We start from the raw sequence: 115,343 nt of genomic DNA on the forward strand, positions 1-115,343 counted from the left end.
TTTCCTCGGCATTTTCTTTTTTTTGGGGGGGGGTGGGGGGGGCCCCCGGCTTTGGGGCCCCCACCCCCCAACGCTGGGGATGAGCTTACTGACCTGCTTACTGACGTGCTTACTGACGCGCTTGCAGTGGCGACAGAACCTTGGCGATCAGCGAAGTGGCCACGCTCGACAGACCCGAGCGGCTCCATCCGGTACGCGTGCCCGTCGCGCTCCAGACCACGGCGCCATTGGACACATCGATCAGTTCGAAAGTCACGCCGACGACCGGTTCACCGTCCACACCCGTCTTGTAGCGCCATTCTTCAACTGCACCCGACAGGACATAGCGGGCGTTCTGCGAGCGCGCCCATTCGAGCGTCTTGTCGCCATCGGCGCGTTGAGTCGTGTCGAACAGCGAATTGCGGTTCGAATCGGCCGGCGCGATGCGCACGTCCGCGATTCCGCCGGCACGCAGCGCGTTCGCCGCGATCGATTCGGCGCTACGACCGGCGTCCGGGGTTTCAGTGTAGTTGGCGATCGAGACCACCGCCACTTTGTCGCCGCGCGACAGCGCGGGGCCCGAGGTCTGGCGCACCGTCCCGCAAGCGCTGACGAGCAGTGCCAACGCCGTTGCCGCGACGCACCAGGCACCCGTACGAGCCAATTTTTTTAAGCCGTGCATGAAGAATTCTCCTTAGATGGATTCGAAATCCGATTCAATAAAACCAGCTGTAACGGGCGCCGATCTGGGTCACCGGCGTGCCGAGACGCGACACGCGCTGATGCGAGAAAAAGAGCGCCGCGTGGTCCCCGCCGAACACCGTCCCGGCGAGTCCGAGGCTGACTGACGGCCCCCAGCCCTGGAACGAGTCGTGCAGAATGCCGACGTCCAGGAACGGCCGCCATGCACGCGTGTACTGCTCGAGCAGATCGTTGCCGAAACCGAAGAAAAGCCCGTACTGCGAATACGTCTGCGGAACGAAGGTGGATGCGGTGACCGGACCGGCGCTCGCCGGAATCAGTTGCGAGATCAGGCCATCGGCCTGGCCGCTCGCACTGTAGTCGCCGTGCACGCCGATCAGCCGAACGGTGTAGTCGGGATAGCCGGTGCGGATCTTGTAGCCGATCTCGCCGCTCGACAGCACGCCGCTGCCCAGGTAGTTACGCGCCTGGCTATAGAAGCGATCGGCTTCGACAATCCCCGTTGCATAGAGATGCTGCGTCATGCGGTACGTCACCGAGCCGATGATGTTGTCCTTCATGCCGCCCACGAGCAGTGCCTGCGATTCGCGCGCCGTCTGATTGCGGCCCGCCTTGAGCGCCATCGACAACGACGAATTCAGGCCCCACTCCGCGCCCACCGACACGCTGTAAAAGCTGTCGAGCGCTTCGCGGCGGCCCGCTGTCACCGTGAAGGCAGAATCGTACGTTTGACGCCGCGCGAAAAAGTCCACCCCGCGGTCTACCGAAGGCACATTGGTCAACTGCGAAGAATCCGTCGAATGCTGGAAGCGTTGCGTGCCAGTCACGCCGATCATGTACAGATCGGCGATCTTGATGCTCCCTGCGAGTGTCTGTTCGACGTAATCGAGCGGATGCTCGACGAAGCTGGTCACTGTCGCGTCGAGCGACTGCGGCCACGTCAACGCGGTCTGCTGCAAACGGGTATGCAGTTCCGAATCGTAGGGTGCGCCTTCGAGGCCCTGAAACGCGAGATTCTCAGCCGCACCCGGGCGATCGACCACAACCGATGCATCGATCCTGTTGTAGAGCGGCAAGCGCGCCCCTTGCTGATCAAGCAGACGCTCCATCGCGGGCTTGTCGTTGTCCGCGAGCGCAATCGCAATCAGCTGTTCGGACGGTTGCACCAGAACCGACGCGTACTGGCGCGCCAGCCAGCGCTTGGCCAGCGGATTCGCTTCATGCGACATCGCCCACGCGAGCGCCACATCCTTGGCCACCGACGACGTCAAGCGCGCCTGCTCCTGCAGCGTTCCGGCCGGTTTTGCCGGTGCGGTCTGCGCGGGCGGCAGACCGGGCGCATCCCCGAGCAAGGTGCGGCGCGCAGCGCTGTGGTCGTTGCGGCCTGCGTCGCTCGCGAGCAGATCGTTGAGGAAAGCCTTCGACACATCCGCGTTTTCGAAGATCGACGCGAGCGTGACGCGACGGCCGAGCATCTGCTCGCGCACTTCGCCGTCCTGCGATGCGCGCGTGCGCTGTGCCGCCTGGCCTTGCGCAGTCTCGTCGCGGATCGCGGCCTCGTCCTGTTGCATCTGGCGCCACACATTGCGCCGGATAGACCACGCCAGATCGCTGCGGCCGGCCATCTCCTGCGCTTCGGCATAGGTCAGCTGCCAGAGCGGATCACGCGACATCGCCGCTGATTGCAGACGCAAATATTTCAGCGCCGCTTCGGGGCGGTTCAAGCGCATCTCGGCGGCCGCCAGCGGCCCCCACAATACCGGCGCCTGCGCGGGCGCGTCGCGCCACTCGGACATCGCGTTGCGCAGTTGTGCTTCGCTGCCGTAGTCGACCAGGGTCCAGAGGAGCGCCGCGCGCAGATCGAGCGTCGCGCCAGGCAGCGTCACCGCGATCTGCAGGTCGTGCAGCGCGTCGAACGGACGATCGGTCTGGCGATAGTATTCGGCGCGTACACGCAGAAAACCCGGGTCTTGTTCGGCGGCCGCCAATTGCGCCGGCGTCAGGGTTTGCAGCAGCGCGGCAATGCGCTCGTACTGCTCCGCGTCCGTGTAGTAGTGGATAGCCTCCTGCAGGGCACGCGGCGACTGATCGCGGCGATACTGCAATTCGGCGGTACGGCCGGCGTCGATCGGGTACGCGTCGTAGAAGTACGTCATCGCGCTGAGGTCTTCGGGCGTTGCGTGGCCGCTTGTGAGCAGATGCTTGTAGGCATCGTTCGCAATGTCGTCGCGTTGCAGAAGACGGGCGAGTTGCGCGGCGTTGCGCCAGAACAGCACGTCGTCGTCTTTCGCGCCGTGACGCGCGGCGAGCAGCGTGCCGAGCGCACCCTTGTAGTCGCCGTGACGGTACAGCAGGCTGGCCGTGCGCAGCGCGTATTGCGTATTGTCCGGATACAGCTGGTTCAGTTTGCGGTTGTACGCGAGCGCTTCGTCATCATGGCCGGCGCGCTCGGCGAGCAAACCGATTCGCGAGTCGATGGCTTCGGCCTGCGAATTCCGTTGACGGCTGTGCAGGAAAGCCAGCGCGTCGTCCGGGCGGCCGAGACGTTCATAGGCCGCGACCACCGCGTCGATCAGCTTCAGATCGCCGGGCGATGCATTCGATGCCTGGATCAACGCCGCGAGATAAGCATTGTCGTCGTTCAGCATCGGCGCGAGGCGCATCACGTTCTTCCAGCCGTCCGGATCGTGCGTGGCCTGCGCGTAGGCGAGCCACATCTGCAGCGCGAGCGGCGACGCGTGGTTCCATTCGGCGACCTGGGCGAGACGTTTCGTCCAGACCGGCGAGTTCGGATTCTTCTGGACCTGTTCCGTGGCTACCCGCTGCGCGTTCGGCAAATCGCTCGATTCGAGGAACGATTGATACAGAAGGCCTGGGACGTCGTTCGTCGCGGCGGTGCCAGGGTTTGATGCAGTTGCCGGAGCTGAAGCGGCAGGGGCGCTCGATGCTGCGACCGTGCTCGATGCCGAGCCGGGATTCGAAGCAGACGCCGCCACCCGTACGACGTGCGCATCCCCCCAGCCGCGCGTGCCAATCCGCATGGCCATGCGAGGCCCGGCCTGCGGGCCGTCCATGTAGGCGTACTGGCCTCGCGCTCCGTCATGCCGCGCGCGTTGCTGGATGAAGTCGACCAGCCGCAGTGCGGCGTTGTCATCGGGTCGTGCCTGCGCGTAGCCGGCCAGCGCTTTCGCATAGCGGTCCACGAGATCCGGCCGATGAGCGGCGCGCGCCAGATTCAGCAGCACGACAAGCGTCTCGTGATCGTGAGCAAACGCCGCACCGTGCTGATCGGCGGCGGCCAATGCATCGTTGAGCAGATTGCCGGATTGCAACGCGCGAATGCCTTCGATAAAGCAGCGGCGCTGCGCGTCAAACGTCGTCGCGTTCGCCTGCAGGCGGAACCAGCCGTCGGCCGCGCCGCGATAGTCGCCCGCATACATCGCATAGCGCACCACCTCGCGGTTCCAGTGCTCCTGCTGCGCGGGGTCCTGGACGGCCAGGCGCGCATACAGTTGCATGGCGACCTGTTGCGCATTGACCGAGGCTGCCGCGTCGGCCAGCATTTGCAGATCGGCATTCGACCACGACAGTGTCGCCGCATTGGCGAGCTGCACCCGCAAGCGAGCCAGCGCGGCGTCGCGGCCGGGGTCGTTGGCGGGCAGCGCGAAGGTCTCGCGGGTATCGACTGTCAGACGCAACAACTGCGCCGCGCGGCGCATTGCGTCGGTGGGAATCGCCGCCATGCGATCGGCGATACGGCGGGCGTCCTCGGTGCGTCCCAGACGGACGTACTGCGTACCGAGAACCGACAGAATATCCGTGTTGTCGGGCTGCACGCGCAACCATGCTTCGAGGTAGGCAATGCTGAGATCGCTGGGTGCATCCGTCGATGTCATGCGGCTACGCAACCCGCCACGCGGATGCACGAGGTAGAGCGTAATCAGCACGACACAGGCGAGCAGCAGGACCAGCCAGGTGGGCGCGATGCGCGGGCGATTAGCGACCACAGGCGGCCTCGACAGACGTGTAGTTCAGTTTTTCACCGACGCTCGCCGAGGTATCGAAGCGCAGGAAATTGCCGTCGCGGCGCGCGGCGACCGGTTGGTTGTTCACGCTGATCCTGCACGACTGTGCGTTCGCCAGCTTGACGAACGGCTGGTAATGGCCGGCAAACTCGAAACGCATGCCGTTCGGCGTGCGCCTGAAGTTGCGCACAAAACCGTTGGCCTCCGCGATATACGGCGCGCTTGCCGAGCCGGCGATTGCAAAGCGGGCGCTGCCGCCGTCGATGTGGATGTAGGTGCCGTCGGGACCTGCCGCGAAGCCCGTCAGTCCGGCTGCCGTATCGAGTGCCGGCGTGGCGGCTTGCGGCCAGTGCAACTCGCGCACTTCGCCATTGCCGCGCACGATCCAGTCATTCGCATGCGGACCGACCTCCTTCGCTACGGCGAACGAGCGCCAGTCGAGCACCTTGCGGATGTATTCGCTCACATACACCGGCATCACCGGTTGCTTGAGCACCGTCGAAAAGATCTGGTCGAGCGCACGCAACGACGCCACCTTGGTGCCGCTGTACATGTGGTAGTAGATGTCGATCGGCTTGAAACGCAGCGGACGGTCCGTCATCGCGTAGGTTTCGAGCACGCGCGTGAAACCGTAGAACGGGCCTTGCCAGTCGTTCGTGTAGACGTTCTCGTCCTGGTTCGGCGCGTACACCTGGTAGGCGCCCGGACCTTTGTCGACGCCGATGGGCGCGATATTGGTCCAGCTGTTCGCCGACTTCGTAATGACGGTATCGCCGCCGTTGAAGTTATAGACGCCTGCTTCATACACTCTGCGCACGACGAAACCCGGCGGCCGGCAATCGCCGGACCATTGCAGCAGCACGGTCCGCTTGCCGGGAGGCGCCAGGCGCGTGTTGATGTAGTCGATCGAACCGGTGATCTCGCGATCGATATTGAAGTGATAACCCGGGATATTCAGCGAGAACGCCGCATCGCCGCCTCCGCGGTCCACTTGCGCGCCGGTCTTACTGTCGACCTGTTCCCATTGGAACGGATGCGAATACGTGTGCGTGCCGATCTCGACGTTCGGCAGCGCGAACATCTTGCGGGCGATCTCCTCGAGACGCGGCGAGATATCCGGATGCAGGCCCTTCGGACCGACCTCCCCTTCAATGACCGACAAGGTCATCGGCACCGGGTAGCGGCTGAAAATCTGCTGATACAGCGCCTCGCCGGAATAATCGGGACCGGGGAATTCGGCACGCGACGCGAAGCCGTCGCCATCGACGTGCGACATCAACAGACGGCGGCCGTTTTCGGTCGTGACGCTCGGCGACGGCATGTCCTGCAGATGCAGCGCCGCTTTCATGAAAGCGATCGGCTGAATGGCCCAGCGTTCCTGCTCGATGCTGTCGAGCGACGCCACCGTGTAGGGACTGAGTGCATAACCGCCCCACGGCGTCAACGCGACCTGATCGAGCAGCACCCCGTTGGCTGACACGCGCAGCAAGGACTGGCTATGTGAGCCGACGCGTACGCCTTGCAGATCTCGTGGCTCGGGTTTCGGGCTGATCTCGAAGCCGACCATCGGATCGCTCTTGACCACGGTGACCGGGGCGGCAAACGTGCCGGACACGGCTTGCAGGTCGAGCGCCGCGCCGCCCGCACCGGCCGCGTCAAAGCCGAACTGACCGAGAAACGCGACGGGAACGTGGTCCGCCATCCGCGCGGCGACCCAGCGTTGCCAGACTTGCGGATCGGGCACGGCGCCCCGCTGAATCCAGGCGACAACACCGGCGTAGCGATCCGGTGTGATGTCGTCCGGCAAACGCGTCGAGAAATCGGCGTACTGGACGTCGTATCCCATGTAATTGAGCGGCATGGCCAGATCGCGCACACCGGCGCTCAGGTCGAGCGGGTCCTTGGTATCGCGGTCCTGCACGACGAGAATCTTGCGCGGCATCACTTCGATCTTGCCGATACCGACGATATCGCGCGCCTTGCTTGTGACGTAAGGCACGACGCCGGTGGCCACGACTTGTGCGGCCGTGTCGCGGGCACACTGCCGGTCGCTACGGGCACAAAACTCCACGGACACCACCGCGACACCCGTTTGCCGCGTGAATGCACGCGCCGCCGCGACGCGCTCCGCACGCAACGGTTCCGGGATTTCGACCGGCCGGCCGCTATCGTCGAGGCCGCGGACCAGTGAATCCCCCACCACGGCGTAGAGCGACTTCGCATACGGCAGCGCGATATGCAACACGTCGGCGCCGCCAGCGACGAGGCGCGCCTCCGGATGAACCTCCTGGATGCGCCCGGCAGCCGCGATCGCGGCGGGCGTATCGAGCAGGAAGCCACGATAACCACGCCGCCACAGCGGCTCGATCTGATTGGCGACGAAGGCATCGGCCGATTGAGCGGACTCAGCGCCCGTGGTGCGCGCAATCCAGGCGGTATGACGCAGCGGATGAGCAAGCGGATCGAAGCCGGTGGCGGGATCGATCACGACGGCATCGAATGCTTGCAGTTCGCCAACAGGGGGATTTGCCGCGTAGAAGAAAGCGAGGTTCGGCAGGGCCGGCGCAATGCTGGTGGCTACGATCGCGGACTGCAGCGGAGCAACTTCGGCATGGGTCGAAAGCGGCGCCACGCTCGCCGCGCTGAGCGCGATCGAGATAAGGGTGCGTCTGAAAAGCCGCTCGCCTGACCGGTCAGCAACCGCGCAAGAATTCCCACCGGCGCGTGCCCGGGTCCGCTTCTTCATGGCCAAAATCTTTCCCCGTTTTGTTCTGCAGGCGAGCGGCGCAATCTCCAGGTGGAGAAAAAAATTCCGCTTACCCATTTTCGAGCCGGCGCGATGGCATTATTTACACAACGTAAATCCATCGTTGTGCGGAACGCGAAACCGACATTTTTTTTTGCTTGCCTCGTGAGGCGGTGAAAGATAGCACACGAAATGTGGCCTCTCAAGCAAACTTCGGACATTGCCGGAATGGGTCGTGTTAAATATTGAAAAACGCATTTCCTTTAAGCCAGGTGGCAAACGATTGCGCGCCTATGCGCAAACGATTTCCCGCTGGTTACCCGCATCTGGCGCTCCGTGGGGTTCTGCAAGGTGTTGGAAAATAGCCAAAAATTGGAAATTCCTGCTTGCAGCGCAACCGCAGGCATGACATTCCGCGGACGCAACTGCAGCCTCAGGTGTGCTATCGGCCCGTTTTCTCCAACATCGCGGCGCGCATTTCAAGCGAGCCGTCGATTCAGAATAGTAAAATCGTCTGATCAATTAAAGAAAAAATGCACAGTCGTGTGTTTTTTTCATTCTGCTTTCCACCGCTCTTAATAGTTCCGACGAATACACACTGGCGTCAGGCCGAAAAAGAACAGGCTTCGCGGCGTGCCACAACAACAGCGAAAACTGACGCGACCATTCGATTTGAAATCGCGCGTCATAAAAAACTTCGCCAGGCCCTAAAGGAATCGCCAACATTGCCGTTAGCACGGTTGGGCAAACCCGGAGCGATCCGGCGACGCAAAACTATAGGGACTCTCTGACGGGAGTTCGCCAGTTGCCCGCCTATCCATGGCGGGCCAATCGACAGCGGTTATCAAAAACCGTGTCAGGAGGCTAAATGAAGACGGTTCGGGGAACGCGCACGGCGCAGGTTGCCGCTTTGGAATCCGCTCACGGAGTCCACCACTCGGCTCACACCGGCAAGCTTCTAAAAAAAGCCAGATTGCTGGCATGCATGCTGGCAGTTTGCGCGCATGGCACGGCATTCGCGGGGAGTGCCGTACTCAATCTCGTTGTACCTTCCTACTTCAACGCAACCAGCAGCGTTGCGAACTGGAATACCCTGGCGACAACGGCTCACAAGGTGCCGACCACGGCCATTCTGAATCCGAATAGCGGCCCGGGCACCACCGAAGATCCGAACTACGCAGCTGCGGTGGCCAAAGTCCGCGCGGCAGGCGGCAAAGTGCTGGGCTACGTCCACACCTCGTACGGAACGCGCTCACTCTCCGCGGTCGTGACCGATATCAACGCCTACGTGTCGCTCTACAAGGTCGACGGGTTCTTCATCGACGAGATGTCGTCCGACAGCACGATGTCTCATATCCAGTACTACCAGTCGGTCTACAACTACATCAAAGGGCTGAACGCGAGCTACTCGGTCACTGCCAATCCGGGCACCAACATTCCGGAGCTTTATGCGAGCTTGCCGACGGCTGACCAGTTCGTCGTATTTGAAAGCAGTGCGAAGAGCTACGCGAGCTACAAACCGATGAGCTGGCAAGCGGCTTATCCGAAGAGTCGCTTTGTTCACATGGTGTATAGCGCGAGCGCTGCGCAGTTGCCGGGAATCATGCAATACGCGGCAGCGCACGGTGCGGGCGCGGTGTTCGTCACGTCGCTGGGAGCGTCGAATCCTTACAAGGCGCTGCCGCCGTACTGGAGCAACGAGACGTCCGACGCGATAGCGCCGTAATAAAATCCGTCCACGATCTCGTGAGCCAAGGACGGACGAAACGATGTGCGAACGCGCGGGCCTGAGGGGCCCGCGCGTGCTTTTGAAGGACGCGCCACCCTCCTTGAGCGAAGGCAGCACACGTCTGGAACACAAGACTTAAAACACGCCCATCAATCTGGAAAGCTGCGAAACATACTCGCCGTACAGGGGATCACTCTTAACCTGATCGGGCTCCCGCGGCCGCGGCAGGTCGATCTTGACGTCGTGGATCACACGACCAGGCCGCTCCGACATCACCAACACCCGATCCGACAAAAATACCGCCTCATGGATGCTGTGCGTCACCAGTAAAACAGTCAGCGTGCTCTGCTGCCAGATCCGTAAAAGCTCGACATTCAACCGATCTCGCGTCAGCGCGTCCAAGGCACCGAACGGCTCATCCATCAGCATCACGCGTGGCTCGAGCAACAGAATCTGCCCAATCGCGGCACGCTGCCTCATCCCGCCGGACAACTCATGCGGATACCGGTCGGCAAACGCCGTCAATCCCAAGGTCTCGAGCAACGCAGGAAGCCGCGCGTCCACTTGGGCCCGCGGCACATTCCTCAACTTCGCGCCTAGCCGGATATTCGCCCCGACCGTCAGCCAGGGCAGCATATTGCTCGTCTGAAACACCACGCCAATATCCGGCACTGGCGCGGAAATCGGCTCGGTGCCGAGCAGGATCTGCCCGCCATCGCATGGCATAAGACCCGCCACCATCCGCAGCAAGGTGCTCTTGCCACACCCGCTCGGCCCAAGGATCGATACGAATTCGCCCTGGCGAACCTGCATCGACACATCGTCGAGCGCGCTGAACGCCTCCGCTCCGCCCCGTGCGGCAAACCGCTTGCCGACCTTCTCGACCGAAATCAGCGCGGGCGCCGCTTCGTCGCGATGCAAAGGATGAACCTGTGCGCCGGTTGCCGCGGCGCGCTGCACAATACGCAACTTGTCGACCAGTGCCATCAGACCGTCACCCCTCTCCACCACACGCCGCGCGAAACCAGTTCGACGGCCCAGTAAAACAGCATCGCCAGCACGGTCACCATCAGGATCGCAGCGAACGACAGCGAAGTCTGCGCATTCGATGTCGCAAACACGATCAGATGCCCCAGCCCCGACTCTGAACCAATGAACTCGCCGACAATCGCGCCGATGACCGCCAACGGCATCGCGATCTTCAAACCGTCGATCAGCGCGGGCAACGCAGCAGGCAAACGCAGATACCAGAAGGTCTTGGCCTGCGAGGCGCCGAGCGCCCTAAAATGCTCATCCAGGTTGCGCGGCACACCGGCGAGCCCCCCCATCGTCGCGATCACGATCGGGAAGAACGCGAACAGCACGGCCGCCGCCAGTTTGGACGCAAACCCATACCCGAACCAGACGATCAGCAACGGCGCGAGCGCGATCTTCGGCATGCTCTGCAATGCCGTGACAAGCGGAAACAACGTGCGCCGCGCAATGCTCGACATGCTCGCGAGCAAGCCGATCGTCAGCCCGCCGATCAGCGCCAGCGCGAACCCGGCAAACACTTCCCACGCCGTCGCCAAGGTATCGGACAGCAACTGTCCACGCATTTCCCAACCGGCCGCAAAGACCTGCGACAGCGCCGGCAGCACATATTCGCGCGTGCCCGTCCAACGCACGCCGAACTCCCAGATCAAGCCAATCACGATCCAGAACGAGACGGTTTCGATCAATCGCTTCATGAGGGTTCCGAATTATTCGCTATCAGACGAATTGGACGAATCGGCTTTCGCTGCATCTTGCGATGGGTTCGACGCCGTATTTTGCGCCGCTGCCTGTGCCGACTTTTGCGCCACCAGATGCGGTGGCGGCGGCACGACAAAGCGCTCGAAGCGGTACTGATCGAACGATTCGATCGTGCGCTCCCACACCTGCGGCTCGTGCGCGTCGCGCTCGCCGATCTGCGTCATCTCGCAGTACACCTCGACGTTGTTGCCGTCCGGGTCCTTGAAGACGAGGAACAGGTTGTTGCCCGGACCGTGCCGGCCGATGCCACGCACGATCTCGACGCCATGCTCCTGCAAAACCTTCACCGAGCGCTCCATCTCCTCGTAGCTGTCGATCAGATAGGAAAAGTGCTCGAGGCCGGGCCGCGAGTAACGCGGTAAATCGTTGAAGTCGGCGGAATCTTTCGGCAGCTGCGCGAGCGCGAGATCGTGGTGATCGCTGCCGGCGCGCAGAAACACCATCTGATCGCCGATCCAGTCCGATACTTTGAGGCCCAGCACGTCGGTATAAAACTGCGCGGACTTCTTGATGTCGCGCACCATCAGCACCATGTGTCCAAGCCGCTTCGGACGCAAACTGTTCATTGCCTGTCTCCTTTGTCGACCGCGCTTCGCGCGGGCTGGTTGGAGCGAGCGCGTCGTCTACACGATGCGTCGCTCCCGAACGGGTTTATTCAACAAACTGATTCGTATAAAGATCGGCTGCCTTCACCTTCGTGCCTGTGCCGAACGCACGCGACACAAACGCCGCGGTGGCATCCATGCGAGCCGGACGCAGCCAGCCGGTCTTGTGCTGCGCGGGATCGTCGGCGATCAGACCGTTGGTCTCGACGATCTGTTGCAACAGAATCGCCTTGTCGAGCACCGGATAAAGCGCGCCAATCGCATCAGCGGCTTCCTGCGGATGCTCGCGCATCAGCGCATAACCGCGATACGTCGCGGCGACAAAACGTTTGACCACATCGGGATGCTGCGCCACGTAAGTATCGGTGGTGACAATGCCGTTACCCATCATATCCAGACCAAAATCCCGGTAGTACACCTTGCCGAGTTGCTGCCCCGCCCGCTTCGCCAGCGCCGCCTGCACAGGCAGGCTCGCGCCTTCCCAGCACTCCGACAGGTCGATGCGCTTCTGCAGCAGCGCCGTATTGATTACCGCCGGGTCGAGGCGCACGGTCTTGATCGCGTCGGGCGCCATGCCGTTCTGCTTGAGCCACGCGGGCATGATGTTCTGCACCGGTGATGCCCCACCGCCGCCAAGCGTCATCCCCGAAAGATCCTTCAGCGTGTTCACCTTGAAGCCGGGCCGCTCGAGATAGCACATTGCGCCGGGCCAGCGCGTGTTGATGGCGCCGACCATCACCGCATGTCCGCCATGCGCACGGTTCAGCATCACGCTAACGGGATCGCCGTAGCCGAATTCGAACAGCCCCTCGTCCACTTCGTTGACAGTGCGCTGACCGCCGTATCCCCGCATCACGCTGACGTCGAGGCCGGCATCACGGTAGTAGCCCTTCGCCTGGGCGAGCAGGATGCCACCGGTGCTGCCCTGCGGCAGCCACGCGAGATTGACGCGTACCGTATCGGCCGCGTGGGCGCTCGTGAAAAACGCCGTGGCGGCCCATGCAAGCGCGCTCAATGCAGCCTGCCGCTTTAGTGGCTGAACCAGCCGTCGTACCGCGCGCCGTACCCGCTGCAACATGTCGTGTTCCCCGTCTATGAGTGGAGTGAGTGGATGGCGCGGCTAGCGTGCTAACGCTCAGCCGGCGACCAGCGGATTCTCGATCGAGCCGATCCCGTCGATCGAAGCAACCATCACATCGCCCGCCTTCAGATAAATACCGCGTCCCATGCCGACGCCAGTCGGCGTGCCTGTCGCGATCAGATCGCCCGGTTGCAGCGTGAGAATCGTCGATAAATATTCGATCTGCTCAGCGATGTTGAAAATCATCTCGGACGTGTTGCCGTCCTGCATCATTTCGCCGTTCACCGCGAGGCGCATGCGCAGATTCTGCGGCTCGGCAATACACGCGCGCGGCACGAACCAGGGGCCCAGTGGACCAAAGGTATCGAAACTCTTGCCGCGAAACCAGTCGTGTTTGAACGGATAGTCGGTGCGGCGATTCAGGTCGCGCGCGCTGACGTCGTTGAGAATCGTGTAGCCGGCGATGTAGTCGTAAGCGTCTTCTTTGGCGATGTGACGGCCAGTCTTGCCGATCACCACGGCCAGTTCCACCTCCCAGTCGACCCGCTCCGCGTGCGGCGGGATCACCACGTTGGCAAGCGTCGGCACCACGCTCGTTTCGGCTTTCATGAACATGTACGGCGTGCTTTCCTCACGCGGCGCCAGTTCGGTGCCCATTTCCTGCGCGTGCTCATAGTAGTTCGACGCCGCCGCGAAAATGCGCCGCGGCTGGTACGGCACGCATAGCGTGTGGCCGGCGAGCGGCGCGACGTCGAGCGTGCCCGCTTCGATCGCACGCGCCGCGGCTTCGAGGCGTTCGACGGTCGCCGCACCGCCCGTCTCCCAACCGGCGATCAGCGTGCCGACATCGGCAAGTGGCGCTGCCGAAGCGGTTTGCTTCAACACCGCTTGTGCGTCGTACAACGTGTCGCCGACCGCCAGGCCGGTGGCCTTGCGGCCATTCAATTCGTAAGTTGCAATACCAAACCAGGTCACGTGTTGCCTCGCTTTTTGTGTTTGTAGGGTGTTAGTTAGCTGCCGTCGAGGGTTCAGTAATTCGTATACATTCAGTCATCTGTGTATTTGTATTAAAATTCTCGTATACACCAATCGGGGCATGAACACGTTCGCGCGTACACTGCATGGGCCTGCAGAGGCCGGATATGCGCGGTGGCGATTGAGGCAGTTGGGCCACTGGCGCATAATGGGGCCGCTTGCTCACGGTTTCGCTCAACCCACGACCATCACGATGACGACGCTCTCCTCCAAGATCTACCGCCTGCTGTGCGACGAGATCATCGACGGCACGCTCGAACCGGGCCAAAAGCTCGAAGAAGCGGCACTCGCCGAACGCTTCAACGCCTCGCGCACGCCGATCCGCGAAGCGCTGCGCGAACTCGCCGCGCGCGGCCTCGTCGAACTGACGCCGCGCAAGGGGGTGGTGGTCGCGCAGTTCAGCATCGACGAACTGGCCGACATGCTCGAAGCGATGTGCGAACTCGAAGCACTGTGCTGCCGCTTGAGTGCGCAGCGCATGAGCCTCGTCGAGAAGAAGCAGCTCGAAGAGCTCCAGACCGAAATGAACGCCGCGATCGCGCGCGGCGATGAAACGGAGTACTTCCAGCTCAATCGCGAATTCCACGAACTGATCTGCAAGGGCGCGCAAAGCAAATCGCTGGCGTCGATCATGTCCGTCCAGCGGCAGCGTCTGGCGGGCTTTCGTGCCGCGCAGCCGGCTTCGCCGTCGCGCTTCGAAGCAGCCACCGACGAGCATCGCGAGATCGTCTCCGCGATCCTCAACTCCGAACCGGAACGTGCGTACAACGCGATGCGCGACCACACGGCGCGGCTGTCGATCGTCGTACTCGGCCGGCTCAAGCGGCAGCGCATCGAGCGCGAAAACGCCTGAGCGGTTGAACACCGCGCGGCGAGGCACATGCTGCATGCGCCGCAGCGGCTGCAGTCGCTGCATGCTCACGCGGCCACCGCTGCAAGCGAGGCCATCGACGGCATCGAAAAATCCAATGCCTGCAACTGCTGCAACAACGCGCCGGACTGCGCCAGGTTCATCGGCGTGAGCGGCGGGCGCACGCGATTCCATTCGGGATCGTTCGCGAAGTGCGCGACGATGCTTTTCAACGCGGGGATCATTGGTTGCGCTTGCACGGCCAGGCGGACCGTCGCGACCTTGCCTTCCCACACCACCCTTTCTTCCAGCGTCGCCGCATTCAGCAGGCTGGCAATCGCGTGCGGCTGAATATTCGCCGTCGCCGAAATGCAACCGGCTGCGCCGAGCGGTAGCGCTTTGCCAAGCAAGCCCTCGGAAGCGGGAAACACCGCGAAGCCAGGAAACTTCTCCAGCATCGCCGACGTGTTGGCCCAATCGCCGGAACTGTCCTTGACGCCGACCACGGTCTGCGGATACGCCTCGATCAGCCGCTCGATCAGCGTATGCGTGATCGGCACGCCGGTGAACTGCGGGATGTGATACAGCAGCACGCGTAACCGGTCCGATCCGACCGCCTGGATCACGTCGGAGTAATAGGCGAACAGACCATCGTCACTGACCCCTTTGTAGAAAAACGGCGGCAGCATCAAGGCGCCCGCGCAACCGGCTTCAGTGGCGTGACGCGTCAATGCGATCGCGTCAGGCAGCGCGCATGCGCCGGTGCCCGGCAACATCTGCGCGGGGTCGATGCCGGCTTCGATCACCTGATCCAGCAACGCATGACGTTCGGCAAGACTCAGCGAGTTGGCTTCGCTATTCGTACCGAACAGCGCAAGCCCCGCGCCCTGCCCGACCAGCCACCGGCAGAACGCGACGAAACGCGGCGCATCGACAGCCAGCCCGGCGGTGAACGGCGTAACGACCGGCGCGAATACGCGCGGCTTTGCAAAAGCAGACGGACGATGGATGGACATGCGGATCTCCTGATTGGCTGAACGGCTAGGCGTGGACGCTGACGTGGACAATCACGCGCTGAAAAAATCGAGCATCGCGTCGCCTAACAACGTCTCACCCGAATCGAAATGCGCGACTACCGATGTGTGGTTGTGCCGCAGCATCTGCATGAAGCGCGGCGCGCGTTTGGGCGCCGCGTCACCGGCGCGTTGACGTGCCTGCAGCACGCGCTCGAAGAAAGCCGCGCCGTAGGCATCCAGATAAGGGTTCTCGTATTCGGCGACGACTACCATCAGCGGTGTGTCGAAATGCGCCGCATGGGTCAGCGGTGAACGCGCGGCGTAGCGTGTTTCGTCCGCGCCGAAATAGGCGCGCACGCCTGCTGCGTTCGGGTTGTCGGGAAGCACGTCGGCTGCGAGCCGTGCGCTGATCAGTACCGCACCGGCGACTGCCGAAGCGCTGTCACGCAACCCGGCAAACAACGGGTCGCACAGATACGTGGCGACATGCGCACCGCCTGCCGAATGGCCGACTAGAAAGATCCTCTGCGGATTGCCGCCGAATTCGGCGGCATGCTTCTGTGCCCATGCCAAAGCAGCGGCGACGTCGTCTGCGCCCGCGGGATACGGCGCATCAGGCGCGAGCCGGTATTCAACATTCAGCGCGACGAGGCCCTGTCGCGCGAACCAGCGCGACACGTTGTCGTAAATGAGTCCGTTGAAGCTCTTGCTGCCGCGCAAGAACGCACCACCGTGCACGAACAGCACGACATCGGCGTTGCCTTTCTCTCTCGTCTCCACCGAAGCAAACACATCCAGCCGCTGCCGCTCGTGGCCGCCGTACGCGATATCGCGCGCCGCTTCGAACGACTCTCCGGCATCCCGGGCAGCAGCCACCAACGGCGAATACGCGTCGATCACCAGATCGCGATGCTTATTGATATCGCGCCCCCACACCGGCCCGATCTGCGCAAAGCGCTGCCTGAGCGTGGCGGACAGACTGCCCAACGGTTCCTGCAAGGTGTGCATCGGTGGTCCTCATACAGTGCAGCGAGTCAGCGCCAACGGCGGCGAGCGGCGTATGAGGACCATTCTGGTATATCAATTTGTTTTTGTGTATACATTTGTTATCCGTAGTATACCTGGTGAAGTTGCGGACACACTTGATTCACAGTCACGACAACCCTCCCTTCGCCGACAGGCGATTCACCCTGCAGAACAACCCGGAACAACCCAAGGACATCTCATGGACAAGCTCCGCCACATCGCGCTCTCGGTCGAAGACCCCGAAGCCGCCGCGCAATTCTTCGAGCAGGCATTCGGCATGCGCCGCGCGGGCAACGCAATGCGCGGCATCTATATGACGGACGGCACGATGAACGTGGCGCTTCTCAACTTCAGGGACGAGACCGTCCCCGGTTACGCGGGCCTGAAAGATGTGCGCGGCGTGATCCACTTCGGCATGTGGGTGGATAGCGTCGAAGACACCGCGGCGCGTGTGGTCGCGGCGGGCGGCACCTATCTGACGGGTCGCCACGAAAAAGATCCGAATGTGTTCTACGAAGTGAAGTACCGGATGCCCGACGGCACCGTGTTCGATATCACTGAGAACGGCTGGAAAGGCGCGGTGAAGGAAGTGGCGCCCGCCAGTCAAACTGCCGATCCACGATCATGAGCGGCAGGCATGTGCTGGCGCTGATCCCGCTGCCCGCCGCAACGCTCGATGCGCTGCGGCGCGACTACACCCTTCACTATCATCCTGACGGCTGGGCCGGGACCTTCCCGGCCGGCGTTGATCCAGCGAACGTGCGCGCGGTGGTGACCAACGGCTCGACTGGTTTGTCCGACGCGCAGATGGCCATGCTGCCCGCGCTCGAGATCGTCAGCGCGTTCGGCGCGGGCTACGAGAACGTCGACGTGGCCGCCGCCATGCGGCGCGGCATCGTGGTGACTCATGCGCCCGGTGCGAATGCCGCGACCGTCGCCGATCACGCCATCGGCCTGCTGCTCGCGCTCGCACGCGGCTACGCGCCGCTTACCGAGGCAGTGCGAGCCGGTCGTTGGCGCACTTCGCGCGCCGAGCGGCCCACGCTGACGGGCGCGCGCCTGGGGCTGCTCGGGATGGGACGCATCGGCAGGCTGATCGCAGCGCGCGCGCAGGGTTTCGACATGACGCTCGGTTATCACGGACGGCAGCCGCATGCCGATGCGCCGGGTCGCTTCTACCCAGACCTCACCGAGCTTGCGGCCGACAGCGATTTTCTCGTGATCGCCTGCAACGGCGGCGCCGCGACCAGGCATCTGGTTAGCAGCGAGGTGCTGCAAGCCTTGGGGCCGAATGGCTACGTGGTGAACGTGTCGCGTGGTTCCGTGCTCGACACACAAGCGCTGATCGACGCTCTCGCTCACGCCGCGATTGCCGGTGCCGGACTCGACGTGATCGAAGACGAACCCGAGGTGCCTCGCGCACTGCTCGAACATCCTGACGTGCTCATCACGCCGCACATCGCGGGCCGCTCGCCCGCATCTCTGATCGCGCAGCGAGACGCGTTACTCGCCAGCCTGTCCCAGCACTTCGCATACGTACCCATCGAATTTGCGGTGCGCGCTGCCTGAAACAGGGCGGCGCAGCTTCGCGCCGCCACTCGACGCTTTTTTGCTGTCCCGTTGTCGCTTCGTTGAAGTTCCGCTGTTCCGCCGATGTCTCGCTGTCTTCTCGCTGTTCCCAACTGCACAAGAGGATCCGCCATGAACGTTCGATCGTTGGGCGCGCTCGCGCTCAGTTGCGCCGCCGCATGGGGACTCGCGTCCCACGCCGCTGAAGCGCAAACGTCTGTCACGCTGTATGGACTCATCGGGCTCGATGTTGCCAGCACCAAACGCAGCAACGGGCCACCCGCCGCCATCGCCGAACAGAGTCCGGGACTGACGGCGCCTTACTGGGGCATCCGGGCCAACGAGGAGCTCGGCGCCGGTTATCGCGCGATCGCCGTGCTCGAGAGCTTCTTTCAGCCGACTAACGGCGGCGTCGGCCGCACCTCCGCCGATCCGTTCTGGGGACGCAATTCGTACGTCGGTATCGCCGGACCGTTCGGACGCGTGACGCTGGGGCGGCATACCAACCTGCTCTACCTCGCCGAGCAGGCAGTCAATCCATTTCAGGCGTCGATCCTGTTTTCGCCGCTGGTGATGCAGACCTTTACCGCGCCGTACGGCGGTGCAATTGCGGGCGATACCGTCTGGAACAATGGCATCCAGTACACCAGCCCCAATCTGCGCGGACTGACCACCACCGCGGTCTATGCGCCCGGTGGTTTCGCAGGCGCCGACGGCACGTACAACGCCGCACTATCGACCCTCTATGCAGGCGGTTCGCTCACCGCTGTCGCGACCGTACAACGCACACGCGTGGTCGCCGGTGTGGCGTCGCCGACACAGAACGCGTACCTCGTCGGCGCCGCCTATGATTTTTCGCTCTTCAAGCTGTATGGCGCAGTGCAAGGCCTGCGTACCGATTCGACCGACATCGGTGCGCACACCTACGAAGCCGGCCTTTCAGTCCCGCTGACCTCGCAACTCAGCGCGCTCGCCGAATGGGCGTACACGCGCCGCAGCGCGCCGAAAAACGCCGTCACTGCCCGCAACACCGGCTCCGCGGGCCTCGACTACTTCCTGTCGAAACGCACCGATCTGTACCTCGTCACCGTCTACGACAGGCTCTCCGGCTATGGCACCGCGATGACTTATGCCACCGGAATCCGGCATCTGTTTTGACGGGCGATGCCATCAGGGTCAACCCGCTATAACTAAACCGCTGTTTTGTATAAAAAAATAAAGCTCGGAATCCAAATTTTGCCGTGGGTATAATTTTTTACAGTTTGTGTATACACGACATAAAAAGGACGTAACCGCGGCTGTCGCGCGCGACGACAGCACTCTCTACCACACGAAAAAGAACGACGATTTGTTTGGAGATTGAATGAAAAAGAAAGCACTCGTGTCAGGCGCCGTCATGCTTGCATGCGCCGGGGCACACGCTCAGTCGAGCGTCTGGCTGTCGGGGTATGTCGACCTGAACATCGAACATCTGATTTCTTCCGGCTCCGGCGGAAACGTGACCCGCATGTCGAGCGGCGGCCTGAACAACTCGCGCTTCAACTTGAGCGGCGTCGAAGATCTGGGCGGCGGCAACAAGGCCGTGTTCACTGTCGAGCCGATGTTCTCCGCGAATACCGGCGTGCAGTCGACGCAATTCCGTCAGTCGTTCGTGGGCCTGAAAGGCAACTGGGGTGAAGTGACGATGGGCCGGCAGTTCACGCCCTCGTACTGGATTGCGGGCTACGCCGATCCGAGCTGGGCCGCCGACTTCAGTATGGTCAACAACATGGAGTTCTTCTACGCGTCGTATCGCGTGGATAACGCGATCCAGTACAAGACGCCGACTTTCTACGGCTTCACCGGCCGGATCATGGCGACGACCGGCGTAGGCGACAGCACCCGCGCGGGACGCTTCCTGAGCACCAGTATCGACTATCGGCACGGGCCGGTTTTCCTCGGTGCGGTGAGCGAATTGCAGTACACGCGCAATATCTTCAAGCCGTCGCAGATTCTCTCGTCACGCGACAACTATTTCTCTGCCGTCTACAAGTTCGGCGGTTTCGAACCGACGCTGATCTATCACACGTACAACGGCTACTACGCGTATCCGCCGTACGTCGCGTTCAATTCGCAGGGGTGGGACGTGCAGGTCGGCGCGCGCTGGAACATCGACGGACGCAATCGCCTGTATGCCAGCGTGGTGCATCGTCATGACGACAACAACACCAGCATTTCCAGCGCGACCGGCGGCGTGATCGGCTACATCTACGGTTTGTCGAAACGGACCGACCTGTATGCGACTTTCGCGCACGTGACGCATCAGCACGACGTGCCTATCCCTTATCCGGTCACGTTCCAGGTCTATCCGAACGGTGGACAGAATCCGAGCGGCTTCCAGTTCGGGATTCGTCACGCGTTCTAATATAAAAAGGAGGAAGCCAATGCTTCGCACATGCAATCTGAAATCAACGCTCGCAACAGGCGTCCTGTTGACCTTCGTATCCGCGGCGGCTTACGCGGCCACGCAAGCCGCGCCGGACACCGAGGCATCGGCCGGCGCAGCGTCCGCAGCACAAGTGACGCCCGGCACGCCGACTGTCAAGGATCCCTACCTCGCCCAGTGGTTGCGCCTCACGCCCGACCGCCGGCCTGCCCCGCTCAAGCCGGGTGTCGACTACGGCATGGACCCGGCAACCGGCCAGTTCGTGTGGCCGAAGGCCACCCCCGAAGTGCACCAGGGCCAGCGCTTCCCGGGTGAAATGACCACATGGGACAAGAAGAGCTACGCCAAGGACGTCAAGGTTCTGGCCTTCTATCCGCTCGTCGATTCCCCCTTCCACGCCTGGAACAATATTGCCGACTTCAATGGGCGCCGTTACCTCTATATCCACGACCGCGACTATTTGCGGATCATGGACGTCACCGATCCCGCCAACGGCAAGGTCGTGTTTTCGCAGGGCGGCACGTGGGGACCAAAGGGGCCGACCGAGAAGTTCGACCCGAACAATGTGCATGATTACCTCGGCGGCGCCACCATCGTGTGGAGCAAGAAGCTCGGCAAGCCGGTGCTCGTCGCTTCGTTCGAAATTGGCCGCTATGGCTTGATGACCGACAAGAGCGAGCAACCGGACAAGGTCGAAGCACAGCGCCACTACAACTCGCTCAAGGGCTTCAAGGTCTTTGAAATGGACGGCCCCCTGCCGAGCCAATGGAAGCTGATTGCAACGCGCACGACCGACTACAAGCATCCCGATGCACCGGTGGGTCAGCAGCAAGGTTCGGGTTCGCTCGATGCGCCGGAGTACTACGGCGGCAAGTACATGATCCTCTCGGCGGCACCGGACGACAGCTACGCTTTGACCGAGTACCCGAACTATCTGTATTCGCCGGGCTATCAGGTCTGGGACATGTCGGATCCCGCGGATCCGAAGTTCGTCTCACAGATCTCCGTGCCGGGGCAGAAACTCGGCAACGAAGCTGACGAACAGGCTTACCTGACGAACCCGCGTGCCGGCAACCGCACCTCGTGGATGGGCTCGCGCATTCCAATCTTCCTGCCGAAGCCTTTGGAACAAGGCGGCAAGATTGGTTTCGGCGCGATGGGTGGTTTGGGTCTTTATTCGTTCGACCTGTCCAACCCGGCGAAGCCGAAAGTGCTTGGCAATGTGAATACCGCGCCGAGCTTTGCCGGCACCGAGTACGACAATGCCGACGTCAGCCAGTACGAGCGCACGGGTTTCGTGCTGACGAGCGGGTATCCGATGAACCGCGATTGCTACGAGCCGTACAAGGACATCTTTGTCGTCGACGCTCGCGATCCGTCGCATCTGAAGGTAGCGGGCAAGCTGCCGCAGCCGACACCGCCTGAAGGCGCGCCGTTCACGAGTTTCTGCCAGCGCGGCGGCAACTTCGGTCCGAAGCGTTCGAACGCGATCGGACAGCCGGGTGGTTCGCGTCAGGGTGTGATTCCGTATTCGTTCTATAACGCCGGTGTGCAGATTTTCGACGTGCGCAATCCGGAGAAGCCGACGATTGCCGGGTATTTTGTGCCGGCGCTGGCGGATGAGAGCGAGCTGCCGAGTTATACCCTTGGCAAGGGCGTGCTGGCGATTTATACCGAGTACGACCGCAACATTATTTGGGCCTTTACGGAGAATGGTGCTTATGCGTTGTCGACGCCGCTGTTGGGCGCGCCGGTGATGGGCGCTCCGGCCAAGCCTTGGCCGCCGCGGTAACGTCTTTGGGTTTCTTCATTTCTTCATGCTAGTTTGTTGAGCGCTTTGCCCTGCCGGCGGTTTTCGTCGGTGGGGTTTTTTGTTTTTTGTTTTTTTGTTTCATTGCCTGCGCGGCGTTTGTTATCTGGTTGCCTGTGGCGGTGGGATTTTCTTGAGCGGTTTGCCGGCGTGGCGCTTTGTTTGTGTGCCTGCGGCGTTGGCCTTTCCTTGATTTCTTATTGGTCTATTAGCGTCGCCCCTGTGCGGGGCGGGCACCTACTTTTCTTTGCCTGCCGCAAAGAAAAGTAGGCAAAAGAAAGCGGCTCACACCGCCAGCTCATAAGCGGGTCCCCCGGCTTGGAAGAGGTAGTGGTGCATCTGGAATCTGTGTTCTCGCAGATTCAGCCCTGGTGACAAGGCAATCATACTTCCCGCCTCGCACTATGTGCTCGCCGGAAAAGTCAATCATGCAAACCCATGGCTTCTGTTTAGACGTGGAGCGAGCCGTCGGCTTCGCCTCGGCGATGCGCTGAAATGTACCTGTGTTTCCAATGCACAACTGCACAAGGCAACGTGACGTGATCCGATCCGATCCGACTTGACTTGACTTGACTTGACCTGACACGACACGACACGACACGATTCGATTCGATTCGATTCGACTCGACTCGAGCACGCATTTTGGATGAGGCAGGCATTAGCGGTTCGACGGCGATCTACCAGGTAGACCGAACTTCGAGCGCGACGAGATAGAGAGTGGTTTGTGAGGCATTTTTCGGCGCGCGGTGCGCCACCGAAAATATGACGCTCTAGCTGAACAGAAGACGATAGCTCGTACGGTTCCGTATTGAAGCCGCCGGTCTTCCTGATGGACCGTTCCGGCGAGCACGTAGTGCGAGGCGGGAAGTATGACTGCCTTGTCACTAACACGGCGTGTGCGAGTGCACAGATTCCAGATGCACCACTACCGCAACTGTGCGGGGGACCCGCTTAAGAATTAGCGGTGTGAGCTGCTTTCTCTTGCCTACTTCTCTTTGCAGCAGCAAAGAGAAGTAGGTGCCGCCCCGCACAGGGGCAACGCTAATAGACCACTAACAATTCAAGGAAAGGCCAACACCGTAGGCATACAGAAACAAAGCGCCGAGCAGGCAAAAAACCTCACGCCATTTCGGCATCAGCCGCCCCGACACCCTTCCCCCGATACCAAACAAAATAAACAACCAACAACCCAACAACAAACGGCACACCAATCACCAAGGTCATCCGAAACTCCCGAGTAAACCACGTAGTGACCAAAGCCCCAATCATCAGCCCTGCGCCAAGCAGAGAAGTAACCGGAAACCCCCACATCCTGAACGCCAGCGGCAAGCCCATATGCCTATGACGAAAAAAGAAGTGCGTAACAAAAATCATCAGCCAGGTGAACATGGCACCAAACATGGAAACAGACATCATCAACACAAACGAAGCATCCGGATAAACCACATTCAGCACAGTAGCCAACGCAATCCCAATCGTCGAAAGCCAAAGCGCCGCAACCGGAACCCCTTTGCTGTTCAAAGCCCCCAGGCGCCGCGGTGCATACCCCGCACGGGAAAGACTAAACATCATCCGCGTCGTGATATAGAGCTGGCTATTCATCGCCGACAACGCCGCCACCAGAATCACAAAATTAATCACGCCCGCAGCCCCTGGCACATGCGTCGCCGCCATCACCCGCACGAACGGGCTCTCATCCGTACCCGCCGCGTTCCACGGCACGATCGCCAGCATCAACGCCAAGGTCAGCAAATAAAAGAACACCAGCCGGAACATCGTCGCGCGAAAGGCCCGCGTAATCGCCTTCTGCGGATCACGTGCCTCGCCCGCCGCCACCGCAATCATCTCGATGCTCAAATAGCTGAAAATCGACACGATCACCGCGACCCACATGCCCCATACGCCCTTCGGAAAGAAGCCACCGTGTGACGTGTAATTGCCAAAACCGATCCCCGAACTCGCCGGCGCACCGAACACGACATAGGCACCCAGCAAGATGAAACCGACAATCGCCACAATCTTCAACATCGAAAACACATACTCGACCGCGCCGAATACTTTCACGCTCACCGAGTTAATCCCGATCAGCGCCGCGGAAAAGCCGACGATCCAGTACCACCCAGGCACCGCGGGAAACCAGTACTTCATGTACACAGCAATCGCCGTCACCTCGGTGCCGACCGCAAACACAATCGACGACCAGTACGCATAGCGCACCAGAAATCCCGCCCACGGCGCAATGTAGTGCTCGGCATAAGCGCCAAACGATCCCGACGTGGGATGCGCTACCGTCATCTCGGCAAGGCAACCCATCAACAGCAACGCAATCAGCGCACCAATCGCGTAGCTCACCAGCACGCTCGGACCGGCAAAGCCGATGGCAAATCCGCTGCCGAGAAACAGGCCGGTGCCGATCGCGCCGCCAATCGCGATCATCGATAACTGCCCCGTCGATAGTCCACGGTGCAACCCCTTCTCGCGTTCGACAATCGTGTCGAAGCCTCGCTGCTCTTGCGTCATCTTGGTGTCTCCTCCTGGATGCGGTTGCGTGCTGGACGCAACCGCCGGTGCCGCGTTGTCGTATTACTTGTATTGCTCGAATCGCGGCGCTTGCCTGCTCATTGAGTCAACGTCCTCACGTCACGGATTTGCGTGCTTTGAACTCGTCGGTATTCCACGCGTCGGTCGCGATGATGTCCTTGAGTTGGGCGATGGTGTCCCAGATATCCACGTAGCGCACATACAGCGGCGCAAAACCGAAGCGCAGAATGTCCGGCGCGCGGAAGTCACCGATCACGTTGCGCGCAATCAGCGCTTGCATGATCGCGTAGCCTTCGGCATGACCAAGCGACACCTGGCTGCCGCGTTGCTCGGCGTCGCGCGGCGAAGCGAGCGTGCAACCGAGGCCCTTCAGTTCCTGATCGGTCAACTCGACGAACAGATTGCCGAGCGCGACGCTCTTGTCGCGCAACACATCGAGATCGACGCCGTCGAATGCCTCAAGCGCGCTCTCCAATGCGATCACGCCAAGTTGCGGCGCCGTGCCGGTCAACATGCGGTCGATGCCCGGATGCGGCGCGTAGTCGTGCGTAAAGTCGAACGGCTTCGAATGGCCGTGCCAGCCCGTCAGCGGCTGACGCATCGCTTCAATATGGCGCGACGCGACGAACACAAAAGCGGGTGCACCAGGACCGCCGTTCAGATACTTGTAGCCGCAACCCACCGCGAAGTCAGCGGCGCAGCGGTTCAGGTTCACCGGCATCGCGCCCGCCGAGTGGCACAGGTCCCACACGATCAGCGCGCCGGCCTCATGCGCCTGACGCGTCACCGCTTCCATGTCGTAGCGCTTACCGGTTTTGTAATTGACGTGCGTGAGCGACACGATCGCCACGGTATCGTCGATGGCCGCGACGATGTCGTCCGGATCGACACAACGTAACTCGCAACCCGTCATCTCGGCGACGCTGGAAGCGATATACACGTCAGTCGGAAAATTGGTTCCTTCGGCAAGAATCACGTTGCGCCCGGGGCGCATGCGCGTGGCCGCGACCAGCACCTTGAACAGATTCACCGAGGTCGAATCGGCGACAATCACTTCGTCCTGACCTGCGCCGATCAGCGTGGCGATCTTGTTGCCCGTGCGCTGCGGCGCCGGATACCAGTCGGCATCATTCCACGAGCGGATCAAACCGTGCGCCCACTCCTGTTTCAAGGCTCTTTCGATACGCGCGGGCACATTCGCGGGCATCGCGCCCAGCGAGTTACCGTCGAGGTAGATCGTGTCGGCCGGCAGATCGAAGCGCGCGCGGCAGTGGGCCAAGGTGTCGGCAGCGTCGAGCGCGGCGCAGTGTTCCCGGGTAATCATCTGGCTAATTTCCTGTTGTTCTGATTGCTATTGCAATGTCTGTGGCGCGAGCTGCCTAGGCGGCGTGAGCAACTGTCGTGGGCAAATCGAAAAAGCGCTGAGCGTTGGTGCCGAGAATCTTCGTCTTGGCCGTGTCGCTCAGTTGCGGATGATGCGCGACCAGGTCGCCGATCTTCTGCTCGCCGAGCGGAAACGGATAGTCGGAGCCGAGCAGGACGCGGTCCTCGCCCATCGTCTCGACCAGCAAGCGCAACGCACCCTGGTCGAACACCGCGCTATCCACGTAAAAGCGGTCGAGATACGACACCGGGGCATTGGGGCAATCCTCGCGCACAATGTCGCGTTGCTCCCACGCGTTCTGCACACGGCCAAGCAGGAAGGCGAAGCTGCCGCCGCCATGCGCGAAACACAGCTTCAGCGATTTCGGAATCCGCTCGAATGCGCCCGACAAAATCAACGACACCATGCTCAATTGCGTTTCCGCCGGCATCGCGACGAGCCACGGCAGCATCCACTTCTTCATGCGGCCGTCGGTCATCATGTCCCACGGATGGACCAGCACCGGAATGCCGTCGTTCGCGCAGTGCGTGAGGAAGGTGACGAGATGCTCATCGTCGAGATCGCGTGGGCCGAGATGATTGCCGATCTGCACGCCGCGGTGGCCTGCACGATGGGCACGCGTGGCCTCGCGGCACGCGAGGTCGATGTCCTGCAGCGGGACTTGCGCCAGCGCCATCAGACGTTGCGGCGCATGCGCGCAAAGTTCGAGGGCGTGATCGTTCATCCGCGCAGCCCAGTTGTGCGCGGCGGATGCATCGTAGCGATAGCCGAACATCACGGGCGTCGCGCACATCAGTTGGATGTTGACGCCGAGCGCGTCCATTTCAGCAATCCGCGCGGCCGGGTCCCATAGCGCGCGATACACCGGACGAAAGCTCTTCTCGCCGGTCATGATCATGCCGCGTTCGCCGTCCGCGTCGATTCTGAGCCACGGCGCGTGTTCCGCGTCGAGGCGTGCGGCTTCTTCCCGCGCGATCGGCGGGAAGAAGTGGGAATGCATGTCGATTCGAAGTGTCATCGTGATTCTGTTTTGTTTAGACGGCGCGACCGGGGTGGACATGGCCGCAATGCGCGCAGCGGCGTTTCTCTTCCGAGGCGTAGAAGGCGTTGAAAAGCGGCGGCAGATCGGTGACGATGCTTTTCAGCTGAACCTCGACGCGGTAGACGAGATGGCCGCAGTCGTCGCAATACCATTCGAAGCCGTCGACCACACCTTGCGGGCGTTGCCGCTCGATGACGAGGCAGACGCTGCCCGCTTCCGGCCGCTGCGGCGAATGACGCACATGCGGCGGCAGTAGAAACACGTCCCCTTCTTTCAGATCGACGCGCTCGCGCTTGCCGTCGATCCACAAATACAGGTACGCGTTGCCGCGCAACTGATAGAAGAACTCCTCGAGCGGATCGTCGTGGTAATCGGTCCGGTGGTTCGGGCCACCCACGACCGTGACGATAAAATCGCTGTCCTGCCACACCTGCTGGTTGCCGACGGGCGGCTTTAGCAGATGTGCGTGATCGTCGATCCAGCGCTGGAAATTGAACGGTTTGCCGTACGTGAGCATGGCTGTCTCTATCGTTAGTTTTCTACGCGAGTTTATTTTTTCGGTGCATATGCAATCGCCTTCATCTCGATCAGCAGATGCGGATGGGGCAATTGATGCACAGCGACTGTCGTGCGCGTCGGACCGGTTTCATCGAAGTACTCGCCGTACACGGCGTTATAGCCGCCGAAGTCGTTCATGTTGACGAGGAACGACGAGATCTCGACGAGGTTCGACAGGTCCGCGCCTTCACTCTGAAGAATATCGCGAATGTTCTCGATCACCACGCGAGTTTGCTCACGAATATCGAGTTGCACGGTGCCGAGTTCATCGGCGGAAGCGCCCGCGATCGTATTGTCCGGGCGACGCGAACTGGTGCCGGAGACGAACAGGAAGTCGCCCGCCCGCGTCACATGCGGAAAACGGCCACGCGGTTTGGCTTTGCCGGGCACGACGCGCCCTTGAATGGTCGGTTCGTTGGTCATGAGAGTCGATAAGTGGTGAATTCGGTGCTGCCGAGGCCGTTGACGACACAATGCACGTGCGCGTCGGCGGGCAGCGGATGGGCGGCGGTAGCAGCGCCCGCCATGATCAGCGCGCCGGCCGGCAATACCAGGCCGCTTTGCGCGATCAGACGCGAGGCCTGCACGATCGAACGCAAGGGATCGCCGAGAATCGCCGCGGTCGAGCCGGCTTGCACGATGCGGCCGTCGAGTCGCATCGTCACGCCCGCATTGCGCAGACCGTCGAAGCGTTGGGTCCACGGGCCGATCACCAGCCCCGCCGAGGAGCAGTTATCGGCGACTACATCCTCAAGCGTGAATTTGAAATCACGGTAGCGCGAATCGATGATCTCCATCGCAGGAGCCACCGCTTCCAGATAGCGCGACGCTTCCAGCATGGTCAACGGACGGTCGATCTCACGGCTCGTCAAAAAACAGACTTCCGGTTCGACACGCGGATGAATGAAGCGATCGAGCGCGATGCGGCCGCCGTCTTCATCGAGCATCGCATCGGTCAGCCAGCCCCAGATCAGGCTATCGACGCCCATCTGGATCATCTTCGCGCGGCTCGTAAAGCCGAGCTTCACGCCGACCATGCTTTCACCACGATGAATGCGCCGTTCGATCGACGCGCGCTGAATCCCGTAGGCGTCATCCAGCGAAAACGGCGTGCAGGTAGTGAGCTGCGCGATCGGTTGCGCGTGGCGTGCGGCGTCGTCGATACGTTGCGCCATAGCGTCGAGATCGATCATGCGGCCGCCTTCTGTGCGAGCTCGCGCGCCTTCAGCATATCCAGCGCGACGTCGACGATCATGTCTTCCTGGCCGCCGACCATGCGGCGCTTGCCGAGTTCGACCATGATGTCGAACGCCGACAAACCGTATTTCGCCGCAGCGGCTTCCGTATGACGCAGGAAGCTCGAATACACGCCGGCGTAGCCAAGCGCCAGCGTTTCACGATCCACACGCACGGGCCGCTCCTGCAACGGACGCACGATATCTTCCGCGGCATCGATCAGTTTCTTCACGTCGCAGCCGTGATTGAGCTTCATCCGGTCGACCGCGGCGATGAACACTTCGAGCGGCGCGTTGCCTGCACCCGCCCCCATGCCGGTCAGCGATGCATCGATGCGGTCACAACCATGTTCGAGCGCGACCACGGAATTCGCCACACCCAGCGACAGATTGTGGTGCGCGTGCATACCCGTTTGCGTCGCGGGATCCAGCACGGCCTTGAAAGCATCGAAACGCTCGGCGACGTCACGCATATTCAGCGCGCCGCCCGAATCGACCACGTACACGCATTGCGCGCCGTAGCTTTCCATCAGCTTCGCCTGCTTCGCCAATGCGTCCGGCGTGGTCATATGCGACATCATCAGGAACCCGACGGTGTCCATGCCGAGCGAGCGCGCGTACTCGATGTGCTGCTTCGAGATATCCGCTTCGGTGCAATGCGTGGCGATCCGCACGATGCGCGCGCCGGCGTCGTACGCCGCCCGCAGATCGTGGACGGTGCCGATGCCAGGCAGCAACAGCGTCGCCACCTGCGCGCGCTTCACCGTCCCCGCGACGGCTTCGATCCATTCGAGATCGGTATGTGCGCCGAAACCGTAATTGAAGCTGGAACCCGAGAGACCATCGCCGTGCGCGACTTCGATACTGTCGACGCCGGCTTCATCGAGCGCTTGCGCGATCGCTACAGCGTTGTCCAACGAGTACTGGTGACGAATCGCGTGCATGCCGTCGCGCAGTGTCACATCCGACACGTAGATTGTCTTGTTGCTATCGGTCATTGCGTCGCTCCTTTCACGCTGTGACGCGGTTGGCCGCGATCTGTTCGGCTGCGGCCAGCGCCGCCGACGTCATAATGTCGAGATTGCCCGCATACGAAGGCAGATAATGCGCGGCGCCCTCCACTTCAAGGAACACGCTCACCTTCAGACCCGCGCGGCGCTCGTTCGCATGCAAGGCGAGCGGGTTCGCCGCCGTGTAGCGGTCGAACTGCACCGCCTGCTTCAGACGATAGCCGGGCACGTAGCTCGCCACCGCCGCGACCATCGCGTGAATCGAGCTTTCGATTTCGCCAGTATCGGCGTCTTCTTCGGTCAGGCAGTAGACGGTGTCGCGCATCATCAGCGGCGGCTCGGCCGGATTGAGCACGATGATCGCCTTGCCGCGCGCCGCCCCGCCGACGGTTTCGATCGCCTTCGAGGTGGTCTCGGTGAATTCGTCGATATTGGCGCGCGTGCCCGGGCCCGCTGAGCGACTGGCAATCGATGCGACGATTTCGGCATACCGCACCGGTGCCACGCGAGATACGGCGTGGACGATTGGAATCGTCGCCTGGCCGCCGCACGTGACCATGTTCAGATTTGGCGCGTCGAGATGCGCGAACAGATTCACTACCGGCACCACGAACGGCCCGATGGCGGCCGGCGTCAGATCGATCACCGTGACGCCGTGTTCGCGCAGCACAGCAGCATGGCGATGATGTGCGCCAGCGGAGGTCGCGTCGAACGCAATGCGAATATCGCCGAAGTTCGGCATGCTCACGAGGCCGTCGATCCCCTGCGCCGTGGTCGGCACACCGAGCCGTTCGGCACGCGCCAGACCGTCCGAAGCCGGATCGATGCCGACCATCGCACCCATTTCGAGGTGCTTCGCGTTACGCAGCACCTTGATCATCAAATCGGTGCCGATGTTGCCGGAGCCGATGATGGCGACGGCCTGCTTGTCTTGCTGATGGTGCATGGCGTTCCCGGTCATGATGCGGATTCAGGATGGTGAGCAAAACTCGCGCTCACGGAGCCGAGTCCCTCGATATGAGCAGTGAAGACGTCGCCGGCATTCACGCCGACCATCGGTCCGAGTGCACCGGTCAGCACGATATCGCCCGCTTTCAGCGACGCACCGACTCGCGTCATCGTGTTGGCGAGCCACACCGCCGCGTAGAGCGGATTGCCAAGACAAGCCGCACCGACGCCCACGCTCACCTGATCGCCGCGCCGCTCCATCACCATGCCGCAGTTGATGACGTCGAAGGCATCGAGTTTGACGGGACGATTGCCGAGCACGAATAGACCGCTCGACGCGTTGTCGGCCACCGTGTCCGTCAACCGGATATCCCAATTGGCGATCCGGCTGCCGACGATCTCGATGGCGGACAACGCATAAGCGGTTGCGCCGATCAGGTCGGCAATCGTGTGCCGTTCGTGGGGCAGATCATGCGCGAGCACCAACGCGATCTCCGCTTCCACTTTGGGTTGCTGCGTGCGCGACATCGCGATCTCTTCACCGTCGGCAATCGACATATCGTCGAATAGCATGCCGAAATCCGGTTGATCGACGCCGAGTTGCGCTTGCACGGCTTTCGACGTGAGGCCGATCTTGCGCCCCACTAGCCGGCGGCCGGTTGCGAGCTTGCGTTCGGTGTTCAGACGCTGCACCGCGTAAGCGGCTTCGAGCGCATCGCCACCAAGCTCCGCGATGGCTGTGCGCACCGGTGCGACGGGCGCGTCGTTCTGCTGCGCCTGCCAGAGTGCGTGAGCAATCTGCTGCGCCGCGTTCAGATCGATTTCGCTCATGCGATCCTCACGCAAACGTTGGTCAGTTCCGAGTAGAAGTCGAGCGAATGACGCCCGCCTTCACGACCGATGCCCGAGAGCTTGGTGCCGCCGAACGGTGTGCGCAGATCGCGCACAAACCAGGCATTGACCCAAACGATGCCGGTTTCGATTTGCCGCGCGACGCGATGGCCGCGCGAGAGTTGCGTCGTCCAGATGCTCGCGGCAAGGCCGTAAGCGCTATCGTTCACGCGGCCGATCACTTCGTCTTCGCTATCGAAGGGCGCAATGTGGCAGACAGGTCCGAAGATTTCTTCTTTGACGCAGCGTGCATCGTCTGACAGACCGGTCCAGATCGTCGGCTTGACGAACGCACCCTGATCGCGCTCATCGCCGAATTGCGGAACGTTGCCGCCGGTCACGACGGTTGCGCCCTCTTCGACTGCCAGACGGAAATACGACAACACCTTCTCGCGATGACCACGAGAGATCAGCGGGCCCATTGTGGTGGCGGGATCGTCGGGGGCGCCGACCTGCAGCGCCTCGGTTTTTTCCTTCAACGCGGCAACGAAGCGTTCGAAGATCGGCCGCTCGACGTACACGCGTTCACTGCACAGACAAACCTGCCCAGCGTTCGTGAAGCTCGACTTCAGCACACCGGCGACGGCAGCGTCGAAGTCCGCATCGGCGAACACCACGGCGGCGTTCTTGCCGCCGAGTTCGAACGAGATTTCCTTCACCCCGTCCGCGACGGTCTTCATGATCGTGCTGCCGGTACGCGATTCACCGGTGAATGTGATCGCGCTGATGTCCGGGTGACGCGTAAGGAACTCGCCGGCCGCATTCGGCCCGTGGCCGTGGATCAGGTTGAACACGCCGGGCGGCAGACCGATGTCGTGCATGACTTCGGCGAGCAGCGTGGCTGAGCTGGGCGTTTCTTCCGAGGGCTTGGCGACGACGCAGTTGCCCATTGCGAGGGCTGGCGCGACTTTCCACGTGAACAGCAGCAGCGGCAGATTCCACGGCGAGATGATGCCGACTACACCGAGCGGTTTGCGCGTGACGTAGTTGATCAGTTCGCTGCCATCCGCTGCATGCGTTTCGAAGAACTCGCTATTTGCGGTGCGGATGAGATCCGCAAAAGTGCGGAAGTTCGCGATGCCGCGGGCGATGTCGAGCTTGCGGGCTTGCTCCAGTGGGCGCCCGGTGTCGGCCACTTCTGCCGCGACGAAATCGTCGAAGCGGGCTTGTATGCGGTCGGCGATTTTATGAAGCCAGTCGGCGCGTTCAGCCGGTTTGGTGTTTCGCCAGCCGGCCCGTTGAGCGGCAGCTGCGGCGCGGACAGCGGCGTCGACGGTTGCGGCGTCGGCTTCGCAGACTTGCGCGAGTTCGCGGCCATCAACCGGGCTGATGTTGGGGAAAGTGGATGCAGTCGCAATGAATTCGCCGTTGATGTAATGGCGAAGTAAGGGTTGAGCGCGCTGCGCGGCGGCCGGGGTGAGGGTCACGACGTCTCCTGCTCGATTGAGGTGTTTGCAGGAGTCTAAAGGGGGGGCTCGCGGGGCGATAATCAAAGATTGGGTGGTGGGTATGCTAAAGGGGAATACCAGAGCCGGAGGTTTTTGCCTGCGGCGTGCTGTGTTTGTCGGTTTGCCTGCGGCGTTGGGGCTTGTTTGGTTTTTTGTGCCTGCTCGGCGCTTTGTGTCTGTGTTCTTATGGCGTTGGCCTTTCCTTGTATTGCTAGTGGTTTATTAGCGTTGCCCCTGTGCGGGGCGGCACCTACTTCTCTTTGCTGCTGCAAAGAGAAGTAGGCAAGAGAAAGCAGCTCACACCGCTAATTCTTAAGCGGGTCCCCTGGCTTGGAGGACGCAGTGGTGCATCTGGAATCCGTGCTCTCGCACATTCGGCGTGAGTGACAAGGCACTCATCAGCTCCCACTCCGCACTGCGTGCGTCGCGGACGGGTCTGCCAGGGAAACCAGGGCTTCGTTTTGGCGTGGTGGGAGCATCTGCTTCGCCTCGGCGAGGCGAGGCGCGGAACGCACGAACGCACGAACGCACGAACGCACGAACGCCATGGAATTCTGGAAGTGCCAGCGCGCCGAGTAAAGCAGAACCGCGAAAACGTAGCGGCTGGTTTTGTGAAGTGCGCTTCGGCGCGCGCAGCGTCGCCGGAAGAATGACTGCTGTGTCACTAACGCGGAGTGTGCGAGTGCACAGATTCCAGATGCACCACTACCGTGGCTGCGCGGGGGACCCGCTTAAGAATTAACGGTGTGAGCTGCTTTCTCTTGCCTACTTCTCTTTGCAGCAGCAAAGAGAAGTAGGTGCCGCCCCGCACAGGGGCAACGCTAATAGACCAATATCAATTCAAGGAAAGGCCAACGCCACAGGCATACAGACAATAAGCGCCGAACAGGCAAAAAAACCACTACCCAGCGCCCCGCGCAAAAGCATACTCATGCAACGCATCAACCACCCGATCAAACTCGAACGACTTATCGTAAAAGTGCCGAATGCCAAACTGCTCGCATCGTTCCCGATAAGCCGGCAACGCATGATTCGTCAACACGGCAGCAAAAATCGACTCAATCATCCCCTCGCGCTGCAAGTAAGCGAGCACAGGCACCCCTGACCCCTGCTTCAACTGCAAGTCCACAATCACCGCATCAAAAATCTCACCGTTCAACAGCGCAATCGCCTGATCGGCAGAATCCGCATACGCGGCCACCCGCAGCAAACCGGATGCATCGATCGCCTCAACCAGGCTCCTGCGGATCAAAGGCGAATCCTCGATCAACAGCACGCGCAACGGCGTACGACGGGCTGGCTCGGCAACACGGTTCGATTCGCTGTTCATCGCAGTATCTCGATCGTCCTCTATTCGATCAACCCGTTCTTGATCGCGTAATAAGTCAGATCGGCATTGTTCGCCAACCGCATCTTCTCCAACACGCGAGCCCGGTACGTACTCACGGTCTTCACGGACAAATGCAATTCCTCCGCAATGTCAGTCGGAATCTGTCCCGCCGCGAGCTTGCAGAAAATCTGGAACTCGCGCTCGGATAGCGCTTCGTGCGGCCGCCCCACGGCCGGCTTGTCGAGGTTGTCTGCCAGTGTGTCAGCTACCGCCTCCGACAGGTAACGATGCCCGCGCGCCACCGCGCGGATCGCCCGCACGATTTCCTCGGGCTCGCAGTCCTTGTTGAGGTAGCCGTTGGCGCCAGCGCGCAGCAGGTTGATCGCGTACTGGCTCTCCGGGTAGCCCGACAGAATCAGCACGCCCTGCTCCGGCCGCACCTGCTTGATCACACGCAAAGTGTCAATGCCGTTCTTGTCCGGCATCGCGATGTCGAGCAGCACCACGTCGAATGCCTGCTCCCGCACGAGGCTAATGGTTTCGTCGCCGGTGGCGGCTTCGGCCGCGACGCACATGTCCGGCTCGTCAGCGACGAACTGCCTGAAACCGCCTCGGACGATCGCATGATCGTCAGCTATCAACACTCGGATCATCGGTCGGGTATCCGTGCAGGAGGATTGCTCCAAAGCAGACATTGTAATGATCTCCGGCTGTGCCTTCACCGAAGCTGCGAAGCGACAGCGGTAGAAGTGGCGGATATTGCCAGCGCGGGAACCTATACAGCCCCTCCCGCGCCGTCAATCTCCGCCCGGACAGGCGCGGCGGTCAAAGCGACAATTCGCGCCACGCGAAGCCGGTGCTTGTCGACGTCCATTTTTCGACCTTGTTACTCGCGACCTTCGAGCAGGTCCGACATATCGTCGGCATGCTCTTCCTCAACAGCTAGAATTTCCTCGAACATACGGCGCGTTGTCACATCCTTCTCGCCGAGGTAGCGCACGATCTCGCGATACGTATCGATCGCAATACGCTCGGCAATCAGATTCTCGCGGATCATGTCCGTCAGACTGTCACCCTCCTTGTATTCCGAATGCGAACGCGTCTTCAGACCGTCCGGCGCAAAATCCGGCTCGCCGCCAAGCTGCACGATGCGCTCGGCGATGCGGTCGGCGTGCTCCTGCTCTTCTGCCGCATGCTGCGCGAATTCGGCTGCCACGCCCTCGGAGTTGATGCCCTTGGCCATGAAATGATGCCGTTTATAGCGCAGTACGCAAACGATTTCGGTGGCCAGCGAGTCGTTGAGCAGTTTCAGCACCGTCTCACGGTCCGCACTGTAGCTTTGCGTGACCGCGCCGTCCGACATGTGCTTGCGCGCATCTTCGCGGATCTTTTTGATGTCCATCACGAACGGATCGCTGGATTGCGATGCCGCACTTTGGCCGCCATGTGACTTCGACATTGAATTTCTCCTTCATCCGGTATTGGGGAACTGTGTATCCCGCACGAATCGCGCCTGATACGCCGGTAAAAGAACGGGGTGTTCATCTACGTTCGGATTACACCGAGCAGCAGCGTGACGACGAACACGACAAGGAAGATATAGAACAGAATCTTCGCGATCTCCGCGGCACCCGCTGCGATTCCGGTAAAACCGAACACGGCGGCGATAATCGCAATCACGAAAAAAACGATGGCGTAGTGAAGCATGGCGACTCTCCTTCCCGTTGGTATTTGCCTGAAACGAAACTGAATCGAACCTGACGCGAACCGCTCCCTCACAACCGGTGAGAACGACACGCAAACGCCTCATCGAGCGGCGCTAATCGACGATTTTCTTCGTTATCACGAAGCCGAGTACGAGGAACACCACGCACAGAATCACGAACACGACAAACAGGAACTTCGCAATCGCAGCCGCACCTGCAGCTACGCCGGTAAAGCCGAGAAGGCCGGCGATCACCGCCACGACGGCGAAGAACAATGCCCATTTCAACATGATGGCTTCCTCCAGGATCAATCAATGAACGATCAGGTTCATCCTATCGGTGGGCGACGGCGGGCGCATTCCGACGCGCTCCGTTTTTCGTGTGAGAATCCGCTTACATTGGATTACTGCAGCGTTACGCCGCTTGCATCGGCTAGCCAGGCGCGGAAGTTGCGGCTCAAGGGGCAATACGCCCGCTCCATCGCCGACCCGGCGGAAGTTACATCGATGCCTTACTTCAGGAGCCGAAAGTGCTGAACGTGTCGAACACGCCGGAACCCGGGACCGCAGCGCGACTGAGCGGCTGGATGCGCAATCGCAGTTGGGCGATCGCGATGACAGTGGCGATCGTCATCACTGTCGGCGGGCTCGTGATTCTCGAAACCGCGCGCGAACGCATTGCCGCAGAATACGAAACGGCGCTTGAAGCGCGCGACGTCACCGTGCAACTGAGCACGCTCGCAAGCCAGCTATCCCGCCTCAGCGCACACCAGAGCGATTTTCTTCTGACGAAGCTGAACGCGTCCGCTCAAGGCTTTTGCGCGACCGCCACGCGGATCCGGCAGAACGAACAGCAGTTGGGCAGGTTCTACCGCGGCGGCAAGGCGGACAGCGTCGAGCTCGCGAGTTTCACCCAGATCGTCGCGCTCATCGAAGCGCGCATCGGTGCGGGTGCTGCTGCATTGCAACGCGCGGCACCGCAGCCGCTCGATCTCTCCGCCTGCGGCAATGCGAGCGACGCCAATCCCGCCGACGCCACATTGGTCGACAACACCCTCTCGCTGCTGCGCGACAACGAGGAGCGCCGCGCGCAGCACGCCCTCGATGCAAGCCGCGCCGACCAGCGCATCTCCACGCTGTGCGCGGCCGGGCTGTCCGCGCTGAACATCGTTCTGTTCATCCTGCTGTTTCGCAATCTCGGCATCCAGATGGATCGGCAGGCTCGCGTGCAGCGTCGGTTGATCACGCAACAGGAAGAGCTCGACCAGCTCGTCAACGAGCGCACGCGTCAACTTGAAGCACTGGGCTGGCACTTGCAGGCCGTCAGCGAAAACGAAAAGACGCAGCTCGCGCGTGAACTGCACGACGAACTCGGCGCAATTCTGACCGCGAGCAAAATGGATGTGGCCTGGGCTAACCGCAAACTGAAGGACAGCGACCCGGACGTCTCGGAGAAGCTCAGGCGCGCGCTCGCCAATCTCGACCAGGGCATTGCATTGAAGCGCCGCATCATCGAAGACATGCGGCCTACCGTGCTGGCGAACTTCGGGCTCGTCACCGCGCTGCGCACACTCGCCGACGAAGCCGCGCAGCGCAACAACTGGACGCTCGAATCGCACCTGCCCGCCGACGATATCCAGCTCGACGAGCAAACCGAGATCGCGCTTTTTCGCGTCGCGCAGGAGTCGCTGACGAACGCGGCCAAGTACGCGCGGGCCTCGAAGGTATCGATTGCCTTGCGGGTCGAGGACGGCCAGGTGGCCCTGCATATCGCGGACAACGGCGTCGGCATCATGCCGGCCGATCTGAAGCGCACCCACACCCACGGGCTGCTCGGCATGCGCCAGCGGGTCGCCGCGCACGGCGGGCGCTTCGATATTCGACGCGGTGTGCCGAGCGGCACCGACATTCATGTGGTGATGCCAAGTGTCAGCACGGCAACGCCATCAGTCGATCTGTCGCCGTCCGCACCGTCGCGAACGTCCCTCTAGCCAAGCTTTGCGGTGTATCGCGGAGGCCGTGTAGGAGTGCGCCGACGTGAACACCGGAGCACGCCTACAAAAAAATCGCAGCGCAACTGACAGCACCGCCATCGCCCTTTTTTTAACATGCAATCAGACCGGATCGACTGGCGTGAACCCCGGTCGGACGACAGCTAGCCGGGCTAGCGCGTGCCGTAGAACACGGGCACGTCAACCGATGCATTCTCGACAGGGAGAACTTTCATGAATCGATTGATCGCTTTGTTTCTCATTGCAGGGACGGCTGCGCTCGCGGGTTGCAACACGATGGCGGGGGCCGGGCAGGATATTTCGAAGGGCGGCAACGCCATCACGAATTCGGCCGAACAAGCCAAGTAAGTTAGCGACAACTCAACGACTGCCGGGCGCCTCGTGGCGCCTGGCGATGCAGATTTTCCACAGCCCGCCGCGGGAAACCGCCGCGGGTTCTCTTTATGTACAGTGCAACGAGTTGCGCGGATTAGAATTTTTCCTCGGAGAGTTGGCCCGTTGAGCGGTGTATTGTTCGTGCGCACCCAATACTTACACGGTCCCCTGCATGTCCTACCCACATTTACTCGCTGAGCTCGACCTCGGCTTTACCCGTTTGCGCAACCGCGTTGTGATGGGTTCGATGCACACCGGCATGGAGGACCGTTTCTGGAATTACCCGAAACTGGCCGAGTATTTTCGTGAGCGCGCGAAAGGCGGGGTCGGCCTGATCGTCACGGGCGGGATCTCGCCGAACCGGCAAGGCTGGCTGCTGCCCTTCGGCGGCACGCTGAACTCGGTGTTCGATCTGCGCAATCACCGCTTGCTGACCGAGGCCGTGCATGCCGAAGGCGGCAAGATCGCGTTGCAGATCCTGCATGCGGGCCGCTACGGGTACCAGCCATTCGTCGTGTCGGCGTCGGCGCTCAAATCGCCGATCTCGAAGTTCAAGCCACGCGCGCTCACCGAAGCCGGCATTGCGCGGACAGTGCGCGACTATGCGCGCTGCGCGCGCCTCGCCCAACGCGCCGGCTACGACGGCATCGAGATCATGGGCAGCGAAGGCTATCTGCTCAACCAGTTCCTGTGCCCGCGCACGAACCGGCGCACCGACCGCTACGGCGGCAGTATCGAAAACCGCATGCGGCTCGCGCGCGAGATTGTCGAGCGCGTGCGCGCAGCGTGCGGCGAACGCTTTATCGTGGTGTACCGGCTCTCGCTGATCGATCTGGTCGAAGGCGGCAACACCTGGGAAGAAACAGTGCAGGTGGCTCAGGCGCTTGAAGCCGCTGGCGTCACGATGTTCAACACGGGAATCGGCTGGCATGAAGCGCGCGTGCCGACTATCGTGACTTCCGTGCCACGTGCTGCTTTCGCAGCACTGAGCGCGCGGCTGAAGGCTGCGGTCAAGGTGCCGGTGATCGTGTCGAACCGCATCAATACACCCGAGGTCGCCGAAGAACTGCTCGCTCAGGGGGCGGGTGACCTGGTTTCGATGGCGAGGCCGCTCCTCGCCGACCCCGAGTTCGTGCGGAAGACCGCCGAAGGACGCGCGCACGAAATCAACACCTGTATCGCCTGCAATCAGGCCTGCCTCGATCACACGTTCAAGAACCAGCGTGCGACTTGCCTCGTCAATCCGCGTGCGGGACGCGAGACCGAACTGATCTATCGGCCGGTCGCAGGCGCACAGGCAGCGCGTTCGGTTGCAGTGGTCGGCGCGGGTCCGGCGGGACTTTCCGCGGCGACGGTTGCGGCATCGCGCGGGCATCGCGTGACGTTATTCGATGCGAGCGCAACGATCGGCGGTCAGTTCAATCTGGCGATGCGCGTGCCAGGCAAGGAAGAGTTCAGCGAAACCATCCGCTATTTTCAGAGCCAGTTGCAACGGCATGACGTCGACGTGCGGTTGGATACGCGCGTCGATCCGGCGCTGCTCGCCGCAGGCGGTTACGACGATGTGATCATCGCCACCGGCATCGTGCCGCGGAACCCGGCGATTGCCGGCATCGACGGGGCTAATGTGCTGTCTTACGTAGACGTGTTGCGGGGTGCGCCGGTCGGACGCCGCGTCGCGATGATCGGTGCGGGCGGGATCGGCTTCGATGTCAGTGAATTTTTGCTGCATCGTTCTGGCCATCCTCTGCCGATGCCGCGCGATGCGTGGCTCGACGAATGGGGTGTCGATCTCGCGGTGCGGGAACGCGGCGGTTTGAAACCGCCGGCACCGGTGCAGCCTATCCGCGAGATCTGGTTGCTGCAGCGCAAGCCAGGCAAACTCGGCATGGGGCTCGGCAAGACCTCAGGCTGGGTGCATCGCGCGACGCTGGCGAGAAACGGCGTGAAAATGCTTGGCGGCGTGTCGTATCTGGCGATCAGCGAGCGCGGTTTGAAGATTGCCCATGAAGGTGTCGAAGAATGGCTCGACGTGGACACGATCGTCGTGTGCGCGGGGCAGGAATCGTTGCGCGACCTGGTTCCAGAGACGGCGGCACGGGCGGCGGATAGGGCAAACGGTGCGAATGGGGCCGGCAGCGCGAACAGCGTGAAAAAACCCGATGGTGTGAATGGCCCGCGTTATCACGTGATCGGCGGCGCAAAGGTGGCGACCGAGCTGGACGCGAAACGTGCGATTCGCGAAGGCGCGGAAGTGGCGGCGGCGCTCTGACTCAGCGAACAGCCGCCCTCCTCAGGCGAGGCCCTTCTTCCGGTAATCGAACCAGAAAGACAGGCCCACGCTCGCCAGAATCACGATCGTCGCGATCACCGTCGAATGCGTGACCGGCTCGCCGAGCAACAACGCACCGAGCGCCACCGCGACTACCGGATTCACATACATGCAGCTGCTGGCGATGATCGGACTCGTATGCCGGATCAGAAAGCCGTACGCGACATAGGCGGTCATCGTCCCGATCAGCATCAGGTAGACGAAGGCCAGCAGCGGCAGAAAATGCACCTCCATCATCCGCTCGCCGGATACCCAGGCAACCATCGTCGACATCGCGCCGCCGAGACCGATCTGCAACGACGTCGACAAAAACAGGTCCGACGGCAACTTCAACCGTCCGGCCAGATGCGCGCCGCCTGCCCAGAAAAGCGCACCGCACAGGATCGCGAGGCTGCCGCCCGCGGATCCCGGCGCGCTGTCGCCGTGACTCAGAATCGCGATGCCGACCAGCCCGAGGCCGACCGCGAACCACTCGCCTCTGCCGATCTTGCGCCCCGCCACCGCCGCGATCACCGTCGCGAACAGCGGCACGGTCGCGACCATCACGGCCGCAGTGCCGGTGCCGACGGTGCGCATGCCGTAGGCCAGCATGCCGCTCGACAAGCCGACCAGCATCGTGCCGACCAGGCCGGCATTGCGGATTTCACCCGCGCTCGGCCAGACCGGATTGCGGCGCGCCGCGAAGATAAAAAGCCCTACCCCGGCAAACAGATTGCGCAGACCCGAGAGCAGCAAGGGCGGAAACGAACCGAGTGCGACGTGCACGGCGAGATAGGTCGAGCCCCACACGAGATAGACGACGGCGAGCGCGAGCGCGATCTGTCCATTGCGGGACTGCGGCAAACGGAGCGGAAAACGGCTGGGGAGTTGCGGCGCCATACGTTCAACCCGCCCATGCCGCTCGAGGTGCTGCGCCCCCGCTAAAAACCCTGTGTCGGGATGGCGGACACCGCATCGGCGATGCGGTCTGACGGGCGAGGCTGGCGGACATGTCGGTGGAACGGAAGGACAATAGATGGCCAATGGGGCCACAACGCCGCGGCGGTCGACAGAAATCGCTGCGCGGCTGACACACGCCAAATGTTCGGCGCGCATCGCATTATGCAGTAAGCACCCACCGCACCGGCTGAAAGAATCGTAACTTTTTTGCGTACTCGCAACAAAAAAACCGGGGACGTCTCCCCGGCTTTTGGACTTACCCGTGACACCGGCGCTGAAACTATGCAACCGGCATCGCCGGCGACGCTCAGTTGGCCATCGCGCCCGACGCTTCGTGCTTCATGCCCGTCGCGTCGCTGCCCTTTTTCATGGTGTCCTTCTTCATCGTGTCCTTCTTCATGCTGTCCTTCGACATGGTGTCTTTGGACATCGTGTCCTTGGACATTGCATCGTTGGACATTGCGCCGCTTGCCTGCGCGAACGCGGCGCCGCCGCTGGTCAGGAGGGCGACGGCCAGTGCTGCGATTGCGAATTTTTTCATGGATGACTCCGTTTCGTTATGGATGAATCTGAACCGGCTTCCAGAGGGTGCCGGGGTGTTTCCGAAGCTTCTGCCGCCCGGGGTCGCGCGTCCGTCTTTGCACGCGCCGACCCGCGCGCGTCAAGAGCCTCCGAACCAGTTGTAGCCCTGGTCGACCCAATAGCCGCCGGGAAACGTGTTGGTGACGAACATTTCGACGATGTGCTTCGGATTCTTGTAGCCGAGCTTGGTCGGCATGCGCAGCTTCATCGGGAAGCCGTATTTCGCGGGCAAACGTTCGCCGTCGTATTCGAAGGTCAGGAGCGTTTGCGGATGCAGCGCGGTCGGCATGTCGATGCTTTCGTAGTAGTCGTCGGCGCATTTGAAGCCGACGTACTTCGCGCTCGTGTCCGCGCCGATGCGCCGCAGGAAATCGGCAAACGGCGTGCCGCCCCAGCGGCCGATCGCGCTCCAGCCTTCCACGCAGATATGCCGCGTGATCTGCTCGGCGTGTGGCAGCGCGTACAACTCGGGCAAGGTCCAGACCCGCTGACCGGTCACCAGGCCGCTGATCTTCAGCTTGTAGTCGCTAGCATCGACATCGGGGACGTCTTCGATACCGTAGAACGCATTGAACGGGAATGGCCGCGTGATCTGCGCTTCGGTGTAGGTCGGCGCGAGTTGCTTCGGATCGAACAGTGCGGCTTGCGCGCGGTCGTTCAGGCGCGACACGGCCGTCAGGAACGCGTTGACCGATTTGTCGTCGGTCAGCGAGCAGCCGGTCAGCATCGACAGGCCGCCGAGCGTCAGTAGCCGCTTGCCGAACAGGCGCCGCGAGGGCATCGCGAGTTCGCGCCGGGCGTCGATCAGGATCGATTCGCGGTCGAGTTTATTGCCAGGCATAGGGGCGAGCTTTCGATCGGATTGAGTGTCGGGCTTGGTCATGATTCGATATCCTTAAGCTTTGCGTATCCGTGTGTCCGGGCATCCGCGGCTTAGCGTCCACGCAGCATCGCCAGCAGCGAGCGCGGCACGAGCGCCACCATCGCCAGATGCACGGCGATGAACGCAGCCATCAGCGACATGGCACAGAAGTGAACGATGCGCGCGTTGTCGTAGCCGCCCATCAGCTCGCGCAGCAGCGGAAACTGCACCGATTTCCAGATCGCGAGGCCCGAGAGCACCAGCACAATCAGATCGCAGACGACGAACAGATAAGCACATTTCTGCACCGCGTTATAGACGCGCAGATCGGCGTGCGAGAGCTTGCCGGTCAGTGCGGCGATGAAATCGTGCAGCACGGCGCGCGGCGAGACCGGCAGGAACTTGCGTATGAAGCGCCCGCTGACCAGGTTCAGCGCGAGATACAGCAGACCGTTGAAGACCAGCAGCCACATCGCCGCGAAGTGCCATTGCAGCGCGCCGCCGAGCCAGCCTCCGAGCGTGATTGCCGTGGGAAACGTAAAACCTTTGAAGACCGGCGACGCGTCATAGATGCGCCAGCCGGACAGCATCATCAGGATGGCCGCGAGTGCGTTGAGCCAGTGCGTGACGCGCACCCACACCGGATGAATCGTGCCGCTCTTCGGTGTGGCGGGTGGAGCGGTTTCGCTGAGAGCGTGAGGCGTTGCCATGAGAATCTCCGGTGAAATGAGGCGTGCCGCGAGGTCGTCGCGCGATCAATTGCAGGCGGCCAGTTCGGCCACTTGCAACACGTCGCCGGTTGCGGCGTTTTCGACGAAAGCGACGACGCCGAAGTTGTCAGCCGGGGCGTTGGCATCGGCATCGTCGATGCGGATATCGCGGCGGATCTGCGCGTTGCCGGCAACCAGCGGCACGGGGCCGATCCATTGCCGCACGACGCGTTCGTGATGCAGCGTTGCGCCGCTGTTTTCCCCGGCCCCGACCTGCGAGTTCAACGCATTCTGATAGACCGCGATGTAGGCATTCAGTTGTCCAGATGTGTCTGCTGCCTTGCTGGTGAATTGAGCATCGACATTGAAGGCGCCCTTTGCCTGCGGTTTCAATTCAAGCGCCACGTTCGCCAGCGCCGGTTCGGCAACGACCTTGCCGATGCGGCTCTGGAAACTGTCGCGTTGCGACCAGCTGCGCAATTCGCGGCCTGACACGAAGATCTCGGGCGTGTAGATGGTGTGGCCGCCGGCGAGATCAGTGAGCGTTTGCTGACGTTCGGTAAAGCGATGCTGCGAAAAACGGTCGGTCCAGCCAAGGCTGTTCCAGTAGTCCACGTGCAGGGCCAAAGGCACGATGCTTTGCGTTGCGCCGCTGTTTTTCCACTGGCTCAACCAGTTGTCGGCTGGCGGGCAACTGCTGCAGCCTTCGCTGCTGTAGAGCTCCACAAGCGCTACGCGGTGGGCTGGGCTGTGCGACGCGCATACCGCACCGGCGGCGGTTGCGAGGCCGCTGGCTGAGAGCGTTGTCAGCGCTACGGCCAGCGCGATTGCGCGGGTGACATATCGATTGGCTCGACGGGTTCGTGCGGTTTGCATGGCGTGCTCCATCAGGATCTGCACGTTTGTCGAACCACGAGACCGGTTATGACAGCCGGTTCTGATTTTTATTTTTGTTTGGGTTGTTCACCTGCGGGTGCGACCGTTCCATGAAGTCTATGCCTGCGGGGCGCGGTGTGTCTGTACGCTTGCGGGCGGGCACACCGCAACGCGTGTACACCGCACCTCCCAGCAGCGATTAAAGAGACGCCCGGGCCGTGCTAACATTCACCTTTCGATTGCGCCGATCAAGCTTTCTTTCCGGCGCTCACCCCAACACTTTTCGCTATCCGCCGGCTATCCCGATGCGCTTACCGTTTTCCCGTGCCCTCACCCGCTTGCGCCCCCGCCGCGCAACCGGTTGCGCGCGCGCGGACATCGCGACGCCGCACGCCGGCCAGCCGTCCCGAACGCTCCCGCTTCCCGCCGCCCGGCGCCCGATCTAACGCAAGCTCCCCTCCATCGCCGGGGCCGCGTCGTCGGGCTCCGGGCTGATCTCATCCGCACGCAGTCCCCTTATATGCAGATCGAAATGGAGAACCCGTCATGAAAAAGACGAAACCCTGTTACCTCACCGAACTCGACGTCGCACGTCTCGAAAAGCACGCAGCCGCGCCCGGCGCCGACGCCAAATTGCAAGACATGCTCGACGACGTCCTCGAGCGCGCCGTGATCGTCGAATCGCGCGACATCCCCGCGAACATCGTCACGATGAATTCGCAAGCCACCCTGATCGACGAAACCAGCGGCGAGCAAATGACCTGGACGGTTGTCTATCCGCCCAATGCGGACTTCGCGCTGGGCCGCCTGAACGTGTTTTCGCCGGTCGGTCTTGCGCTGCTCGGCGCCAAGCGCGGCGAACGCATCCGCTTCACGCCGCCGAGCGGCACGGAGAAAGTGCTGAAGCTCGAAAAAATCCTGTTCCAGCCCGAAGCAGCGGACGATTTCACGCTGTAAGCAAATCGCATTCGCGACGCAGAACTGCTGCGCTGCAGCATCCCCGGCAGCCCTATCACAATAAGAATAGCGCGTGGCTGACCGGCGTTATTTCAGACATTTGACTTTTTCAAGACGGGTTGCCAAGCAATGCCCGGGCGGTGTATCGTGTGCGCTGCTAACGCGGGGGTCCTGCGTCGCACGGAGGTTGGAGGTCCGTGTTGCGTGGGTGAGAAATACCCTTTGAACCTGATCTGGATAATGCCAGCGCAGGGAAGCGTACGGATTTCGCACCTGGTCTACCGTTTCATCTCTCGCGAATCCGACAACTTCCATCTCGTCTCCTGCTTAGCGGCCCCACACACATGGGACCTGAGTTGGCGCTTTGCACCAACTCTCGTCGAACGCAACAAGTTGCATGGGACCAGAGTAAGCGCTAAAGCGCCAACTCTGGTCGACAGGAGATCTGCATGAACGCCAATCCGAAGTTCCTTTCCGCCGACGCTCACGTCGACGCCGCCGCTGTCGCCCCGCTGCCGAATTCCCGCAAGGTCTACGTGACCGGCTCGCGCCCCGATATCCGCGTGCCGATGCGCGCAGTCTCCCAGGCCGACACGCCGGATAGCTTCGGTGGCGAGAAGAATCCGCCGGTCTTCGTCTACGATACGTCGGGCCCGTACTCCGATCCGGAAGCCAAAATCGACATCCGCGCCGGTCTGCCCGCGTTGCGTCAAACATGGATCGAAGAGCGCGGCGACACCGAAGCGCTGACGGGCCTGTCGAGCGACTTCAGCCGCGAACGCGCCGCCGATAACGCGACCGCCGATCTGCGCTTCAAAGGCCTGCACCGCACACCGCGCCGCGCAATCGCCGGCAAGAACGTCTCGCAGATGCACTACGCGCGTAAAGGCATCATCACGCCGGAAATGGAATACATCGCGATTCGCGAGAACCAGCAACGCGCGGCGTATCTGGAAAGCCTGAAGACGAGCGGTCCGAACGGCGAAAAGCTCGCCGCCATGATGGGCCGCCAGCACCCGGGCCAGGCGTTCGGTGCGAGCGCATTCGGTCCCGACGGCCTGAAGGAAATCACGGCTGAATTCGTCCGCGAAGAAGTTGCACGCGGCCGCGCGATCATCCCGAACAACATCAACCACCCGGAAAGCGAGCCGATGATCATCGGCCGTAACTTCCTCGTGAAGGTGAATGCCAACATCGGCAACTCGGCCGTCACCTCCTCGATCGGCGAAGAAGTCGACAAGATGACGTGGGCGATCCGCTGGGGCGGCGACACGGTGATGGATCTGTCCACGGGCAAGCACATTCACGAAACGCGTGAGTGGATCATCCGCAACAGCCCGGTGCCGATCGGCACGGTGCCGATCTATCAGGCGCTCGAAAAGGTCAACGGCAAGGCCGAAGACCTGACGTGGGAAATCTTCCGCGACACGCTGATCGAACAGGCTGAGCAAGGCGTCGACTACTTCACGATCCACGCGGGCGTGCGTCTGCAATACGTGCCGCTGACGGCCAAGCGCATGACGGGTATCGTCTCGCGCGGCGGCTCGATCATGGCGAAGTGGTGCCTGGCTCACCACAAGGAAAGCTTCCTGTACGAGCACTTCGAAGACATCTGCGAAATCATGAAGGCGTACGACGTGGCCTTCTCGCTCGGCGACGGCCTGCGTCCCGGCTCGATCTACGATGCCAACGACGAAGCGCAACTCGGCGAACTGAAGACGCTCGGCGAGCTCACGCAGATCGCGTGGAAGCACGACGTGCAAACCATGATCGAAGGCCCGGGCCACGTGCCGATGCAACTGATCAAGGAAAACATGGACCTGCAACTGGAATGGTGTGATGAAGCACCGTTCTACACGCTTGGACCGTTGACCACCGACATCGCTCCGGGCTACGACCACATCACGTCGGGCATTGGCGCGGCGATGATCGGCTGGTTCGGCACGGCCATGCTCTGCTACGTGACGCCGAAGGAACACCTGGGTCTGCCGAACAAGGACGACGTGAAGACCGGCATCATCACGTACAAGCTCGCCGCGCACGCCGCCGATCTGGCGAAGGGCCATCCGGGCGCGCAAGTGCGTGACAATGCGTTGTCGAAGGCGCGTTTCGAATTCCGTTGGGAAGACCAGTTCAATCTCGGTCTCGACCCGGACAAGGCACGCGAATTCCACGACGAAACGCTGCCGAAGGATTCGGCCAAGGTCGCGCACTTCTGTTCGATGTGCGGCCCGCACTTCTGCTCGATGAAGATCACGCAAGACGTGCGCGAATTCGCCGCGCAACAAGGCGTGACCGACGACGAAGCGCTGAAGAAGGGTATGGAAGTTAAGTCGATCGAGTTCATGAAGAAAGGCGCTGAGATTTACCAGCGGCAGTAAGGTGCGAATGGCGAGCACATGAGTACGCGCCCGCCATCCGAATTACTGCATTGCAGCACTGAAGCCCGCCATCGGCGGGCTTTTTTGCATTTCTGCGCGAGCGGACACAATGACCGGCACGCCGCCGGACCCGCCGGGGACCGCGCTGCAATGACGTGAAATAAGCCGTTACGGTTTTGAAATCCTGTTAGTGCTACGGCGGCGTAAGCTCAAATCATTACGCCCCGGATGGCGGCGTCCGATTCAAACAGGAGCGCGTCATGAAGTCCCGCCTCATCAACACGGTTATCGCGATCAACCAGCGACTGCCGGGCCGCTTCCCACGTATTTCACAAACGGGGCTTGCGCTCACGGGCGCTGTCTGCGTGCTGACGTTGTCCGGTTGTTATTACCCCTACGGCTACTATCCGGGCGGTTACTATCCCTATTACGCCACGGTCCCTGCAGGCGCGGCGCAGCAGGACATGCAGGTCGGGCCGCCCGATTCGCAGGCGGCACAGCAGGCGCAGCAGCAATCTTCAGCACAGCGGGCCCAGAACGCCCAGCAGAACCCGCCGCCCGCTTATGCGGTTGCGGCCGTCCCGCCCGTCTACGCTGCGCCCGCGTATCCCGCCTACCCCGCCTACTATCCGCCGTACCCCGCTTATCCGGCCTACTATGGCTACCCAGGCTGGTACGGGCCGTCTGTCTCGATCGGCTTCGGTTTCGGCGGCTATTGGGGTGGTGGCCACGGTTATTGGGGCGGCGGCCACGGTCACTGGCACTGAACTTCGCTGAACCGGCTTACACGCAGCGACGCCGCTTGAAACGCGGCGTATGGCGAGCCTATGCCTGCCAGCCGATGCATCGCGTCATCCGCAAAACGCAGCGTTCTTCCCCATCCCGTCCTGCGCCCGTAGTTTCCCTTCTTGACGCCCCACACCGGGGATCTATCCTTGCGAAAGCCACACGCAGTATCCATTTAAATAAGCGACCCGGCGCGTCCTGCAAACGCCGCCGACGCCCATCCGTCCTGCCCGAGCGACGCGCCCCGTAGTGCGTAATCCCGCGTCGAATCGAACAACAACGAAGGAGACGTGATGTTTCATCAACTACTCACCCCCGTCGGCAATTCGCTATTGCCGTCGTTCCTGGTTGCCGCGCTGCCGATCATCGTCGTCCTGCTACTGCTCGGCTGGGCACGCCGGCCGGCCTGGCAGGCCTCACTCGCCGGCCTGATCGTCGGGCTGGTCGTGGCGATCTTCATCTGGCAGTTCCCGGTCGAACTTGCGGCCGCCTCGGTGGCCAACGGTGTGGTGTTCGCCTGCTGGCCGGTAATGTGGATCGTGTTCGCCGCGATCCTGCTCTACAACATCTCGCAGCGCTCGGGCCGCTTTGCGGCCTTCCGCATGTGGATGATCGACAATCTGCCGAACGACCGCCGCATCGTACTGGTCGTGATCGGCTTTTCGTTCGGCGCGCTGCTCGAAGGGATTTCCGGCTTCGGCACGCCGGTCGCGATCACCAGTTCATTGCTGATCCTGCTCGGGTTTCCCACCCTCGAAGCGCTCACCTTCACGCTGATCTTCAACACGGCGCCGGTGGCGTTCGGCGCGCTCGGCGTGCCGATCACGGTGCTCGGCGCGGTCACGCACCTGCCGGCCGATTCGCTCGCCAAGATGGTTGGCCGCCAGTTGCCGTTCTTCGCCTTCCTGCTCCCGTTCTATGTGATCGGCGTCTATGCGGGCTTTCGTAACATGCTGCGCGTGTGGCCGGTCCTGCTGGTGTCGGGCGCAAGCTTCGCGCTGACACAGTTCGTCGCGTCGAACTATGTGAACTACAGTCTGACTGACGTGCTGTCGTCGATGGTGTCGCTGATTCTTACCATCGCGTTCCTGCGCGTCTGGAGGCCTGCCGCCGATCCGAAGTTCGCCATCAACATCGATCGCGTGGGCGAGGTCCGCGGCAAGATCAGCGGAGGCCAGGGCTGGTATCCGTGGATCATCGTCTCGGCGGTGGTGATCGTGTGGACCGTCGCCAAGATCTTCCTGATCGGCGACGTCAAGGTACCGTGGCCGGGCCTCGACAAGGCCGTATTCATCACGCTGTACAACACGCCATATGGTGCGGTGTGGGACTTCCAGCCGCTCGCCACCGGCACGGCGATTCTGGTGGCCGCCATCATCACGTCGTTTGTCACGGGTCTGGGGGTGCGGGAATTTGGCAACGCCATTGTCGACACGTGGGTCCAGACGCGCATCGCCATTCTGACGGTGGCGACCATCGTCGCACTCGCCTATCTGATGAACTACTCGGGGCTCACCTATACGCTCGGGTTGGGTGTCTCGTCGGTCGGACCGTTCTTTCCGCTGGTGTCGGCCTTCCTTGGCTGGGTCGCGGTGTTCCTGTCAGGCAGCGACACGTCCGGCAACGCGCTGTTCGGCAACCTGCAGGTGGTGGCGGCCCATCAGCTGAACCTGAACCCAATCCTGATGGCGGCGACCAATTCGTCGGGCGGCGTGATGGGCAAGATGATCTCGCCGCAAAACATCTCGACCGGCGTGGCGACGACCGAACTCAAAGGCAAGGAAGGCGTCGTGTTCGCCAAGACCTTCAAGCATTCGATTCTGTTGACGGTGATTCTCGGCGTGCTGGTCTGGCTGCAGCAGAACTTCCTGCAGGGGATGATTCCGCACTGAGGTTTGCCTCGCCCGTCGACGTCATTGCACGCGCTTGCCAATTCTCTGAAGCGGTAGCTCGCGCGATGGTTCCGATCAGCGAGTTGGCATCTGCATAGGTAGATCGGCGGGCGCGCTCTTTCGAGCACGCCCGCTTTTTTGACGGCATGCGTTCGAGCCGTCCAAGGCAGCGCGAGCGGCCGGTCCTGATAGTGTCGACGGTACTGCCATAGAAGTCGCCGAGGCTGGTGCGCTGCCGCAATATAATTCACGCTCGACAAGCGCGCACCGCACCGGACCTGCCCTCGCCAGTTCCTCAAGTCAGTTTCATCGCAATTTTTCTCACATTAGCGTGAGAATTGCTCGTTTCGCAGCCGGCTCGACTGCGCTTACGATGACGACTATCAGACGCCCTTCATCCCCCGAATCTTGCCGTTTCACTCCAACCTGAAACGTTTCGCGCGATTGCGCTGCTACGATGCGCGTGCGTCTCGACTCAACCGCGCGCGGCGCCACGACAATGAATGCTAGAAACCTGCTGCAACTGCTGATCCTCGCCGCCCTTTGGGGCGCCTCGTTTCTGTTTATCCGCGTCGGCGTGACCGACTTCGGCGTCGCGCCGCTGATGGCGTTGCGGGTCGGGATCGGCGCGGTCTTCCTCGCGATCGTGCTGATCGCGCGGCGGCCGCTGCGCCAGTCCGCAACGATCCTGCGCACGCGCGCCTTTCCGCTGCTGGTGGTCGGTATCCTGAATTCGGCGGCGCCGTTCTGCCTGTTCGCGTATGCCGAACTGACGCTGTCAGCGGGCGTGACCTCCGTCATCAATGCGACTACGCCGCTGTGGGGCGCGCTCGTCGCCTTCCTGTGGCTGCGCGACCGCCTGAGCGCGCTGCGCACGCTCGGTCTCGTGATCGGCTTTCTCGGCGTCCTGATGCTGGTGTGGGATCAGATCGCCACGCCGAACGGCTCGGCTGCCACACCGGCGAGCACCGCGCTCGCGGCGGCCGCTGCACTCGGCGCCACGCTGCTTTACGGCATAGCCGCCAACTATACGAAGCGCCACCTGACCGGTGTCGACCCCTTGACCGTCGCGACCGGCACGATGACCGGCGCCACCATCGTCCTGCTGCCGCTCGCCGCAATCTACTGGCCGACTGCGCCGATCTCGCTGCACGCGTGGGGTGCGGTCATCGCGCTGGGTGTTGCGTGTACCGGCGTCGCCTACATGCTGTTCTTCCATCTGATCGCGGTGGTCGGGCCGGCACGTGCGATTACGGTGACCTTCGTGATTCCGATCTTCGGCATTTTGTGGGGTGCGTTGTTTCTCGGCGAAACCGTGTCGCCGGGCATGCTGGAAGGCTGCGGCGTGATCCTCGTCGGCACCGCGCTTGCCACTGGGGTGATCAAACGTCTGCCTTGGGTCGGACCGCGCCGCGCCGATACCTGAAAACCGCCTCACGCGAAACGTTCGGCGCAATCAGCTTCTCCCCCGGAGAGGACCGCGCCGACACCAGAACACCGCTTCGCGCGACGCTTCCGTCAGCGTCGCCGCTTTCCTGTCCTGCGTCGCTTGCCGCGTCCGTAGCCCGGCAATGAATCCCTGGAACCCAAAAAAATAGCCCGCACTCCGTTGGAGTGCGGGCGAAACCGTCGCCCTACGAGGATAGGCGACGGGGCCACCGAGGCCGCGCGCCAAGCGCGCAGGCCATCATCGGGCTGAGCACCGGTTCGTTCGCCGGTGCTGAAATGGTCTGGGAACCGCCGATTGGAAACTCGCTGCAAACTCACGTCGGTTGTTACGAATCCGGCCCATGAGTCTTTATAAGTCTTTATAAGCATCTTGTGTGCCAGTTATGAAATTTCACGAGAAATTGCTCACAAGCCTTTGATTGTTATTGTTATTTTTTGCGACGAAAGGATATCGGCAGGATTGACGAGAGGGGGTTTGCGAGTTACGTCACTGGGGTAACGTCACGTTACATGCGGCCGCACAGTGGCGGCCGCGCGGTCCCTGCTTCATACGTTTGAAGCGGCTCAAACATCAGGGCACCGGCCATTTCGTGCGCTGCGCATCCGTATGCCTGAATCGCAGGCCCGTTGGCCGCCGCGTCTCGCGTGGCGCCAAGGCTGCGCCGCATACGAGCGCCAGGACGAGCAAGCTCGCCGCCCACATCCAGTAAGGAATCACGTCGAACATGGCCATCTCCCGTTAAGCGCCGGTTCATACCGGCGTTTCAGACAGAAAGCAAAACACGTGCGCGCCACGACGGCGGTCTGACGGCTCGCGGCGCGATGGATAAACCATGGGCATAAAAAAACCCGCCCGGGCTGCATGCCGGGCGGGTTTTCAGACAGCGTTTGCTGCGTGCTACGACTTCCTTCAGTGCAACTGGTCGACCATCAGACTCATGATCTGCTTGGCCTGCGGGCTCTGATCGATCGCGCCCTTGTCGTCGACCACGGCCACACGGGTCTGGTCAGGCGTCACCGCGCGGACGTTGACGAGATACTGCTTCGCGACCTTTTCCTTCTTGCCGTGGAACACCTGGCTCCAGAAGCCCTGCTCCGCCGACGTCATGTCCTTCGGATCGACGTAGCGCACGAAGTACAAACCGCGGCTCGCATCGCGATCGTCAACCGTGAAGTTGCTGCGGTCGAGCGCGAGGCCCACACGCAGCCACGCACGGTCATACGGCTCGCCGAGCGTCAGTTCGGTGGACGAGGCCTGTGCCGACGTGCCGTTCGCCGAGTCGTCCGGCATGGGCGATTGCGCCGACAGCGCGACGTTTTGCGCCGCCGTGGCCGCAGCCGCCGACTTCGCGCCCGCCGTAGCCGCGTTCGGCGCCGTTTGCGCACCCGCCGGCGAAAGCTCGGCGCTTTGCGTATCGCCCGGCTTCGTGCGCGAATCGGCCAGTGCCAACGCTGCCATCAAGCGCTTCAGGTATTCCTGTTCGAGACCCGGATCGTTCGGCTTGGCTTCCCACTTGGTCGAATCGTTGTTCGTACCGGTGATCGCCTCACGCATGCCCTTCTGGCTGATGAACACATAGGTGCCGCCGTTCGGCGCCTTCTCGAGACGCGTGCGGTACTTGTTACGCTCCGAGCTCACGTAGCTGTTGCCCATCGCCTTGGACAAGGTGTTGCGAATCAGGCCGTCGTTGATCTGCGCATGTGTTTCGTTCCAGTCAGTTTCCATCACGCCCTTGTCGCGCTGGTCGACCACCAGCAGGAAACCCTGTTCCTGCCAGAAACGGCGGATCTGCGCCCACGCCTGGTCGGGCGCCTTGTCGTCGATCACCAGCCAGCTTTCGGTGCCGTCGCGCTGGATATGCATGCCGTTGACTGGCGGAACGACCGCCAGCGTGTTGGCGGCCGGGGCTTGCGCCTGCACTTGCTTGAGCGTGGAGAGCGAGGTTTCGCCGCCTTGCGGGGGCAACGAACGCTGATCGGACGTCTCATCGATCATGTTCGGCGGTACAGCAAGTGACACTTGCTTCGATTTCGAGTCGCTTTTGTAGTCGATTTTGGTCGGCGACGAGGTGCCGCAGCCGGCGACCAGACCGCCTGCCATCAGCATTACTGCAAACCGCTTGGTAAGACGAAGATCAGTCATGTTCGGGGAATCCTTCCGCTACGCCACGGCAAGTTTCCGTGGATCAACCCAACATTTTACCGGTCCCGGCGAGACATGTGCAAAAACTGGGGTTTGCCTGTGAATTGAGCAGCGCTCGCCCGGCAAAAAGCGCGGGGGGCGCCGACCGGCGCGAAGGTCGCTGCATCGTCCCGACCCAGCACGCTCCCGTTGCAGAAAGGCGCTCCGCTTCGCGGCAGCGATCATCTTTCCCTGCAGCAGATTTAACAATTCACAACACTTCCCAATCGACCATCAGGCAGGCCCTACTCCATTGTCAGATCATTGTTTTAAAAGGCACTTTCCAGCCTCGTCACACGCCTTTTTTGAGATTACCTCAAGCTTCGCGCGCGGCTCCTGACAACGATCAGGAAACCTGAGTGTTATCTTGAATTGGACATCTCAATAAAGCTTGAGCGTTCCAACAGCGAGACAGGTTGCCATGCCAAATCCTACTTCTTTAGCCGCCTTCGCCGCCTCGGCGATGGTGGTTGCCGTGCTGTGTACCAGCACCGCCGCGCGCGCCGAATTGGGCGGCACGATGGCCGTCCAGGCGAATTCGACGGCCGCCGCACCTCAAACCCTGCTAAACGGCGCCTTACGCCTGCGCACGCTGACCGATGCGGGCAACACGACCATCAACGAATACGCGACGAATACCGGCCAGATCATCGCTTACGCGTGGCAGGGCCCCACCATGCCGGATCTGCGCGCGCTACTGGGAAAGTACGCCGACTCCTACAGGACAGGTGCCGCCGCTTTGGCATCGAACGGCAATCTGCATGCCTCGCGAGTGGTCCGCCCGGACGTGATCGTGGAATCCGGCGGCCCGATGCGCGGCTACGCAGGACGCGCCTGGCTGCCCGCGGCCCTGCCGTCCGGCGTCACGGCCGACGATTTCCACTGACGCGCCCAAAACATCAAGAAAACGCTTCGACGATTACCCTCGACATCATGAAATCCTCTTCTCATCTTTATGCCCTGCTCCTCGTCTGCGCGGCACTCGCCGGTTGCGGCGGCGGCGGTGGCACATCGGCGGACTCGTCCCCGGCAGGTTCAGCCAGCCCGCCCAGCAGCCCGAGTGCGGCAAGCCCGTCAGGAGCCAGCGCGCCGTCCGGGGCCGCCGTATCCAGCACGGCCACCTCCGTGCCGCAGTCGAGCACGCCGAACGTTCAGCCGATCACGGTCGCCGCCGCGCCCGGCCTGACGCGCAACATGCTGACGACAAGCGTCACCGTCTGCCAGCCCGGCACCAGCAACTGCGCGACGATCAACAATATTCAGGTCGACACCGGCTCACACGGCTTGCGGATCCTCGCGTCCGCGCTGCCGGCCAGCCTCACGCTGGCGGCGGTCGGTTCGGGCAGCGGCGTGACCGGCGAGTGCGCGGTATTCGGCGGCGGCTATGCGTGGGGCGCGGTGCGCAGCGCCGATGTGCGCATGGCCGGTCAATTGGCCGCAGCCATTCCGATCCAGTTGATCTCCGACCCTGCCGTCCCCAACGTGCCCACCGACTGCGCGGGCTCGGGCCCGGCGATGCTGAACGTCTCGAGCCTGCGCGCCAACGGCATTCTCGGCGTCGGCCTGTTCGCGGCCGACTGCGGCAGCGGCTGTGTCAATGCCGCGCTGCCGCGCTGGTATTACAGTTGCGACGCCGGCGGCGCCTGCCTCGCGAGCACACAAGCGCTTGCGCAGCAGGTGAGCAATCCGGTCAGCCGCTTCGCGCTCGACAACAACGGCGTCGTAATCGACCTGCCGGCGATCGCCGACGCCGGCGCGGTCAGTGTGTCAGGCTCGATGATTTTCGGCATCGGCACCCAGGCGAACAACACACTCGGCGGCGCAAGCGTGGTCAAGGCCAATCCGGTCACAGGGTATGTGGCCACCAGCAGCGCCGGCCAGACTTATGCGCAGAGCTACCTCGACAGCGGCTCGAACGGCCTGTTCTTCAGCAATAGTCAGTTGCCGCAATGCGGTTACTGGTACTGCCCGAGTTCGACGCAAACAGCGAGCGCCTCGATCATAGGTTCCGACGGCGTGTCGAACACAGTATCGTTTGCGATCGGCAATTCGACCGCGCTGTTCGGGTCGTCGAATAATGCGTTCAACAACCTGGCCGGCATAGCCAGCAACAGCTTCGGCTGGGGCCTGCCGTTCTTTTTCGGACGACGGGTCTACACGGCGATCGCGTCGCGCGCAACTTCAGCCGGGCCGGGGCCGTATTACGCCTTCTGAGCGTTCCGTATCGGGATCCGCCTTACGCAAGACGGCTGCGTTAGGCGGACACGATTGAGCTCCCGAGCGGACCCAGTCATCAAGTGTCAAACTCCCGCGACGAAACGGAATAAGACCCACAGACCGATCGGATTTTTCCGCGCGGAAAATTCCCAAATCCCGATCCCTGGCTTATTTGATACGCCTTGACTGCAATAATCATCGTTTCCGGCTAACGTCATCTCGATATCGTTAGTCCTGCATACCTAACAATAGTCAAACGATGGAAGTCACCTTTTCGCTCGACCATTTCGAGCAACTCGTCTACACGCGGCAACATACACAAGCCTCTGTCCAGCTCATCGCCGCACTCGCACTCCTCCAACACACGCGCGGCGAATTGAATGCGAGCTTCGAAGCCTCGGGCATGACCGGCCTGTCTCTCGAAGCGCAGCGCCAGCGTTTCTGCACACGCCTGACGAGCGCCGCGTCAACGTTGTTCGCCGACCCGGATTTCCGGCCGCCCACCGCATGCTTCAGATTGCTTCTCACGCTGCACGAGTGGATTGGCGTGCTGTTCTCGGCCACGGCTTTGGGCAATGCGGACCACGTCACCCGTTACCTGAACCCCCGCGGCCCGGCGGATGGACAGTTTCTGCCGGGGGACAGCTTCATTGAGAAGCTATGTTTGCTTTATTCGACCGAGTCCGAACTGGAACTCGACTTCGCCGCACTGTGGGCGTACGACAAAACCATCGCCGCCTGTCTCGCCCTTGCATTGCTGGCGCCCGTTTTCAAGGGTTCGCCAAGCGCGCATCTCAAGCGCGAGGCGCTGCTTGAGTGGCTGCCTGGCAAGCTGCAGCAAATCGACGATCTGGACGACCTGCCCTCGGCCGTATTGCACAACGCCTATATGTTCTGCAGCTACGCGGATACGCCGCGCCGGCATGCCATCAAGCAAGACATCAACGTCCTGGTGCGCCGCAAGCTCGCGCAACTCGGCCTGACCGACCTGCCCGCGCCAATGCGCACGCCTGTCAAAGGCAAGCCGCGGCGCGGCAAGAAGAAGCCCTTGATGATCGTCGTGCTGGAGTGGTTCAGCGGCGCCCATTCGATCTACCGCACGCATTCGCGTACGCTCGAAGCCGCACGCGAGCATTTCGAAGTGGTCGGCTTCGGGTTCGGTTACGCCGTCGATGAAATCGGGCGGGACATCTTCGACCGCTTCATCGAACTGGAGCAGCCCGACTACATCGGCGAATGCCTGAAGACGATTCGCGACTTCGCCGAGGCCGAGCAGCCAGACGTGTTGTACATGCCCAGCGTCGGCATGTTCGTGCTAACGGTGTTTATGTCGAACCTGCGTATCGCGCCGCTGCAGATCGCGGCGCTCGGCCACCCCGCCACCACGCATTCCGACAAGATCGACTACATCAGCGTCGAAGAAGATTATGTCGGCGACCCGGCCTGTTTCAGCGAACGCCTGATGAAACTGCCGAAAGACGGGCAACCGTACCGCCCGTCCGTCGCGCTGCCGGACATCGTCGCTCAGATTCCGCCGCCCCGCGAGACGCTGCAGATCGTCATCACGGCCAGCGCGATGAAGCTCAATCCTGGTTTTCTCGATGCCTGCCGCGCGATCGGCGAGCGCGCGGCGACACCCGTTGAATTTCACTTCATGACTGGCGTGCCGTCGGGTCTGCCGTTCGACCGGCTGCGCGATGTCGTCGAGCATGCGCTGCCGGGCGCCGTCGTGCATGACTTTCACGACTACGCCGCGTATCTGGTGCGGGTGAGCCAGTCCGACCTGTTCCTCAGCCCATTTCCGTTCGGCAATACCAACGGAATCGTCGACGCATTGACGCTCGGCTTGCCCGGCGTATGCAAACACGGGCCGGAAGTGTTCGAGCAGATCGACGGCGCGCTGTTCGAGCGTGTGGGCATGCCGTCTTGGACCACCACGGACAGCGTCGAGGCTTATATCGCGGCGGCCGTGAGAATGATCGACCAGCAAGACGAGCGCACCGCGCTGCGGCGACGTCTGATCGATACACAGGCGGTGCAGCGCTGCTTTGAAGGACGGCCGCAGGCGTTCGGCGAAAACGTGCTGAAATTGATGCGCGAAAACAAAGCCGCCACGCGGACGGGGCGGCTTGAGGCTTGAGGCTTGTGGCTTGTGGCTTGTGGCTTGTGGCTTGTGGCTTGTGGCTTAGGGCTTAGGGCTTAGGGCTTAGGGCTTAGGGCTTAGGGCTTAGGGCTTAGGGCTTAGGGCTTAGGGCTTAGGGCTTAGGGCTTAGGGCTTAGGGCTTAGGGCTTAAGATTCGTGCTTTGCACTTTGTGTTTGCCGAAGCGTTGGCGCAAACGCGCCGCGCTCTTTGCGAGCGAGGCTTTATTCAGTGCCTTCGCCGGCAGCGCCATCGGCTGGCGTGACGAGCTTTTCTGGTGCCAACCAGCTGAATACGCTCAGCGCCGAGCCGTGAAACGTGCACTCGGCGGCCGCCGCCATGCGGGTCTTCTTCGGCTTGGACGATTTGAGCGAGGCCGCGTCGGCGCCCGACGCAGCGACGCTCGCGGAAGCGGCCACAGCACCCGAAGCCACTCCGGCTGTCACGCCGGAAGCAGCCGTAGCGTCCGTAGCGTCCGAAGCCGACGAAGCCGACGAAGCCGCGGACATCGCGGACGCCGCTCGCGCTCCCGAAGCCGGGCGTGGCGCATTCGCCACCGGCGCCGCGGAAGCTGCCGGGGATGGCGCCGATGCGGCCGCAACCTCCGAAGCCGTCACCACATGCTCGATCGAGCCTTCCACGACCACCCGCGAGCCGTCGATGCCGGCGCCCGTGTGGGTGATCTTCAGCGTATCCGGCGACGAGGTTTCCGCCAGCTTGCTCCGCATCAACTGCTCGCATGCATCCGTGTTCTTGTAGACGGCCGTGCAGGCCGCCAGCAGCGTGGCAGCGGTCGTGACGCAGGCGATAGAGAGGATCCGAATCTTCATTGATGTTCCGTTTTTCAAGCCGTCGGCAATTGTAGCTTACGGGCTGACCGATCGGCACCGTGCAGGCCGCGGGCACAGCACGGGCAGAAAACGGCACGGCCCCGCACGCGAACGCACCGAACCGCGGGGTGGACACCTTGTGCAAGACAAAGAGACAGCTTGACCGCGACGGCTTGCATCGGCATCGTGTTGAGCGGCCGCCCTAGCTCCGGCACGCTACCGCCTCTTCGGCTCGACCCGCTTCCTGGGCACCGATCCGTTTTCCCACTGTGCATTGACCGGCTTTCCCGCATGTTCAGCCTTGCCCTGCTCGCCGTCGCGGCTTACGCCGCCACCAATATCGACAACCTTTTCGTGCTGCTCGCCTTCCTTGCGGAAACGGGTGGCCGGCGGCGTCGCGTGATTGCCGGGCAGTTTGCCGGTTCGCTGACCTTGATCGTGGGATCGATTCTGCTCGCCGCATTGCTCACGCGACTCCCCACCGGCTATGTGGGTCTGCTCGGTATCTTGCCCATCGGCGTGGGCCTGAGCAAAGCGTGGACGCGCTTTCGCCCGGGCAACGCGGATCAGGAGAAAGAAGCGCAGAGCGCCGCGCGCACAAGCGCACCGGCCACGCCGACTACGACTGGCGCCGGGTCGTCATGGTGGACAGTCGCGTGTGTGGCGGTCGCCAACGGCTCGGACAATGTCGCTGTCTATGTGCCCTTGTACGCAAGTCATTCGCATAGCGAAGGCATGTTCATCTCGCTGGTGTTCGTCGCGATGATCGGCCTCTGGTGCGCGGGCGCGGTGTGGCTGGTGGAGCATCCGTTGCTGGGCGCGCCGATCCGGCGCTACGGTACCGCGCTGCTCCCCCTGATCCTGCTGGTAATCGGCATCTCGGTGATAGTGCAGAACGATACGTTGCGGATCGTGTTCCATATGTAAGCCAGACGCGGAGCCCGAAATCCGATTGACGGGTAATCAGGTGGTCGCGCCGAAGCCTAAACGGCTAAACCAGCGCCTGAGACAAAAGTGCTACGGTCCGTGCCAGGATGCGCTGCTGTCAGCGCGCGATGCAGCACAACCGTACCGACGCCCGCGCGAACGCTCAATTCGCCGGCATTTGCGGTTGCACGTAGGTGCGCACGCCGGCGAGCGGCGAACCGTAGCCGCCGGCTTGGGTGTTGTTCGGCAAACCGTTGACCAGCTGCGCGCGCGGATCGGTCGGATTCAGATTCAACTCGCCCGCCTGCTGGTTACCGTGCGTCGGATATTCGCTGCCGCGCGCCGCATTCGGCATCACGCGCGTACTGTTTTGCGGCGCGTTGATGTCGTCCTGCACGCTCAGGCCCTGTGCAGCAGCCTGCGCGGCAACACCGCACGCGGCCGCGCACAGCAAAACTCCCACTACGCTCGACGTCCTCGAAGTTCGTTTCATACCAGCCTCCGGCAAAGTGAAATGAAAGGCGATCATGTCCGCGGTTCCAATTCAGGCGAGCCAGCGCACGCGGCCGACGCTGAACACATCATTTATACGCGCTACGCCGCCCTTCGGATTCGGCAATGTTTGCGCCGCCCGCCGCAAAACCGCCGAACTGGCGCGCAGCGTGTGCCGACCGTGCCGTCGGCACACAGCAAATACCTCACGTGCATAAGGTTATGTCGATTGGCGATTTCTTTCCTGGCAGATCGCACCCGATAATGGGTGCCATGAACACCCAACCCACCCCCCAAGCCCGCGCGCTGCGTTTCACGCTCGTGGCGCTGAGCGCCGCGCTGCTGCTAGCCGCTTGCGCTTCCCCGGCGGCGTCGACCTCCTCCGCGGCTGATTCTGCCTCGCTCGACGCCGCGATTTCCGGGCCGCAGCGCAGTGACAAGGCCCGCGCGCGCGATGTCTACCGCCATCCGAAAGAAACGCTGCAATTCTTCGAAGTGGCGCCGTCGCAAACCGTGCTGGAGATCGCGCCCGGCGGTGGCTGGTACACGGAAATACTCGCGCCCTATCTACACGACCACGGCAAGCTTTATGAGGCGCAATATGACAGCCCGGAGGCTGCGTCGGCGGCTGAGGAGCAGGCCGGCCGGGCGTCCTTCGCGCGCAAGCTGGCCGCCACGCCGACGGTCTACGGCAACGTGGTGGTCGGAACGCTGCAAGCCGGCCGGTTCAGCGGCTTTCCGGCCGATGGCAGCGTCGACGAGGTGCTGACATTCCGCAACATCCACAACTGGATCAAGGACGGCCAGATCGACGCGAACCTGCGCGCCTTCTACGCGGCACTTAAACCGGGCGGCATCCTCGGTGTGGAGGAGCATCGCGCGGCGCCGGGCACCTCCTTGCAACAGACCATCGACTCCGGCTATGTGACCGAAGCCTATGTCATCGAACACGCGCGCACGGCAGGTTTCGAATTGGCTGGCCAGAGCCAAGTGAACAGCAATCCGCGCGACACGAAAAATTATCCGCACGGTGTGTGGTCGCTGCCGCCCACGTATGAGGGCCACGACGTCGATCGGGCGAAATACGCGGCGATCGGCGAATCGGATCGGATGACATTGCGTTTCGTGAAACCCCGGTGACGGGCATGACCGGCTCGGGTTCCAGCGCCCCCGTGCCGCGCTATGGCTCTCCGGCCGGCATGCGTTTCGCCGCATCGCGCTTGACGCCCCCCCAATAATATGTTCCTATTGCGCATTATGTACCGCGCCCAGACCACCCTATCGCTACTACTAGCCCGCTCTACCGGGCTAGGTCTGCTGCTGCGCGCTTCCGTCTGAAACACCCGAAGCACCGCTCAATTCCCCAGTAACTGACCCAGCCCCGGTTTCCGACCGGCGGCCATGCTTTGTCTTTTCGTCGTCCGGTCGACACCCAGGTTGATCGATCCCAAGGATGATGAAAATGTTGAAGAACCCTGCTACCAAGTACCACTCGTTCAAACCCATCAATTTGACGGACCGCCAGTGGCCGTCGCGCGTCATCACGCGCGCGCCGATCTGGATGAGTACCGACCTGCGTGACGGCAATCAGGCGTTGTTCGAGCCGATGAACGCGGAACGCAAGATGCGCATGTTCAAGACGCTGGTACAGATCGGCTTCAAGGAAATCGAAGTCGCCTTTCCGTCTGCCTCGCAGACCGACTTCAATTTCGTGCGTGAGTTGATCGAAGGCGGCCACATCCCCGACGACGTCACCATCGAAGTGTTGACCCAAGCTCGCGACGACCTGATCGAACGCACCTTCGAATCCTTGCGTGGCGTGCCGCGCGCCATCGTCCACCTGTACAACGCCACGGCGCCGGAATTCCGCCGCATCGTGTTCGGCCTCGAAAAGAGCGGTGTCAAAGAGCTCGCGCAAAACGCCGCGCGGACCATGAAGCGTCTCGCCGACGCCGCGCCGCAAACGCACTTCACGCTGCAATACAGCCCGGAAGTGTTCAGCGGCACCGAACTCGAATTCGCCAAGGAAGTCTGCGACGCCGTGTTCGATATCTGGCAACCGACGCCCGAACACAAAGCGATCGTCAACCTGCCCGCTACCGTCGAAATGGCTACGCCGAACGTCTACGCGGACCAGATCGAATGGATGCATCGTAATCTCGCGCGTCGCGATTCGTTGATCGTTTCGGTGCATCCGCATAACGATCGTGGCACGGCCGTGGCTGCTGCGGAACTGGCGGTCATGGCGGGAGCGGATCGCGTCGAAGGGTGTTTGTTCGGCAATGGCGAACGCACCGGCAATGTCGATCTCGTGACGCTTGCGTTGAATCTGTACACGCAGGGTGTCGATCCTGAACTCGACTTCTCCAATATCAATGAAGTCGCGCGTACCGCGGAGGAATGCACGCAGTTGCCGGTGCATCCGCGTCATCCGTATGTCGGCGATCTGGTGTTCACCGCGTTCTCCGGCTCGCATCAGGATGCGATCAAGAAGGGTCTTGCCGTGCAGAAACCAGATGCGATCTGGGAAGTGCCTTATATGCCGATCGATCCGAGCGATCTCGGGCGGACCTACGATTCAGTCATTCGCGTGAATAGCCAGTCAGGCAAAGGCGGGATTGCTTACTTGCTCGAGCAGAGTTACGGGGTCGTGTTGCCGCGGCGCTTGCAGGTCGATTTCAGCTCTGCTGTGCAGCGGTTTACCGATGAGAGTGGTCATGAGGTTACGCCAGCGCAGATCTGGGAGTTGTTCCAGCAGGAGTATGTGCATAGCGCGGCGCCGATTCACTATGTTGGACATAGTCTGTCCGAATACGAGGGTCGCGAGCATATCAAACTGACTGTCGATATCAATGGTTCGCGGCGCGTGCTGAGCGGTGAAGGGAATGGTCCGCTTGATGCGTTGATGCACGCGATCGGTGTGCCTGTGCGTATTCAGCACTATGAAGAGCGGGCTTTGGCTCAGGGCGCGGATGCTCGCGCTGTGGCTGTCGCTGAGATGGCTGGGGCCGATGTGGCTGGAAGCGCGTTTGGAGTGGGGATTGATGCGAATCTGGTGACTGCTTCTATTCGGGCTGTTATTAGTGGGGTTAATCGGGCTTATGCTCGGACTAGTGGTGATGCGCAGGCGCGTTTTTTTGAGGTCGCGCTGAGTGATGACGCGGAGCGTTTGGCGGTTTGAGGTTGGTGTTCGGTTGGTCCTGCTTTCTTAGGTTTGTGGTCTATTAGCGTTGCCCCTGTGCGGGGCGGCACCTACTTTTCTTTGCCTGCCGCAAAGAAAAGTAGGCAAAAGAAAGCGGCTCACACCGCCAGCTCATAAGCGGGTCCCCCGCACAGTCACGGTAGTGGTGCATCTGGAATCTGTGCCCTCGCACATTCGGCGCTTGTGACAAGGCAGTCATACTTCCGGCGGCGCTGCGCGCGCCGTTGCGGTTTTTGTATTCGTCTCTTTTGGTGTTCGCGATTACCTAAGCTCTACAAACCATCACGTACTGACTTCGTCCGTCGGCGTTGCTACCGTGACCGCCTCGCGCAAACACGCCACAAAAGCCTGACAAGCCGCACTCTGCTCCTTGTGCGAGCGCACTGAAAATCCCACGGTGCCGAACGCCCCGCTCTCAGGCAAATCCAGAATCCGCAATAACCCGGCATCCTCAAACTGCTGCGCCGCGACCCGCGGCATTAGCGCTATTCGCGGCGTGTCGAGCAGCAAACCTATATTCGTCAGCAACGACAACGATTCCACAATGTCCGTCGGCAACGGCAAGCCCGCGGCCCGAAATAGATGCTCCGCCGAAAGCCGCGCGGGCGAATCAGGCGTGGGCAAAATCCACGGTGAGCCGACCAGCTCCGACAAATGCGTCACGCCGGCCGGCGCAGGCCCATAGCCTTTGCCAACCACCACGCACAACGATTCGTCGAATAACGCCTCGTGCGTCAGCGGAAATGCACTCGCAATCGGCAGCTCACGCTCAGGCAAACGCCCGACGACAATGTCGAGGTCCCCCGTCGCCAGCGCCGGGAACAGATGCGCCGTCGTGCCCTCGCGCACCGTCACCAGAACGTTCGGTGTGCGCGCCTTCAACATCGCGATCGCAGTAGGCAACAGCCGCGCCGATGCCGAGATGAGCGTGCCGACAATCACATGGCCACTGGTGCCGAGCCGGAAGTCGTTGAGCTCGTCGGTCATGTAGCGCAACTCCGCCATCAGCGACTTGACCCGCCGTCCGAGCAGCAAGCCCAGCTCAGTGGGCACGACACCGCGATTCGAACGCGCGAACAGCGCGCCGTCGAAACACGATTCGAGCTCGTGGATGACCTTGGTGACGGCCGGCTGCGTCAAGCGCATCTCGTTGGCCGCGCGCACGACGGAGCGCGTTTCCAGCACGCGTTCGAAGATCATCAGCTGATTGAGCTTCAGCTTGCGGATCAGGGAGATCTCGCTGAGCGGATTGTGTTGCATGGCAAGGGTGGCCGGAAATCGATGATCCGCGATGGTAACAGCACAAAACCAGCTGGCCGATTAGGGGCACCACTTGTTCGTCCCCTCGGGCACACCTATTGCTCTATATCGCTCGCCGGCAGAAAACCCGTCAAAGCACGCAGTGCCCACAACGAGCCGCCGTTTTTGACTTCAATCCAGCAATCCAACGGTGGGAGGTCCCATGCTTCGATACGCTGTAATCTTCTTCATCATCGCGATCATCGCTGCGGTATTCGGCTTCGGCGGCATCGCCGCAGGCGCAACGGAAATCGCCAAGGTCCTGTTCTTCATCTTCGTGGTGATCTTCCTCGTCACCTTGTTGATGGGCGTGATGCGACGCTGACCACCGCATCAACCGGTAAGAGAAGAAACACCCGCCCCGGCGCGAAAACCAGCGGCTCGTTGCAATACTTGCCACACGGTATTGCAATACTTGCTGGCCGCACCGGGGCTTTTACTTCTAGCCCCGTCTCTTTCACGCTGCGCGCGCAATCCTCGTCGGCACAGTCAGCCTATGCGACCAGTTCGCGAGCGTACGCGTCGCCACCGGCGGCTTGCTCAGGATCGCGCTGTCGTAATGCTTGCCGTCGAAGTGGACGAAATCGACAATGCGAAACCCCTGCCCCCGGTAAAACGCAATCAGGTGCGCAGCCGGTTGCGGCGTATCGAGCGCCAGCTCCGCATACCCGCGTGTCGCGGCCCAATGGTCGGCGAATGCGATCAACAAGGTACCGATGCCCCGCGCCTGCCACACGGGATCCACGCCGAACTGGCGCAAGCTGGCAATGTCGTCGCACCGGTACAGCTCGCACGGCGACTCATGATCCGGTGCATACAGCGTCATCGTGCCGACGATGCGCCCCTCGCAGACCGCCACGTAGCAATCGCCGCGCGTCGCGCGTGAACGTGTCGTCTCCACCGTTTGATCCACGCATGTGCAATTCAGCCCGATCGCACCGAGTCGTGTGAAAGCCCGATGCAGCAGCGCGGTCAAGGCGACGAACGAATCGCGCGACGGATCGAAGCGGCGCAGTTCGACACGGCCCACGCCGTGACACACGTAGTCGATACGGACGGATTGCTGCGTCGTTGCACGTCGCTTCACGTTGAACACCTTGCGCTATCAGGATGGACGAAGTGTAGGTTTCGCGAGTAAACGCCTCAAGAAAAAATGTCGTAAAAACTCACATGGGACATTGTGCCCACCTGCGGCCTCGTGCGTGTGGACATGTATGCCAGACCTAGGGCCGCCAGGTTGTCCACGCACTAGCTCGCCGGTACCGCAAGCGGCTCGCTTTCCCGCAAACCCAGATGCAATTCTTCGCAGAGGAACGTCTGCAATGTCTGCACGGCGGCGGCCTGCGCGCCGGAAACCGGGCGCATGAAAAGCCCGAAATCGGCGGTGGGCGCATCGGGCAATCCGTCGGCCTGACCCAGCACGCGCATCGACTCCGAACGGATATTGCCGTCAAGCAGCACCGATACCCCGAGCCCCGCTTCCACCGCCGATTGCACCGCCGGCAAACTCGTGCTGGTGCACACAATGCGCCAGGCAATCCCCGCGCGCCGCAGCGCGGTCAACACCTGCTGCTGCCACAGACACGCCCCGCCGAAGGCAACCACCGGCAACGCCGCATCGCCGTCACGGCTAAATCCGCGCGCGCCGACCCAGAAGAGCGGCTGCGTCCAGGTCAACAGCGGCACGGCGTCGACTAAAGCGGGATCTCCGACGACCACGTCGAGGCCGCCATCCGCGAGCCGGTTCGACAACGCTGGACTGGTATCGACAACGATCTCCAGCGCCACCTGCGGATACGCGATCGAAAAGCGCCGCAGCGCGCGCGGCAGCCGACCGACCGCGATATCTTCCAGCATGCCGAGCCGCACGGTGCCGGACACCTGCCCCGCACTCAACGCCCGCCGCGCATCGGCGCCCGCGCCGAGGATCGTGTGCGCAAACGGCAGCAGCAGATGCCCCGCTTCGGTGAGTTGCACGCCGCGCGGCGAGCGGTCGAGCAAACGCTGCCCCAGCTCTTCTTCGAGCCGGCGCAATTGCATGCTCACCGCCGCCTGGGTACGCGCGAGGCGCGTCGCCGCCACACCCACGGCGCCGGTCTCCGCAACCGTAACGAACGCGCGCAGGAGGCTGCTGTCAATATCTCGGGTCATCACGTTTCTTGAAGTCGCCATAAGAAATATCAACTTATCTTAATACCGCCTGCACCGATAAGATAGCGTCCAACGACATCAAAGCGCGACAACGAGGCCACAATGCAGGACACCACCATCAACCCGGCACTGAATTCCGCGCCTACACCCATGAAACCCGCCAGCGCAGCGGCCGGCGCGGCGCTCCTGTGCGTGCTGTCGATGTCAAGCGTGCAGTTCGGCGCCGCGCTCTCCGCACCGACGATGGCAGCGTACGGCTCCCTCAGCACCACCTGGTTGCGTCTCTGCTGGGCAGCCGTGGTGCTTGCATTGCTGGTGCGCCCGCGTCTGTTCTCCTACTCGCGCTCGCATTGGCTTGCGGCAGGGGCGCTGGGGGCGGCGATGGCCGGCATGACGCTGTGCTTTTTCGCAGCGCTTCAGCGGATTCCATTGGGGCTCGCCGTCGCGATCGATTTTCTCGGGCCACTCGCCGTAGCAACTTTCGCGGTGCGCCGCGCGCGAGCATTACTGTGGCCGGCGCTGGCGATTGCCGGCGTGCTGCTGCTCTCGCGCGATCGCGCAGGCTGGATCGGCGAGCCGCTCGGCGTACTGCTCGCGTTCGGGGCCGCGCTCGGCTGGGGCAGCTATATCGTGCTGATGAAAAAGACCGGCAGCCTGTTCGCGGGTCTCGAAGGATTGTCGGTGTCGCTGATCGCAGCGGCGCTGATTGCCACGCCATTCGGCTTCGCACAAAGCGGCATACACATCGCCGCCGGCCAGATCGCCGCAACCGCGGGCCTCGCATTGCTGGTTCCGTTGTTACCCTACGCGCTGGAAATGGTGGCATTGCGGCACATGCCGGCCGCATCGTTCGGGATCCTGATGAGTGTCGAACCCGCGATCGGCGCGTTGGCCGGTTTCGTGGTGCTGCATCAACCGATGGGCGTTTTGCAGATCGCAGGTACGCTGCTGGTGGTCGCAGCCAGCGTGGGCGCCGTGGTGGCGACGCGCTGAACGGCGCAGAACCGCTCCCGCGTGCCGCGCTCAGGCGAAATTTTCCGCTTCGTAAAGACGTCGGCCCGCTGCGTCCTTCGCACCGAGGGTCGGCTCAATTTCGATCGGCCACTCGATGCCGATATCAGGATCGCGCCACAAGATGCAGCGCTCGAGTTCGGGGAACCAGTATTCGGTGGTCTTCCACAGGCACTCGGCGGTGTCGGACAGCACCACGAAACCGTGCGCGAAACCCGGCGGCACCCACACCTGCCGTTGATTCGCCGCGCTCAAACATGCGCCGCTCCATTTGCCGAAGTTAGGTGAATTGAGCCGCACGTCTACCACGACATCGAACACTTCCCCCACCACCACGCGCACGAGCCGGCCTTGAGGACGCTGAACCTGATAATGCAGCCCGCGCAACACGCCACGCACTGCCCGCAAATGACGGTCCTGCACGAAATTGAAATCGGGCGAGACGTCGTCGGCAAATTCATCCGCGCTGAAGCTCTCGAAGCAGAAACCGAATTCGTCGCAAAACACCTCGGGCTCGATGAGTTTCACCTCCGGCAATGCCGTCGCCATTACCTTGTTGCCCATGGCCACTGTGCTCGTAAGAAGCTTGCCAGGAGAAAACACGACCGCCGATGCACGCCGCTACGCACGCGCCGGCGCGATGACGTACGCCGTCTGCACGGCGGCGGCCCTTGCTTACGCCTCGGTCACCATCCGGCTGCGCGCGCGATATTCGGTAGGCGACAGCGCCATGCGCTTGCGGAATATCTTCGCGAGGCGATCGCCGTTGCCCGTGCCGCTGCGGCGTGCGATCTTGTCGACCGGCAGTTCGGTTTCGGTCAGGAAATTGCAGGCAATTCGCAGCCGCACCTGCAGCAGATAGTCAGAAGGCGTGACCTGCATTTCGTGCTTGAAGCGACGCAGAAAATTTCGCTCGCTCATCGCCGCCACTTGAGCGGCGTCGGCAACCGACACCGGACGATCGCAATTCGCTTCCATCCAGCGGGCCGCGGCACGAATTTTCTCAGCGACACTGAGTGTGCCGCCTTCAGCCGGCAGCGGTACCCATGTAGCGGCCATGCCCGGCATCACCCGATCGGCGACGCTGCGTGCGAGCTCCGCGCCGAGATCGCGCTTGATGAACATCAGCGCGCTGCGCGCACAATCGTTGCGATCGTTGGCGGCGCTGCGCGCGACATCGGTCGTGGCACTGCTCAGATAGCGGTTCACCTGCAGGTCGTCATGCTCCGTGGGACCCGCCGCTTCCAGCACAAGACGGCCCTCGCCGATCGTCTCGATCGCGCGGGTGCGCGTTTGCACCGATCGCAGCCAACCCAGCAGCCGTTCGTCGAGCGCGGCCTCATGCGCGCCGTAGCCGCCTGCGATGAACAGCACGTCGAAACCGCTGCCGTAGCGTGTGTCGATGCGGTCAGTCCAGATCCGCGCCGATGAAGAACTCGCCACGCTGCCGCCGTCCATGGACAGAAACTGCACTTCATAAGGTGGCTCTTCGCCGGCCCGCGCGCCCGAGAGTTCGTTGGCGGTCTGGAACATCTCGACCACCGTGCCAGGCCCGAGCAGCCAGAAGCCGTCGAACAGCAACACGCCGATTCGCCGCGCTGCGCTACGCACGTTGAGCGTAGGCGTATGTAACCAGGTAATCCTCGCAGTATCCAGATGCATGTGCGGCATGATCTTTCCCCAAACTGTCGTACGTTGTGGACCCCGCTGCCCCGTCGGCCGGCCGATATGGTCGAATTGAATTACGGCGGGTGAAAACCGCCGGCAACGCCTCTTAACGGATTATGCGTGATGTTAGCGGAATGCTTCGCTATAGTAAATTTGAAAAACAAATTGGCATCGAGAAATCCAATGTATGAAGAAAACCATTATTGTGTGTTTCATATGACGGGCTGCATATGAGCCGGCATAGCCGCGGATCATGCCGGACCGGCGGCCGCCCGAAAGCCGCGAAACCTTATACAGACTCACTTCCAAGCCTGCCGCATGGTCGCACGAACTTATCATGGATCGCAGGATTCGCGGCGCCGATTCGCCGCGATAACATCCGAAAGTGTTTCAAACCTGAACTCGGAACCTCGCAAATAATGAACACTCAATCAGCCTTTTATTCGCAAATCGGGAATTTATGAACAGTACCAATGTGGTGAACCGAACATTTATCGAGACAATCCATATTAAGCATTTTGGCGCTAAATTCTCAATCGGCTAAAAACGTTTCTATAATGAAACATCCGGCTTACTTAACATATGATTAAATTTACCTTTCATTTGCCCATGCCGTGAAAACATCAGACGATTCAGGGCTGCTCCGGGAGCCGTGCCAGGCGGTTTCCTTAAACAAAGTTTCATGCCTGGATTGCGCTCTTTAAGAATTCCCATGGCCAGGCGGTTCCATAATTTACGTACCGTGAGAGCTGGAAGGAGCAGAGACATGTCGCGCCCCATGAGCATCGAGAGAGTCAACGAGTATGGACAGAACGCGGTTCGTATCGCCGTCGAGGACCGTGCGGTACTGCTGGAAGTGGCCGATCTGGACGCCGTGATCGAACACCTCAGCGCGCTGCGCGCCACGATGCGTCCTGAAGTGCCTAAAGAGCCGCTGCGCACGCATCAGTATGTGATTGAAATCGATCCATGCTGGCACGCTGAAAAGCATCCACTGCATGACGGTGCGGTGCTGTTCCTGCGGCATTCCGGGCTGGGATGGGCAGGCTTCGCGCTCCCCACCGAGAGCCTCGCCAGGCTGCATCACGCGTTGGCACAGCAACTGGAAGCATCGCTCGAAGTACACGGCCTGCTCAACTGAATCCACCGAAACGCGAACGCACGCAGCTTGTTGCGTTTCGCGCAGCAGTGCGTTTCAGATTGTGCGTGCACCTCGCAGCGCCCCGCACCCATACTTCCCTCGCCGTGTCATAGCGGCTACTTTCATTCAGGTCTCTTTCCGAAGCGCGGCTCCGTCCGCGCTCTTTTTTTGCGCGTCGCTTAGGCATACATATCGTTATCGCCCGGATCGATATGCAGGATCGGCCGCGCAGTTCATGAACATTGCACAAAGTTAAAAAAGACTTAATCCGCCTAGCAGTGCCGTTTTATCTGCGATCGCCGATGATGCACCCATCGTCCTTCTCTACTGTTCCAACATGAACCAGCTACAAGCGATGCGTGTCTTCACACGGGTGGTCGATCTCGCCAGCTTCAATCTTGCGGCGAGACAGTTAGGCATGTCGGCAGCAGCGGTCACGCGCAGCGTCGGCACACTGGAAGCGCATCTGAATATGCGCTTGCTGAACCGCACCACGCGCAGTCTTTCGCTCACCGACGTGGGCCGCGAGTATCTCGACGGTTGCCGCACGATCATCGAGAAGCTCGACGAGATGGAATCGGCCCTGCTTGAGACCACGCGCGATCCACAGGGTACGCTGCGAATCGCTACACCGATGACGTTCGCGACCGCCGGCCTGGGTGCGTTGCTGGCCGCGTATCGCACGCTGCATCCACGCGTGGATTTCGACGTGACGACGTTCGACACGCATATCGATCTGGTGGAAGGCGGTTTCGACGTGTGTTTCTCCGACGACCGGCGGCTCGCCAACTCCTCTCTGGTAAGCCGCATGCTGACTAGCGTCGATGAAATCACGGTCGCCTCGCCTGCCTATCTGGCCCGTCACGGCACGCCTCGCGATCCGGCGGCGTTGAACCGCCACGGTTTGCTGACGGTCTCAGATGGCTCGTCGCGCGCCTGGGAGTTCGCCGACGCCGACGGCATCTACCGCGTCAACACCGGCAGCGCGCTCACCGCAACGAGCAGCGCGATGGTGCGCGTGGCCGCGCTCAACCATATGGGTATCGCCTTGCTGCCGCTGCCGATCATTGCCGACGATCTCGCACAAGGCGCGCTCGTGCCCGTGCTCGAACAGTTCGAAATCAACGGCGGCCCGCGCCAGGTGTCGATTCTCTACTCCGGCCGCAATTATCTGTCGATGCGCGTGCGCAGTTTCATCGACTTCGCGGTCGGCCAGTATCGCGCGCCGGACCGCCCGGTTGCACTGCGCGCTGTAGCCTGATCCGGGCTCGCGCACTATGCCAAAAATACTAACGATCGAAGATGACGAGTTGATCGCACACGACATCGTGCGTACGCTCAGCGCGAGTGGTTTCTCCGTCGACGTGGCGCGCACCGGCCGCGAAGGCATGGCGAAAGTGATGGCGGGTGACTACGACGTCGTCACACTCGACCGCATGCTGCCCGACCTCGACGGCCTCACCATCGTGGCAACGATGCGTGGCGTCGGCATGGAAACGCCGGTGCTCGTCATGAGCGCGATGTCCGATGTCGATCAGCGAATTCAAGGCCTGCGCGCCGGCGGCGACGACTATCTGACCAAGCCATTCTCGTCGGAGGAAATGTTCGCGCGCGTCGAGGTACTGTTGCGTCGGCGCCCACGTCATGCCAAAGCTGAAACGGTGCTGCGCAGCGGCGCGCTGGAGCTCGATCTGGTACGCCGCAAAGTCACCTTCCAGCAGCGCGAGCTCGATCTGCAACCTACCGAATTCCGCGTGCTCGAATTCATGATGCGGCACACCGGCCAGGTGCTCACGCGCACGATGATTTTCGAAGCCGTGTGGGGCTGCCGCTTCGATCCCGGCACCAACCTGATCGACGTACACGTAGGCCGATTGCGCAAGAAAGTGGAGATGCCCGGCGGGCGCCCGTTGATCCGCACCATTCGAGGCTCAGGCTATCTGTTCGGCTGACGCCGCTCTACCCGCAGGTTTTCTGACGGAGCTTTAGCGCTGCATGCAGCGCTAAAGCCGTTGCAACGTGGCTATCGATGCAATCGCACGCACCGTCCCGGCTTCCTAAAACTAGTTTCATTTGTTTAGTCCACGACTGTTAGGACCCGCTCTCCAGAATGCCGTTACCGGGCCGCGCCATTGGGGCGAGCCCTAACCGCCACACGACCGCGCAGATTCAATCGCGCCTCTGAACGGAGCAGCCTTCGATGTTAAAAATAGTCCGGTTAGCTTTGACCCGGCCCTACACGTTCATCGTGCTTGCGATGCTGATCCTGTTGATCGGCCCGCTTGCCGCGTTGCGCACGCCGACGGATATCTTTCCCGACATCCGCATTCCCGTGATCAGCGTGGTCTGGAACTACGCCGGCCTGCAACCGGACGACATGTCCGGCCGCATCGTCACCTACTACGAGCGCACGCTCGGCACGACCGTCAACGACGTCGCGCATATCGAGTCGCAATCGTTTCGCGGCTACGGCATCGTCAAGATCTTCTTCCAGCCGACGGTGGATATCCGCACCGCCACCGCACAGGTGACCTCCGTTTCGCAGACGGTGCTCAAGCAAATGCCACCCGGCACGACGCCGCCGCAGATTCTCAACTACAACGCCTCCACCGTGCCAGTGCTGCAACTTGCGCTGACCAGCAATACACTCGACGAACAGAAACTCGCCGACTACGCGACAAACTTTATTCGTCCGCAATTGCTGAGCGTGCCCGGCGTGGCGATTCCGACGCCGTACGGCGGCAAGACCCGCGAAGTGCAGATCGACCTCGATCCGCAAGCCCTACAGGCGAAAAAACTTTCAGCCAACGATGTCGCTACCGCACTTGCCCAGCAGAATCAGATCATTCCGGCGGGCACCGAAAAAATCGGCCGCTTCGAATACAACATCAAGCTGAACAACAGCCCGCGCGCGCTCGACGAACTGAACGCGTTGCCGATCAAGACCGTGGACGGCGCAACGATCTATATCCGCGATGTGGCTCACGTGCGCGACGGCTATCCGCCGCAAAGCAACGTGGTGCGCGTGGACGGTCATCGCGCGGTGCTGATGAGCATTCTGAAGAACGGCTCCGCGTCGACGCTCAACATCATCTCCGGCGTCAAGGCGCAATTGCCGCGCATCGAAGCGACGCTGCCCCCCGGACTGAAGCTCGTGACGATGGGCGATCAATCGACCTTCGTGAAAGGCGCCGTCAGCGGCGTGGCGCGTGAAGGTGTGATCGCCGCCGCGCTCACTTCGCTGATGATTCTGCTGTTCCTCGGCAGTTGGCGCTCGACGCTCATCATCGCGGCGTCCATTCCGCTTGCCGTGCTGGCAGCCATTGCGGGTCTGGCCGCGATGGGCGAAACGCTCAATGTGATGACGCTCGGCGGTCTCGCGCTGGCGGTCGGGATTCTGGTCGACGACGCCACCGTCACGATCGAAAACATGAACTGGCATCTCGAACAGGGCAAGGACGTACGCAGTGCGATCATGGACGGCGCCGCGCAGATCGTCGCGCCGGCCTTCGTTTCGCTACTGTGTATCTGCATCGTTTTTGTGCCGATGCTGCTGCTCGACGGCATTGCGCGCTTCCTCTTCGTACCGATGGCCGAAGCGGTGATCTTCGCGATGATCGCCTCGTTCATTCTGTCGCGCACCTTCGTGCCCATGATGGCGCAATACCTGTTGCGCCCGCATGCATCCGGCGGTCACGCCTCCGGCGAACTGGCCGCGGTGATGGATTCGCATGGCGGCCACTCGCATGCCGCACCCTCGCGCAATCCGCTGGTGCGCTTTCAGCGCGGCTTCGAGCACCGTTTTGAGCGCGTGCGCAGTGTGTACCGCATCGTGCTTGGCCTTGCGCTCACACATCGCAAGCGTTTCGTGGCCGGTTTCCTGATCGTGGTCGGCGCGTCCTTCCTGCTCGCGCCGTGGCTCGGCCGCAATTTCTTTCCGGATATCGACTCCGGCGAGATCGCGATCCATGTGCGCGCCCCGGTCGGCACGCGGATCGAAGATACTGCCGCGCAATTCGATCTGATCGAAAACGCGGTGCGCCGCGCCATTCCGCCAGACCAGTTGCGCAGCATCATCGACAACATCGGCTTGCCCAATAGCGGTATCAACCTCACCTATAACAACAGCGGCACAATCGGACCGCAGGACGGCGATATTCTGATCTCGCTGAACGAGAGCCATCACCCGACTGCCCGCTTTGTGCGCGAGCTCCGCGAAACACTGCCGCGCCAGTTCCCGGGGACGACGTTCGCGTTCCTGCCGGCCGATATCGTCAGTCAGATTCTGAATTTCGGTGCGCCCGCCCCAATCGACCTGCAGGTAGCGGGGCCGAACCAGGCGGCCAATCATCGCTACGCCAACGAAGTCATGCGGCGCATGCGCATGATTCCCGGCATTGCCGATACGCGCATCCAGCAGGCCTCGACGTATCCGCAATTCACCGTGTCGGTGGACCGCACGCGCGCCGATCAACTCGGCATCACCGAGCAGGATGTGACCAATTCCGTGGTGGCGAGTCTCTCGGGTACGAGCCAGGTATCGCCGACTTACTGGTTGAATCCGAAGAACGGCGTGTCGTATCCGATCGTCGCGCAGACGCCGCAATACCGCATGACGTCCCTGTCGAATCTCAGCAACCTGCCGGTGACCAGCAAGAGCGGCCAGGCGCAGATTCTCGGCGGCATCGCGACCATTTCCCGCGGCGTCGGCAATGCGGTGGTTTCGCACTACAACATCGAGCCGCTCTACGACGTGTTCGCGACCACTCAAGGTCAGGATCTCGGCGCCGTCGCCGCGAAGATCCAGAACATCCTCCATGCGACCGCGAAAGATGTGCCGAAGGGCTCGATCGTCACACTGCGCGGCCAGGTGCAGACGATGAACAGCGCGTTCCTCGGTTTGTCGCTCGGACTGGTTGGCGCGATCCTGCTGATCTATCTGCTGATCGTCGTGAACTTCCACTCGTGGAGCGATGCGTTCGTGATCGTCACCGCATTGCCCGCGGCGTTGGCGGGCATCGTGTGGATGTTGTTCACCACCCACACCCCGCTCTCGGTGCCTGCGCTGACTGGCGCGATTCTCTGCATGGGTGTCGCAACCGCCAACAGCATTCTGGTGGTGAGCTTCGCCCGCGAGAGGCTGACGGTGACCGGCAATGCGCTGGTCGCGGCGATGGAAGCCGGTTTCACGCGCTTTCGCCCAGTGTTGATGACCGCGCTCGCGATGATCATCGGCATGGCGCCGATGGCGCTCGGCCTGGGCGACGGTGGCGAACAGAACGCGCCGCTCGGCCGCGCCGTCATCGGCGGGCTGATTTGCGCGACTTTCGCCACGCTGCTGTTCGTACCGGTCGTGTTCAGCCTTGTGCATCGTCGCGATGCGGCCGCTCATGACGCGCCACACAGTCCGTCACATGGCCCATCGCACAGTTCATCAAACGACCCCACGCACGATCACTCATCATCCGAACCCGGAGTCCATCATGTCCACTGAGATCGAGATCAATTCGCCGAAGCGGCTGCGTCATCTGAAGCTGGCCGGTATCGTCGCGCTGCTGGCGGCAGCGGGCATCGTGACTAGCGGCATTGCCAGCCGCGTGCATGCGAAGCAGGAACTCACCACCTGGTCAGCCCAGCAAGCCGTGCCGACGGTGGTTGCGTACACGCCCCAACACGACCTCGACGCGCAGGCACTGGTGTTGCCCGGACGGCTATCCGCCTTCGTAAACGCGCCGATCTACGCACGCGTGTCGGGTTATCTGCATGCGTGGTACGCGGATATCGGCACCCACGTCAAAGCTGGACAGTTGCTCGGGGAAATCGACACGCCCGACCTCGATCAACAATTGCTGCAGGCCCGTGCCGATTTGCAGAACTCGGTGGCTAACGAAAAACTCGCCGCATCCACAGCGAGCCGTTGGACGAAGATGCTGCAGCAAGATTCAGTCTCACAGCAGGATGCCGATGAAAAGACCAGCGATCTCGTCGCCAAGCAGGCAACGGTAGCGGCAGCCGAAGCCAATGTAAGGCGCCTCGAAGCGCTCGAATCGTTCAAGCGCATCACCGCCCCGTTCGACGGCATCGTCACCGCGCGCACCACCGATATCGGCGCGCTCATCAATGCGGGCGGCGGCAACGGGCCTGAACTGTTCTCGGTCTCCGACGCACATCAATTGCGCGTCTATGTGAGCGTGCCGCAGGATGAGGCGGCCGCCATCAAACCCGGCATGACCGCCACGCTCACCGTGCCCGAGCGCCCCGGCGTGAAGTTCAACGCCAAACTCGTCGATACCGACGATGCGATCACGCCCTCTTCTGGCACGCTGCTGGTGCAACTCGCGGTCGACAATCAGGACGGTTTGCTGATCCCAGGCGAATATACCGAGGTGCATTTCGCGCTGCCGACCAACTCACATGCCTTGTCGATCCCGGCCAGTTCGCTCATTTTCCGGCAGCATGGTCTGCAAGTCGCTGTCGTCGGCAACGACAACCATGCGGTACTCAAATCGGTTTCGATTGCCACCGATCTCGGCACACACGTCGAGATCGCGTCAGGCCTGAATCCAACCGACCGCGTGATCGACAATCCGCCCGACTCGCTCGCTTCGGGCGATGCCGTGCGTCTCCAGGGCAATCCGGCCGGCGCGACGGACACATCGCTAGCCGAACGCCGGCCGGCGGAGAGTACTCATGGATAAACGCCGCATCTGCATCGTGCTGGCGGCCGCGGCGCTGGTGAGCGGCTGCTCGTTCGCGCCGACCTACCAGGCGCCGGCCACCCGCATCCCGACAACCTTCAAGGAAGGCGGCGCGTGGCAACTCGCCAGACCGGCCGACCGTGTGCCGCGCGATGCGTGGTGGAGCGTGTATCGCGATCAGGTACTCGATCACCTCGAAGTTCAGGTGGCTGCCGCCAATCCGGACGTGGCCGCAGCGATGGCACGCCACGACGAAGCCACCGCCTACCTGTCGCAAGCCCGCTCGGGTTTGTTCCCGACGATCGGCGCGGGAACATCGGTCGAACGCCAGAGACAGTCGGATAACCGCCCGCTGCGTGGCACGGATCAGCCTTCGGTGTACGGCACGAATACCGTTGACGTAGGCATCGGCTACGACCTCGACCTATGGGGCAAGATCCGCAACGAGGTTTCTGCGGGCAGATCTGCGATGCAGGCGAGCGAGGACGATCTCGAGTCGGTACGTTTGAGTTTGCAGGCCGATCTGGCGAGCGCGTATTTCAATCTGCGCGGACTCGACGAACAGCAGCAGCTGCTCAACGATACGATCGACACCTACCAGCACGCGCTCAAGCTCACGCTCAGCCGCCACGCGGGCGGCATCGCCTCGGACCTCGACGTGTCGCGCGCGCAGACTCAACTCGACACCGCGCGCGCCTCCGCCGATGACATCGCTGCGCGCCGCGCGCTGTACGAGCACGCGATCGCCAGCCTGACCGGCACACCCGCGTCGACCTTCACACTCGCGCCGGAAATCGAAACGGCTTACCTGCCGTCGATTCCAACGGGCGTCCCCGCAGCGCTGCTGCAACGACGCCCCGACATTGCGGCGGCCGAGCGGCGCGTCGCCGAGGCCAATGCAAAAATCGGCGTGGCCAAAGCAGCATTCTTCCCGGACATTTCGCTCGGCCTCGACGGCGGCTATCAAAGCGACACGCTTTCGCCGTGGCTGATGGCGCCGAACGAAATCTGGTCGGTCGGGCCCAGCCTGGTGCTCACGCTGTTCGACGGCGGCCGCCGTGAGGCAATCACGCAACAGGCGCGCGCCAAGCTCGCCGAGAACGGCGCGAAGTACAAGGCCGCCGTGCTGCTCGCCTTCCAGCAGGTTGAAGACAACCTCGCGCAATTGCATCATCTCGGCGACGAGGCCACGCAACAGAACGAGGCGCTCGTCGCAGCACAACGCACGTTGACGCTTTCGATGTCGCGCTATCGTGACGGCGTGGTCAGCTATCTGGACGTGGTGACCGCGCAAACCACCGAACTCACCACACAGATCGATGCATTGAACCTCACTACGCGGCGCCTGCTGGCCTCAGTGGGACTGATCGAGGCACTGGGAGGGGGCTGGTCGCCGGACGGCGCTACGGGCTCGCCTGTAGTTCAGGCGGCGGGTGCGCAAACGGTGCATCCGAGGGTGCTCGCTTCTGCTGATTGAATCTGCGGAATCTGCGGATCGAGTCCGCCAACGCCGTAGAAAAAACGTCGCCGGTTTATCACTGGCGACGTTTGTGTTTCAGGCACGCTTAACGCGGCTTGCGGTGCACTCGCGGCGCTTAGAACCGATGCCGCATTCCCAAGGCTACAACCGCCTGCCGGTCGCTCGACGAAGCCGCCAGCGAATAGATCGACGCATTGCCGAGCACCGCAATGCCATCCGCGCCTGACACCCGTTGATACACCCCTTCCAGATACACATCGGTGCGGCGTGACAACGCGTAGTCTGCCTGCAGCATGAACTGATTCCACTTCGGCGCGACACTCTTGCCGGCGTCGCTGAAATGTCCGTCGGTGTACGTGTACGAACCGCCCAGCGAGAACGCCGGCGTAATCGCATAGCGCGCGTTCAGTTCGTAGTTATTGAAGGTCAGCAGATCGCCGTTGAGCGTGGAATACGCGCCGCCCTGCGTGATCTGATGCGGATCGTCGAGCATCGTCCGCGTGAAGACGAGGCCGACCGTCGCTGCACCGAACGTATAGCGTCCAGCGGCGCCGAGGATACGTTGGCGTGCGCCGGTGAAGGTCGCATCGCCGTCGCTGCTGCTCACCGCGCCGCCGGTATTGTTGGGCTGATTGACGCCGCCCGGCTGGTTCACCTGCAAATAGGCAACCGCCAGATTGAACGGACCGGCCGCCCATTGCGCGCCAAGGCTATATGCGTTGTTGTTGCTGAAACCGCCCGCTGCATTGCTGAAGGCGTAGGCGCCGCCGACCGTGAAGCCGTCATAGGTCGCGCTGCGGAATTTCAGCGCGTTGTTCATGCGCAGATCGTTGTTGAGATTGTCGTTATCGAACGGATGGTCGGCGATATTGCCGCCGAAGCCCGAGCCGGTCGCCGAAAGCGGCGCGACGAAATCGACCAGGAAGTCATACTGCCGGCCCATCGTCACCGTGCCCCACTGTTTGCTCGCGATACCGACCCATGCCTGACGGCCGAACTCGTCGCCGCCATTGGAGAACTTGCCGCTGTCGATATTAAAACCGTTCTCCAGATCGAAGACCGCACTCAGCCCGCCGCCCAGATCTTCGTTACCACGCAGGCCCCAGCGGTCGGTACTGACATTGCCGCTTTCCATGATCCAGTTGCTCTTTCCGCCTGAAGCCGTTTTCTGATTGCTAATGTAATCGATGCCCGTATCGAGCGTCCCGTAGAGCGTGACGCTGCTTTGTGCGTGCGCCGCCGCGCTGAAGGTGCCTGCCAGCACGACGAGTGTGGTTGCCAATGCTTTGTTCATGTTTGATTCCGGGTAAGAGAAAGCGCCGGTCCGCGCATTGACGGACCGATCCCGCACACCGTGCGGGTAGCCGCAATGTAGATTTGCGCGGTGACATACCCGTGATCAAAACCGGTCGATTCATGAAAGGTTTTTTATGTTCATGACATGTAGCCGAAGAGCCTATGAAACATTGGCGCAGCGAAGCTTAAACAGATAAATATCTTTTCATGTGCACACCACCGATCCGCTAAAGCCAGGTGACTATCCTTCTCATCAACCGATCCACGAATGCATTGCGGTTCGCGCATCGGTTCCATCCAATTTTATTTGTGAGGATTACGAATATGAAATCTCTGACGCTCGCCATCGCTTTCATCGGTGCAACTGCAACGGCTTCCGCTTTCGCTCAATCGACCACAGCGCCGACGCAACAGAACGCTACGCCGACGATGCAAGTGGCGGCAAACAGCACCGCCGCGGTCAACGCCGCTGGATCGTGGGTGCCGCCTTATGGTCAAGCGACTGCGGGGAAGACGCGTGCGCAGGTCTATGGGGAACTGGTGCATGCAGAGAAGGATGGCCAGCTTGCATATCTGAACTCGACGGTTTACGCACACTGAAATGCGCGTGAACAAAGACAAACGGCTGCGCGGCGCATTGGCGCGCCTCGTCGCCTCCGGCCTTGCGGCCACGGCTACTTCGGCCGTCTCCGCGCCGCCGGTATGCGGGACGCTGGGCCGGATCTATCGTTAAACGCAACACCCTGCGCTTCTCGCCCCGACATCAATGACTCTTCGCACCGCGATCAAACGCACTGCCTCGTTTACCGTTGCCGCTGTTGCAGCCGGACTGCTGCTATCCGGCTGCGCGACAACGTCGACACCCACCAGCGCCGACAACTGCGTCGGCCCACCGAGCTACTGCAATATCTATTTTGGTTCATGAACAAAAAAGAGCGCGCTACCCTTTCAGGCAGCGCGCTCTTCTACTTGGTGCTGATACTTTAGAACGAGTGACGAAGGCCCACGCGGCCGACCACCTGCTTACCGTCAGACGACGGATTGAAGCCGGCGATCTGCGCGACGGCGCCGCCACTGGCCTTCTGCAGCGCTGCGAGCGCATAGACGGCGGTGCGCTTCGACAGTTCGTACTCAGCGCTCAGGTTGAGCTGCTGATACTTCGGTTCCTGATTGGTCGCGTGATCGCGGCCGTCCGTGTAGGTGTAGCCTGCTGCGAGATTCAGCTGACTGGTTGCCGCGAAGGTGCCGGCGATTTCATAGTTCTGGAATTTGACGTCTTGCCCGGCATCGCCCTGTTGGAAATTGACGTTGGTGAAGTTGCCCATCACCTTGAACTTGCCGATCTGATACGACGCACCGGCGGCAAAGATGCCTTGACTACGGGCGTTAGCCAGATAGTTGCCGTACACCGCATTGGTGTAGCCCGAGCCATTCTGATAGCTCTGGACCGACTGTTCGGGATCGTTGACGCGCAGATAGCCTGCTCCCATCGAGAATGGCCCGTTCGTATACGACGCTGCCGCGCTATAGGCGGCGTTATTGGAGAACTGGCCTGCTTGTCCGCCAAACGAATAGAGGGCTTCTCCGGTAAAGCCACCGATGGTGGGACTCGTGTACTTCACCGAATTGCTGATGGCGAAGCCGTTGTCGAGGTTGTCCATGTCATTGGGGTGGGAGAAATACCAACCGCCGTAGCTATCGTTGAGCGAGAACGGCTCAATGAGATCGACGACCGGATCCCACTGCCGCCCGAGCGTGACGGTACCGACCGTTTGACTTGCGAGCCCGACGTAGGCATTACGGGAGAAGGCCAGACCGCTACCGAGGCTACCGTTGGTCGAATTGAAGCCGCTTTCCAGATCGAACACGGCCGAGAGACCGGCACCGAGATCTTCCTTGCCTCTGAGACCCCAGCGGCTGCCTGCGCTGACGCCGCTGGCCATTTGATAGAGATGGTTACCGTTGACGTTGCTGGCGAAGTCGATACCCGTATCGAGGAGCCCGTAGAGCGTGACGCTGCTTTGCGCGTGCGCGGTGGAAACAACGCCGACACATAGGAGTGCCCCGACCAAGTGGGTCAACTTCATCTTCTGATTCATGAATCACCTTTCAATTAAATAAGGATGCCTGATAGTAGTGGAGGCTATGCCGTGCTGTGTGACCACGTCATGAATATATCGAGGTCAGAAAGTGGTGCATCTGCAATACAGACTTTCAGTTTTTTTGTTGGGTTTTTGCCTGGTTTTTTTGCCTGCTCGGCGCTTTCTGTCTGTATGCCTACGGCGTTGGCCTTTCCTTGATCTGGCTTTTTGGCCTTTCCTTGATCTGGCTTTTTGGCCTTTCCTTGAATTGTTATTGGTTTATTAGCGTTGCCCCTGTGCGGGGCGGCACCTACTTCTCTTTGCTGCTGCAAAGAGAAGTAGGCAAGAGAAAGCAGCTCACACCGCTAATTCTTAAGCGGGTCCCCCGCACAGTTGCGGTAGTGGTGCATCTGGAATCTGTGCTCTCGCACATTCCGCGTTGGTGACAAAGGAGTCGTCAGCTCCCACTCCGCACTGCGTGCGTCGCGGATGGGTCTGCGAGGGACACCAGGGGCTTCGGTTGGGTGTGGTGGGGGCCATCGGCTTCGCCTCGGCGGAGCACTGAATGAAGCGCGCGTGCGAAACCGTAGTGGGCGGTTTTATGAAGTGCTCATCGGCGCGCGCAGCGCCGACGGAAGTATGACTGCTGTGTCACTCACGCGGAGTGTGCGAGAACACAGATTCCAGATGCACCACGATCCCCTCCAAGCCAAGGGACCCGCTTAAGGATTAGCGGTTTGAGCTGCTTTCTCTTGCCTACTTCTCTTTGCAGCAGCAAAGAGAAGTAGGTGCCGCCCCGCACAGGGGCAACGCTAATAGACCACTAACAATTCAAGGAAAGGCCAAAAAACCAGATCAAGGAAAACCCAACGCCGTAGGCATACAGACAGAAAGCGCCGAGCAGGCAACCAAATCAAGAAACAGAAACCTGATACCCAAACCGACTAACAGTCTCAATCCGAACCTCAGGCGCATCCCCCAAAAGCTTGCGCCGCAACCTGGACACAACAAGATTGACACTAGAAGGATCGACATCCTCCTTCTCAGGCCAGGCATAGCGGATCAGCTGATCCCTCGCCACAGGCGCATTAACCTGCCGCAGCAAACACTCAAGCAAAAGAAACTCCCGCCGAGTAACAGCAACCCGCCGACCGCCACAAACAAGCTCTCGAGTAGCGGCATCCAAAGCAGGCCCACCTACAGCAGACAAAATCGAAGAAGCAGAGACCGAAGCGGATGCAGAACCACCCAAAGCCCCCCGGGCACCCCCACCCCCAACCCGCTGCAAAGCGGCCATCCTCTCATGCATTTCAATAAACGAATAAGGCTGACAAAAGCACGCATCCGCGCCGGCGCGCAAAATCCTGGTGCGATCCTGAGCGGTAGCCGCCCCGAGCACTGCAACGATAGCCGCCCCACTCCCAGCCGCAGCAAACTCCGCAATAAACCCCTGCAAGGAAGAATAAGTCCCAACATCAAGCACCATCAGCACAATCGCATCGAACGGTTCCTGCGAAGCAAGAAAAACCCCATCCCGCAGATCGTCGGCCCGCTGCAAACTATGGGCGCTCTCCTGCAGTGCCTTGAACAGCCATGCAGCTTCCGGATGAGAAGGACCAACGAACAGGACGCGCATTCACCACCCTGCCACGACAAGAAAGGAACCCGGCCTCATGCGAGCGTCCTCGACCAGCATTCGATGGAAATCCGCGTGCCGGGTTGCGCATTGCCGATCTTCATCGTGAAGTCATGCACCCGCATCACCGCTGAAACAATGCTCAAACCCAGCCCCGATCCAGCCAGATGCCGCGTACTTTCCCCTCGATAGAACCGCTGCAAAACCGCATCGCGTTCATCCGCGGCAATGCCGGGACCGTTATCGACAATATCCACCTGTGGCCCCGCCGAAGTCTGCCGAAGTTCCATGCGCACCACCCCGCCTTCGGGCGTGAACTTGATCGCGTTGTCCACCAGATTGCTCAATGCTTCGAACAGCAACGCGCGGTCACCATGAATCGCGTCGACCGGTTGTACATGCACGGATAGCTGAATCGAACGGCTCTCGGCAAGTGGTTCGTATAGTTCACCGACTTCCTGCACCAGCGTCTCCAACTGCATTTCGCCGAATCCACCGCGCCGCTGCAGCGTGCCGATCTCGGAGATACGCAACATCGCGCGAAACCTGTCGAGCAATGCATCGGTCTCAATGCGCGCGCGCTCGACCAACTGCGACAGCGCGGCGTCGTCGAGCGACCCGGTGCGCTCCGCCGCATGCGCGAGCAAGGTTCGCACATGCGCGAGCGGCGTGCGCAGATCGTGCGCGATACCATCGCACGCGCCTTTCACTTCATTCATAAGGCGTTCGACTTCCGCAAGCATATGGTTCACCAGATGCGCGAGCATATCCACTTCGTCGCGTCCGCCCATCGGCAAGCGCTGCGCGAGATCGCCCTGCGCAATACGCTGCGTGACCCGCCGGATCGCTTTCAGTCGGCGCATCTGCCGCACGCTCAGCGCCAGGCCGCCCGCCACGCCCGCAAGCAGGCACGCTACCCCGCCGCCCACCAGCGCGTTGATGATGGTCTCCCGAATCCGCAAAATATGCGTCAGATCACGCGCAATGACGAGCGTCGAGCCGTCTTTGCGCCGCTCGGCCATGGCGCGGACCACCGGCGCCTGGTCGTTGCGACCCATCGCGAGCACGAGATCGAGCGTCTTGCCGGTGCGATTGGTGAGCAGTGCCGTCGGATACTCCAGCACGTCGCCGGCCAGCAGGCGGCCGTCAGGAGCAAACAGGCCGTAGTAGTTGGTGTGCATGCGCTCGTGTTCGATACGCCGATGAATCGCGTCAGCGAGGCTGGAGTCAGGCAGCGAATCGAAGTAGACCAGTTGCCAGTCCATCACCACATCAGTCTCGCGCTCCATGTCACCGGTCACGGCCCAGCCGATGTAGCCCAGCAGCAGCATCACCGAAAGCGAAAAGATAACCGCGTAGATCGATAGCAGGCGAAAGGTCGTGGAATGCCAGCGCCGCCCGAGCGCGGAGGTGGCCGGGAAGGTTGTGTCCATCAAAATGGTCTGCTCATGCGAGGATATAACCCGAGCCGCGCACGGTCTGAATCATCGGCGTGACGCCGGGCGGGTCGATTTTTTTGCGCAGCCGGCCCATGTGCACGTCGATCAGATTGGTGCCTGGGTCGAAGTGGTAGCCCCACACGGCTTCGAACAGCATGGTGCGCGTGATGGTTTGTCCCGCATGCCGCATCATGAATTCGAGCACGCGATATTCGGTGGGCAGCAAGACGATCTCTTCGCCATCACGCTGAACCTTGCGGGAAATCAGATCGAGTTCGAGCGGGCCGACCCGCAGATGCGTTTCGAGTGGCGTGGCGGGTGTTTGACTGCGCCGCAACAGCACTTCGAGACGCGCGGTCATTTCTTCGGGGTCGAAAGGCTTGGTCAGATAATCGTCGCCGCCGGCGCGCAGGCCGCGCACCCGTTCATCCACATCGCCCAGCGCGCTCAACATCAGCACCGGTGTTTGAATGCCGATGCTGCGCATGGTGGTGAGGATCGTGAGACCGTCCACACCCGGCAGCATGCGGTCGAGCGTGATCACGTCGTAGTCTTCGCTGATCGCGCGCGCCATGCCGTCGCGGCCATTCGCCACCCAATCCACGGTGAAACCACGGCTTTTCAGCTCTCCGACAATCTCATTCGCGGTAATTTCGTCATCTTCGATCGTCAGCACTCGCGACATGATCATTGCATGCGCCGCCGCCAGCTCTACCGATGCAAGCGGTGGGCACGACCGGTTATCAGTAGATGGACATGATGCCATATTCGGCTTGCGCGTTCAGAGCACGGGCGTGCGATTCGACGGATGTCGCCGCTTTGCCTCAGTGCCTGTCTGCAGGCTACGCGCAGTCGTATAGCGGACGAACGTCCGTTTCATGAAGAAAAATTTAAGTTCGCCGCAGGGCTCTGAAAACGGCCGGCTGAACGATAAAACATATTTCATTTTCCCGACGCCGCTCTGGTAGGGCGCCTCAACTAGCCTACTGCCATCCCGCTGATTCTTTGCGGTCCGACTCGAACCTTATCGTGGATGGTATGAACATGAAACTCGCAACCAGGACCCTCGTCACTACCCTTCTGCTGATTGGCAGCGCCTCGGCGATGGCCTCGCCCGGCCTCACGCAGCAGCAATGCAACGACTATCCGTTCAAGCAGCAGAAGAGCGAAGTCACGCACAAGCAGTTGATGAACGAGCTCGGCGAACTGGAAGCGGTCGGCTACAGCCCCAGCAACGACGACAACGAATACCCGAGCGATCTGCAACAGGCAGAGGGAAAACTGCAGGCCGAATATCGTGCGGACTGCATGCCCGTCGCGCATGCGTCGACAACCGCGACGCAGACGCCGGCCGCTGCAACGCCCACTCAGGCGGCGAATCAGCCGGCCGGCTGAACGCCGCGTTCGCCAGTGACGGCAGCGGTGGCCTTACTCGGCGCGAGTACCGTCACCTTATCGGCCATTCGTCAAGCGGCCGTTTTCGCCCGTCTCCCGGCGCGCGCGCCGCTCGTCACGCTGGCGGCGCAGCGCCGCGAGCCGCCGCCTGCTATAGGTTAGTGAGGCAACCGCATGAAACGCGACCGGTGCGAACACGAGGCCGAACAGCGTGGCCGCCAGCACCCCGCCGAACACACCGGTGCCGATCGAGCGACGGCTTTCGGCGCCCGCGCCGCTCGACACCACCAACGGTACGACGCCCAGCAGGAACGCCGCCGAGGTCATCACGATCGGCCTGAAGCGCGCGGCGGCCGCTTCGGTCACAGCACGCGTCAACGGCAGGCCCTGGCGATACAGATCGCGTGCGAACTGCACGATCAGAATCGCATTCTTTGCCGCGAGGCCAATGACCGTAATCATGCCGACCTTGAAGTACACGTCGTTTGGCATGCCGCGCAGCAGCATCGCTGCGACCGCGCCGATCACGCCGAGCGGCACGACCATCAGCACCGCAAGCGGGATCGTCCAGCTTTCGTACAAGGCAGCCAGCGCCATGAACACGGCCAGCAGCGACAAGCCGATCAGCAACGGTGTGAGCTGTGCCGCCGCGGTTTCCTCGCGCGCCGCGTCGACCCAGTCATATGAGACACCGACCGGCAAGGAAGCGGCGAGCCGCTCCATCTCAGCCATCGCCGCGCCCGAACTGTAGCCGGGCGCCGCGTGGCCACTCACGTCCAGTGACGGATAGCCGTTATAGCGTGTCAGCATCACCGGGCCGATGCTCCAGTGGCGTGACGCGATCGCGGATAGCGGCACCATGCCGCCGGTCGAGTTCGGCACGGCGAGCGCCATCAGATCGTCTTCGGTCATCCGCGTGGCGGCGTCGGCGGAGATCATCACGCGGCGCATCCGGCCACCGGCAGGAAAATCGTCGATGTACGTCGAGCCGAAGGTGCTGCCCAACACATCGGCGATGCGATCGAAGGGCACGCCGAGGGCGTACGCTTTCGCGCGGTCGATGACGAGTTCGACGCGCGGCGCATCCGGCAAATCTTCCGAATGCACCGAGGCCAGTATCGGGCTCGCCTTGGCCTGCGCGAACAGTTGCTCGCGCGCTGCCTTCAACGCATCCAGCCCGACTCCGCCGCGATCTTCAAGCCGGAACACAAAGCCGTCCGAATGCCCGAGACCGGGGACCGACGGCGGTAATTGCGCTTCCACGTCACCGTCGAGAATCTTGTCGAACTTCTCGTTGAGCCGGTCACGCAGCGTCATCGCGTCCGTGTCGCGTTTGCCCCAGTCTTTGAGTTCGACGAAACCCATCGCCACGTTCTGGCCGCTGCCAGTAAAACTCCAGCCGATCACACTGGTAACGTGCGCGACCGCGGGTTCGGTGTGCAGGATCTTTTCCATCCGCTCAACCACCGCGAGCGTACGCGCCTGCGTCGCGCCGGCCGGCAATTGCACCATCACCTGCAACTGGCCTTCGTCTTCGCTCGGCAAAAAGCCGCCCGGCATCTGCCAATAGAGCGCGGCGCACACGCCGACTAGCACGGCATAGATCGCCAGCATCGGTCCGATGCGCCGCAGCGTCCGTGCGGTAAGTCCACGATAGCCGCTCGCGGCCCGATCGAAACCCGACGTGAAATGGCTCGCCGCTCGCGCCGCGAAGCCGAGCAGGCCGCGGCGGGCGTCGCGTTCACTCACCGGATGCTTGTGCGCCTTCAGCAGATTGGCGCACAGCGCCGGCGTCAACGACAAAGCCATGAACGACGACACCAGCATCGACGCGATCATCGACACCGCGAACTGCCGGTAGATGCCACCGACGCCGCCCGGAAAGAACGCCATCGGCACGAACACGGCCGTCAGCACCGCGGTCACACCGACGATCGCGCCGCCGATTTGCGACATCGCTTTACGGGTGGCCTCACGCGGCGGCAGGCCTTCTTCTTCCATCACGCGATGCACGCTCTCCACCACCACGATCGCATCGTCGACGAGGATACCGATTGCGAGCACAAGGCCGAACATTGTGAACACGTTGATCGACAGGCCGCAGGCGTACATCGCGAGAAACGCGCCCATCAGCGTGACGGGAATCACCACCGTCGGCACCAGCGTGTAGCGCAGATCGCGCAGGAACAGCCACATCACGAAGAACACCAGCACCACCGCTTCCGCCAGCGTGACGAGCACCTCACGAATCGCGATCTGCACGAAATGCGCGTTGTCGAACGGAATTTCGACGGCGACGCCCGGCGGCAAACCTTTCGATAACTCGGCAAGGCGAGCACGAATCGCGTTGGACGTCTCCAGCGCATTGCCGCGTGGCCCGAGTTGAATACCGACGGTCGCCGCGGCCTTGCCGTTCAGGCGGGAGTAGTACGAGTAATTGTCACGCCCGAGTTCGACCCGCGCGACGTCGCGCAGGCGCACCGCCGAACCATCGGGCTGCGCCTTCAGCACGATCTGACCGAACTCGGCGGGCGAGATCAATTGTCCCTTCACACTAACCGAGGCCGTCAATTGCTGCCCCGGAACGAACGGCGCGTCGCCTAGCGTGCCGGCCGTTACTGTGGCGTTCTGCGCGGCGATCGCGGCGTTCACTTCCGCGGCACCGAGACCATACTCGCGCAGCTTCATCGGATCGAGCCAGATGCGCAGCGCTTCGTCGGCATCCCACAACTCCGCCGCGCCCACGCCCGGCGCGCGTTTCAGTTCGCGCAACACGTAGCGGCTCAGGTAGTCGCTCAATTGCACGGAATCGCGTGTGCCGTCGGTGGATGTCAGCGCGACCAGCATCAGAAACGTGTTAGCCGCCTTGAATACGCTAATGCCCTGCTGCACGACCTGTTGCGGCAAACGCGGCTCGACCTGCTTCAGCCGGTTCTGGATGTCGACCAGCGCGAGATCAGGATTGGTACCCGGCGCAAAGGTCGCGTCGATCTCGAGATTGCCGAGGTTGTGCTGGTCGTTTCGTAGTACAGCATATTGTCGGCGCCATCGAGACTCTCTTCGATGATGCTGCCGACATTGGCGTCCGTCACTTCCGTCGCCGCCCCCGGATAAGTGGCGCTGATCACGATGCGCGGCGGCGCAAGACGCGGATACTGCGCCACCGGCAGTTGTGGAATAGCCAGCGCGCCCGCCACGACAATGGCGAGCGCGACGATCCATGCGAAGACCGGGCGGTCGATGAAAAAGAATGGCACGCGAAAAATCCGTTCAGATTGCCTGGAGGCGCGGCGCGTCGACGAGTCGGGCCATATGCAGCACGTCGGTCAGTATGCCGTCGCGCAATGCAAAGCCGCGCGAGCGGCCTTCTTCGACAAAGCCAAACTTGCGGTACAGCGCGATCGCCGGCGCGTTGTCGGTAAATACCGTGAGGTCGATGCGTCGCAAACCGAGCGACGCATCCGCGCAATCGGTCAGCCCTTGCAGCAGCGCCGTGCCGACACCGCACCCATGATACGCGTCGTGTACGGCCAATCCTAAATGCGCGCAATGCGCGCGGCTGGGCCGGTGAACCTCCAACCCGGCGTGTCCGACCACGCGCCCGCCGATGCTCGCGCACACGTTCACGCCACCTTTCAGGCGCCGCTCGTACCATGCCTTGAGCTGTTCAGGACTGCGGTAGCCGACCGACAGCGTGCCACGCCGCACGCCAGGCAGGCTCATGATCTCGGCGAACGCATCCATGTCGGACGATTCGAGCGCTCGAACCGTAATACGATTGTCGAGCGCGGCGTCGCTCTGCAACGTTTCTTCTTTCATGGCCTTATTCCGCTGCGATGTTGGCGGCTGTTGGTGTAGACATCCACGGCGCCGGCTCACGCAGCCGCCCCATGAAATAGCAGTCGATCAGCACGCCACGGCGCAACACTGCGCCGCGCTGACGCGCTTCGATCTCGAAGCCGAACTTGCGATATAGCGCAAGTGCCGCATGGTTATCGGCGAAGACATGCAACTCGAGGCGGCGCAGACCGAGCCAGTTGTCGGCCAGATCGAGCAGTTCAGTCATCAGCGCATTGCCGATGCCGCGCCGGTGCCATGCGTCGTGTACGCCAATGCCGAGCGATGCGGCATGCGCGCGGCGCCCCTTGAAAGGCGTGAGCTCCGCTTCACCGACCAGCGTATCGCCGACCATTGCCGCGATCAGGATCTCGGGTGGCTCGCGTTTTTCGAGGTACTCGCGCGAGCTGGCAAGCGTCCGAAACGGCACGTGCGGATTGCCGTTCACCACTGCCGGCAACTCCTGCATTGCGTGGAATTGTTCTACGTCGGCCACGCGCAACGCGCGCAGCGTCAGTCCCTCGGGCAAGCTCTCAGAATTAGATTTTGTTTTTTTGTCTTGATTCATAGGCTCATAACGTCAATTCGAATGACCTCGCCAGAATGCCGGGCAATTGCATGCCGCCCGTAGCGCGCTCGCCCCACGTCGAGTCGCTCAAGAGCAATTCCGCTTGCGAGCCAAGTTGCTCGAGCTCGCTGCCGAGCAGACGGTACAGGCTGTCGTCGAAACGCATTGCTTCGAGCGGCGCGACGATCTGCCCGTTTTCGACCCAGAAGGTTGCGAAGCGCGTCATGCCAGTCAGGCGGCAGTTCATCCGATCAGAAAAATTCACGTACCAGAGATTGCCGATGTAGAGACCGGTATCGAGCTTCGCCAGTACGTCCTCTTCCCGCAGATCGCCCGCTTGCATCGAGAGCGCGGCCGGCGACTCATACGCCAGCGCACCGTTGGGCGTCAAACCGTACTCGCGCGCGCTGCGTGCATTGGTCAGGCGTTCGGCACTGCGGCCGGCCTGAATCAATGGGACGCTTTCGCGCAGGTAGCCATCGTCGTTGAAGCCGGGCGTGATGCCAAGATTGAGATCTTCGCTGATCGTGACGCGTGGGTCGACTACGATTTCTCCCACATGCAGCTTGTATAACTCGCTGCGCGAACTCGCCTGGGCGCGTGCGGAGAAACCGCTCCACGCCGTCACGCCGAGCAATTCCGCAAGCGCTGCGGGCGCCAGATACGAGCGATAACGCCCTGGCTCCAACGTGCGCGGCGTGCGCGCGAGCACGGAAAGCAGCGTTGCAGCCTGCTCGACCTTGTGCGCGAAAACAGCATCGCTCCAGTCGTCGCCCGCGTAAGTCGTTTTGATCGCGCGGCCGCTCGGATCGTAAAGCGACCAGCTGAAATTGAAGCTATCGACTTCGTACCAGCCGCGGCTGCCGCTCGTGGACGCGAAACCGCGCACGATCGTGCCGCCAGCGTAAAAGCCGACGAAATCCAGCCCATGTGCGCATTCAGCAACAGTGCGCAACAAGCCACCCGGCTCCGGCAGCTTGCCCGAACGTTGCGTGGCGCGCTGCCATTGCGACGTGTCGAACAACAGATGCGGATCGTCCGCCGCACCGCGCAGGCTTTCACGCAAAGTGGCGAGCGCCGCGCTCACATCGTCCAGATCCTGTTGCAGATCGCCGCAGACGGTCAGCGTCGAATAGGCCTGGCGTGCACCGTCGATCAGGCGCAAGGTCAGCTTGCCTTGCGACACGCTGCCGATCTGCCGCACCTTGCCCGAGTTGAAACGGATAAAGTCGGACTGCTCGCCGGCAAAAGAACTCAGCGTGGTTTCCGCGCCTTGCTGCAAGCGTTCGATGGCATCGGCCAGCGACGTGAAATGCTGCTGCCAGTCAATCGACGTAGCCGCGCGCGAAGACATGAATTGACTCATCATGCGCCTCCGAACACGTCGATGTTGCTGAATACACAAGCCGGCGACGCATGGCCGACGCGAATGATCTGTGCCGGTTCGCCCTTGCCGCACATCGAAGTGCCGTACACCTCGCGCGTACCTGCGTCCCCCACCGCACTCAGGCTGCGCCAGAAATTTGCCGAAATGCCGCGGTAATTCGGCTGTTTGACGACCTGAGTGAGCTTGCCATTTTCGATCAGTTGACCGAACTCGCAGCCGAACTGGAATTTGTTGCGATGGTCGTCGATCGACCAGGACGTATTGGTGCGCATCAGAATGCCGTGTTCGATGTTGCCGATCATCTGCGCCAGCGAACTCTCGCCGGGCTCGATGTTCAGATTCGCCATCCGGTCAATCGGCGGGCGGTTCCAGTTCGACGCGCGCGAATTCGCCACGCCGGCCATATGCGCGCGTTGCTGCGAAAGCGCACCGCCGAGCGGACGTTCGAGCACGCCATCGCGGATCAGATATTGCTTCTTTGCTTCGGTGCCGTCGTCGTCGAATGCGTACGAGGCGGCTTCCTCGCGCAGTTCCGGGTCGAAGGTCACGTTCAGCAGTTCCGACCCATAGCGGTACGAGCCGAACATTTCTTTCTTGACGAAGCTCCAGCCGGCGAAGTTGCGCTCGTCGCCGAGAATGCGATCGAGTTCGAGCGGATGGCCGATCGATTCGTGAATCTGCAGCATCATCTGATCGGGCATCAGCAGCAAATCACGCTTGCCTGACGGGCAATTCGGCGCAGCCAGCAATTGCAGCGCTTCATTCGCGACACGTGCACCCGAGCCGTCGAAGCCGAAGCGCGCCAGCACTTCCATGCCACCCTGCCCCAAGGTGCCGTAGTTGCCGCCAAGGGTGCGCACTTGCGTATCGCCGTCAGCATGCGCGGCCACGCTCAGTTGCGGCATCACGAACTGGAACTGCTGGTCGATCCGCACGCCGTCGCTGGTGATGTAAAGCTGATCGGTATGCGTGATCTGCACGGCCGCGACGCGTTCGACAATGCGTGCATCGAGATTCGCGCTGGCGCATTCCACGCCAAGACGGTCTAACCATTCAGCGCGGCTCGGCAACGCATGCTGCGCGTTCGGCGACACATAGTGGCCGCTTACGGCAGGACGCACAACTTCGCGGTGGTCGATCAACGACAAAGCCGCGCTCGCTTCCGCGCGGACCGTGGCAAGATCCAGCGCTTCCTGCAAGCCGGCGGCACTCAGATTCGCAGTGGCCGCATAGCCGGCTCCCGCACCCACCCATGCGATCAGCATCACGCCGCGATCGCGCACCGTGCGCATCGGTTGCGCGACGTCGTTGCGGATTTCGTGATCGTCGATCTGTTCGTCGACTACGCGCAGCGACCAGAACGCCGCGCGGCTCGTAAGCGTTCGGGCGGCTTGCGCCCAACGTTCGTCAATCATTAGCTGTTCCCGTATAAGTCTCTGTTGCACCCGCCGGCGACACGATCAGCGAGGACGCGAGCAGCGACTGGGTATAAGGATGAGACGGCGCGTGCAACACATCGAGTGTGTCGCCGGCTTCAACAATGCGTCCTGACTTCATCACGATCACGCGGTGCGCCATGGCTCGCATCACTGCCAGATCGTGCGTAATGAACAAATAGCTTAGCTTGTACTTTTTCTGCAGATTTGTCAGCAGATTCAGCACCTGTTTCTGAATGGATACGTCGAGTGCACTGGTCGGCTCATCGAGCACGAGCAATTCCGGCTCGACCGCGAGCGCTCGCGCAATCGCAATACGCTGGCGCTGGCCGCCGGAGAACTCGTGCGGATACCGCAACATGGCGTCCGCGGGCATGCCGACCTCTTCCAGCAGGCTGCCGATTCGTGCGCGCCGCGCCTTTGCGTCCATGTCGGGCTGATGCATGGTCAGGCCTTCGCCGATGATCTGCTCCACCGTCATGCGTGGCGACAACGAACCGAACGGGTCCTGAAACACGACTTGCATGCGCGAATACAACGCCCGGCGGGAGCGCGCGGTTTTCAGCGTCGAAAGCAGCAAACCGTCAATATGGATATGACCGGCGGCCGGCCGCTGCAGGCCGAGCACGGTCGCTGCCAGCGTCGATTTGCCCGATCCCGATTCGCCGACGATACCGAGCGTCTCGCCGCGCCGCACGCTCAGGTCCACATCATGTACCGCGCGGAACGTGGAGCGGCCGAACATGGAACGCCAGCCTTTCGCTGACGTGCTGTAGTCGACGGCAAGTCCCCGCACGTCGAGTAAAGGCCGCGCATCCGGCTCGACCGGCTCTACTGCGCGTTGCGGCTCGCTGTCCAGCAGGCGTTGGGTGTAGGGATGCTGCGGGTTGGAAAACAACGCTTCGGTCGTATTGGTCTCGACCAGCACGCCCTTCTCCATCACCGCAACGCGCTGCGCGAAACGCTTCACCAGATTCAGGTCATGCGTGATCAGCAGCACGGCCATGCCGCGCTCGGCCGCTTCCTGCTCCTGCAACGCGATCAACAGATCGACAATCTGCTGACGCACGGTGACGTCGAGCGCGGTGGTCGGTTCGTCGGCAAGCAGCAAGCGTGGCCGGCACGCGAGCGCCATCGCGATCATCGCGCGCTGCCGCTGGCCACCGGACAGTTGATGCGGAAAACTGTCGATGCGCCGTTCCGGTTCGGGAATTCCCGTGCGCCTGAGCAACTCGATGCCGCGCTGACGCGCCGCGTTCGGACGCAAACCTTCGTGCAGGCGCAAACTTTCGGCAATCTGCTTGCCGATCGTAAAGAGCGGATTGAGCGCCGTCATGGGTTCCTGAAACACCATCGCCACGTCGGCGCCGCGCAGGCCGCGCATCTGCTGCTCGGTTTTCTGAAGCAGATCTTCGCCGTCGAGCAGCATGCGGCCACTCAGTTCGGCATGCTCGACAAGGCGCAGAATCGACAGCGCAGTGACGCTCTTGCCGGAGCCCGATTCGCCGACCAGTGCCACGCGCTCGCCGCGCGCGATCGAGAGGCTGAGTTCATGCACCGCGATCTTGTCGCCGAAACGCACGGAGAAGCGGTCTATTTCCAGCAACGGCCGGCCGATTGGCGCTTGACTCATCGCGGACCTCCGCCGAAAGCCGAACCGCGTTTGCGTGTATCGAGCGCATTACGCAATGCATCGCCCATGAAGGTCAGCAACAGCAGCGTGATCACCAGGGCAGCGAATGCCGAAATCGAAATCCACCAGGCATCGAGATTGTTTTTGCCTTCCTGAAGCAATTCACCGAGGCTCGGCGTCGGCGGCGGCACACCCAATCCCAGGAAGTCGAGACTGGTCAACGACAGAATCGCCGCGCTCATACGGAACGGTAGAAATGTGATCACCGGCGTCAAGCTATTCGGCAGCACGTGGCGCCACATGATCTGCCAGTTCGAGAGACCCATGGTGCGTGCAGCCCTCACGTAGTCCAGCGAGCGGTTACGCAGGAATTCAGCGCGCACGTAGTCGGAGAGCACGAGCCAGCCGAACATGGATAGAAGAATAAAGAGCAACCATAGCGTCGGCTCGAAGATCGACGCGAAGATGATCAGCAGGTACAGGTCAGGCATCGAGCTCCATATTTCGATCAGCCGCTGGCCGATCAGATCGGTGCGTCCGCCGTAGAAGCCCTGCACCGCGCCGGTCAATACGCCAATCAGGACGCCGGATACCGTGAGCGCGAGCGCCATCAGCACCGAGAGCCGGAAACCGTACAGCAGTCGCGCAAGCACATCGCGGCCGTATTGGTCCGTACCGAGCCAGTTGCTCCGGGTAGGCGGTGCCGGGTAAGGATGCGCGGCGAAATAGTCGATCGTGTCGTAGTGGAAATGATTCGGCGGATAGATTGCAAAGTTGCCATTCGATTCGAGCCGCGAGCGGATATACGGATCGAGGTAATTCGCGCGCGCCGGAAAATCGCCGCCGAAGATTCTCTCGGAGTAGTCCTTTGCGATCGGAAAGTAATAGTGCCCGTCATAACGAACGATCAACGGACGATCGTTGGACAGCACCTCGCCGAACAGGCTAATGACAAACAACGATACGAAGATCACGAGGCTCCAGTAACCGAGCCGCTGTCGCTTGAAACGCAGCCATGTGCGCCGCCAGGGCGACGGCGACGCCACGTGCTCCGCGCCGGACAGATCAGCGGTCCAGGCGGTTGAATTGGATGCGGGGGTCGACGAGGACATAGCAGACGTCAGCAATGAGTTTGGTTACGAGGGCGATCAGCGTGAACAGAAACAGCGAACCGAGCACGACCGGATAGTCACGGCGAATCACCGAGTCATACGAAAGTTGGCCCATGCCGTCGAGCGAGAACAGGGTTTCAATCAGCAGATTGCCGTTCAGAAAGGCGCCGACGAAGGCCGCGGGCAGACCGGTCAACAAGGGAATCGCAGCATTGCGCAGCACGTGCTTCCACAGCACGTCGCGCTCCGGCGCGCCTTTGGCGCGCGCGGTCAATACGTATTGGCGTCCGATCTCCTCGAGGAAGGTGTTCTTGGTCAGGATCGTGACGATCGCGAAGTTGCCGACTACTGAAGCAGTGACCGGCAGCACGATGTGCCACAGGTAATCGAGCAGCTTGCCAAAGGTACTGAGGTCGCTGAAGTTATCCGACGTGAGGCCACGCATTGGAAACACTTGCCAGAACGTGCCGCCGCCGAACAGCATCAGCAACAGCACGCCCAGCACGAAACCAGGAATCGCATAGCCGGCGAGCACGAGGACACTGGTCACGGTATCGAAGCGTGAACCGTTGCGCACGGCCTTCGCGATGCCCAACGGCACCGATATCAGATACGTGAGCATCACCGTCCATAAGCCGAGGGTGATCGACACCGGCAGCTTCGATTTGATGACCTCCCACACGCTGTCATGCTGATAGTAGGACTGGCCAAGATCGAACGTCGCGTAGTGCTTGAGCATCAGGGTGTAGCGCTCGAGCGGTGGCTTATCGAAGCCAAACTGCTTCTTGATCTGCTCCAATTGCTGCGGATCGACGCCCTGGCTGCCGTGATAGCCACCGCCGCCCGCCCCCGCCTCTCCGCCACGGCCAGCGCCGTGGCGGAGTTGCGTCATCACCTGTTCAACCGGCCCACCCGGCACGAACTGCGTGACGACAAAAGTCAGCGTGACTACGCCGAGCAGCGTCGGCACCATCAACAGCAATCGTCTGAGAATGTAGGCAAGCATGACGTTCCTCAGTGGGCCGCGGCCGTGGTGGAGCCGGCGGATTGTGCCGCCTGGGTGGTTTGGGTCGCTTGCGCGCCTGGCGCTTTCGCATACCAGTAGTTGATAACCCAGTCTTCGTACAGGTAGGAGTTCGGCACGATTTTCGGAAAGCCGAGGGTGGTCTTGTAGCCGATGCGCGCGCCCGGTGCGTAGTACTCCGGTACGAGGTAAAACGAATAGATCAGCACGCGATCCAATGCGCGGGTCGCGGCTTCCAGATCGTCGAGATTAGTGGCGGAGAGCGCGGAGTGAATCAGCGAATCGACCGCCTTCGAACGGATACCCATATAGTTCTCGGAGCCGACGTCGGACGCGGCCGCACTGCCGAAGCGGCGCGTCAATTCCGCGCCCGGAATCGTGACCGGCGGATAGATGAAGGTGGTCATGTCGTACTCGAAATTGTCCAGGCGTTTCTCGTACAACGCGCTGTCGATCTCGCGCATATGGGCCTGAATGCCGAGCATGCCGAGCGCCTGCATATACGGCAGAATCAGACGATCCATGCCGGGCTGGTCGTCCATGATTTCGATCGTCATCGGCGTGCCATTGGCGTCGCGCAATGCACCGTCACGATAATGCCAGCCGGCCTGCGCCAGCAGATCGCGCGCGACGCGCAAATTGCCGCGCAAGGAATTCGGCGGAATCGTGTCGGGTTGTTTGAGCATCGGACCGAACACTTCAGGCGGCACGCTGCCGCGCAGCGGATCGAGCAGCGCCAGTTCCTTCGGGCCCGGCATGCCGGTCGCGCCGAACGGACTGGCCTCGAAATAGCTGTTCGTACGCCGGTATTGACCGTAGAACATCATCCGGTTCATCCAGTCGTAGTCGAGTGCCAGCGTCAGGGCGTGGCGCACGCGCGGGTCCTGGAACATCGGTTTGCGCATATTCATCAACATGCCCTGCATCTGCGCGGGGCCGTCGGCGAATTCGCCTTTCTTCAACAGTCCATTGTCGAAGTTCTTGCCGACATATTTGCGCGCCCACTGCGTCGCGCTGTATTCGACGATAACGTCCGCATCGCCCGCCTTGAAGGCTTCCAGTTGCGTGTAATGGTCGCGGTACAGATTGAAGGTGATACGCTCGAAACGGAACATGCCGCGTCGCGACGGCAGATTCGCCGCCCAGTAATCAGGGTTGCGGCGATAGGTAATCTGCTTGTCGTTCTTGCGTCCCTCGATCAGATAGGCGCCGCTGCTGATCGGTGGCATGGACGAGATCTGATCGAATGGCAGACGTTTGCCGTTGGGCTGCATCCCCCACTTCGGCGAGAAGATCGGCAGGTCGCCGGCAATCAGCGGCGCATCGCGTTCCGGATGCTTGAAATCGAAGCGGATCGTGGTCTTGTCGATTACCGTCGCGCTTTTGATGATCGAGAACTGCGCGTTGAACAGCGGCGACGCCTGCGGACTCGCTAACGTATCAAATGAATATTTGACGTCGGCGGCGGTGATCGGGTCGCCGTTTGAAAAGCGAGCGGCGGGATTGATATGGAACGTGGCTGACGTCAGATCCTGTGCGACTTCGACATCGTCGGCGATCAGTGGATATTCGGAGGCCAGTTCGTCCCAGCTACGCTGCATCAGCGTATCGAACATCAGATTCTGGATGTCGGGTGCGGGCGCGCCACGCACCAGAAACGGATTCAGCGAATCGTAAGTTTGCAGTTCGCTAAAGTTTTCGAAACTCAGCGAGCCGTTAGCCGGCGCGTCGGGATTCGCGTAGTCGAAATGCGTGAAATCGGCGGGATATTTCGGTTGGTCGTATTGCGAAATCGACGGCTTCGCAAGCGCCGCCATCGGCATCGCTCCGCATACAGCTAATAGGCCAGGCGCAGCGGCAACGGCGAACGAGATGCTCGCTGCGCGGCGCACTGCGCCGAGCAAACATCCAATCGCGTCGCGCAGGCGCAGCAGTGCGGAATTCATCATTCTTTTTCATCAGCCCATACAGTGCGCGCCAGCTCGGGACCTGCGCGCGATTCGTCCTGCGGCGCAAGTACAGCCTGTTGGTTTTACCGGCGCACGCTGGCCCGTTGCGACGACAGGCAGCCTGCGCCGCCATACGATGAGTCGCCACTCAAAGCACACCGCTCCGGTTCCTTGCGCGAACGGAACCGGAGCGGTGCTTCCATCAGATCAACTACCGGGACATCAGAACTTGTATGTTGCGCCGATCTGCGCGAAACGGCCAATGTACGTGTATATCGACTGGTCGTACCCGTTCTGGTCCAACGTGCCATTCGCAAAGATCGGATCGTACGGCGGGGTACGGTTGAAGATGTTGTCGATGCCGCCGTAGATCGTCCAGTGCTTGAAGCCCGTGTACGTCATCATCAGGTTGAACTGGCTGTATGATCCCACCTTGTTCGGCCCGTTGGGATTCAGATTCTGCGCGTACGGACCCGTGAACTGCCACGTCAACGCTGCGTCGAACTTGTGGTACGTCCAGTCCACGGTTGTGTTGCCTTTCCAGCGCGGGAAGCTGCCGCCGAACGGTTGCGTGAGCGTAAAGTTGTTACCCGCACCGTTCACCGGCGACGCACCCGGGAAGCCGAGCTTGAAGCTGTTCACGTAAGCCCAGTCACCCGACAAGGTGAATGTACCGGCGGTCTTCGTCGGCAGCGACTGGCGGAACGTGCCTTCGAAGCCGTTCGTGTCGAGATAGCCGAGATTCTGATACGGAATGACCTTGTACAGTACGACGCCCGTGGCCGGGTCGGTGACGACCTGCGAAGGCGCCCCCTGGCCGATCACGCTATCGACGCGAATCTTGTACCAGTCGAAGCCGACATCGGTCGTACGGGTCGGCGACAGCTGGAAGCCGATGTTGATGTTACGCGTACGCTCCGGCGACAGGTTCGGATTCCCCTCCGTGATCGAAGTGTAATTCTGGCCGGTGTTCGGGTCCACCTGGATGCCCATCGTCTGCGACTTGCTGTCCTCAACGAACGTCGGCGCACGGAAGCCTCGGTCATACGAGGTGTACATCGTAAGCGCCTGAACCGGCTGATAGCGCAGCGCGAAGCGCGGCGAGAACGCACCGCCCACATCGCTGTAGTGGTCGTAACGACCCGACTGGCTGAACGTCAGGTTGCGCACAATCGGAATGTCCACCTGGTAATACACGGCCCCAACGTTGCGCTGGCCGTTCACCGTCTGGAGATTCGGATTGTTGACGAGACCATCTTCGAATGCCCCACCCGGGTTGAGCACTTCGCTCTGGTGCGTGAACTGCGCACCGAACCCGAGACCCACGTCGCCCGCCGGCAGGTGGAACAACTCCGGCGTCGACAATGTCGCGTCAACGGTATCGAGCTTCGAGATGCCCAGGTTGTCCGCATCCATGTACAGCCCGTTGAACGCATTGGGCGTAGCCGACGGATTGGCGAAATTCAGCGTGCCGTTCTGATAAATGTTGGTCAGCGCGGCGGCGTTCAGCTGGTTCGTGTAGGTGTTTGCGACCGTGCTTTGCGAGTGGCTGACCGAGGTCGCCCAATCCCATTCGCCGTTCGGCAGGTTAAACGAGCCTTTGATGCCTGTGGACGCGCGCCAGTACGTGGCATACGTCTTTTCCGACACCGTGTTCGGGAAAGCATACGTGAGTGGCGTGGCCGCGCCGAACGGGTTGTACGGGTTGCTCGCAGGCACCGTCGTGTTGAACGGGGACAGCAGCTTGGTCTGCGGGTTCCAGATCAGTGTGGGAACCTGCGGATTGCCGACAACGTTGTTCCATAGACCGTCGTTCGTGGTGGTCGTATTGCTGCTGATCAGGAAGTCGCCGAACGCGGTTGTCGTATCGCTGACCTTGAAATCAGCGTGAAGCTTCGCGTTCAGGCGCTCAGTCATGGGCGCAATGGACATGCCTTCCGCGGTATTGAAGCCGCAGACCGTGCCTGCCGATCCCGCCGTCAATGAGTTGGTGGCTGCAGGGCGGACCGAGCCGCCGAACGGACAGTTGTTCAACGCCTGCACACCGCCGCCGGGCATACTCCAGTACGACGGCGCGAGCAACGAAAGGCCACCCGGTTGATTGGTGAAATCCTGATTGCGCGTCGAGTCGCGGTCGGCGAGCGTGAAGCCGTTCGACTTGTAGTAGCTCGCCGCAGCCGTCACATTGAAGCGATCGGAGTTGAGATCGCCGAAGCCACCGAGCACGCCGAACTTGGTCGTGCCGGCCCCGCCGCCGCCGTTGATGGCGCTGCCGTAGCTGCCGTCGAGTTGCAGCCCCTGGAAGTCGTGCTTCGTGATGATGTTGACCACGCCCGCGATTGCGTCTGAGCCGTATTGCGACACGGCGCCGGTCTTCACAATTTCGATGCGATCGATGGAGTTCAACGGCAGCGTGTTCAGGTCGAAGAAGGAGTCGACGCTGTTCGAGAAGAACGCGAACGGAGCAACGCGCTGTCCATCCACCAACACCAGCGTGTATTTTTCGCTGAGCCCGCGCAGAGCAATACCCGCAGCACCTGCGGCGAAGTTGCCGGACTGGCCTTCGCTCCAGCTATTGGCCGAGTTGGCCGAGGTGTCGCGCAGAAAATCGGCCACGGTCGTGGCGCCGCTATTCTGAATGTCTTTCTGCGTAATCGTCTGAACCTGGTTGAAGCCGACCTTATCCGAGCTGCGGATCAGCGAACCGGTCACTTCGAACTTCTTCAGTTGCTGGACGCCTTTGCCAGCCGGCGTCGCGGTGTTGTTGTCCGCCGACGGTGTGGCGGCGGTCCCCGATGCCGGAGCCGGAGCCGCTGCCGCTGCGGGCGTGCTCTCCGTCGTCGCGCCTGCCGCGGTTCCGGTGGTGGCCGGCTGGCTTTGTGCAAACGCCGGCACGGCGATTACGGCCGACAACGCCAGTTCAGCCCAGATTATTCTTTTGATGGCAAGCGCCAATGCCCTTTGTTTCATTTTTCCCCTTCCCGCTCGTCAATAAGGCCACAGCTGTGTGTGAAGAGAGGTCTTATGAACCTCTCCACTCGATATACGGCGATCGTGCGCCGCGCTCCGTTAAAGCTGCCCCGCACTGCTTCCCAGCAAACCGGCCAATGACGCACCGGAATTGCAAATACAAACAGGAATGCGGGGCACTTCAGATACTCAAAGATCGGACTACTTATTTATTACAAACGAAATGCGCAGCGCTTTCTAATTGTTTTCACTTCTACCGTCACGGGCGATGGTGATTGGGAAACGTATTTCCCACTTCATCAAACCATGATCAAACTCTAAGTAATGCTTACAAATACAGAGCGATTTCTTTCAAGGAAAGCACGGAGCAAAGGCACCTAAAACAGTCTTGGCGTACCCACCCACACCACCACGGCTTCTTCGCGGGCCGTGTTGGACCAGGAGTGAGGTACGGTGGATTCATAATGCGCGGTGTCACCTGCCTGCAATACGAACGTTGTACCTTCTAACGTGAGCGATATCTGGCCGCTCATCACGTACAAAAACTCTTCCCCTGCATGTGTCGTGACTTCCGAAGGGTTCTGTCCCACCGGCATCCTGACGAGAATCACTTCCAGCTTGCTGCCGACCGACAGGTTCGTCAGCCGGGCAAAACGATTCGCGGTCCCGTCGAACCCGAAGTACTTAAGCTCGCTCCCTCTGCGTACTGATTTGTCTTCGGTTGGTGTGTCGACGAAATACTGCACCGTCACACCCAAAGCGCGAGCAATGCCCACTAGCGATGTGATCGAAGGTGTTGCATGACCTCGTTCTACCTGCGAAAGAAAGGGCTTGGAAATTCCCGCAGTGGTTGCCACTTCATCTAGCGTTTGCTTGAGCCGTTGGCGAAGCGCGCGGACTTTACTTCCTATAGAAACTGCGACTTGTGCCTTGTTATCGAGTGGCAAAACCATAGCAAGACAGAATCCCGTAGTCAAAATTAGTTTGATAAAACTAAACTATGTTTCATTGAGTGCAACGTCCTCCCTAAAACATGCGCCGTATGCCTGGTTGATTGCCGCGAAGCGTGGCTCAATCACTGCGAACGTGGAGACACTTTCGACCTTGCCGCGAACCGGGCGATGGTTGCGCACGCAACCATGCCCTTCGATTACTGAAGGCTCGCGCTCCATCAGGCGAGAATGTGCCGTCCGATTCGATGCATGGGTATCTCGGCAACACTCCGCAAGATGGGACATGTCGGAAACAGAATGCCGTTACTTCGACGCCACCAGCACCCACAAACGGGCGAGGTCGGCTGAACCGTCGGTGCCCTTCACGGCACGGAAGGTTTGCACTGCACGCGCTTTGTCGCCTGCCATGTAGTACGCCTCGCCGAGATGCAATTGCGCCTGATCCGGGTGATCGATTCCGCCCTTCGCAATCGCTGCGTCCATGGCTGTAAGACCTTGCTTGGCCTGTCCTGCGAAGACCTCGTTGAAACCGACGTCGACTGGCGCGACAGGATTCGCGGGATCGGCCGGTGCCTGCATCCGTTTTGCGGCGAGCGCCTGCAGCCGCTTCTCGCGATCTGCCTGCGCATCGTGGCCTAAAACACCTGACGCAAAGCCCTGATCGATGACCTGCTTACCTTCGGCTGTCGTGCCGGCCACGATCGCGAGTTGCGTCATCTCCATGTAGTCGTCGGCGGTGGTGAGCGAACCCGTCGCGCGGCGCAGCCGGTAGGTGTCGATATCAAGCGCTGATGAATAGCCGGGCTTGCTGCGAATCGCGTTGAACAGATCGTCCCAGTAAGACTGCTTCGGATGATAGGCAACCAGCTTTTCGAGCGTGCTGCGGTACGTCACGTCATCTTTCACACGTTGCGCGCACGTGCCGAGCAATTGCAGTTGCGACTCGTCGGGTGCGTGACCGGCGCGCACTTGCGCATCGACGCTCGGCTTGAGCAGGCTCACCACATTGCCGCAATCGTTCGACAGGTAGTAAGACTGCACAAGCAAGGTGTGCATGTCGGGATCGCTGCCGCCTGACTTCAGGTAGCGCTGTGCGACCTTCGCAGCCTGTGCGTAGTTTTTCTGCTGGAAGTAGATGCCTGCCAGCGCCGCGGTGGTGCGCTGCTCGTCAGCACCGGTCAGATGTCCTGAACTCAGCAAGGTTTCGTAGGCCTGGGCGGCCACACCGGATTCGCCGGCCGCCGCCGCCGCGGCGCCGCGCATCTCCTGAATCATGTAGCTTTCATAGGGCGTTTTGCCCGGCACGGCGTCGGCCTGATCGATCTTCGTCAACGCATCCTTGTACTTATGCGCGCGATACAGGTCCTGCGCGGCGTTCAGCGGCTTCGCCACATCCGGCCGCAAGGTGTCCGCAGCTTCAGACGTGACCGGCAGCACGACGAGCGCTGACAGCCCGCCGATAGCGGCCGCGATGACGGCGCGCTTGAACCGTTGATGGATCGTTAGCATGGCACTTCCTTATTGCATGTACTGCTCGTTGCCGATCAGGCCGATTTTCGTCGCACCCAGTCGTTGGGCGGACGCCATCACCGCCGCGACATCCCTGTACGGCACCAGCTTGTTAGGCCGCAGATGGATTTCCGCCTGCACCGGTTCGGCCGCCACCTGCGCAAGCCTGGATTCGAGCGCCGCGCGGTCCGGCACTGGCTGGCCGTTCCAGGTCGTGGTGCCGTCGAAGTCAATATCGATCTGCACCACTTCCGGCTGCGTGATCGGCGGCGGCGGATTGCCGACCGGCAAGTTCATCTTGATGGCGTGCGTCTGAATCGGAATCGTGATGATCAACATGATCAGCAACACCAACATCACGTCGATCAGCGGCGTGGTGTTGATGTCGACCATCACATCCGGTTCGATGCTGCCGCCGGAAGATACGTTCATTCCCATGATCGCCTCTCTTAGCCGCCGCGCGCGGGCGGCTCGGTAATAAACGAAACCTTGGCGATACCGGCGCGTTCGCACTCGGTAATGACCCGGCCGATGAATTCATAACGCGCGCTCTGGTCACCACGAACGTGCACTTCCGGTTGCGGCGTCATGACCGACACGGTTTTCAGGCGTGCCAGCAGCGTCGGCGCATCCACCTGCTTCTCGTTCCAGAAGAAATCGCCGTCGTGGTTGACCGCAATGACGATGCTTTTGGGCGTCGTTTGCAACGGCTGGATCGTCTCCTTCGGCAGTTGCACCGGCACCGTATGCGTCACCACTGGAATCGTGATCAGAAAGATGATCAGCAGGACCAGCATCACATCGACGAGCGGCGTGGTGTTGATACTGGAGATGACCTCGTCGCTATCATCCTGCCCAACGCTCATAGCCATGACCGACTCCGCTTATTGGACCAGCGATGCTTGACGAGCCGAGGCGCGCGTCGAGCGCCGGCTGCCGGCGAGCAAGACCGTGTGCAGTTGTGCGCCAAACGCGCGAACCCGCTCCATCACCGACTTGTTGCGGCGAACCAGGAAGTTGTAACCGAGCACCGCCGGCACGGCCACGGCAAGACCGATCGCGGTCATGATCAGCGCCTCGCCCACCGGGCCCGCGACCTTGTCGATCGAGGCCTGGCCGGCGATACCGATTGCCGTCAGTGCGTGATAAATCCCCCACACCGTACCGAACAGACCGACGAACGGCGCTGTCGAGCCGACCGTGCCGAGGAAAGCCAGACCGTCTTGCAGACGATTCGACACGTTGGTGATGGCACGCTCCACCGACGCATCGATCCATGTGTTGCGGTCGACGGCTTCGAGCAGTGCTTCGTCGTGATGCTCGCCTGCCTCGATGGCCGTTTCGGCGATGAAACGGAACGGCGACGATTCGTCGAGCAGCTTGGCACCTTCGACCAGTGACGGCGCGGTCCACAGTTGCTCGTCGGCACTCTTCGCGCGACGGTTCGCACGGAACTGCTCGAGGAACTTGGTGATCATGATGTACCAACTGCCCATCGACATGAGCACCAGCAGAATCAGCACAAAACGTGCGACGAAGTCACCGTTCTTCCAGAGCGCGCCAAGACCGTAAGGGTTGTTGACGGTTTCGGACGTAGCCGGCGCCGGGGGCGGTACCGCAACGTCCGCGGCCGAGCCGGCCGTTTGCGGTGCGGCGGTAGCCGGCGCCGCGGCCGACGCGGTGGCGTCGCTAGCTTGCGCGTGGGCCATTTGCGGTGCCACAAAGGTATCCACCGTGGTTACGGCGAACAACAGGGTTGCCGCCAATGCGGCGAGAGTACGCTTCTTCATGCCTGCTCCAAGTTCATTAGTACAACTTCTAAACCAAGACTGATAAATCGCTACCGGTACCGAACAGCCTGTGGGGTTCAGTTCAGGTTAAACGAGAACGGAACTTGCACACGGACAGCCTGGCCTTGGGAAACGCACGTGAACTGCTTGACCGCGTTGAACGCAGCCCGATCGAGTGAGGAATCGTCCGCCGATTTGGCAACACGTTCATTCGTAATATGGCCCTGCGGATCGACTACGAATTCAATCAGCACATCACCCGTCACGTTGTTCTCCTGCGCTTCCTTCGGGTAGCGGATCGACGAACGGACCTGATCCGAGTTCGGGCACACCACCCCGACTTCAGCGCTCACGGGCTTGCTCGGCGCGGGAGGCGCCGGCGGTGCGGCCGCTACGGCGGGTGCCGAAACGACCGGTGCGGACTGGTGCGTGATGGTCGGCTGCGGCGGTGTCTGCACCTGCACTTCCGGCGGCGGCACGAACGGCGGCGGCGGCGGTGCGAACTTCGGCGGCGGCAATTGCACGGTGGGCAACGGCGGCGGCGGAGGCGGCTTCACCGGCTCGATGATTTTCGTTTCAATAGGATGCTGGATGACCTGCACGACCTTGGTGGCAAGGCCATTGATGAGTGCATAGATCAGCACGATGTGCAGCAGCAGAACAACTGCGATTCCGCCGAAGCGGCGTACTGGGTTTTGCTGCTTGCGCCCAAACTCACGCGGGCGTCCTGGCCTTTCCATACGGGCCGTTGCTGCCGGAAAATGCCCTTCGACTTTCGTACCCACCTTTACTCCTCCGGCGTGAACCGTCCATTTCTGTAACTGCAGCGCGCTTACATACGGCAACCAACGTTCACTTCAGACAACCGCATCCATCGTCCGCGCCATTGATTTGCATTCCTATATTTAATCTATAGGGCCCAACCCTGATTCAATGACACGCGTACGGCTGCGCAATGCTCCAGCGGTCATTCACACCAGCCGAATGGTCATCTAAGTAGAACTACTAATAGATTGAGTTCGACCCGCTCATTTCCGTCTGGCATGAACTGCTGGAGACAATTTGATCGAAGCGCGCTGAGGCTCCTGAACTTTTTGCGCGATTGTCACCTGCGTTTCATGGGAGGCAACAATAGCAGGACAAAAAATGCGGGGTCAAACTTTTTTTGATGGGAGCATACTAAGTTTAGAGAGAACACTCTAACTAATGCCCTATTCGCGTCGCTTTAAAAGAATAAGCGTGTGTCGAACAGATGCGCGTACGCTTTTCGTGTCTCGCCAATTGGGACGCGGCCGCTATTGCGGCCTTCCGTGGCACGTCATGAACGGCCGGCTGATCGCTGGTGATGCATGGCGCGACAGCCCGCCAGGCGGGCCTTTCGCGATGGCGGCATGGCAACCGGCGGGATCGCGGACAGCATGTCTAACGTGATGATCAAGCACCGAGCGAGGGCCAGCGTCGAAGGCGAGAAGATAGCAGAAGGAAAACGGCGTTTGAAAATCTTTTTAGCGGTATTTACGACACTCTAAATGAACATTTCAATTACGCCATTTATATAATTACAAACTCGTTCTTATTAATTACATATTGCCAACGTCATTGAAATGACCGGCTCCGACATGCCGGGCGCCTCGGCGGCACGTGTTCGTGGAACGCAAGGAGCAGATGGCCGCGCGTAGCTCCCGCGCGTGCCCCCTCCAGATTGAACGACCAGGCCGGAACGGCGCAAAGTTCATTGCGCCGCTCCGTAGCCTCAACCGTTGGTTCCTTCGCTCGCGGTCACTGCCGTGTCGTTCGGCGTTCGCGCAAGCACGGAACGCAACGCCGCACCTGTGTGACTAGCGGCAACGCGAGTCAGACCTTCGGGATCCGTAGCGGCGACGATCGTACCGCCACCCACACCGCCTTCGGGGCCGAGATCGATGATCCAGTCCGCCTCGGCAATCACGTCGAGATCGTGCTCGATGACGACGACGCTATGGCCGCCATCCGCGAGACGATGCAGCACGCGAATCAGCTTCGCGACGTCCGCCATATGCAAGCCGACAGTCGGTTCGTCCAGCACATACAGCGTGTGAGGCGGCTTCTGACCACGCCGGGTGATGTCGTCGCGCACCTTGCTCAACTCGGTAACGAGCTTGATACGCTGTGCTTCACCGCCCGACAGCGTAGGCGACGGCTGGCCAAGCGTCAGATAACCGAGCCCGACGTCTTTCATCAATTGCAAGGGATGCGCGATGTTCGAGATCGGCGCGAAGAACTCGACGGCTTCGTCGATTTCCATGGTTAGCACGTCGCCGATGTTCTTGCCGCGCCACGTGACCGCCAGCGTCTCCGGGTTGAAGCGCTGCCCGTGACAAACGTCGCACGGCACCTTCACATCAGGCAGGAAGCTCATGCCGATAGTGCGCACGCCTTGCCCTTCACAAGCGGGGCAACGTCCTTCGCCGGTGTTGAACGAGAAACGCGATGCGGTATAGCCACGCGCGCGCGCTTCAAGCGTGCCGGCGAACAGCTTGCGGATCGCATCCCACACGCCGATGTAGGTCGCCGGACACGACCTCGGTGTTTTGCCGATCGGTGTCTGATCGACTTCGAGCACACGGTCGATGGTTTCCCAGCCGGTGATCGAATCGCACCCTTGCCATGCATGCGTGACGTTCAGCGGCGCACGCGGCGCTGTGCGCGCCAACACGCTCGAACGCCGGTTCGCCGCCGGCTGGGTCTCGGCCGCCGCACGCGCACGCCGCGTGGCCGGCGACGACAGCACCGAGCGCCCCACCGCATCCAGCAAATTGGCCATCAGCACGTCGCGCGCGAGCGTCGATTTGCCCGAACCGCTCACGCCAGTCACCGCCACCAGCCGTGAAAGAGGAATGCCGACGGTGACGTTCTGCAGGTTGTGCAGCTTGCCGCCGTGTACCGTCAGCCAGTTCTCCGGCACTGCAGTTGCGCGTTTGGCCGGCGCGACCACTTCGCGGCGCGGCTGCAACGGATGCACGATCGGATGGGCGAGAAACTGCCCGGTCAGCGAATCGGGCTGCGCCGACAGATCGGCCACGCTGCCCTGCGCGACCAGCGTGCCGCCCCGCTTGCCCGCGCCCGGTCCGATATCGATGATGTGATCAGCACGCCGAATCGTGTCTTCGTCATGCTCGACCACCACCAGCGTATTGCCCTTCTCACCCAGTTTGCGCAAGGCGTTGAGCAAAATTTGATTGTCGCGCGGATGCAGGCCGATGGTCGGCTCGTCGAGCACGTAGCACACACCTTGCAGGTTGCTGCCGAGTTGCGCGGCGAGCCGGATGCGCTGCGCTTCGCCGCCCGACAGGCTCGGCGCCGCACGATCGAGACTCAGATAACCGAGCCCGACTTCTTCCAGAAATTGCAGACGGCTGCCGATTTCGCTGACCACGTCGCGCGCGATTTCCGCGTCTCGACCGGTCATCTCCAGCGTATCGATCCACGCGCGCGTGTCGGACACGGTCCATTGCGCGACGTCGACGATGGCCTGCTCGCCGAACGTGACCGCGCGTGCGGTTGGGTTCAGACGCGTACCCGCGCAATCCGCACACGGTTCGTCGACGAGGCCTTCCGGCTCCTGCTCCTCGGAAGGCAAGCTCTGCTCACGGCCGCGGTTGTCGTCGACGATCACGGTATCGTCGTACGCCGCGCGTTGTTCGCGCGTCAAAGCGAGGCCCGTGCCGACACACGTCGTACACCAGCCATGCTTGCTGTTGTACGAGAACATGCGCGGATCGAGTTCGGGGTAACTCGTGCCGCATACCGGACAGGCGCGCTTGGTAGACAGTACCTTCACCGTGCCGAGTTTCGCCGTGGGCCGGCCGCCGCTGATCGCGTCGTGCAAACCGTCGAGCGGCGCCAGCAGATGCATGACACCCTTGCCGATTTCCAGCGTCTGATCGAGCGCATGGCGCAGTGCCGCTTCGTTGTCCGGCGACACGACGAGGTCGGTCACCGGCAGCTCGATGGTGTGCTCGCGGAAACGATCGAGCTTCGGCCACGGGTCTACCGGCACGAACTCGCCGTCCACACGCAGATGCGTATTGCCACGCGCTTTCGCCCACTTCGCGAGATCGGTATAGACGCCCTTGCGATTCACGACCAGCGGCGCGAGAAAACCGACGTGCTGCCCTTTGTGATCGCGCAGCAATTGCGCCGCAATCGATTCGACACTTTGCGACGTGACCGGCGTGCCATCGTGGATGCAATGCTGCAGACCGAGCTTCACATACAGCAGGCGCAGGAAGTGCCAGACCTCAGACGTGGTCGCCACCGTACTCTTGCGGCCGCCGCGCGACAAACGCTGTTCGATCGCGACGGTGGGCGGAATGCCATACACCGCGTCGACCTCTGGGCGCCCGGCCGGCTGCACGATAGAACGTGCATACGCGTTCAGCGATTCGAGGTAACGACGCTGCCCTTCGTGGAACAGAATGTCGAAGGCCAGCGTGGACTTTCCGGAACCGGACACGCCGGTAATCACGTTGAATTTGCCGTGCGGAATATCCACGTCCAGCGCTTTCAGATTGTGCTCGCGCGCGTTGACGATGCGCACCACATCCTCGCCTTCGATAGCCCGCCGCGCGCGCGCCGCGCTCAGTGCCTTTTGCAGCGGGATGCCTTGCGACGCCGGATCGGCTGCGGCGTTCATGGCGCGGTCATATTGCAGCAGCGCTTCGCCGGTATGCGATTCCGGGCAGAGCTTGACTGCTTCCGGCGTGCCCGCGCATAGCACCCTGCCACCGCCGTCGCCACCTTCTGGACCGAGGTCGATCAGCCAGTCGGCCGCACGGATCACGTCGAGATTGTGTTCGATCACGATCAGCGAATGGCCGCTCGCCAGCAGTTTGCCAAACGCCTGCATAAGCTTGGCAATGTCGTCGAAATGCAGGCCGGTGGTCGGCTCGTCGAACATGAACAGGCGTTTTGCGACCGGTTGCTTCGCACTACGCGCGGTGCGCGCCTGCGCCGATTCCGCGAGGAAACCCGCGAGCTTGAGCCGCTGCGCTTCGCCGCCGGATAGCGTGGGCACCGGCTGGCCAAGCTTCACATATTCGAGACCCACGTCGACAATCGGCTGCAGCACGCGCAATACTTCGGCATCCTTGGCAAAGTAGGTAGTGGCTTCGCTTACCGTTAATTCCAGCACGTCGGCAATGCTCAAGGCACGCGCCGGCTCGCCGCGCTCGATTTTCACTTCGAGTAGTTCTGCGCGATAGCGGCGCCCATCGCAATCCGGGCAGCGCAGGTAGACGTCGCTCAGAAACTGCATTTCGATATGTTCGAAGCCCGAGCCGCCACAGGTCGGGCAGCGCCCGTCGCCGGAGTTGAAGCTGAACATGCCGGGGCCGTAACCGCGTTGCTGCGCGAGCGGCGCCTTGGCGAAGAGCTTGCGGATTTCGTCGAATGCGCCGACATAGCTGGCCGGATTCGAGCGTGCGGTCTTGCCGATCGGCGACTGGTCGACGAATACCACGTCAGTCACCTGGTCGGCGCCCGTCAAACTCCTGAATGCGCCGGGCGATTCGGTGGCAAGACCGAAGTGTCGCGCCATGGCCGGATACAAAACGTCCTGAAGCAAGGTGGACTTGCCTGAGCCCGACACGCCCGTCACGCAGACGAGCCGCTGCAGCGGAATCTCGACGGTAACGTCGCGCAGATTATGTTCCGTTGCGCCTTCGAGCGCGATGCGTGGCGTACTGTCGTCCACCGGACGCTGCGACCAGTGCGCCGCGTCCGCCACATGCCGGCGACCACCCAGGTATTCACCGGTTAGCGTGCCGGACGAGCGGATCGCCTCAGGCGCGCCGTCGTAAATGATCGAGCCGCCGCGTTCGCCGGGCCCCGGGCCCATGTCGATCAGACGATCTGCCGCGAGCATCACCGAGGGATCGTGTTCGACCACCACCAGCGTGTTGCCCGCGTCGCGCAGCCGATGCATGGCTTCGACGATCCGGTTCAGATCGCGCGGGTGCAGGCCGATACTCGGCTCGTCGAGTACGAACAGGGTTTTGGTCAGCGAGGTGCCGAGTGCCGTGGTCAGATTGATCCGCTGCACCTCGCCGCCCGACAGCGTGCGGCTTTGCCGGTCGAGCGTCAGATACCCGAGGCCGACGTCACACAGATATTTGAGGCGCGTGCGTACTTCGGCGAGCAACAGCTTGAGTGCGTCGTCGAGCAATGCGCTCGGCAGGCTGATCTCGTCGAAGAAACGCCGGATGCGCTCGATCGGCATCAGCATCAGATCGTGCACGGTCAAACCCGGCAAGGACTCCAGTTGCGCGCGCGTCCACTCGACGCCGCGCGGCATGAAACGCTTCTCAGGCGCCAACCCCTCGTCCGCATTCTGCTTGCTGCCGAGGCGCCATAACAGCGATTCCGTTTTCAGACGCGCGCCGCCACAGGTTTCGCAAGGCGTATAGCTGCGGTACTTCGACAGCAGCACGCGAATGTGCATCTTGTACGCTTTCGATTCGAGATATTCGAAGAAGCGTTTGACGCCGTACCAATGGCTTTGCCACTTGCCGTTCCAGTCCGGCGAACCGTTGATGACCCAGTCGCGCTCGGCGTCCGTCAGCTCGCCCCAAGGCGTGCCGCGGCGGATGTCGGCTTTCGCCGCATAGCGCATCAGGTCGTCCTGGCACTCCTTCCAGGCGGGCGTTTGCATCGGCTTGATCGCGCCGTCGCTCAGCGTCTTGCGCGCGTCGGGAATCACCAGGCCGAGGTCGACGCCAATCACGCGGCCAAAACCCCGGCAGACTTCGCATGCGCCATAAGCCGAGTTGAACGAGAACAGCGCCGGCTGCGGATCCGCATAGCGCAGGTCGCTCTCGGGGCTGTGCAGGCCGGTAGAGAAACGCCAGATTTGTGGCTCAGGCTCTTTCGCCTCCGGCGCGTCTGGCGCTACAGGCAGCACATAGATGTTGACGCGGCCACCACCCCGTTTGAGCGACGCCTCGATAGCTTCGACCACACGTTGCTTGTCGACCGCGCGCAAGCGGAAGCGGTCGGCCACCACATCGAGCAGCTTGCGCTTGCCGGTGGGTGAATCAACTTCGCGCTGCGCCTGCACACGCGTGTAACCGCTCGCGGAAAGCCATTGCTCCACTTCCTGTTCGGACGCCGTTTCCGGCAACTCAACCGGAAACGTGACGACCAGCCGCGGATCATGCTCCGCGGTGCGCTCGAGCAGCTCGGCGTAGATCGTTTCAGGCGTGTCGTGGCGCAC

At 61.6% G+C, this 115,343-nt stretch carries 93 protein-coding genes, 1 pseudogene and 2 riboswitches (1 of these 96 running past the window's edge); of the genes and pseudogenes, 32 read left to right on the forward strand and 62 right to left on the reverse strand.

Annotation, left to right across the window (positions count from 1 at the left end; all coding sequences use genetic code 11):
* Positions 1-109: 109 nt before the first annotated feature.
* Genes KHO31_RS30325 through KHO31_RS30335 form a run of 3 tightly spaced genes read right to left on the reverse strand, consistent with a single transcriptional unit; the run spans position 110 to position 7,452 of the window.
* Positions 110-661, reverse strand: a complete 552-nt coding sequence (locus tag KHO31_RS30325) for a penicillin-binding protein activator LpoB (protein ID WP_201075474.1) — start codon at positions 659-661, stop codon at positions 110-112.
* 34 nt (positions 662-695) lie between these two features.
* Positions 696-4,688: a tetratricopeptide repeat protein gene (locus tag KHO31_RS30330; protein WP_211624822.1), complete on the reverse strand. Its 3,993-nt coding sequence runs from the start codon at positions 4,686-4,688 to the stop codon at positions 696-698.
* A complete protein-coding gene (locus KHO31_RS30335) occupies positions 4,678-7,452 on the reverse strand; it encodes a polysaccharide deacetylase family protein (RefSeq protein ID WP_211624823.1) in 2,775 nt (924 codons plus the stop codon). The genes KHO31_RS30330 and KHO31_RS30335 overlap by 11 nt, the downstream gene beginning before the upstream one ends.
* 733 nt (positions 7,453-8,185) lie before the next feature.
* Positions 8,186-8,265: riboswitch (cyclic di-GMP riboswitch) on the forward strand.
* A 172-nt stretch (positions 8,266-8,437) separates the two neighbouring features.
* On the opposite strand from KHO31_RS30335, the gene KHO31_RS30340 reads away from it, so the two are divergent.
* Positions 8,438-9,178: a spherulation-specific family 4 protein gene (locus KHO31_RS30340; RefSeq protein WP_236061237.1), complete on the forward strand. Its 741-nt coding sequence runs from the start codon at positions 8,438-8,440 to the stop codon at positions 9,176-9,178.
* 138 nt (positions 9,179-9,316) lie between these two features.
* Here the strand turns inward: KHO31_RS30340 and KHO31_RS30345 are convergent, their stop codons facing one another.
* The 5 genes from KHO31_RS30345 to KHO31_RS30365 all read right to left on the reverse strand — a co-directional run bounded on the left by KHO31_RS30345 (position 9,317) and on the right by KHO31_RS30365 (position 13,636).
* On the reverse strand, positions 9,317-10,168 hold the full coding sequence (locus KHO31_RS30345; RefSeq protein ID WP_201075484.1) for an ABC transporter ATP-binding protein: 852 nt from the start codon (positions 10,166-10,168) through the stop codon (positions 9,317-9,319).
* Positions 10,168-10,911 carry an ABC transporter permease gene (locus tag KHO31_RS30350; protein WP_201075486.1) on the reverse strand — a complete coding sequence of 248 codons (744 nt, stop codon included), beginning with the start codon at positions 10,909-10,911 and terminating at the stop codon, positions 10,168-10,170. The genes KHO31_RS30345 and KHO31_RS30350 overlap by 1 nt, the downstream gene beginning before the upstream one ends.
* A gap of 12 nt (positions 10,912-10,923) precedes the next feature.
* Positions 10,924-11,541, reverse strand: coding sequence for a VOC family protein (locus KHO31_RS30355; RefSeq protein ID WP_236061218.1), 618 nt, complete (start codon positions 11,539-11,541; stop codon positions 10,924-10,926).
* An 85-nt stretch (positions 11,542-11,626) separates the two neighbouring features.
* Positions 11,627-12,658, reverse strand: a complete 1,032-nt coding sequence (locus KHO31_RS30360; protein WP_201075488.1) for an ABC transporter substrate-binding protein — start codon at positions 12,656-12,658, stop codon at positions 11,627-11,629.
* 57 nt (positions 12,659-12,715) lie between these two features.
* Positions 12,716-13,636, reverse strand: a complete 921-nt coding sequence (locus KHO31_RS30365) for a fumarylacetoacetate hydrolase family protein (protein WP_201108303.1) — start codon at positions 13,634-13,636, stop codon at positions 12,716-12,718.
* A 253-nt stretch (positions 13,637-13,889) separates the two neighbouring features.
* Here KHO31_RS30365 and KHO31_RS30370 point away from each other — a divergent pair, with 253 nt between their 5' ends.
* Entirely contained in the window at positions 13,890-14,549 is a 660-nt protein-coding gene (locus KHO31_RS30370) for a GntR family transcriptional regulator (protein WP_201085852.1), read from the forward strand.
* 65 nt (positions 14,550-14,614) lie between these two features.
* Here the strand turns inward: KHO31_RS30370 and KHO31_RS30375 are convergent, their stop codons facing one another.
* Both KHO31_RS30375 and KHO31_RS30380 read right to left on the reverse strand, forming a co-directional pair.
* Entirely contained in the window at positions 14,615-15,562 is a 948-nt protein-coding gene (locus KHO31_RS30375) for a dihydrodipicolinate synthase family protein (RefSeq protein ID WP_201075491.1), read from the reverse strand.
* Positions 15,563-15,613: 51 nt separating this feature from the next.
* On the reverse strand, positions 15,614-16,570 hold the full coding sequence (locus KHO31_RS30380; RefSeq protein WP_201075492.1) for an alpha/beta hydrolase: 957 nt from the start codon (positions 16,568-16,570) through the stop codon (positions 15,614-15,616).
* A gap of 217 nt (positions 16,571-16,787) precedes the next feature.
* Between KHO31_RS30380 and KHO31_RS30385 the strand changes: the two genes are divergently transcribed.
* The 5 genes from KHO31_RS30385 (at position 16,788) to KHO31_RS30405 (ending at position 22,374) form a co-directional block, all read left to right on the forward strand.
* On the forward strand, positions 16,788-17,216 hold the full coding sequence (locus KHO31_RS30385; protein ID WP_201075493.1) for a VOC family protein: 429 nt from the start codon (positions 16,788-16,790) through the stop codon (positions 17,214-17,216).
* Positions 17,213-18,157 carry a 2-hydroxyacid dehydrogenase gene (locus KHO31_RS30390; RefSeq protein WP_201075494.1) on the forward strand — a complete coding sequence of 315 codons (945 nt, stop codon included), beginning with the start codon at positions 17,213-17,215 and terminating at the stop codon, positions 18,155-18,157. The genes KHO31_RS30385 and KHO31_RS30390 overlap by 4 nt, the downstream gene beginning before the upstream one ends.
* 132 nt (positions 18,158-18,289) lie before the next feature.
* Positions 18,290-19,315: a porin gene (locus tag KHO31_RS30395; protein WP_211624825.1), complete on the forward strand. Its 1,026-nt coding sequence runs from the start codon at positions 18,290-18,292 to the stop codon at positions 19,313-19,315.
* A 205-nt stretch (positions 19,316-19,520) separates the two neighbouring features.
* Positions 19,521-20,561, forward strand: a complete 1,041-nt coding sequence (locus KHO31_RS30400; protein WP_201075496.1) for a porin — start codon at positions 19,521-19,523, stop codon at positions 20,559-20,561.
* Between the two features lie 19 nt (positions 20,562-20,580).
* On the forward strand, positions 20,581-22,374 hold the full coding sequence (locus tag KHO31_RS30405; RefSeq protein WP_201075498.1) for an LVIVD repeat-containing protein: 1,794 nt from the start codon (positions 20,581-20,583) through the stop codon (positions 22,372-22,374).
* Positions 22,375-23,511: 1,137 nt separating this feature from the next.
* On the opposite strand, the gene KHO31_RS30410 is transcribed toward KHO31_RS30405, so the two are convergent.
* From KHO31_RS30410 to KHO31_RS30480, 15 genes are all read right to left on the reverse strand, one after another.
* Positions 23,512-24,912, reverse strand: a complete 1,401-nt coding sequence (locus KHO31_RS30410) for an amino acid permease (protein ID WP_211624827.1) — start codon at positions 24,910-24,912, stop codon at positions 23,512-23,514.
* A 115-nt stretch (positions 24,913-25,027) separates the two neighbouring features.
* The gene (kynU, locus tag KHO31_RS30415) at positions 25,028-26,257 is read right to left on the reverse strand and encodes a kynureninase (protein ID WP_201075502.1); all 1,230 of its coding nucleotides are present in this window, start codon (positions 26,255-26,257) and stop codon (positions 25,028-25,030) included.
* Between the two features lie 55 nt (positions 26,258-26,312).
* Positions 26,313-27,335, reverse strand: a complete 1,023-nt coding sequence (locus KHO31_RS30420; protein WP_211624829.1) for an amidohydrolase family protein — start codon at positions 27,333-27,335, stop codon at positions 26,313-26,315.
* A 16-nt stretch (positions 27,336-27,351) separates the two neighbouring features.
* Positions 27,352-27,876, reverse strand: coding sequence for a 3-hydroxyanthranilate 3,4-dioxygenase (locus KHO31_RS30425; protein ID WP_201075506.1), 525 nt, complete (start codon positions 27,874-27,876; stop codon positions 27,352-27,354).
* A 32-nt stretch (positions 27,877-27,908) separates the two neighbouring features.
* Complete coding sequence (locus KHO31_RS30430) at positions 27,909-28,340, reverse strand: RidA family protein (RefSeq protein WP_201075509.1); 432 nt, start codon at positions 28,338-28,340, stop codon at positions 27,909-27,911.
* Positions 28,337-29,110 carry a 2-keto-4-pentenoate hydratase gene (locus KHO31_RS30435; protein WP_201075512.1) on the reverse strand — a complete coding sequence of 258 codons (774 nt, stop codon included), beginning with the start codon at positions 29,108-29,110 and terminating at the stop codon, positions 28,337-28,339. The genes KHO31_RS30430 and KHO31_RS30435 overlap by 4 nt, the downstream gene beginning before the upstream one ends.
* Positions 29,107-30,150, reverse strand: a complete 1,044-nt coding sequence (gene dmpG, locus KHO31_RS30440) for a 4-hydroxy-2-oxovalerate aldolase (protein WP_201075514.1) — start codon at positions 30,148-30,150, stop codon at positions 29,107-29,109. The genes KHO31_RS30435 and dmpG overlap by 4 nt, the downstream gene beginning before the upstream one ends.
* A 13-nt stretch (positions 30,151-30,163) precedes the next feature.
* Positions 30,164-31,108 (reverse strand): acetaldehyde dehydrogenase (acetylating), encoded by a 945-nt coding sequence (locus KHO31_RS30445; protein WP_211624838.1) that lies wholly within the window; start codon positions 31,106-31,108, stop codon positions 30,164-30,166.
* An 11-nt stretch (positions 31,109-31,119) separates the two neighbouring features.
* Positions 31,120-31,941, reverse strand: coding sequence for a fumarylacetoacetate hydrolase family protein (locus KHO31_RS30450; RefSeq protein ID WP_201075521.1), 822 nt, complete (start codon positions 31,939-31,941; stop codon positions 31,120-31,122).
* A complete protein-coding gene (locus KHO31_RS30455) occupies positions 31,938-33,428 on the reverse strand; it encodes a 2-hydroxymuconic semialdehyde dehydrogenase (protein ID WP_201075522.1) in 1,491 nt (496 codons plus the stop codon). Before KHO31_RS30455 ends, KHO31_RS30450 begins: the two co-directional genes overlap by 4 nt.
* A 922-nt stretch (positions 33,429-34,350) precedes the next feature.
* Positions 34,351-34,779 carry a response regulator gene (locus KHO31_RS30460; protein ID WP_201075524.1) on the reverse strand — a complete coding sequence of 143 codons (429 nt, stop codon included), beginning with the start codon at positions 34,777-34,779 and terminating at the stop codon, positions 34,351-34,353.
* Between the two features lie 20 nt (positions 34,780-34,799).
* The gene (locus tag KHO31_RS30465; protein ID WP_201075527.1) at positions 34,800-35,432 is read right to left on the reverse strand and encodes a response regulator; all 633 of its coding nucleotides are present in this window, start codon (positions 35,430-35,432) and stop codon (positions 34,800-34,802) included.
* A gap of 233 nt (positions 35,433-35,665) precedes the next feature.
* Positions 35,666-36,238, reverse strand: a complete 573-nt coding sequence (locus KHO31_RS30470; RefSeq protein WP_201075529.1) for a ferritin-like domain-containing protein — start codon at positions 36,236-36,238, stop codon at positions 35,666-35,668.
* Positions 36,239-36,324: 86 nt separating this feature from the next.
* Positions 36,325-36,486: a DUF1328 domain-containing protein gene (locus KHO31_RS30475; RefSeq protein ID WP_064506452.1), complete on the reverse strand. Its 162-nt coding sequence runs from the start codon at positions 36,484-36,486 to the stop codon at positions 36,325-36,327.
* A gap of 112 nt (positions 36,487-36,598) precedes the next feature.
* Positions 36,599-36,775, reverse strand: a complete 177-nt coding sequence (locus KHO31_RS30480; RefSeq protein WP_201075532.1) for a DUF1328 domain-containing protein — start codon at positions 36,773-36,775, stop codon at positions 36,599-36,601.
* A gap of 212 nt (positions 36,776-36,987) precedes the next feature.
* Between KHO31_RS30480 and KHO31_RS30485 the strand changes: the two genes are divergently transcribed.
* The 3 genes from KHO31_RS30485 (at position 36,988) to KHO31_RS30495 (ending at position 41,143) form a co-directional block, all read left to right on the forward strand.
* A complete protein-coding gene (locus KHO31_RS30485; protein ID WP_201075657.1) occupies positions 36,988-38,475 on the forward strand; it encodes a sensor histidine kinase in 1,488 nt (495 codons plus the stop codon).
* Between the two features lie 234 nt (positions 38,476-38,709).
* A complete protein-coding gene (locus tag KHO31_RS30490) occupies positions 38,710-38,844 on the forward strand; it encodes an entericidin A/B family lipoprotein (protein ID WP_201075535.1) in 135 nt (44 codons plus the stop codon).
* A gap of 199 nt (positions 38,845-39,043) precedes the next feature.
* Positions 39,044-41,143, forward strand: a complete 2,100-nt coding sequence (locus KHO31_RS30495) for an NADPH-dependent 2,4-dienoyl-CoA reductase (protein ID WP_201075537.1) — start codon at positions 39,044-39,046, stop codon at positions 41,141-41,143.
* A gap of 21 nt (positions 41,144-41,164) precedes the next feature.
* On the opposite strand, the gene KHO31_RS30500 is transcribed toward KHO31_RS30495, so the two are convergent.
* The 5 genes from KHO31_RS30500 to KHO31_RS30520 form a co-directional block, all read right to left on the reverse strand.
* Positions 41,165-42,082 (reverse strand): EamA family transporter, encoded by a 918-nt coding sequence (locus KHO31_RS30500; protein ID WP_201075539.1) that lies wholly within the window; start codon positions 42,080-42,082, stop codon positions 41,165-41,167.
* A gap of 367 nt (positions 42,083-42,449) precedes the next feature.
* Complete coding sequence (locus KHO31_RS30505; RefSeq protein ID WP_201075542.1) at positions 42,450-42,683, reverse strand: pentapeptide MXKDX repeat protein; 234 nt, start codon at positions 42,681-42,683, stop codon at positions 42,450-42,452.
* Between the two features lie 120 nt (positions 42,684-42,803).
* Entirely contained in the window at positions 42,804-43,607 is an 804-nt protein-coding gene (locus KHO31_RS30510) for a molybdopterin-dependent oxidoreductase (protein WP_201075544.1), read from the reverse strand.
* Between the two features lie 50 nt (positions 43,608-43,657).
* Positions 43,658-44,296 (reverse strand): cytochrome b/b6 domain-containing protein, encoded by a 639-nt coding sequence (locus KHO31_RS30515; RefSeq protein WP_201140646.1) that lies wholly within the window; start codon positions 44,294-44,296, stop codon positions 43,658-43,660.
* Positions 44,297-44,341: 45 nt separating this feature from the next.
* Entirely contained in the window at positions 44,342-45,172 is an 831-nt protein-coding gene (locus tag KHO31_RS30520) for a DUF1223 domain-containing protein (protein ID WP_201075547.1), read from the reverse strand.
* Between the two features lie 546 nt (positions 45,173-45,718).
* On the opposite strand from KHO31_RS30520, the gene KHO31_RS30525 reads away from it, so the two are divergent.
* From KHO31_RS30525 to KHO31_RS30545, 5 genes are all read left to right on the forward strand, one after another.
* A complete protein-coding gene (locus KHO31_RS30525; protein WP_201075548.1) occupies positions 45,719-46,129 on the forward strand; it encodes a GreA/GreB family elongation factor in 411 nt (136 codons plus the stop codon).
* A 154-nt stretch (positions 46,130-46,283) separates the two neighbouring features.
* Positions 46,284-46,402: riboswitch (TPP riboswitch) on the forward strand.
* A 176-nt stretch (positions 46,403-46,578) separates the two neighbouring features.
* Positions 46,579-48,510, forward strand: a complete 1,932-nt coding sequence (thiC, locus tag KHO31_RS30530) for a phosphomethylpyrimidine synthase ThiC (RefSeq protein WP_201075549.1) — start codon at positions 46,579-46,581, stop codon at positions 48,508-48,510.
* A gap of 260 nt (positions 48,511-48,770) precedes the next feature.
* Complete coding sequence (locus KHO31_RS30535) at positions 48,771-49,277, forward strand: hypothetical protein (protein ID WP_201085860.1); 507 nt, start codon at positions 48,771-48,773, stop codon at positions 49,275-49,277.
* A 312-nt stretch (positions 49,278-49,589) separates the two neighbouring features.
* On the forward strand, positions 49,590-51,188 hold the full coding sequence (locus KHO31_RS30540; protein WP_201075553.1) for an L-lactate permease: 1,599 nt from the start codon (positions 49,590-49,592) through the stop codon (positions 51,186-51,188).
* 499 nt (positions 51,189-51,687) lie between these two features.
* On the forward strand, positions 51,688-52,614 hold the full coding sequence (locus tag KHO31_RS30545; RefSeq protein WP_236061205.1) for a DMT family transporter: 927 nt from the start codon (positions 51,688-51,690) through the stop codon (positions 52,612-52,614).
* 594 nt (positions 52,615-53,208) lie between these two features.
* Here the strand turns inward: KHO31_RS30545 and KHO31_RS30550 are convergent.
* The gene (locus KHO31_RS30550) at positions 53,209-53,364 is read right to left on the reverse strand and encodes a hypothetical protein (RefSeq protein ID WP_201085861.1); all 156 of its coding nucleotides are present in this window, start codon (positions 53,362-53,364) and stop codon (positions 53,209-53,211) included.
* Positions 53,365-53,547: 183 nt separating this feature from the next.
* Complete coding sequence (gene bamC, locus KHO31_RS30555) at positions 53,548-54,780, reverse strand: outer membrane protein assembly factor BamC (protein ID WP_201075566.1); 1,233 nt, start codon at positions 54,778-54,780, stop codon at positions 53,548-53,550.
* Between the two features lie 460 nt (positions 54,781-55,240).
* Between bamC and KHO31_RS30560 the strand changes: the two genes are divergently transcribed.
* From KHO31_RS30560 to KHO31_RS30570, 3 genes are all read left to right on the forward strand, one after another.
* The gene (locus KHO31_RS30560) at positions 55,241-55,705 is read left to right on the forward strand and encodes a DUF2844 domain-containing protein (protein WP_201075567.1); all 465 of its coding nucleotides are present in this window, start codon (positions 55,241-55,243) and stop codon (positions 55,703-55,705) included.
* Between the two features lie 47 nt (positions 55,706-55,752).
* Positions 55,753-57,033, forward strand: a complete 1,281-nt coding sequence (locus tag KHO31_RS30565) for a DUF3443 domain-containing protein (protein WP_201075568.1) — start codon at positions 55,753-55,755, stop codon at positions 57,031-57,033.
* A gap of 262 nt (positions 57,034-57,295) precedes the next feature.
* A complete protein-coding gene (locus KHO31_RS30570) occupies positions 57,296-59,176 on the forward strand; it encodes a glycosyl transferase family 1 (RefSeq protein ID WP_211624830.1) in 1,881 nt (626 codons plus the stop codon).
* 225 nt (positions 59,177-59,401) lie between these two features.
* Here KHO31_RS30570 and KHO31_RS30575 read toward each other — a convergent pair whose 3' ends face one another.
* Complete coding sequence (locus KHO31_RS30575) at positions 59,402-60,007, reverse strand: hypothetical protein (RefSeq protein ID WP_211624832.1); 606 nt, start codon at positions 60,005-60,007, stop codon at positions 59,402-59,404.
* Between the two features lie 291 nt (positions 60,008-60,298).
* Between KHO31_RS30575 and KHO31_RS30580 the strand changes: the two genes are divergently transcribed.
* Positions 60,299-60,934, forward strand: coding sequence for a cadmium resistance transporter (locus tag KHO31_RS30580; protein WP_201075571.1), 636 nt, complete (start codon positions 60,299-60,301; stop codon positions 60,932-60,934).
* Between the two features lie 163 nt (positions 60,935-61,097).
* Here the strand turns inward: KHO31_RS30580 and KHO31_RS30585 are convergent, their stop codons facing one another.
* On the reverse strand, positions 61,098-61,427 hold the full coding sequence (locus tag KHO31_RS30585) for a hypothetical protein (RefSeq protein ID WP_201075572.1): 330 nt from the start codon (positions 61,425-61,427) through the stop codon (positions 61,098-61,100).
* A 263-nt stretch (positions 61,428-61,690) separates the two neighbouring features.
* Between KHO31_RS30585 and KHO31_RS30590 the strand changes: the two genes are divergently transcribed.
* Positions 61,691-62,566: a class I SAM-dependent methyltransferase gene (locus KHO31_RS30590; RefSeq protein WP_201140656.1), complete on the forward strand. Its 876-nt coding sequence runs from the start codon at positions 61,691-61,693 to the stop codon at positions 62,564-62,566.
* Positions 62,567-62,888: 322 nt separating this feature from the next.
* A complete protein-coding gene (gene leuA / locus KHO31_RS30595) occupies positions 62,889-64,607 on the forward strand; it encodes a 2-isopropylmalate synthase (RefSeq protein ID WP_201086165.1) in 1,719 nt (572 codons plus the stop codon).
* A 303-nt stretch (positions 64,608-64,910) separates the two neighbouring features.
* Here leuA and KHO31_RS30600 read toward each other — a convergent pair whose 3' ends face one another.
* Positions 64,911-65,888 carry a LysR substrate-binding domain-containing protein gene (locus tag KHO31_RS30600; RefSeq protein ID WP_201075578.1) on the reverse strand — a complete coding sequence of 326 codons (978 nt, stop codon included), beginning with the start codon at positions 65,886-65,888 and terminating at the stop codon, positions 64,911-64,913.
* 202 nt (positions 65,889-66,090) lie between these two features.
* Here KHO31_RS30600 and KHO31_RS30605 point away from each other — a divergent pair, with 202 nt between their 5' ends.
* Complete coding sequence (locus tag KHO31_RS30605; protein WP_035551387.1) at positions 66,091-66,252, forward strand: DUF1328 domain-containing protein; 162 nt, start codon at positions 66,091-66,093, stop codon at positions 66,250-66,252.
* Between the two features lie 132 nt (positions 66,253-66,384).
* Here KHO31_RS30605 and KHO31_RS30610 read toward each other — a convergent pair whose 3' ends face one another.
* Together KHO31_RS30610 and KHO31_RS30615 are read right to left on the reverse strand one after the other, a co-directional pair.
* On the reverse strand, positions 66,385-67,014 hold the full coding sequence (locus tag KHO31_RS30610) for a GNAT family N-acetyltransferase (protein ID WP_201075580.1): 630 nt from the start codon (positions 67,012-67,014) through the stop codon (positions 66,385-66,387).
* 161 nt (positions 67,015-67,175) lie between these two features.
* Entirely contained in the window at positions 67,176-68,078 is a 903-nt protein-coding gene (locus KHO31_RS30615; protein WP_236061197.1) for a LysR substrate-binding domain-containing protein, read from the reverse strand.
* 102 nt (positions 68,079-68,180) lie between these two features.
* On the opposite strand from KHO31_RS30615, the gene KHO31_RS30620 reads away from it, so the two are divergent.
* Positions 68,181-69,071 carry an EamA family transporter gene (locus tag KHO31_RS30620; RefSeq protein WP_201075585.1) on the forward strand — a complete coding sequence of 297 codons (891 nt, stop codon included), beginning with the start codon at positions 68,181-68,183 and terminating at the stop codon, positions 69,069-69,071.
* A 30-nt stretch (positions 69,072-69,101) separates the two neighbouring features.
* Here KHO31_RS30620 and rfbC read toward each other — a convergent pair whose 3' ends face one another.
* The 3 genes from rfbC to KHO31_RS30635 form a co-directional block, all read right to left on the reverse strand.
* Complete coding sequence (rfbC, locus tag KHO31_RS30625) at positions 69,102-69,653, reverse strand: dTDP-4-dehydrorhamnose 3,5-epimerase (RefSeq protein WP_201086164.1); 552 nt, start codon at positions 69,651-69,653, stop codon at positions 69,102-69,104.
* A gap of 111 nt (positions 69,654-69,764) precedes the next feature.
* The gene (locus KHO31_RS30630; protein ID WP_201086163.1) at positions 69,765-70,760 is read right to left on the reverse strand and encodes a GlxA family transcriptional regulator; all 996 of its coding nucleotides are present in this window, start codon (positions 70,758-70,760) and stop codon (positions 69,765-69,767) included.
* A gap of 549 nt (positions 70,761-71,309) precedes the next feature.
* The gene (locus tag KHO31_RS30635; protein ID WP_201075590.1) at positions 71,310-71,525 is read right to left on the reverse strand and encodes a hypothetical protein; all 216 of its coding nucleotides are present in this window, start codon (positions 71,523-71,525) and stop codon (positions 71,310-71,312) included.
* Between KHO31_RS30635 and KHO31_RS30640 the strand changes: the two genes are divergently transcribed.
* From KHO31_RS30640 to KHO31_RS30665, 6 genes are all read left to right on the forward strand, one after another.
* Positions 71,524-71,898 (forward strand): hypothetical protein, encoded by a 375-nt coding sequence (locus KHO31_RS30640; RefSeq protein ID WP_201075592.1) that lies wholly within the window; start codon positions 71,524-71,526, stop codon positions 71,896-71,898. The genes KHO31_RS30635 and KHO31_RS30640 overlap by 2 nt on opposite strands.
* Positions 71,899-72,235: 337 nt before the next feature.
* Positions 72,236-73,159, forward strand: coding sequence for a LysR family transcriptional regulator (locus KHO31_RS30645; protein WP_201075595.1), 924 nt, complete (start codon positions 72,236-72,238; stop codon positions 73,157-73,159).
* Between the two features lie 16 nt (positions 73,160-73,175).
* A complete protein-coding gene (locus tag KHO31_RS30650; protein WP_201075597.1) occupies positions 73,176-73,850 on the forward strand; it encodes a response regulator transcription factor in 675 nt (224 codons plus the stop codon).
* A gap of 248 nt (positions 73,851-74,098) precedes the next feature.
* On the forward strand, positions 74,099-77,392 hold the full coding sequence (locus tag KHO31_RS30655) for an efflux RND transporter permease subunit (RefSeq protein ID WP_201086162.1): 3,294 nt from the start codon (positions 74,099-74,101) through the stop codon (positions 77,390-77,392).
* The gene (locus tag KHO31_RS30660) at positions 77,382-78,596 is read left to right on the forward strand and encodes an efflux RND transporter periplasmic adaptor subunit (protein ID WP_201086161.1); all 1,215 of its coding nucleotides are present in this window, start codon (positions 77,382-77,384) and stop codon (positions 78,594-78,596) included. The genes KHO31_RS30655 and KHO31_RS30660 overlap by 11 nt, the downstream gene beginning before the upstream one ends.
* Positions 78,589-80,073 (forward strand): efflux transporter outer membrane subunit, encoded by a 1,485-nt coding sequence (locus KHO31_RS30665; RefSeq protein WP_211624834.1) that lies wholly within the window; start codon positions 78,589-78,591, stop codon positions 80,071-80,073. The genes KHO31_RS30660 and KHO31_RS30665 overlap by 8 nt, the downstream gene beginning before the upstream one ends.
* Positions 80,074-80,191: 118 nt before the next feature.
* Here the strand turns inward: KHO31_RS30665 and KHO31_RS30670 are convergent, their stop codons facing one another.
* Positions 80,192-81,370: a porin gene (locus KHO31_RS30670; RefSeq protein ID WP_201075606.1), complete on the reverse strand. Its 1,179-nt coding sequence runs from the start codon at positions 81,368-81,370 to the stop codon at positions 80,192-80,194.
* A gap of 326 nt (positions 81,371-81,696) precedes the next feature.
* On the opposite strand from KHO31_RS30670, the gene KHO31_RS30675 reads away from it, so the two are divergent.
* Together KHO31_RS30675 and KHO31_RS39755 are read left to right on the forward strand one after the other, a co-directional pair.
* Positions 81,697-81,972: a DUF4148 domain-containing protein gene (locus KHO31_RS30675; protein WP_201075609.1), complete on the forward strand. Its 276-nt coding sequence runs from the start codon at positions 81,697-81,699 to the stop codon at positions 81,970-81,972.
* Positions 81,973-81,979: 7 nt separating this feature from the next.
* Positions 81,980-82,105 (forward strand): hypothetical protein, encoded by a 126-nt coding sequence (locus tag KHO31_RS39755; RefSeq protein WP_268962211.1) that lies wholly within the window; start codon positions 81,980-81,982, stop codon positions 82,103-82,105.
* Between the two features lie 250 nt (positions 82,106-82,355).
* Here KHO31_RS39755 and KHO31_RS30680 read toward each other — a convergent pair whose 3' ends face one another.
* From KHO31_RS30680 to KHO31_RS30695, 4 genes are all read right to left on the reverse strand, one after another.
* Positions 82,356-83,459 (reverse strand): porin, encoded by a 1,104-nt coding sequence (locus tag KHO31_RS30680; RefSeq protein WP_236061195.1) that lies wholly within the window; start codon positions 83,457-83,459, stop codon positions 82,356-82,358.
* A gap of 907 nt (positions 83,460-84,366) precedes the next feature.
* Positions 84,367-85,089: a response regulator transcription factor gene (locus KHO31_RS30685; protein ID WP_201075612.1), complete on the reverse strand. Its 723-nt coding sequence runs from the start codon at positions 85,087-85,089 to the stop codon at positions 84,367-84,369.
* A 35-nt stretch (positions 85,090-85,124) separates the two neighbouring features.
* A complete protein-coding gene (locus KHO31_RS30690) occupies positions 85,125-86,522 on the reverse strand; it encodes a HAMP domain-containing sensor histidine kinase (protein WP_201075614.1) in 1,398 nt (465 codons plus the stop codon).
* Positions 86,523-86,535: 13 nt separating this feature from the next.
* A complete protein-coding gene (locus KHO31_RS30695) occupies positions 86,536-87,213 on the reverse strand; it encodes a response regulator transcription factor (RefSeq protein WP_074286056.1) in 678 nt (225 codons plus the stop codon).
* 359 nt (positions 87,214-87,572) lie between these two features.
* Here KHO31_RS30695 and KHO31_RS30700 point away from each other — a divergent pair, with 359 nt between their 5' ends.
* Entirely contained in the window at positions 87,573-87,923 is a 351-nt protein-coding gene (locus KHO31_RS30700) for a DUF4148 domain-containing protein (protein WP_201075616.1), read from the forward strand.
* A 57-nt stretch (positions 87,924-87,980) separates the two neighbouring features.
* Here the strand turns inward: KHO31_RS30700 and KHO31_RS30705 are convergent.
* The 17 genes and pseudogenes from KHO31_RS30705 to uvrA all read right to left on the reverse strand — a co-directional run.
* Positions 87,981-91,180: pseudogene (locus KHO31_RS30705) on the reverse strand (multidrug efflux RND transporter permease subunit).
* 13 nt (positions 91,181-91,193) lie between these two features.
* On the reverse strand, positions 91,194-91,742 hold the full coding sequence (locus tag KHO31_RS30710; protein WP_201075619.1) for a GNAT family N-acetyltransferase: 549 nt from the start codon (positions 91,740-91,742) through the stop codon (positions 91,194-91,196).
* Between the two features lie 4 nt (positions 91,743-91,746).
* Positions 91,747-92,289 carry a GNAT family N-acetyltransferase gene (locus KHO31_RS30715; RefSeq protein WP_236071542.1) on the reverse strand — a complete coding sequence of 181 codons (543 nt, stop codon included), beginning with the start codon at positions 92,287-92,289 and terminating at the stop codon, positions 91,747-91,749.
* A gap of 43 nt (positions 92,290-92,332) precedes the next feature.
* Entirely contained in the window at positions 92,333-93,694 is a 1,362-nt protein-coding gene (locus KHO31_RS30720; RefSeq protein WP_201086170.1) for a TldD/PmbA family protein, read from the reverse strand.
* Positions 93,694-95,130, reverse strand: a complete 1,437-nt coding sequence (locus tag KHO31_RS30725) for a TldD/PmbA family protein (protein ID WP_201086158.1) — start codon at positions 95,128-95,130, stop codon at positions 93,694-93,696. The genes KHO31_RS30720 and KHO31_RS30725 overlap by 1 nt, the downstream gene beginning before the upstream one ends.
* Positions 95,123-96,784, reverse strand: a complete 1,662-nt coding sequence (locus KHO31_RS30730) for an ABC transporter ATP-binding protein (RefSeq protein WP_201075622.1) — start codon at positions 96,782-96,784, stop codon at positions 95,123-95,125. Before KHO31_RS30730 ends, KHO31_RS30725 begins: the two co-directional genes overlap by 8 nt.
* A complete protein-coding gene (locus KHO31_RS30735; RefSeq protein WP_201086157.1) occupies positions 96,781-97,896 on the reverse strand; it encodes an ABC transporter permease in 1,116 nt (371 codons plus the stop codon). Before KHO31_RS30735 ends, KHO31_RS30730 begins: the two co-directional genes overlap by 4 nt.
* The gene (locus KHO31_RS30740; protein ID WP_201075626.1) at positions 97,850-98,902 is read right to left on the reverse strand and encodes a microcin C ABC transporter permease YejB; all 1,053 of its coding nucleotides are present in this window, start codon (positions 98,900-98,902) and stop codon (positions 97,850-97,852) included. The genes KHO31_RS30735 and KHO31_RS30740 overlap by 47 nt, the downstream gene beginning before the upstream one ends.
* Positions 98,903-98,910: 8 nt before the next feature.
* A complete protein-coding gene (locus KHO31_RS30745; RefSeq protein WP_201086169.1) occupies positions 98,911-100,866 on the reverse strand; it encodes an extracellular solute-binding protein in 1,956 nt (651 codons plus the stop codon).
* Positions 100,867-101,091: 225 nt separating this feature from the next.
* On the reverse strand, positions 101,092-103,839 hold the full coding sequence (locus KHO31_RS30750; protein WP_201075627.1) for a TonB-dependent receptor: 2,748 nt from the start codon (positions 103,837-103,839) through the stop codon (positions 101,092-101,094).
* Between the two features lie 377 nt (positions 103,840-104,216).
* Complete coding sequence (locus tag KHO31_RS30755; protein WP_201075629.1) at positions 104,217-104,792, reverse strand: helix-turn-helix domain-containing protein; 576 nt, start codon at positions 104,790-104,792, stop codon at positions 104,217-104,219.
* 303 nt (positions 104,793-105,095) lie between these two features.
* Complete coding sequence (locus KHO31_RS30760) at positions 105,096-106,301, reverse strand: tetratricopeptide repeat protein (protein ID WP_201075631.1); 1,206 nt, start codon at positions 106,299-106,301, stop codon at positions 105,096-105,098.
* A gap of 9 nt (positions 106,302-106,310) precedes the next feature.
* Entirely contained in the window at positions 106,311-106,739 is a 429-nt protein-coding gene (locus KHO31_RS30765; RefSeq protein WP_201075632.1) for an ExbD/TolR family protein, read from the reverse strand.
* An 11-nt stretch (positions 106,740-106,750) separates the two neighbouring features.
* Positions 106,751-107,173: an ExbD/TolR family protein gene (locus KHO31_RS30770; RefSeq protein WP_201075634.1), complete on the reverse strand. Its 423-nt coding sequence runs from the start codon at positions 107,171-107,173 to the stop codon at positions 106,751-106,753.
* 12 nt (positions 107,174-107,185) lie between these two features.
* A complete protein-coding gene (locus tag KHO31_RS30775; RefSeq protein ID WP_201075636.1) occupies positions 107,186-108,091 on the reverse strand; it encodes a MotA/TolQ/ExbB proton channel family protein in 906 nt (301 codons plus the stop codon).
* 77 nt (positions 108,092-108,168) lie between these two features.
* Entirely contained in the window at positions 108,169-108,831 is a 663-nt protein-coding gene (locus KHO31_RS30780; RefSeq protein ID WP_201075663.1) for an energy transducer TonB, read from the reverse strand.
* A gap of 1,013 nt (positions 108,832-109,844) precedes the next feature.
* Positions 109,845-115,343 carry the 3' portion of an excinuclease ABC subunit UvrA gene (uvrA, locus tag KHO31_RS30785; RefSeq protein ID WP_201075638.1) on the reverse strand. Its footprint extends 387 nt past the window's final position, so 5,499 of the gene's 5,886 nt are visible here — the last part of the coding sequence; its start codon lies off the right edge, out of view; it ends in the stop codon at positions 109,845-109,847.

The organism is Paraburkholderia domus, assembly GCF_905220705.1.
Taxonomy (GTDB): domain Bacteria; phylum Pseudomonadota; class Gammaproteobacteria; order Burkholderiales; family Burkholderiaceae; genus Paraburkholderia; species Paraburkholderia domus.

Coding starts and splice junctions, on each gene's coding strand:
- KHO31_RS30725 (WP_201086158.1), bottom strand. CDS start 95,130: ATGATTGACGAACGTTGGGCGCAAGCCGCCCGAACGCTTACGAGCCGC.
- kynU (WP_201075502.1), bottom strand. CDS start 26,257: ATGATTACCCGGGAACACTGCGCCGCGCTCGACGCTGCCGACACCTTG.
- KHO31_RS30760 (WP_201075631.1), bottom strand. CDS start 106,301: ATGCTAACGATCCATCAACGGTTCAAGCGCGCCGTCATCGCGGCCGCT.
- KHO31_RS30590 (WP_201140656.1), top strand. CDS start 61,691: ATGGGTGCCATGAACACCCAACCCACCCCCCAAGCCCGCGCGCTGCGT.
- KHO31_RS30580 (WP_201075571.1), top strand. CDS start 60,299: ATGTTCAGCCTTGCCCTGCTCGCCGTCGCGGCTTACGCCGCCACCAAT.
- KHO31_RS30665 (WP_211624834.1), top strand. CDS start 78,589: ATGGATAAACGCCGCATCTGCATCGTGCTGGCGGCCGCGGCGCTGGTG.
- KHO31_RS30475 (WP_064506452.1), bottom strand. CDS start 36,486: ATGCTTCACTACGCCATCGTTTTTTTCGTGATTGCGATTATCGCCGCC.
- KHO31_RS30720 (WP_201086170.1), bottom strand. CDS start 93,694: ATGAGTCAATTCATGTCTTCGCGCGCGGCTACGTCGATTGACTGGCAG.
- KHO31_RS30335 (WP_211624823.1), bottom strand. CDS start 7,452: ATGAAGAAGCGGACCCGGGCACGCGCCGGTGGGAATTCTTGCGCGGTT.
- KHO31_RS30460 (WP_201075524.1), bottom strand. CDS start 34,779: ATGAACAGCGAATCGAACCGTGTTGCCGAGCCAGCCCGTCGTACGCCG.
- KHO31_RS30400 (WP_201075496.1), top strand. CDS start 19,521: ATGAAAAAGAAAGCACTCGTGTCAGGCGCCGTCATGCTTGCATGCGCC.
- KHO31_RS30730 (WP_201075622.1), bottom strand. CDS start 96,784: ATGAGTCAAGCGCCAATCGGCCGGCCGTTGCTGGAAATAGACCGCTTC.
- KHO31_RS30360 (WP_201075488.1), bottom strand. CDS start 12,658: ATGTTGCAGCGGGTACGGCGCGCGGTACGACGGCTGGTTCAGCCACTA.
- KHO31_RS30340 (WP_236061237.1), top strand. CDS start 8,438: ATGCTGGCAGTTTGCGCGCATGGCACGGCATTCGCGGGGAGTGCCGTA.
- KHO31_RS30710 (WP_201075619.1), bottom strand. CDS start 91,742: ATGAAAGAAGAAACGTTGCAGAGCGACGCCGCGCTCGACAATCGTATT.
- KHO31_RS30750 (WP_201075627.1), bottom strand. CDS start 103,839: ATGAAACAAAGGGCATTGGCGCTTGCCATCAAAAGAATAATCTGGGCT.
- KHO31_RS30660 (WP_201086161.1), top strand. CDS start 77,382: ATGTCCACTGAGATCGAGATCAATTCGCCGAAGCGGCTGCGTCATCTG.
- KHO31_RS30355 (WP_236061218.1), bottom strand. CDS start 11,541: ATGAACAGTTTGCGTCCGAAGCGGCTTGGACACATGGTGCTGATGGTG.
- KHO31_RS30435 (WP_201075512.1), bottom strand. CDS start 29,110: ATGATCGATCTCGACGCTATGGCGCAACGTATCGACGACGCCGCACGC.
- KHO31_RS30385 (WP_201075493.1), top strand. CDS start 16,788: ATGGACAAGCTCCGCCACATCGCGCTCTCGGTCGAAGACCCCGAAGCC.
- KHO31_RS30695 (WP_074286056.1), bottom strand. CDS start 87,213: ATGTCGCGAGTGCTGACGATCGAAGATGACGAAATTACCGCGAATGAG.
- KHO31_RS30675 (WP_201075609.1), top strand. CDS start 81,697: ATGAAATCTCTGACGCTCGCCATCGCTTTCATCGGTGCAACTGCAACG.
- KHO31_RS30775 (WP_201075636.1), bottom strand. CDS start 108,091: ATGAAGAAGCGTACTCTCGCCGCATTGGCGGCAACCCTGTTGTTCGCC.
- KHO31_RS30780 (WP_201075663.1), bottom strand. CDS start 108,831: ATGGAAAGGCCAGGACGCCCGCGTGAGTTTGGGCGCAAGCAGCAAAAC.
- KHO31_RS30600 (WP_201075578.1), bottom strand. CDS start 65,888: ATGCAACACAATCCGCTCAGCGAGATCTCCCTGATCCGCAAGCTGAAG.
- KHO31_RS30620 (WP_201075585.1), top strand. CDS start 68,181: ATGCAGGACACCACCATCAACCCGGCACTGAATTCCGCGCCTACACCC.
- KHO31_RS30345 (WP_201075484.1), bottom strand. CDS start 10,168: ATGGCACTGGTCGACAAGTTGCGTATTGTGCAGCGCGCCGCGGCAACC.
- KHO31_RS30430 (WP_201075509.1), bottom strand. CDS start 28,340: ATGACCAACGAACCGACCATTCAAGGGCGCGTCGTGCCCGGCAAAGCC.
- KHO31_RS30370 (WP_201085852.1), top strand. CDS start 13,890: ATGACGACGCTCTCCTCCAAGATCTACCGCCTGCTGTGCGACGAGATC.
- KHO31_RS30655 (WP_201086162.1), top strand. CDS start 74,099: ATGTTAAAAATAGTCCGGTTAGCTTTGACCCGGCCCTACACGTTCATC.
- KHO31_RS30490 (WP_201075535.1), top strand. CDS start 38,710: ATGAATCGATTGATCGCTTTGTTTCTCATTGCAGGGACGGCTGCGCTC.
- KHO31_RS30395 (WP_211624825.1), top strand. CDS start 18,290: ATGAACGTTCGATCGTTGGGCGCGCTCGCGCTCAGTTGCGCCGCCGCA.
- KHO31_RS30585 (WP_201075572.1), bottom strand. CDS start 61,427: ATGAAACGAACTTCGAGGACGTCGAGCGTAGTGGGAGTTTTGCTGTGC.
- KHO31_RS30350 (WP_201075486.1), bottom strand. CDS start 10,911: ATGAAGCGATTGATCGAAACCGTCTCGTTCTGGATCGTGATTGGCTTG.
- KHO31_RS30755 (WP_201075629.1), bottom strand. CDS start 104,792: ATGGTTTTGCCACTCGATAACAAGGCACAAGTCGCAGTTTCTATAGGA.
- rfbC (WP_201086164.1), bottom strand. CDS start 69,653: ATGGGCAACAAGGTAATGGCGACGGCATTGCCGGAGGTGAAACTCATC.
- KHO31_RS30325 (WP_201075474.1), bottom strand. CDS start 661: ATGCACGGCTTAAAAAAATTGGCTCGTACGGGTGCCTGGTGCGTCGCG.
- KHO31_RS30515 (WP_201140646.1), bottom strand. CDS start 44,296: ATGGCAACGCCTCACGCTCTCAGCGAAACCGCTCCACCCGCCACACCG.
- KHO31_RS30690 (WP_201075614.1), bottom strand. CDS start 86,522: ATGGACACAACCTTCCCGGCCACCTCCGCGCTCGGGCGGCGCTGGCAT.
- KHO31_RS30735 (WP_201086157.1), bottom strand. CDS start 97,896: ATGTCCTCGTCGACCCCCGCATCCAATTCAACCGCCTGGACCGCTGAT.
- KHO31_RS30405 (WP_201075498.1), top strand. CDS start 20,581: ATGCTTCGCACATGCAATCTGAAATCAACGCTCGCAACAGGCGTCCTG.
- KHO31_RS30540 (WP_201075553.1), top strand. CDS start 49,590: ATGTTTCATCAACTACTCACCCCCGTCGGCAATTCGCTATTGCCGTCG.
- KHO31_RS30560 (WP_201075567.1), top strand. CDS start 55,241: ATGCCAAATCCTACTTCTTTAGCCGCCTTCGCCGCCTCGGCGATGGTG.
- dmpG (WP_201075514.1), bottom strand. CDS start 30,150: ATGACCGATAGCAACAAGACAATCTACGTGTCGGATGTGACACTGCGC.
- leuA (WP_201086165.1), top strand. CDS start 62,889: ATGTTGAAGAACCCTGCTACCAAGTACCACTCGTTCAAACCCATCAAT.
- KHO31_RS30500 (WP_201075539.1), bottom strand. CDS start 42,082: ATGGCGCCGCAACTCCCCAGCCGTTTTCCGCTCCGTTTGCCGCAGTCC.
- KHO31_RS30680 (WP_236061195.1), bottom strand. CDS start 83,459: ATGAAGTTGACCCACTTGGTCGGGGCACTCCTATGTGTCGGCGTTGTT.
- KHO31_RS30770 (WP_201075634.1), bottom strand. CDS start 107,173: ATGGCTATGAGCGTTGGGCAGGATGATAGCGACGAGGTCATCTCCAGT.
- KHO31_RS30510 (WP_201075544.1), bottom strand. CDS start 43,607: ATGACCAAGCCCGACACTCAATCCGATCGAAAGCTCGCCCCTATGCCT.
- KHO31_RS30450 (WP_201075521.1), bottom strand. CDS start 31,941: ATGAGCGAAATCGATCTGAACGCGGCGCAGCAGATTGCTCACGCACTC.
- KHO31_RS30495 (WP_201075537.1), top strand. CDS start 39,044: ATGTCCTACCCACATTTACTCGCTGAGCTCGACCTCGGCTTTACCCGT.
- KHO31_RS30745 (WP_201086169.1), bottom strand. CDS start 100,866: ATGAATTCCGCACTGCTGCGCCTGCGCGACGCGATTGGATGTTTGCTC.
- KHO31_RS30630 (WP_201086163.1), bottom strand. CDS start 70,760: ATGCCGCACATGCATCTGGATACTGCGAGGATTACCTGGTTACATACG.
- KHO31_RS30465 (WP_201075527.1), bottom strand. CDS start 35,432: ATGATCCGAGTGTTGATAGCTGACGATCATGCGATCGTCCGAGGCGGT.
- KHO31_RS30670 (WP_201075606.1), bottom strand. CDS start 81,370: ATGAACAAAGCATTGGCAACCACACTCGTCGTGCTGGCAGGCACCTTC.
- thiC (WP_201075549.1), top strand. CDS start 46,579: ATGAACGCCAATCCGAAGTTCCTTTCCGCCGACGCTCACGTCGACGCC.
- KHO31_RS30380 (WP_201075492.1), bottom strand. CDS start 16,570: ATGCACACCTTGCAGGAACCGTTGGGCAGTCTGTCCGCCACGCTCAGG.
- KHO31_RS30525 (WP_201075548.1), top strand. CDS start 45,719: ATGAAAAAGACGAAACCCTGTTACCTCACCGAACTCGACGTCGCACGT.
- KHO31_RS30535 (WP_201085860.1), top strand. CDS start 48,771: ATGAAGTCCCGCCTCATCAACACGGTTATCGCGATCAACCAGCGACTG.
- KHO31_RS30565 (WP_201075568.1), top strand. CDS start 55,753: ATGAAATCCTCTTCTCATCTTTATGCCCTGCTCCTCGTCTGCGCGGCA.
- KHO31_RS30700 (WP_201075616.1), top strand. CDS start 87,573: ATGAAACTCGCAACCAGGACCCTCGTCACTACCCTTCTGCTGATTGGC.
- KHO31_RS30645 (WP_201075595.1), top strand. CDS start 72,236: ATGAACCAGCTACAAGCGATGCGTGTCTTCACACGGGTGGTCGATCTC.
- KHO31_RS30550 (WP_201085861.1), bottom strand. CDS start 53,364: ATGTTCGACGTGATTCCTTACTGGATGTGGGCGGCGAGCTTGCTCGTC.
- KHO31_RS30545 (WP_236061205.1), top strand. CDS start 51,688: ATGAATGCTAGAAACCTGCTGCAACTGCTGATCCTCGCCGCCCTTTGG.
- KHO31_RS30615 (WP_236061197.1), bottom strand. CDS start 68,078: ATGACCCGAGATATTGACAGCAGCCTCCTGCGCGCGTTCGTTACGGTT.
- KHO31_RS30445 (WP_211624838.1), bottom strand. CDS start 31,108: ATGCACCATCAGCAAGACAAGCAGGCCGTCGCCATCATCGGCTCCGGC.
- KHO31_RS30520 (WP_201075547.1), bottom strand. CDS start 45,172: ATGCAAACCGCACGAACCCGTCGAGCCAATCGATATGTCACCCGCGCA.
- KHO31_RS30640 (WP_201075592.1), top strand. CDS start 71,524: ATGTCGCGCCCCATGAGCATCGAGAGAGTCAACGAGTATGGACAGAAC.
- KHO31_RS30740 (WP_201075626.1), bottom strand. CDS start 98,902: ATGCTTGCCTACATTCTCAGACGATTGCTGTTGATGGTGCCGACGCTG.
- KHO31_RS30420 (WP_211624829.1), bottom strand. CDS start 27,335: ATGACACTTCGAATCGACATGCATTCCCACTTCTTCCCGCCGATCGCG.
- KHO31_RS30605 (WP_035551387.1), top strand. CDS start 66,091: ATGCTTCGATACGCTGTAATCTTCTTCATCATCGCGATCATCGCTGCG.
- bamC (WP_201075566.1), bottom strand. CDS start 54,780: ATGACTGATCTTCGTCTTACCAAGCGGTTTGCAGTAATGCTGATGGCA.
- KHO31_RS30570 (WP_211624830.1), top strand. CDS start 57,296: ATGGAAGTCACCTTTTCGCTCGACCATTTCGAGCAACTCGTCTACACG.
- KHO31_RS30470 (WP_201075529.1), bottom strand. CDS start 36,238: ATGTCGAAGTCACATGGCGGCCAAAGTGCGGCATCGCAATCCAGCGAT.
- KHO31_RS30480 (WP_201075532.1), bottom strand. CDS start 36,775: ATGTTGAAATGGGCATTGTTCTTCGCCGTCGTGGCGGTGATCGCCGGC.
- KHO31_RS30765 (WP_201075632.1), bottom strand. CDS start 106,739: ATGGGAATGAACGTATCTTCCGGCGGCAGCATCGAACCGGATGTGATG.
- KHO31_RS30390 (WP_201075494.1), top strand. CDS start 17,213: ATGAGCGGCAGGCATGTGCTGGCGCTGATCCCGCTGCCCGCCGCAACG.
- KHO31_RS30575 (WP_211624832.1), bottom strand. CDS start 60,007: ATGAAGATTCGGATCCTCTCTATCGCCTGCGTCACGACCGCTGCCACG.
- KHO31_RS30685 (WP_201075612.1), bottom strand. CDS start 85,089: ATGCGCGTCCTGTTCGTTGGTCCTTCTCATCCGGAAGCTGCATGGCTG.
- KHO31_RS30635 (WP_201075590.1), bottom strand. CDS start 71,525: ATGTCTCTGCTCCTTCCAGCTCTCACGGTACGTAAATTATGGAACCGC.
- KHO31_RS30505 (WP_201075542.1), bottom strand. CDS start 42,683: ATGAAAAAATTCGCAATCGCAGCACTGGCCGTCGCCCTCCTGACCAGC.
- KHO31_RS30425 (WP_201075506.1), bottom strand. CDS start 27,876: ATGCTCACGTACGGCAAACCGTTCAATTTCCAGCGCTGGATCGACGAT.
- KHO31_RS30410 (WP_211624827.1), bottom strand. CDS start 24,912: ATGACGCAAGAGCAGCGAGGCTTCGACACGATTGTCGAACGCGAGAAG.
- KHO31_RS30650 (WP_201075597.1), top strand. CDS start 73,176: ATGCCAAAAATACTAACGATCGAAGATGACGAGTTGATCGCACACGAC.
- KHO31_RS30375 (WP_201075491.1), bottom strand. CDS start 15,562: ATGTCCATCCATCGTCCGTCTGCTTTTGCAAAGCCGCGCGTATTCGCG.